The sequence below is a fragment of the Psychrobacter sp. TWP2-1-2 genome (assembly GCF_049896785.1).
In the GTDB taxonomy this organism is placed as follows: Bacteria; Pseudomonadota; Gammaproteobacteria; order Pseudomonadales; family Moraxellaceae; genus Psychrobacter.
Genome location: NZ_JAFCVA010000007.1, coordinates 1 through 115,343 on the forward strand (window position 1 = coordinate 1; position 115,343 = coordinate 115,343).

Annotated in this window: 94 protein-coding genes and 3 pseudogenes; 57 read left to right on the forward strand and 40 right to left on the reverse strand. The window is 43.8% G+C overall.

The genetic code is table 11. The features are described from left to right. Nucleotides 1–98 precede the first annotated feature (98 nt). On the reverse strand, nt 99–740 hold the full coding sequence (locus ACP7AE_RS07920) for a hypothetical protein (RefSeq protein WP_426242351.1): 642 nt from the start codon (nt 738–740) through the stop codon (nt 99–101). A gap of 44 nt (nt 741–784) precedes the next feature. Then, nucleotides 785–2,017: an RtcB family protein gene (locus tag ACP7AE_RS07925; RefSeq protein ID WP_426242353.1), complete on the reverse strand. Its 1,233-nt coding sequence runs from the start codon at nt 2,015–2,017 to the stop codon at nt 785–787. Nucleotides 2,018–2,252: 235 nt separating this feature from the next. Here ACP7AE_RS07925 and ACP7AE_RS07930 point away from each other — a divergent pair, with 235 nt between their 5' ends. Continuing rightward, a complete protein-coding gene (locus ACP7AE_RS07930) occupies nt 2,253–3,257 on the forward strand; it encodes a DUF4062 domain-containing protein (RefSeq protein ID WP_426242355.1) in 1,005 nt (334 codons plus the stop codon). After that, a pseudogene (rtcR, locus tag ACP7AE_RS07935) lies at nt 3,247–4,957 on the forward strand (RNA repair transcriptional activator RtcR). The gene ACP7AE_RS07930 and the pseudogene rtcR overlap by 11 nt, the downstream one beginning before the upstream one ends. A 73-nt stretch (nt 4,958–5,030) precedes the next feature. Here the strand turns inward: rtcR and ACP7AE_RS07940 are convergent. Further along, nucleotides 5,031–5,858: an IclR family transcriptional regulator gene (locus ACP7AE_RS07940; protein WP_426242357.1), complete on the reverse strand. Its 828-nt coding sequence runs from the start codon at nt 5,856–5,858 to the stop codon at nt 5,031–5,033. A gap of 175 nt (nt 5,859–6,033) precedes the next feature. Between ACP7AE_RS07940 and ACP7AE_RS07945 the strand changes: the two genes are divergently transcribed. The 3 genes from ACP7AE_RS07945 (at nt 6,034) to ACP7AE_RS07955 (ending at nt 9,800) form a co-directional block, all read left to right on the forward strand. Beyond that, on the forward strand, nt 6,034–7,218 hold the full coding sequence (locus ACP7AE_RS07945; protein WP_201539894.1) for an acyl-CoA dehydrogenase: 1,185 nt from the start codon (nt 6,034–6,036) through the stop codon (nt 7,216–7,218). Between the two features lie 277 nt (nt 7,219–7,495). After that, nucleotides 7,496–8,695: a CaiB/BaiF CoA transferase family protein gene (locus ACP7AE_RS07950; RefSeq protein WP_426242359.1), complete on the forward strand. Its 1,200-nt coding sequence runs from the start codon at nt 7,496–7,498 to the stop codon at nt 8,693–8,695. Between the two features lie 55 nt (nt 8,696–8,750). Then, a complete protein-coding gene (locus ACP7AE_RS07955) occupies nt 8,751–9,800 on the forward strand; it encodes a histone deacetylase family protein (RefSeq protein ID WP_426242361.1) in 1,050 nt (349 codons plus the stop codon). Nucleotides 9,801–9,862: 62 nt separating this feature from the next. On the opposite strand, the gene ACP7AE_RS07960 is transcribed toward ACP7AE_RS07955, so the two are convergent. Further along, nucleotides 9,863–10,627 carry an IclR family transcriptional regulator gene (locus ACP7AE_RS07960; RefSeq protein WP_193008961.1) on the reverse strand — a complete coding sequence of 255 codons (765 nt, stop codon included), beginning with the start codon at nt 10,625–10,627 and terminating at the stop codon, nt 9,863–9,865. A gap of 262 nt (nt 10,628–10,889) precedes the next feature. Between ACP7AE_RS07960 and ACP7AE_RS07965 the strand changes: the two genes are divergently transcribed. The 3 genes from ACP7AE_RS07965 to ACP7AE_RS07975 all read left to right on the forward strand — a co-directional run bounded on the left by ACP7AE_RS07965 (nt 10,890) and on the right by ACP7AE_RS07975 (nt 15,564). Beyond that, nucleotides 10,890–12,365: an NAD-dependent succinate-semialdehyde dehydrogenase gene (locus tag ACP7AE_RS07965; RefSeq protein WP_426242363.1), complete on the forward strand. Its 1,476-nt coding sequence runs from the start codon at nt 10,890–10,892 to the stop codon at nt 12,363–12,365. Between the two features lie 183 nt (nt 12,366–12,548). Next, entirely contained in the window at nt 12,549–13,811 is a 1,263-nt protein-coding gene (gene gabT, locus ACP7AE_RS07970; RefSeq protein WP_193008959.1) for a 4-aminobutyrate--2-oxoglutarate transaminase, read from the forward strand. 310 nt (nt 13,812–14,121) lie between these two features. After that, entirely contained in the window at nt 14,122–15,564 is a 1,443-nt protein-coding gene (locus tag ACP7AE_RS07975; RefSeq protein WP_045445480.1) for an APC family permease, read from the forward strand. A gap of 97 nt (nt 15,565–15,661) precedes the next feature. On the opposite strand, the gene ACP7AE_RS07980 is transcribed toward ACP7AE_RS07975, so the two are convergent. The 6 genes from ACP7AE_RS07980 to ACP7AE_RS08005 all read right to left on the reverse strand — a co-directional run bounded on the left by ACP7AE_RS07980 (nt 15,662) and on the right by ACP7AE_RS08005 (nt 23,707). Next, nucleotides 15,662–17,035 carry an NAD-dependent succinate-semialdehyde dehydrogenase gene (locus tag ACP7AE_RS07980; protein ID WP_426242365.1) on the reverse strand — a complete coding sequence of 458 codons (1,374 nt, stop codon included), beginning with the start codon at nt 17,033–17,035 and terminating at the stop codon, nt 15,662–15,664. Nucleotides 17,036–17,118: 83 nt separating this feature from the next. Then, entirely contained in the window at nt 17,119–18,246 is a 1,128-nt protein-coding gene (aguA, locus tag ACP7AE_RS07985) for an agmatine deiminase (RefSeq protein WP_426242367.1), read from the reverse strand. 52 nt (nt 18,247–18,298) lie between these two features. After that, entirely contained in the window at nt 18,299–19,168 is an 870-nt protein-coding gene (gene aguB / locus ACP7AE_RS07990; protein WP_426242369.1) for an N-carbamoylputrescine amidase, read from the reverse strand. A gap of 120 nt (nt 19,169–19,288) precedes the next feature. Further along, nucleotides 19,289–20,782, reverse strand: coding sequence for a Na+/H+ antiporter NhaC family protein (locus tag ACP7AE_RS07995; RefSeq protein WP_426242371.1), 1,494 nt, complete (start codon nt 20,780–20,782; stop codon nt 19,289–19,291). A 203-nt stretch (nt 20,783–20,985) separates the two neighbouring features. Continuing rightward, the gene (locus ACP7AE_RS08000) at nt 20,986–22,362 is read right to left on the reverse strand and encodes an NAD(P)/FAD-dependent oxidoreductase (RefSeq protein WP_426242373.1); all 1,377 of its coding nucleotides are present in this window, start codon (nt 22,360–22,362) and stop codon (nt 20,986–20,988) included. Nucleotide 22,363: 1 nt separating this feature from the next. Further along, nucleotides 22,364–23,707 carry a glutamine synthetase family protein gene (locus ACP7AE_RS08005; protein WP_426242375.1) on the reverse strand — a complete coding sequence of 448 codons (1,344 nt, stop codon included), beginning with the start codon at nt 23,705–23,707 and terminating at the stop codon, nt 22,364–22,366. 455 nt (nt 23,708–24,162) lie between these two features. On the opposite strand from ACP7AE_RS08005, the gene ACP7AE_RS08010 reads away from it, so the two are divergent. Next, a complete protein-coding gene (locus tag ACP7AE_RS08010) occupies nt 24,163–24,903 on the forward strand; it encodes a gamma-glutamyl-gamma-aminobutyrate hydrolase family protein (protein WP_426242377.1) in 741 nt (246 codons plus the stop codon). Continuing rightward, nucleotides 24,878–25,636: a cupin domain-containing protein gene (locus ACP7AE_RS08015; protein ID WP_201539884.1), complete on the forward strand. Its 759-nt coding sequence runs from the start codon at nt 24,878–24,880 to the stop codon at nt 25,634–25,636. The genes ACP7AE_RS08010 and ACP7AE_RS08015 overlap by 26 nt, the downstream gene beginning before the upstream one ends. A 163-nt stretch (nt 25,637–25,799) precedes the next feature. On the opposite strand, the gene ACP7AE_RS08020 is transcribed toward ACP7AE_RS08015, so the two are convergent. The 8 genes from ACP7AE_RS08020 to carA all read right to left on the reverse strand — a co-directional run bounded on the left by ACP7AE_RS08020 (nt 25,800) and on the right by carA (nt 37,488). Then, nucleotides 25,800–27,149: a glycosyltransferase gene (locus ACP7AE_RS08020; RefSeq protein ID WP_227676403.1), complete on the reverse strand. Its 1,350-nt coding sequence runs from the start codon at nt 27,147–27,149 to the stop codon at nt 25,800–25,802. Nucleotides 27,150–27,298: 149 nt separating this feature from the next. Then, entirely contained in the window at nt 27,299–28,183 is an 885-nt protein-coding gene (locus tag ACP7AE_RS08025; protein WP_426242380.1) for a TIGR03915 family putative DNA repair protein, read from the reverse strand. 69 nt (nt 28,184–28,252) lie between these two features. Continuing rightward, complete coding sequence (locus ACP7AE_RS08030; protein WP_426242382.1) at nt 28,253–29,521, reverse strand: putative DNA modification/repair radical SAM protein; 1,269 nt, start codon at nt 29,519–29,521, stop codon at nt 28,253–28,255. Nucleotides 29,522–29,643: 122 nt separating this feature from the next. After that, nucleotides 29,644–30,258 carry a hypothetical protein gene (locus ACP7AE_RS08035; RefSeq protein WP_426242384.1) on the reverse strand — a complete coding sequence of 205 codons (615 nt, stop codon included), beginning with the start codon at nt 30,256–30,258 and terminating at the stop codon, nt 29,644–29,646. Between the two features lie 185 nt (nt 30,259–30,443). Then, nucleotides 30,444–31,412: a hypothetical protein gene (locus ACP7AE_RS08040; protein WP_426242386.1), complete on the reverse strand. Its 969-nt coding sequence runs from the start codon at nt 31,410–31,412 to the stop codon at nt 30,444–30,446. Nucleotides 31,413–31,923: 511 nt separating this feature from the next. Then, a complete protein-coding gene (gene greA / locus ACP7AE_RS08045) occupies nt 31,924–32,400 on the reverse strand; it encodes a transcription elongation factor GreA (RefSeq protein WP_045445504.1) in 477 nt (158 codons plus the stop codon). Between the two features lie 385 nt (nt 32,401–32,785). After that, nucleotides 32,786–36,049 (reverse strand): carbamoyl-phosphate synthase large subunit, encoded by a 3,264-nt coding sequence (gene carB / locus ACP7AE_RS08050; protein ID WP_426242388.1) that lies wholly within the window; start codon nt 36,047–36,049, stop codon nt 32,786–32,788. Between the two features lie 206 nt (nt 36,050–36,255). After that, nucleotides 36,256–37,488, reverse strand: coding sequence for a glutamine-hydrolyzing carbamoyl-phosphate synthase small subunit (gene carA / locus ACP7AE_RS08055; protein ID WP_426242390.1), 1,233 nt, complete (start codon nt 37,486–37,488; stop codon nt 36,256–36,258). A gap of 438 nt (nt 37,489–37,926) precedes the next feature. Here carA and ACP7AE_RS08060 point away from each other — a divergent pair, with 438 nt between their 5' ends. Beyond that, a complete protein-coding gene (locus ACP7AE_RS08060; RefSeq protein WP_426242392.1) occupies nt 37,927–38,463 on the forward strand; it encodes a gamma carbonic anhydrase family protein in 537 nt (178 codons plus the stop codon). Between the two features lie 102 nt (nt 38,464–38,565). Here ACP7AE_RS08060 and ACP7AE_RS08065 read toward each other — a convergent pair whose 3' ends face one another. Continuing rightward, nucleotides 38,566–39,015: a hypothetical protein gene (locus ACP7AE_RS08065; protein ID WP_426242394.1), complete on the reverse strand. Its 450-nt coding sequence runs from the start codon at nt 39,013–39,015 to the stop codon at nt 38,566–38,568. 268 nt (nt 39,016–39,283) lie between these two features. Here ACP7AE_RS08065 and ACP7AE_RS08070 point away from each other — a divergent pair, with 268 nt between their 5' ends. The 3 genes from ACP7AE_RS08070 to ACP7AE_RS08080 all read left to right on the forward strand — a co-directional run bounded on the left by ACP7AE_RS08070 (nt 39,284) and on the right by ACP7AE_RS08080 (nt 41,543). After that, nucleotides 39,284–39,985 carry an HAD family hydrolase gene (locus tag ACP7AE_RS08070; RefSeq protein WP_426242396.1) on the forward strand — a complete coding sequence of 234 codons (702 nt, stop codon included), beginning with the start codon at nt 39,284–39,286 and terminating at the stop codon, nt 39,983–39,985. 116 nt (nt 39,986–40,101) lie between these two features. Next, nucleotides 40,102–41,197 (forward strand): peptide chain release factor 2 gene (gene prfB / locus ACP7AE_RS08075; protein ID WP_157292386.1). Its coding sequence is split into 2 segments (ribosomal slippage): nt 40,102–40,173 and nt 40,175–41,197, totalling 1,095 coding nucleotides; the frame shifts between segments, so codons are not numbered across the junction. Nucleotides 41,198–41,258: 61 nt separating this feature from the next. After that, nucleotides 41,259–41,543, forward strand: a complete 285-nt coding sequence (locus ACP7AE_RS08080) for a pyrimidine/purine nucleoside phosphorylase (RefSeq protein WP_426242398.1) — start codon at nt 41,259–41,261, stop codon at nt 41,541–41,543. 119 nt (nt 41,544–41,662) lie between these two features. Here the strand turns inward: ACP7AE_RS08080 and ACP7AE_RS08085 are convergent, their stop codons facing one another. Beyond that, nucleotides 41,663–42,115, reverse strand: a complete 453-nt coding sequence (locus ACP7AE_RS08085) for a GNAT family N-acetyltransferase (RefSeq protein ID WP_426242400.1) — start codon at nt 42,113–42,115, stop codon at nt 41,663–41,665. Nucleotides 42,116–42,296: 181 nt separating this feature from the next. Here ACP7AE_RS08085 and ACP7AE_RS08090 point away from each other — a divergent pair, with 181 nt between their 5' ends. The 8 genes and pseudogenes from ACP7AE_RS08090 to ACP7AE_RS08125 all read left to right on the forward strand — a co-directional run bounded on the left by ACP7AE_RS08090 (nt 42,297) and on the right by ACP7AE_RS08125 (nt 55,202). Then, nucleotides 42,297–43,451: a DNA topoisomerase IB gene (locus ACP7AE_RS08090; protein ID WP_426242402.1), complete on the forward strand. Its 1,155-nt coding sequence runs from the start codon at nt 42,297–42,299 to the stop codon at nt 43,449–43,451. 214 nt (nt 43,452–43,665) lie between these two features. After that, on the forward strand, nt 43,666–45,390 hold the full coding sequence (locus tag ACP7AE_RS08095; protein ID WP_426242404.1) for an AMP-binding protein: 1,725 nt from the start codon (nt 43,666–43,668) through the stop codon (nt 45,388–45,390). A gap of 87 nt (nt 45,391–45,477) precedes the next feature. Next, complete coding sequence (locus tag ACP7AE_RS08100; RefSeq protein WP_426242406.1) at nt 45,478–46,269, forward strand: SDR family NAD(P)-dependent oxidoreductase; 792 nt, start codon at nt 45,478–45,480, stop codon at nt 46,267–46,269. A 143-nt stretch (nt 46,270–46,412) separates the two neighbouring features. After that, complete coding sequence (locus ACP7AE_RS08105; RefSeq protein ID WP_426242408.1) at nt 46,413–47,003, forward strand: L,D-transpeptidase family protein; 591 nt, start codon at nt 46,413–46,415, stop codon at nt 47,001–47,003. Nucleotides 47,004–47,438: 435 nt separating this feature from the next. Then, nucleotides 47,439–50,036: an ATP-dependent chaperone ClpB gene (clpB, locus tag ACP7AE_RS08110; RefSeq protein WP_426242410.1), complete on the forward strand. Its 2,598-nt coding sequence runs from the start codon at nt 47,439–47,441 to the stop codon at nt 50,034–50,036. A 189-nt stretch (nt 50,037–50,225) separates the two neighbouring features. Then, nucleotides 50,226–51,479: a PQQ-dependent sugar dehydrogenase gene (locus tag ACP7AE_RS08115; protein ID WP_426242412.1), complete on the forward strand. Its 1,254-nt coding sequence runs from the start codon at nt 50,226–50,228 to the stop codon at nt 51,477–51,479. 176 nt (nt 51,480–51,655) lie between these two features. Beyond that, the gene (locus ACP7AE_RS08120; RefSeq protein ID WP_201539868.1) at nt 51,656–53,305 is read left to right on the forward strand and encodes a BCCT family transporter; all 1,650 of its coding nucleotides are present in this window, start codon (nt 51,656–51,658) and stop codon (nt 53,303–53,305) included. 236 nt (nt 53,306–53,541) lie between these two features. Next, nucleotides 53,542–55,202: pseudogene (locus ACP7AE_RS08125) on the forward strand (BCCT family transporter). A gap of 137 nt (nt 55,203–55,339) precedes the next feature. Here the strand turns inward: ACP7AE_RS08125 and ACP7AE_RS08130 are convergent. From ACP7AE_RS08130 to dnaQ, 9 genes are all read right to left on the reverse strand, one after another. Further along, entirely contained in the window at nt 55,340–55,672 is a 333-nt protein-coding gene (locus ACP7AE_RS08130) for a hypothetical protein (protein WP_201540283.1), read from the reverse strand. Nucleotides 55,673–55,905: 233 nt separating this feature from the next. After that, on the reverse strand, nt 55,906–56,277 hold the full coding sequence (locus ACP7AE_RS08135) for a DUF3144 domain-containing protein (RefSeq protein ID WP_426242414.1): 372 nt from the start codon (nt 56,275–56,277) through the stop codon (nt 55,906–55,908). Between the two features lie 72 nt (nt 56,278–56,349). After that, nucleotides 56,350–57,516 carry a methionine adenosyltransferase gene (gene metK, locus ACP7AE_RS08140; RefSeq protein ID WP_201540284.1) on the reverse strand — a complete coding sequence of 389 codons (1,167 nt, stop codon included), beginning with the start codon at nt 57,514–57,516 and terminating at the stop codon, nt 56,350–56,352. A 162-nt stretch (nt 57,517–57,678) separates the two neighbouring features. After that, nucleotides 57,679–58,275, reverse strand: a complete 597-nt coding sequence (locus tag ACP7AE_RS08145; protein WP_426242417.1) for a DJ-1/PfpI family protein — start codon at nt 58,273–58,275, stop codon at nt 57,679–57,681. Nucleotides 58,276–58,600: 325 nt separating this feature from the next. Beyond that, entirely contained in the window at nt 58,601–59,296 is a 696-nt protein-coding gene (nth, locus tag ACP7AE_RS08150; RefSeq protein ID WP_426242419.1) for an endonuclease III, read from the reverse strand. A 107-nt stretch (nt 59,297–59,403) separates the two neighbouring features. After that, complete coding sequence (locus tag ACP7AE_RS08155; RefSeq protein ID WP_055123943.1) at nt 59,404–60,252, reverse strand: RnfABCDGE type electron transport complex subunit B; 849 nt, start codon at nt 60,250–60,252, stop codon at nt 59,404–59,406. 144 nt (nt 60,253–60,396) lie between these two features. Next, nucleotides 60,397–61,422 (reverse strand): NAD(+) diphosphatase, encoded by a 1,026-nt coding sequence (gene nudC, locus ACP7AE_RS08160; RefSeq protein WP_426242421.1) that lies wholly within the window; start codon nt 61,420–61,422, stop codon nt 60,397–60,399. 249 nt (nt 61,423–61,671) lie between these two features. After that, on the reverse strand, nt 61,672–63,354 hold the full coding sequence (locus tag ACP7AE_RS08165; RefSeq protein WP_426242423.1) for a hypothetical protein: 1,683 nt from the start codon (nt 63,352–63,354) through the stop codon (nt 61,672–61,674). Between the two features lie 160 nt (nt 63,355–63,514). Beyond that, nucleotides 63,515–65,131 (reverse strand): DNA polymerase III subunit epsilon, encoded by a 1,617-nt coding sequence (dnaQ, locus tag ACP7AE_RS08170; RefSeq protein ID WP_426242425.1) that lies wholly within the window; start codon nt 65,129–65,131, stop codon nt 63,515–63,517. A gap of 424 nt (nt 65,132–65,555) precedes the next feature. Here dnaQ and ACP7AE_RS08175 point away from each other — a divergent pair, with 424 nt between their 5' ends. Together ACP7AE_RS08175 and ACP7AE_RS08180 are read left to right on the forward strand one after the other, a co-directional pair. Continuing rightward, a complete protein-coding gene (locus ACP7AE_RS08175; protein WP_095849322.1) occupies nt 65,556–66,110 on the forward strand; it encodes a hypothetical protein in 555 nt (184 codons plus the stop codon). Nucleotides 66,111–66,201: 91 nt separating this feature from the next. Further along, nucleotides 66,202–66,507 (forward strand): hypothetical protein, encoded by a 306-nt coding sequence (locus ACP7AE_RS08180; RefSeq protein WP_045445540.1) that lies wholly within the window; start codon nt 66,202–66,204, stop codon nt 66,505–66,507. Nucleotides 66,508–66,630: 123 nt separating this feature from the next. Here ACP7AE_RS08180 and ACP7AE_RS08185 read toward each other — a convergent pair whose 3' ends face one another. After that, nucleotides 66,631–67,029, reverse strand: coding sequence for a YkvA family protein (locus tag ACP7AE_RS08185; protein WP_201540291.1), 399 nt, complete (start codon nt 67,027–67,029; stop codon nt 66,631–66,633). Nucleotides 67,030–67,283: 254 nt separating this feature from the next. Between ACP7AE_RS08185 and ACP7AE_RS08190 the strand changes: the two genes are divergently transcribed. Beyond that, entirely contained in the window at nt 67,284–68,549 is a 1,266-nt protein-coding gene (locus ACP7AE_RS08190) for an LD-carboxypeptidase (RefSeq protein ID WP_426242427.1), read from the forward strand. 47 nt (nt 68,550–68,596) lie between these two features. On the opposite strand, the gene ACP7AE_RS08195 is transcribed toward ACP7AE_RS08190, so the two are convergent. After that, the gene (locus ACP7AE_RS08195; protein ID WP_201540293.1) at nt 68,597–69,619 is read right to left on the reverse strand and encodes a GlxA family transcriptional regulator; all 1,023 of its coding nucleotides are present in this window, start codon (nt 69,617–69,619) and stop codon (nt 68,597–68,599) included. Nucleotides 69,620–69,801: 182 nt separating this feature from the next. Between ACP7AE_RS08195 and ACP7AE_RS08200 the strand changes: the two genes are divergently transcribed. The 6 genes from ACP7AE_RS08200 (at nt 69,802) to arfB (ending at nt 75,906) form a co-directional block, all read left to right on the forward strand. Further along, nucleotides 69,802–71,607 (forward strand): acyl-CoA dehydrogenase, encoded by a 1,806-nt coding sequence (locus ACP7AE_RS08200; protein WP_426242430.1) that lies wholly within the window; start codon nt 69,802–69,804, stop codon nt 71,605–71,607. 22 nt (nt 71,608–71,629) lie between these two features. Then, nucleotides 71,630–72,631, forward strand: coding sequence for an NADP-dependent oxidoreductase (locus tag ACP7AE_RS08205; protein WP_426242432.1), 1,002 nt, complete (start codon nt 71,630–71,632; stop codon nt 72,629–72,631). A 9-nt stretch (nt 72,632–72,640) separates the two neighbouring features. Further along, nucleotides 72,641–73,423, forward strand: coding sequence for an SDR family NAD(P)-dependent oxidoreductase (locus ACP7AE_RS08210; RefSeq protein ID WP_426242434.1), 783 nt, complete (start codon nt 72,641–72,643; stop codon nt 73,421–73,423). A 171-nt stretch (nt 73,424–73,594) separates the two neighbouring features. Further along, a complete protein-coding gene (locus tag ACP7AE_RS08215) occupies nt 73,595–74,359 on the forward strand; it encodes an SDR family oxidoreductase (RefSeq protein ID WP_426242436.1) in 765 nt (254 codons plus the stop codon). Between the two features lie 218 nt (nt 74,360–74,577). Next, complete coding sequence (locus ACP7AE_RS08220; RefSeq protein ID WP_426242438.1) at nt 74,578–75,432, forward strand: HpcH/HpaI aldolase/citrate lyase family protein; 855 nt, start codon at nt 74,578–74,580, stop codon at nt 75,430–75,432. 60 nt (nt 75,433–75,492) lie between these two features. Beyond that, nucleotides 75,493–75,906, forward strand: a complete 414-nt coding sequence (gene arfB, locus ACP7AE_RS08225) for an alternative ribosome rescue aminoacyl-tRNA hydrolase ArfB (RefSeq protein WP_201589017.1) — start codon at nt 75,493–75,495, stop codon at nt 75,904–75,906. Nucleotides 75,907–76,001: 95 nt separating this feature from the next. Here arfB and ACP7AE_RS08230 read toward each other — a convergent pair whose 3' ends face one another. Beyond that, nucleotides 76,002–77,201: a sugar transporter gene (locus tag ACP7AE_RS08230; protein ID WP_201565330.1), complete on the reverse strand. Its 1,200-nt coding sequence runs from the start codon at nt 77,199–77,201 to the stop codon at nt 76,002–76,004. A gap of 410 nt (nt 77,202–77,611) precedes the next feature. Between ACP7AE_RS08230 and ACP7AE_RS08235 the strand changes: the two genes are divergently transcribed. From ACP7AE_RS08235 to ACP7AE_RS08265, 7 genes are all read left to right on the forward strand, one after another. After that, complete coding sequence (locus ACP7AE_RS08235; RefSeq protein ID WP_426242440.1) at nt 77,612–78,559, forward strand: LysR substrate-binding domain-containing protein; 948 nt, start codon at nt 77,612–77,614, stop codon at nt 78,557–78,559. Nucleotides 78,560–78,786: 227 nt separating this feature from the next. Next, nucleotides 78,787–80,058 (forward strand): 2-aminoadipate transaminase, encoded by a 1,272-nt coding sequence (locus ACP7AE_RS08240; protein WP_426242442.1) that lies wholly within the window; start codon nt 78,787–78,789, stop codon nt 80,056–80,058. A 126-nt stretch (nt 80,059–80,184) separates the two neighbouring features. Further along, nucleotides 80,185–81,654, forward strand: a complete 1,470-nt coding sequence (gene hglS, locus ACP7AE_RS08245) for a 2-oxoadipate dioxygenase/decarboxylase HglS (protein ID WP_426242444.1) — start codon at nt 80,185–80,187, stop codon at nt 81,652–81,654. A 170-nt stretch (nt 81,655–81,824) separates the two neighbouring features. Further along, nucleotides 81,825–83,315: an aldehyde dehydrogenase family protein gene (locus ACP7AE_RS08250; RefSeq protein ID WP_426242446.1), complete on the forward strand. Its 1,491-nt coding sequence runs from the start codon at nt 81,825–81,827 to the stop codon at nt 83,313–83,315. A 295-nt stretch (nt 83,316–83,610) separates the two neighbouring features. Further along, nucleotides 83,611–85,071, forward strand: a complete 1,461-nt coding sequence (nhaC, locus tag ACP7AE_RS08255; RefSeq protein ID WP_426242448.1) for a Na+/H+ antiporter NhaC — start codon at nt 83,611–83,613, stop codon at nt 85,069–85,071. A gap of 17 nt (nt 85,072–85,088) precedes the next feature. Further along, on the forward strand, nt 85,089–86,375 hold the full coding sequence (locus ACP7AE_RS08260) for an NAD(P)/FAD-dependent oxidoreductase (protein ID WP_426242450.1): 1,287 nt from the start codon (nt 85,089–85,091) through the stop codon (nt 86,373–86,375). A gap of 373 nt (nt 86,376–86,748) precedes the next feature. Next, complete coding sequence (locus ACP7AE_RS08265; RefSeq protein ID WP_426242452.1) at nt 86,749–87,204, forward strand: hypothetical protein; 456 nt, start codon at nt 86,749–86,751, stop codon at nt 87,202–87,204. A gap of 144 nt (nt 87,205–87,348) precedes the next feature. Here ACP7AE_RS08265 and ACP7AE_RS08270 read toward each other — a convergent pair whose 3' ends face one another. After that, the gene (locus ACP7AE_RS08270) at nt 87,349–87,987 is read right to left on the reverse strand and encodes a TetR/AcrR family transcriptional regulator (protein WP_426242454.1); all 639 of its coding nucleotides are present in this window, start codon (nt 87,985–87,987) and stop codon (nt 87,349–87,351) included. 294 nt (nt 87,988–88,281) lie between these two features. On the opposite strand from ACP7AE_RS08270, the gene ACP7AE_RS08275 reads away from it, so the two are divergent. From ACP7AE_RS08275 to ACP7AE_RS08320, 10 genes are all read left to right on the forward strand, one after another. Continuing rightward, on the forward strand, nt 88,282–89,433 hold the full coding sequence (locus ACP7AE_RS08275) for an acyl-CoA dehydrogenase family protein (RefSeq protein ID WP_426242456.1): 1,152 nt from the start codon (nt 88,282–88,284) through the stop codon (nt 89,431–89,433). Between the two features lie 109 nt (nt 89,434–89,542). Next, complete coding sequence (locus ACP7AE_RS08280) at nt 89,543–90,751, forward strand: acetyl-CoA C-acetyltransferase (protein ID WP_426242458.1); 1,209 nt, start codon at nt 89,543–89,545, stop codon at nt 90,749–90,751. 85 nt (nt 90,752–90,836) lie between these two features. Continuing rightward, a complete protein-coding gene (locus tag ACP7AE_RS08285) occupies nt 90,837–93,008 on the forward strand; it encodes a 3-hydroxyacyl-CoA dehydrogenase NAD-binding domain-containing protein (protein ID WP_426242460.1) in 2,172 nt (723 codons plus the stop codon). Between the two features lie 52 nt (nt 93,009–93,060). After that, complete coding sequence (locus tag ACP7AE_RS08290; protein ID WP_426242584.1) at nt 93,061–94,128, forward strand: CaiB/BaiF CoA transferase family protein; 1,068 nt, start codon at nt 93,061–93,063, stop codon at nt 94,126–94,128. A gap of 71 nt (nt 94,129–94,199) precedes the next feature. Next, nucleotides 94,200–95,885, forward strand: a complete 1,686-nt coding sequence (locus ACP7AE_RS08295) for an AMP-binding protein (RefSeq protein WP_426242462.1) — start codon at nt 94,200–94,202, stop codon at nt 95,883–95,885. A 443-nt stretch (nt 95,886–96,328) separates the two neighbouring features. After that, the gene (locus tag ACP7AE_RS08300; protein ID WP_201540312.1) at nt 96,329–97,252 is read left to right on the forward strand and encodes an ABC transporter ATP-binding protein; all 924 of its coding nucleotides are present in this window, start codon (nt 96,329–96,331) and stop codon (nt 97,250–97,252) included. 64 nt (nt 97,253–97,316) lie between these two features. Continuing rightward, nucleotides 97,317–99,011, forward strand: a complete 1,695-nt coding sequence (locus tag ACP7AE_RS08305) for an ABC transporter permease subunit (protein WP_426242464.1) — start codon at nt 97,317–97,319, stop codon at nt 99,009–99,011. Nucleotides 99,012–99,113: 102 nt separating this feature from the next. Then, nucleotides 99,114–100,118, forward strand: a complete 1,005-nt coding sequence (locus tag ACP7AE_RS08310) for an ABC transporter substrate-binding protein (protein WP_426242466.1) — start codon at nt 99,114–99,116, stop codon at nt 100,116–100,118. 141 nt (nt 100,119–100,259) lie between these two features. Beyond that, nucleotides 100,260–101,402, forward strand: a complete 1,143-nt coding sequence (locus ACP7AE_RS08315; protein ID WP_201540315.1) for a TIGR03364 family FAD-dependent oxidoreductase — start codon at nt 100,260–100,262, stop codon at nt 101,400–101,402. Next, entirely contained in the window at nt 101,402–102,148 is a 747-nt protein-coding gene (locus tag ACP7AE_RS08320; protein ID WP_201540316.1) for an HAD family hydrolase, read from the forward strand. The genes ACP7AE_RS08315 and ACP7AE_RS08320 overlap by 1 nt, the downstream gene beginning before the upstream one ends. A gap of 218 nt (nt 102,149–102,366) precedes the next feature. Here the strand turns inward: ACP7AE_RS08320 and ACP7AE_RS08325 are convergent, their stop codons facing one another. From ACP7AE_RS08325 to ACP7AE_RS08340, 4 genes are all read right to left on the reverse strand, one after another. Further along, nucleotides 102,367–102,927, reverse strand: a complete 561-nt coding sequence (locus tag ACP7AE_RS08325; protein ID WP_426242469.1) for a GlcG/HbpS family heme-binding protein — start codon at nt 102,925–102,927, stop codon at nt 102,367–102,369. A gap of 55 nt (nt 102,928–102,982) precedes the next feature. After that, entirely contained in the window at nt 102,983–104,194 is a 1,212-nt protein-coding gene (locus tag ACP7AE_RS08330) for a CynX/NimT family MFS transporter (RefSeq protein ID WP_201540317.1), read from the reverse strand. Nucleotides 104,195–104,346: 152 nt separating this feature from the next. Next, nucleotides 104,347–104,817 carry a cyanase gene (gene cynS, locus ACP7AE_RS08335; RefSeq protein WP_060491359.1) on the reverse strand — a complete coding sequence of 157 codons (471 nt, stop codon included), beginning with the start codon at nt 104,815–104,817 and terminating at the stop codon, nt 104,347–104,349. Nucleotides 104,818–104,930: 113 nt separating this feature from the next. Then, a complete protein-coding gene (locus ACP7AE_RS08340) occupies nt 104,931–105,605 on the reverse strand; it encodes a carbonic anhydrase (RefSeq protein ID WP_426242471.1) in 675 nt (224 codons plus the stop codon). 138 nt (nt 105,606–105,743) lie between these two features. Here ACP7AE_RS08340 and cynR point away from each other — a divergent pair, with 138 nt between their 5' ends. Both cynR and ACP7AE_RS08350 read left to right on the forward strand, forming a co-directional pair. Then, nucleotides 105,744–106,652 carry a transcriptional regulator CynR gene (gene cynR / locus ACP7AE_RS08345; protein WP_426242473.1) on the forward strand — a complete coding sequence of 303 codons (909 nt, stop codon included), beginning with the start codon at nt 105,744–105,746 and terminating at the stop codon, nt 106,650–106,652. Nucleotides 106,653–106,699: 47 nt separating this feature from the next. Further along, nucleotides 106,700–107,086 (forward strand): DUF6122 family protein, encoded by a 387-nt coding sequence (locus tag ACP7AE_RS08350; RefSeq protein ID WP_201604407.1) that lies wholly within the window; start codon nt 106,700–106,702, stop codon nt 107,084–107,086. Between the two features lie 212 nt (nt 107,087–107,298). Here ACP7AE_RS08350 and ACP7AE_RS08355 read toward each other — a convergent pair whose 3' ends face one another. Both ACP7AE_RS08355 and ACP7AE_RS08360 read right to left on the reverse strand, forming a co-directional pair. Further along, nucleotides 107,299–107,787: an META domain-containing protein gene (locus ACP7AE_RS08355; RefSeq protein WP_426242475.1), complete on the reverse strand. Its 489-nt coding sequence runs from the start codon at nt 107,785–107,787 to the stop codon at nt 107,299–107,301. Nucleotides 107,788–108,091: 304 nt separating this feature from the next. Beyond that, on the reverse strand, nt 108,092–108,541 hold the full coding sequence (locus tag ACP7AE_RS08360) for a PACE efflux transporter (RefSeq protein WP_404644783.1): 450 nt from the start codon (nt 108,539–108,541) through the stop codon (nt 108,092–108,094). A gap of 90 nt (nt 108,542–108,631) precedes the next feature. Between ACP7AE_RS08360 and ACP7AE_RS08365 the strand changes: the two genes are divergently transcribed. The 7 genes from ACP7AE_RS08365 (at nt 108,632) to ACP7AE_RS08395 (ending at nt 114,208) form a co-directional block, all read left to right on the forward strand. After that, a complete protein-coding gene (locus ACP7AE_RS08365; protein WP_426242477.1) occupies nt 108,632–109,510 on the forward strand; it encodes a LysR family transcriptional regulator in 879 nt (292 codons plus the stop codon). A gap of 645 nt (nt 109,511–110,155) precedes the next feature. Then, nucleotides 110,156–111,046, forward strand: a complete 891-nt coding sequence (locus ACP7AE_RS08370; protein WP_426242479.1) for a hypothetical protein — start codon at nt 110,156–110,158, stop codon at nt 111,044–111,046. A gap of 24 nt (nt 111,047–111,070) precedes the next feature. Then, nucleotides 111,071–111,655: an alpha/beta hydrolase gene (locus ACP7AE_RS08375; protein WP_426242481.1), complete on the forward strand. Its 585-nt coding sequence runs from the start codon at nt 111,071–111,073 to the stop codon at nt 111,653–111,655. 238 nt (nt 111,656–111,893) lie between these two features. Next, on the forward strand, nt 111,894–112,304 hold the full coding sequence (locus ACP7AE_RS08380; RefSeq protein ID WP_426242483.1) for a hypothetical protein: 411 nt from the start codon (nt 111,894–111,896) through the stop codon (nt 112,302–112,304). Then, complete coding sequence (locus tag ACP7AE_RS08385) at nt 112,305–112,535, forward strand: hypothetical protein (RefSeq protein WP_426242485.1); 231 nt, start codon at nt 112,305–112,307, stop codon at nt 112,533–112,535. Between the two features lie 74 nt (nt 112,536–112,609). After that, complete coding sequence (locus ACP7AE_RS08390) at nt 112,610–113,350, forward strand: hypothetical protein (protein WP_426242487.1); 741 nt, start codon at nt 112,610–112,612, stop codon at nt 113,348–113,350. Between the two features lie 144 nt (nt 113,351–113,494). Continuing rightward, the gene (locus ACP7AE_RS08395; RefSeq protein WP_426242586.1) at nt 113,495–114,208 is read left to right on the forward strand and encodes a DarT1-associated NADAR antitoxin family protein; all 714 of its coding nucleotides are present in this window, start codon (nt 113,495–113,497) and stop codon (nt 114,206–114,208) included. Nucleotides 114,209–114,641: 433 nt separating this feature from the next. Here ACP7AE_RS08395 and ACP7AE_RS08400 read toward each other — a convergent pair. Further along, nucleotides 114,642–115,343: pseudogene (locus tag ACP7AE_RS08400) on the reverse strand (IS1 family transposase).

Here is a 115,343-nt window from a genome sequence, read left to right on the forward strand (position 1 = left end):
TAAGGATATTAACGATTTGATTATCAGTAAAGCGTGTCTTTTTCATAGGATTCTCCTGCTGGTATATTTTAGCAGTTAATCTCTATTTCTAAGTGTTCTTATTTATTGGGGGGATTACCAACACTATGCATTTTAGTAATACTATTCAGTGAAATTAAACATTCGCTACGGTTTACCCAAGCTTGAGCGATATCCAAATTCATTGCAATAACTTGATCATATAAAGCTAAAGCCTCAGAAAATCTATATTGCTGTTTAAGATTATTTGCTAAATTCACTAAGTATTGCGGTTGAACATCTGTTCTTTCTACTCTACAAGTTAATATAGCCTTCAAAAATAGAGAGCTAACTTCTGAGAGCTGCTTTATTAGCTTTACATTATTATGGCCCTGCTTATCAGAGGGTCTCTGAATCAAATTGCTCTTCGCATTTCCCAAGTTATAGTAATAACTATTGCGAGTTAAACAGCTTTCAAAGCTATCAGATTCCATTATTTCTAAACCTACATAGCTAGCTTCATTTTTTGAAGCCATGTGGCCTATATCGACAAACAACATTCCTAGCTTATAAAGTAAGTAAGAATATTGAATATCATCTTTGTTCACCGTAGTACGTAAAGTTGTATGTATATCTAAACATAGCTCAAAACTTTTTGTAAAATTTCCTAGGTCAATCATTCTTGAAGCACTTTCTATCTGAAAATTTATTTTTTCAAAATCATTTTTATCGTGATATTCCATGGAATTATCTCCAGTTCCTTGAACTATATATATATATGCTTGATCTAACCCTTAACACAAACCACCTGACGCAGTGTATGTACCACTTCTACCAAATCGCTTTGTGCTTGCATCACGTCATCAATATTTTTATAAGCCGCTGGAATTTCATCGATCACATCCGCGTCCTTTCGGCATTCTACGCCCTCGGTCTGCGCAATTTGATCGGCGACCGTAAATACCCTTTTTGCCTCAGTACGTGACATCACCCGACCTGCACCGTGCGAGCAAGAGCAAAACGATTCTTCGTTCCCTTTACCGCGTACGATGAATGATTTGGCACCCATCGACCCCGGAATGATTCCGTATTCACCAACGCGGGCACGTACCGCACCTTTGCGGGTTACAAATACTTCTTCGCCGTAATGTTGCTCTTTTTCTACATAGTTATGATGACAGTTCACTGCTTTTACGGCTGCATCAAACGGCTTGGGTATGATGTGGCGTAGTGCCTTGATGGCTTTTTCCATCATGATTTCACGGTTTTTAAAGGCAAAACGCTGCGCCCAACCAACCGCAAACCAATAATCATCAAAATGTTCTGTACCCTCGGCAAAGTAGGCTAAATCTTTATCTGGCAAATTGATAAACCACTTGCGCATGTCCTCACGTGCCAGCTCAATAAAGTAGCGACCGATGGCATTACCCACACCGCGTGAGCCTGAGTGCAGCATGATCCAAACTTGATTGGTCTCATCAAGGCACACCTCGACGAAATGGTTCCCCGTACCCAGAGTACCCAAATGATTAAGGTTATTGGTGTTTTTAAGTTTAGGATGCTTTTGGGTTATATAGTTAAAATCATCAACCAGTGTTCCCCAACCGTTCATTACGGTGTCGTCAGGGTTTGCCCATGCGCCGACATCACGGCGTGACCCGCGACCACGCGTTTTACTACGGCCATGTGGAATTGCTTTTTCAAGCTCCGTACGTAGACCAAGCAAACTGTCTGGCAAATCGTTCGCGGTTAGGGTGGTTTGTACTGCCATCATTCCGCAGCCAATATCGACGCCAACGGCAGCCGGAATAATCGCTTCTTTGGTTGGCAATACCGTACCGATAGTCGCGCCAATCCCAACGTGTACATCGGGCATCACCGCAAGCCATTTATATACAAACGGCATTTTTGATGCTTTGATCAATTGGTCGTGCGCTTTTGGATCAACAGGCACGCCCTTGGTCCAAAGTCTAATTGGCGTTCCATTGTCTTGAATAACGTTATGAGTAGTTGGTTGCATGTTGTATTCCTTAGCGTTGCAAAGTTTGTTTATTATGAAAGATGATTCTTACTTTATATAATGCTAAGGGCGTGCCAAGTTTTTAGAATATTTGATGTTTATTTATAAGTATCTGATATTATTAATTAATTTAAAAAATAAAAGTGGCTATCAATATGAGATATAATGAAAATAATTTCTAAAAATATGATATTTTATAAAAATATAGAAAGTTAACTATAAAAGGTCGTCGTATATGGATAAGAGATACCAAGTATTTGTGAGTTCTACATTTGCAGACTTACAAGATGAGAGAAGCAATGTTATTCAAACACTTATGGAAATGGACTGTATACCAGCTGGGATGGAGTTGTTTCCTGCTCTAGATGAAGAGCAGTTTGAATTCATAAAAAAGGTTATTGATGATAGTGATTACTACCTACTTATCGTAGGTGGTCGATACGGCAGTTTGTCTGAAAAAGGTATTAGCTATACAGAAATGGAGTATGACTACGCAATTAAACAAGGCATTAAGGTTGTTGCGTTAGTTCACGGTAGTCCTGAAAAATTAGCGGTTGAAAAAGTCGAAATGGATTCTGGAGCACGACAAAAACTACAAATTTTTAGAGAGAAGGTAACGACTAATCGTTTGGTAAAATTTTGGGATGATGCAAAAGAGTTATCTGGTTTAGTTGCGCTTAGTTTGCCCAAAACGATTAAAACTTATCCAGCTGTTGGATGGATAAGAGGAAATGAAGCAACTGATAATACTGATTTATTAAAGCAACTGAATAAACTTAGACAAGAAAAAGATGAGCTTGAAAAACAGGTTCAGGTTTTACAAGCAAATAATACTGAAATATTAGACTTAGCTCAAGGTGAGGATATTTTGACTATTAGTATTAGACATAACGTTAATAGAGGAGGTAAAAGAGAAAAAGTAAAGTTAGAATACTATATTTCATGGAATGAAATACTAAAGTTTATTGTTCCTAAAGTTTTACAGCCTTATCCTGAAAGAGCTATTCATGCAAATTTCACAAGTTATATAGCTTCTAAATATCCGGATGATTTTGATATTGTTTCAATAGATATAATAGACTTTGAGAATATTAAAATTCAATTATTAGCTCTTGAATATATAAGATTATTAGGCGATCCGATGGATATATTCTGGGAGATTATGCCTAGTGCGCGAAAAAAAATAGTCAGGTCATTGGCTTTAAAAAGATATGAGAGTGACCTAACTAATGATGAATAAAACCGCCGTCATCGGCTTCCTCGGCACTACTTTAGACAATGGTTTTAATGATAAGCGTTGGCAAAGATGGCGTCCAACAGTGAGTCTAGGGTTGCATGATGAGCTACTCGTTGATGAGCTGCATATCTTATATAGCAAGCGCGATAAGCGCCTGTTTAAAATAATTGTCGATGACGTGGCACAAGTTAGTCCGAACACTACCGTTATTGGTCATCATGTGGCTTTGACCAGTCCATGGGATTTTGCCGATGTTTATGCTGAGCTGTATGACTTTGCAGCAGGGTTTGATTTTCAGGACAGTACCGACTACTTGCTGCATCTGACCACAGGTACGCATGTGGCGCAGATTTGCTGGTTCTTGTTGGTAGAAGCAGGCTTTATACCAGCTGATTTGATTCAGACCTCGCCTTGCCCAAGACCTGACCAAGCCGATCCGCAAGGGCGCTATCAAGTGATCGATCTAGACGTCTCGCGCTACGATGGCTTGCGCGAGCGTTTTGAGGCAGAAAAGCAGCAACATTGGCAGACCTTGCAAGCCAACCTAGTCACCCAAAACGCCGCTTATCAAAAGCTCATCTCCGATATTGAAAAAGTCGCCACCCGATCAACCGCACCCATATTATTAATGGGCGCAACAGGGGCGGGCAAGTCGCAACTGGCAGGCCAAATCTACGCGCTCAAAAAAGCCAAAGCTAACAGTACACAAGGCAAAAACACGCTTGAACAATTCGTCGAGGTCAACTGCGCCACGCTACGTGGTGACACTGCCATGAGTGTGCTATTCGGTCATGTCAAAGGTGCATTTACGGGAGCTGCGACGAGCCGTGATGGCCTGCTAAAATCAGCCGATGGTGGATTATTATTCTTAGATGAAATCGGCGAATTAGGGCTTGATGAGCAAGCAATGCTATTGACCGCACTTGAGGAACAATGCTTTTACCCGCTCGGTAGTGATACGCCGATTAGCGTATCGTTTCAGCTAATGGCAGGCACCAATAAAGACTTGCGGCAAGCGGTCGCTAATGGCGAGTTTCGAGCGGATTTGTTTGCGCGTCTTAATACATGGACGTTCTTTTTGCCATCACTCAAAGACAGGTTAGAGGACTTACCTGCCAATATCGATTATGAGCTAGCGCGCTTGGGTAACGAGCAACAGCAGCACTATCGATTTACCCCAGAAGCAAGGCAGTTGTATGAATCTTTTGCGATGAGTGCGGATGCGACATGGCAAGGCAATTTTCGTGATTTGACTTGCCAGTATGATTCGTCTGACTACACTTGCTGAGAGTAAAGTTATTCGCAATGATGATGTGCAAGCGGAGATTGAACGCTTAACGCATCTTTGGGCGTTACCTGATAGTTTGAATGGCTCTGATAGCTTAAATGGCGGTAATGGCAGGACTAAAAATAGCCCAAGCAATAATAGCCCCGATACTACTCTAGATAGTGAAACCATCGAGCAGGGTAGCCATAACGTTTTACGCCAATATCTTGATGAAGATATGCTGGCGACTATTGATCCGTTTGATGCAGTGCAACTGGCGTATGTGATTGAGGTGTGTATTAACCATAAAAATCAAGCGGCGGCTGGGCGCTATCTGTATGCCAACTCACGCGATAAGCTAAAAAGCCCGAACGATAGCGATAGATTGCGTAAGTATCTGCTGAAGTTTGGTTTGAAGTTTGATGAGCTAAAATAAAGCATCTTCCATAAGACAAAACCCATCGACTAAGCCAAGATGCTTGTACTATAGATTTATCATTTGTTCTCTTTTAAACCCCGCCACCAATCCGCTCAGCCAACGCCTGCAATTTTGGCACAATCATCGCTGCATATTCTTCTGATTCCCAGTTGGCACTCGGCACACTGGCATTGAGCGAATAAGCATATTGCCCAGTCGCAACATCAAAGACTCCAACGGCCACTGCCAATATATCTGTAGAGAATTCACCATCTGATACCGTATAGCCATGCGCTTTATAATGCTCTGCTGCTTTAGATAGAGCAGACTGCGCATGCTTATAATCCTCTGTAGATAAATGCTCTTTTAAATTACTGTCAATGACAGCCTGTCTCGCTGGCGAGCTAGACGCATAAAAAGCGCGTCCAATAGCGGTGCGAGCGACGGGTACTGCTGAGCCAACTTGCAAATTGACCGATAGGCGAGCAGGGCTACGACAGCAAGCATGATAGCGCATTTCTCCTTCGACCTCGGTTGCCAAGTTTACTGATACCTGATTATTACTCGCAAACTGTCGCAGTGACGGCTCAGCTGCTGCGACCATATCGTGACGACTCCATGCAGTGGCGCTAAGTCGCACCGCACTACTGCCCAATTGATACTGTCCGTGTTCCGTAATGCGCAAAAATCCAAGTGTCATCAAGGTATGAATCAGACGCGTGATGGTCGCTTTTGGCAGTCCGGTCATTTGACATAACTGTTGATGACTCAGCTGCTCATGATGCTCAAATGCTGATAACAGAGTCAGTCCACGCCCCAATGCAGTGACGAATTGTCTGTCATTATCATCTTTACTCTTCTCAAGGATGCTATTCATTCGAGTCAGTAATGGTAGAGCTGCTGATATATTTTTTGTCATTTTATGCTCATTTTATTTGATAAAGGTTTACAGCGACCCGAAACTTTGGTTTAATGGATTTAAATTATGAAACTAAGTTTCGCACAGCGGAATTGGTAAGTCAATAACCTATTAAGTCAATTTACTCATTAATTACTACTCGTCGGTCAGGATGACTGATATCAAGGAGATCCACATGGCAACATCTACGCGTCCAAGTTTTGACTGGGAAGATCCTTTTTTATTGCGCGATCAGCTGACTGACGAAGAGCGTATGGTAACGGACAGCGCTCGCCAGTTTTTTCAAAAAGAGCTGATGCCTGGTATTGTTGAAGCCAATCGCAATGAGAATTTTGACCGTAATATCATGCGTCAAATGGGTGAAATGGGTTTGCTTGGCATGACCATTGAAGGTTATGGCTGCGCTGGATTATCACATGTTGCCTACGGTTTAGTTGCTAAGGAAATAGAAGCCGTTGACTCAGGCTACCGCTCAGCGATGAGTGTGCAATCAAGCTTGGTCATGCATCCTATTTGGGCGTACGGTACTGAGGAACAAAGAGAGAGATATTTGCCCAAGCTTGCAACTGGCGAATATGTTGGCTGTTTTGGTCTGACGGAGCCAGATTCAGGCTCAGATCCTGCGTCGATGTCGACACGAGCGCGTGCAGTTGACGGCGGTTATGAGCTGACGGGTAATAAGATGTGGATTACCAACAGTCCTATCGCTGATGTGTTTGTCGTTTGGGCAAAAGATGATGCTGGTGAGATTCGTGGTTTTATCTTAGATAAAGGTATAAAAGGGCTGTCCGCACCGAAAATTGAAGGCAAATTCTCATTACGTGCATCAGTCACGGGTGAGATTGTCATGGACAAAGTATTCGTCCCTGAAGCCAATGCTTTCCCAGATATCCGTGGTCTAAAAGGACCGTTTGGCTGCTTAAATAAAGCCCGTTACGGTATCGCATGGGGCGCGATGGGGGCAGCTGAATTCTGCTGGAAAGCAGCACGCCAGTACACGCTAGACCGTAAGCAATTTGGTCGTCCGTTAGCTGCGACGCAATTGGTACAGCTGAAACTTGCCAATATGCAAACAGAAATCGCTTTGGGTCTGCAAGCAGCGCTACGTGTTGGTCGTCTGATGGATGAAGACAATGCGGCGCCTGAGATGATCTCACTTATTAAGCGTAATAACTGTGGTAAAGCGCTAGATATCGCACGTGTTTCTCGTGATATGCATGGTGGTAATGGTATCTCTGATGAGTTCCACATTATTCGTCATGTTATGAACCTAGAGGCGGTGAACACCTATGAAGGGACGCACGATATTCATGCGCTCATCTTAGGACGTGCGCAGACTGGCATTCAAGCGTTTTATTAATTGTTGTTAATTAATAAGCATTAGCTAATAGATATTAGCTAGTTTCTACACCATAAACGTACGTTACTGTTTGGCTTTTTAATAAGCTGTTATAGACAGTAGCGTGCGTTTCTGATTTTTATACATCGTTGTTATGCATTGTTGTTATCCATCATTTATCCATCATTTATTTATCATTGTCTATTATTTAAAGCATTTAAAGCATTTAAAGCATTAAAAGATAAATGATGCATAGCAATTTTTTATCAAAGAATAGGTTACATAATAAGGGAGTATTATGACTGACATGGCAAAAGGCGCATTACAAGGTATCAAAGTGCTCGACTTATCGAGAGTATTAGCCGGTCCTTCTTGCACTCAAATACTCGCCGATTTGGGTGCCGACGTTATCAAGGTTGAGCGTCCAGATATCGGTGATGAAACACGTCATTGGGCACCGCCAACATTCAGCGATGACACCTCCGCTTATTACTCCACCATTAACCGCAATAAAAAATCCCTCACCGTCGATATTAATACCCCTGCAGGGCAAACCATTATCAAGCAGCTTATCGCTAACAGCGATATTGTGGTTGAGAACTTTAAAGTTGGCGGTCTTAAGAAGTACGGCTTAGATTATGACAGTCTGAAACAAGACAATCCGCGCCTAATTTATGCCTCATTGACGGGTTTTGGTCAGACAGGACCAGATGCCAAGCGCCCCGGTTATGACTATATTATTCAAGGTCTATCAGGCTTGATGAGTATTACGGGTCCGAGCGATGGCGAACCGCATAAGGTTGGCGTGGCAGTTGTTGATTTGTTTGCAGGTTTACAGCTGACCATTGGTATTCAAGCAGCATTAATAGCTCGACAGCATACTGGAGTTGGGCAACATGTCGATGTGGCATTGCTTGATAGTGCGCTTGCCATGCTGGCTAATGTTGGTATGAATCATTTGGCATCAGGCAGGGTACCGCCAAGACTCGGTAACCAGCATCCTAATATCGTGCCTTATCAAGTGTTTGCTGGCGAGGGCGAGCAGCATTTTATTTTAGCTTGCGGCAATGACAGTCAGTTTGCCAAACTGTGCAATGTGCTTGCAGTTGATTGGCATATCGACAAGTGTTTTATGACCAATCCACAACGCGTTGCCAATCGTGAGCTACTGTGCGCTGAGCTGAGTAAGAAATTTGTCGAGCAACCACGTACTTATTGGTTGGAGGTGTTAGATCAAGCAGGTATCCCATGCGGAGCGATTCATAATGTCGCTGAAGCCTTGGCAATGCCGCAAGCGCTGGCACGTGAGATGGTGGTTGATTTTGCCACGCAAGGCAGTCCGGTAAGAGCACTTGGTAGTCCAATCAAACTATCTGCATCACCCGTCACTTATCGGTCACCGCCACCGAAGTTGAGCGAGCATACCGATAGTACGCTTGCTGATTTGGGCTATGACAGCGACATGATAGCCAAGCTTAAAGCCGATGGAATTGTTTAGTTAAGCATCAAAAAAAGCGCCATTGGAAAAAATGTTAAACAAAGGAATGTTGAGCATGAAAATATATAGCCATGAAAACCTAAGCCTGCACAGACCACTCCCTTATTTTTCTTATGGAAAGATGCATGAGCCGTTAGAGATACCAGAGCGTATGGTTGAGTTCTTAAAAGCACCAGCAGCGTTAGGGTTAGAGGTGACGACCGTTACCGATATTGGCATTGGGCCTATATTAGCGGTTCACGATTTTGGTTACGTTGAGTTTCTCAAACATGGCTATGATGACTGGATAGCAGTCGAGGAAGACTTGGGCGCGCAGGTACAGACGGGGATTTTTTTGCCGTATGACAATCCCGGTATCGGTATCATGGCAAAAGCAGCAAAGTATCAAGCGGATGATAGCGCGCCTATCAGCGAGCATTCTTGGACATCTATTTATTGGTCTGCGCAGACTGCACTCAATGCGGCTGAAGCATTGCTGAACGATGATTTGTCAGATACCGAGCGTGCCGAAAGTCATATACAGCTTTGCTTCTCACGGCCTCCTGGTCATCATGCTCGCAAAAGCGCCGCTGGCGGATTTTGCTATCTAAATAATGCAGCCATCATCGCTGAACATCTGCGGCAAAAATACGAAAAAATCGCCATCATAGACACCGACATGCACCACGGACAAGGTATTCAAGAGATATTTTATGATCGCAGCGATGTTCTTTATACCTCGGTTCACGGTGACCCCGTTAACTTCTATCCCGCCGTGACAGGGCATGCGTTTGAAAGAGGCGTGGGCGAGGGTGAAGGCTATAACATTAACTTCCCGATGCCACATGGCACCGATGAAGCTGGGTTTTTTGAGTATGTTGATAAATCTATCGAAGCGATGACGCTATTTGACCCTGATGTCATTGTGCATGTCTTAGGTTTTGATGTTTATGAGAACGACCCAGAAGCGAGATGTGCGGTGAGTACGAAAGGATTTAAAATATTGGCACAAAAGATGAAAGCGCTAAATAAACCACTGATTGTTTTAGTCGAGGGCGGTTATTACTTGCAAAAGCTCAATGACAATTTGCAAGCATTTTTATCAGGGCTTATTTCAGAAGATTAACAGTTATCACCAAAATAACTGAAAGAGTTTGAAGTAAGCAAGAAACTAGCAGCGTTTTAACTTTATTTATTATCGATAAAACCCAAACGCTGCTCAATTTGCTGCGCCAATTCAATCAATACTGCGCTGACCTCAGCACGCTTGGACTCATATTCGCCTTGCAAAAAGCTAACCGCCATACCCGCAACGGCATTGCCTGACGCATTGCGAATATAAGTACCCAAACAATACATCCCTTCGCGAAGTTGCCCATCATCGAGTGAGATGCGACTGTTTTGAATGGCGGTCAACTCGGTGGACAAATCGCTAAAGTTATCAACACCGTGTTGGGTAATAGGTGCGGGGAAACCGGTAGCGTAGATAGATTTTATACTGTCCATAGAGAAGGTTGAAAGCATGGCTTTGCCCGTGGCAGAGAATACCGCTGGTACGCGAACGCCAGCGCGAAAGGTAAAGCCAAGCGGGGCAGGCGCTTCATGACAGGCTAAAAACACCACTTCACCTAAATCAAGCTTAGATAAGGTGACTGTATGCTGAAGAAGAATCGGATACTGGACAATAAGGTCTTTAAATAACTGGATGACGCCTTGCTGCTGCTCATACTTACCCGCCCAATACATCAAATAAGAGCCTAAATGAAAGCGGCTATCGCTGTCTTTATAGATGACATGCTTGGTCAAAAGACTTTGCAAAATATTGTGGGTTGAGCTACGTGGTAGATTGAGCTCTTTCGCAATATGAGCTGCCGTTAAAGGCTGCGCACTGTCGGTAATTAAATCTAAAATCTGAAAGGTTTTGTCCAAGGCAGGAACGGCAGTTGAGCTCATAAGGAACCTATAAAAGTCAGTAGAATTGAGACAATATAAAAATAACGCGATAAATTATCATTAAAATGAGAATAGGGGTTGCAAATGGCTGGCTATCATTCTTATAATGATGTCTCATATGTAGAATAGAAGTTCAGTATATTGAACACTTAGCAAGTTATCAATAATTATTTAAATCATAACCTTCTATTTATTGTTATTCACTTATCGCTATAAATCTGCGAATCCTATTTGCAAACCTCAATTGACAAGGAGCGTCACAATGTCACAACTGTCACAGTCTACGCTACAGCTATCGAACCCAGATCTACTTAAACAGCAGTGTTTCATCAAAGATGGCTGGCATGCCGCTAGTGATGACTCGACTATTGATGTGAGCAATCCTTTCAACGGCGATATCATCGGTACGGTACCAAGCCTAACGACCGACGATGTGAACGACACGGTTACCGCCTCTCATGAAGCCCAGATCCTTTGGGCAGCCAAAACCCCGAAAGAGCGTGCTGAGCTACTACAAAAGTGGGCAGACCTCATCGATGCCAATAAAGAAGACTTGGCTATCATTATGACCGCTGAGCAAGGCAAACCTCTAAACGAGTCGCGCGGTGAAGTGGGCTATGCCAATAGCTTTATCCGTTGGTTTGCCGAAGAAGGCAAGCGTGTTTATGGCGACGTTATCCCCGCCAATAGCGCGCAGCTACGTCATGTGGTACTCAAGCAGCCCGTTGGTGTCTGCGCGGCGATCACGCCTTGGAATTTCCCAGCAGCGATGATTACCCGTAAAGCCGCGCCAGCATTGGCAGCAGGCTGCACGATGATTATTAAACCTGCGACTGAAACGCCATTTTCTGCACTAGCACTCGCTGCATTGGCTGAACAAGCAGGTATTCCAGCAGGCGTTATCCAAGTAGTGACGGGCAAATCCTCAACCATCGGCGATATCCTAACGGGCGATGTACGCATTCATAAGCTTTCATTCACAGGCTCTACCGAAGTTGGTCGTACCTTAATGGCTCAATGTGCGACAACCATCAAAAAACTGTCATTAGAGCTGGGCGGTAATGCGCCATTTATCGTCTTTGATGACGCTGATCTGGAAAAAGCGGCTGAAGGCTTAATTGCTTCTAAATATCGTAACGCTGGTCAAACTTGTGTTTGTGCCAACCGTGTCTATGTGCAAGACAGCATTAAAGATGAATTCCTAGATGTGTTTGTGAAAAAAGTCGCTGAATTAAATGTCGGTAACGGCATGGATGAAGGCGTGGATATTGGTCCTTTGATTAATCAAAAGGCGCTAGAAAAAGTGCAAGCGCTACTTAAAGATGCTTTAGACAAAGGCGCGACACTTATCGCTGGCGGCAGCACCAATGACGCCTCAGAGCTTACTTATAATCCAACGGTCATTACCGATATCAATGCTGCGATGGATATCGCGCACGAAGAAATCTTTGGCCCTATTGCCACTATCTTTACCTTTAAAGATGAGGCAGACGTTATTCGTCAAGCCAACGATACTATCTACGGTTTGGCTGCCTATTTCTACAGTGGCAATTATGGACGTTCATGGCGTGTCACTGAAGGTCTTGAATACGGCATTATTGGTCATAATACTGGGCTTATTTCTACTGAAGTCGCTCCATTTGGCGGTGTCAAGCAGTCTGGCTTTGGCCGCGAAGGCTCAAAATACGGCATTGAAGAGTATGTCGTGACCAAATACTGGTGCTCTGACGTCAGCTAATCGTCTAGCGACATACGCTCTCTTTTAAGGTTTTAATTGTCACACCGTATCGAACGGGATTCAGCACCATGAATCCCCTCTATAGCTAGCAACTAATAATTGTTAATTATTAGATAAACCATTCCTCAAAACCGCCATTCAATCATTGGCACTTATGTTAAAAATAAAGAAAAGGATATTCCCATGACGACTACCAATAAATCACTACTTGAGCGCCGTAAAGCTGTGTTACCAACAGGACTTGGCGTTGCCTATCCCATCTTTGCAGAAAAAGCCAAAAACTCAGAAGTTTGGGATGTTGAAGGCAATCGTTATATTGACTTCGTTGGTGGTATCTCAGTACTGAATACGGGTCACAGCCATCCAAAAATCACCCAGCGCGTGCATGAGCAACTTGACAAGTTTACCCATACTGCGGCGCAAATGATCAACTATGAATGCTATGTGGATCTTGCCGAAAAACTTTGCGAAAAAGCGCCTATCAGCGGTGAGAAAAAAGCCTTCTTTTTAACGACTGGTGCAGAAGCGGTCGAAAACTGTATCAAGATTGCTCGTGCGAAAACTGGTCGTCCAGGTATCATCTCTTTCGTTGGTGGTTGGCACGGTCGTACTTTAATGTGCATGAGTCTGACAGGTAAAGTGCTGCCGTACAAAAAGAACTTTGGCCCAATGCCAGGCCCTGTATTCCATGCGCTATTCCCAGCTGAAGAGTTGAATGTCACAGAAGCACAAGCGCTGCATAGCCTTGAGATGATTTTCCAAGCAGATATCGATCCTAGCGAAGTGGCAGCGATGATTATCGAGCCAGTACAAGGCGAGGGTGGTTTCCATCAAGTAACCCCATCATTTGCCAAATCTCTACGCGATATCTGTGACGAGCATGGCATTGTCTTGATTTTTGATGAAGTGCAATGTGGTTTTGCCCGTACGGGTACGTTGTTTGCCACCGAGCAGTTGGGCGTTGAGCCAGATCTAATGACCAGTGCTAAGAGCTTGGCAGGTGGTTATCCTATCTCTGCCGTTATCGGTCGCGCTGATATCATGGATGCGCCGCAAGTCGGCGGTTTGGGCGGTACATACTCTGGTAATCCACTGGCTTGTGTGGCTGCACTCGCTGTCATGGAAGTCATCGAAGAAGAGAACCTACTTGAGCGCAGTATTGAGATTGGCGACAAAATCGAAGCCTTCTTAAAGGGTTTAAACTTAAGCAGTATCGGTCATATTCGCCATAAAGGCGCCATGCTAGCGTTTGAATTAATCGATAGTGAAGGCAAGCCTGATGTGGAAGCGACGACTAATTTGAAAGCCAAAGCATTTGAGCAAGGTTTATTATTAGCATCTTGCGGTATGTATGGCAACGCCATTCGCGTGATGGTGCCATTGACGGTTGAAGATGAAGTGCTCCAAGAAGGTCTAGATATTATCAAAGGTATCCTAACCGCTTAATAAGTATTCAGTATTTATTTATAGTGAAATACATCACTTTTAATCAAGCCTCGATCTTGGTTAAAAGGCTATCTTTAATAGCACAGCAAGATTGCCCATATGGCACTCGCTTTGAGTACATTTTTTACAACGGCGCCTTGCAAGTCAAGACGCCGTTGCTGTTTGTACTATTTGAATATGAAACAAGTAGTGCCGAACAGCTTGGATCAAAAGGTATATATGATAATTATGATGGGTACTATCCCACTAAACAAAAAATAGTGTGACCGTCAAGGGTTAACACGGATGACACACAGACAAGGAGCAGGTTATGTCTGAATTAAAAAAATCGTTAGGGACGCTAGATATTATCGCCTTAGCATTCGGTGCTATGGTTGGTTGGGGCTGGGTAGTCTTGGCTGGTGGTTGGATTTTATCTGCGGGGACGTGGGGCGCAATGCTGGCGTTCTTGATAGGCGGTTTGGCAGTGATACTGATTGGTGTGACTTATGCCGAGCTTGCCGCATCGATGCCGATTACGGGCGGTGAGCATACCTATACGCATAGAGCACTGGGGGTAAATGTCTCCTTTATCTGCTCATGGAGTATTCTATTTGGGTATTTTTCGGTGGTCGCGTTTGAGGCGGTTGCCTTGCCGACAGTCGTAGAGTATTTTATCCCCAATTACAATCAAGGATATCTCTGGACCATCGCTGGTTGGGATGTTTATGCCACTTGGGTGGGCGTCGGGATGCTGGGCTCAGTCATCGTCACTTGGCTAAATATCCGCGGTATGGAAGTCAGTGCGTGGTTCCAAAAGACGGCCGTATTGGGCATCTTATTTGTGGGTACGTTGCTGTTCATTGGCGCAGTCATGTTCAATCCTGAAGGCTCAAACTCAGTACAAGCGCCTGCATTCATCGGTGGTATTGGCGGTATGATGGCCGTTATTGTCATGGTGCCGTTTATGTTTGTCGGCTTTGACGTTATTCCGCAAGCGGCAGAAGAAATTGATCTGACTCGTCCTAATATTGGTAAATTTTTGATTTTATCGATTGTCGTTGCGGTAATGTGGTACGTGGGTATCGCTTGGAGTGTTGGCACGACCTTGCCACTCTTACAAGCCGAAAACTCAACGCTCGCCACTGCGGATGCGATGACCAATGCTTGGCATGGTAAGTGGGCAGGTATTTTATTAGTCATTGGCGGTGTGCTTGGTATTTTATCAAGTTGGAATGCCTTCTTGATTGGTGGTAGCCGCCTACTTTATGCCATGTCAAAAGCACGTATGTTGCCCGCATTTTTAAGCAAGCTGCATCCAAAGTATAAGACGCCGTCGAATGCCATTTTATTGATCGGTGGTTTGGCGACACTAGCACCCTTGTTTGGTCGTAAAATGCTGGTGTGGATTGTCGATGCTGGTGGTTTTGGTATCGTTATTGCTTATACCTGTGTCGCTATCTCATTCTTAGTACTCCGCTACCGCGAGCCTGATATGGTACGCCCATTTAGAATACCAGCAGGTAAGCTCGTTGGTATGGTCACAATTGCGCTAAGTTTTGGAATACTCATGCTGTATATGCCAGGTATGCCATCCGCACTAACCCCTATCGAGTGGTGGATTTTCTTTGGTTGGACGGTCTTAGGCATTGCGTTATATGGCTATGCAAGGGTGAAGTATCCAGGTATTAGCGAGTCAATTATGGCAGAAGAGCTACGTGAATTAAAAATCGTCAATCAGTTGTGGTTAAAAGACAATCCACCTAAGCAATAGTTTTTTCGATGGGTTATTTGTTAATAACATCAACTTTCAAAAAAAAGCCTAACAGTCAATGTTAGGCTTTTTATTTTTCTAAAAATGACTCTATCGATTACGACTTATCACGAATCAATTTATAATTTAAAAACTCAGTGATACCAAGGGTGCCAAGCTCGCGACCAAATCCTGAGCGTTTGACGCCGCCAAACGGGGTATTGGCTTCGCTACCAGAAGGCGCATTGATAGTGACCATACCGACTTCTAATTGCTCAGCAATCTCAGCGGCTAGCGCAGCATCTTGTGTTTGGATAGAAGCACCAAGTCCGAAAGGCACATCATTAGCTATTTTGATGGCATGATCGATATCACAAGCTTTATAGACGACCGCCACAGGACCAAATAGCTCCTCACGATAAACATCCATAGACTCAGTTACATCTGTTAGTACCGCAGGCTTAAACCACGCACCCGGCCTGTCTTTCACCATGCCGCCTTCGACCAATACGGTCGCGCCTGCTTGAATGGCGCTATCGAGCTGTTCTTGCAAGTTAAATGCGGCTGCCTTTGAAGACATTGGACCAATGAAAGTACCTTCATCAAGTGGATCAGCAAGTGTCATATTGCTTACGGCATTAGTAAACCCTTCAACGAATTTATCATAAACAGATTCGACGACGATAAGGCGTTTGGCAGCATTACACGCTTGTCCTGTATTGCCAAAACGACCAGAAATAGCCCCTTTTATAGCTTGTTCGATATCCGCATCAGCTGCAACGATAAAGGCGTCTGAACCGCCAAGCTCTAGCACGACTTTTTTCAGCGCGCCGCCTGCTATTTTAGCAACCGCTTGCCCAGCTCGCTCAGAGCCTGTTAGCGAAACGCCTTGTACGCGGCTGTCTTCGATGATTGTTGCCGCTTGCTCATTGGTGGCAAACACATTGTTATAAACACCCTCTGGTAAGCCGGCATCTTTTAGGATATCAGCGATGGCTTCTGCAGTCTTAGGACATTGCGGCGCATGCTTTAGAATAACGGTATTGCCTGCCATAAAGTTTGGCGCGACAAAACGTGCCACTTGATAGTGCGGGTAGTTCCACGGCATGATACCTAATAGAGCGCCCACAGGACGTTTTTCTACCGAAGCTGACCCTGAATCAACATCAATGGTACTAGGTGCTAGTAGCTGCTCAGCGTTGTCTGCATAGTAGCGATAGATATCGGCAACTAGACCGATTTCACCTTTTGCTTGTGCAACGGGCTTGCCCATCTCATTGGCAACGATGCGAGCCAGCTCATCTTGACGTTCAAGATAGATATCGGCAATTTTACGAAGTATGGCACTGCGCTCATCCAATGAAACCTGACGCCAATCTTGATAAGCAGTAGCGGCTTGTGCAATAGCGTTCTGGATGTCCTGCTCAGTTGACGTAAGGTAGGTGGCTTCTACTTCGCCAGTGGCTGGGTTATTAACTTGATAATCGCTCATAGCTATGTCCTTTTTTAAAATATTATTGGGTTCAAAATCCATTTGGGTCTATATTTTTATGCGCGTGCTTTTAATTGATGATTTTAGTTAATGCTTTTAATTGATGATTTTGGCTGCTGCTGAGTAACACAGTGAATATTACCACCGCCAAAGACAATCTCCTTTGTGCGTACTCCCACTACTTGATGCTGAGGAAATACTTTTTCAAGCTGCTCGATGGCTAATGAATCATTTTCATCATCATATTGCGGTACGATGATAGCCTCATTACAAATTAAAAAATTGGCATACGAAGCGATACAAACATCACCAGTCTGACGCGCCTTGGCATCATCAGACTGCTCAATATCATAGTTCTCAGGTAAAGTAATAGGTTGCTTGGTACAGCAAAGCTTATGGACTTTTAGGCGGCGACCTTTGGCATCGGTCATATTTGAGAGCTGCTCATAGGCTTTTTGTGTTGCTTTATAAAATGGATGCTCAGAATCATCAGTGTATAAACAAACCACTTCACCAGGGCGCGCAAAGCAGGCAATATCATCAATATGACCAGTGGTTTCGTCAGGATCGATACCGTCATCAATCCACAGTACTTTTTGCACATTGAGATAGGCTTTTAACTTGTCTTCAATTTGATCTTCGGTTAGGTGTGGGTTACGTCCAGGACTGAGCAAACACATACGTGTGGTCAGAACGGTGCCTTCACCATCGACATGAAATGCACCGCCTTCCATCACAAAGTCATCCGTTCGATAGCGTTTGATATCTAGATGGTCACATAAGCGTTCAGCCAGCTTATCATCGTCATCCCATGGCGAGTATAGTCCGTCATAGTCGCCGCCCCATGCATTGAATGTCCAATCACAAGCGCGTAGCTCGCCTTTATCATTGATTAAAAATGTCGGGACAGTATCACGCGCCCAAGCATCGTTGCTGGGCACGGATATGACGTCGATGTCAGCAGGTAGACTATCGCGGCATGATTGATAATTATCAGGATTGACCAGTACGCCAACCTCACAAAATCTGTTGATTGCCAATGCAACATCAGCATAAGATTTCTGAGCAGGAGCGGCTTGCTGTCGCCAGTTATCAGCACGGTAAGGCCATACCATCCATATTTTTTGTATCGGCTCAAATTCTGCTGGCATGTAAAAGCCGTCTTGTTGTGGTGTTGAGCCAGTGATTGATTGGTTCGGTAATAATGACATATAGAGCACCTTATTTGACGATAGCGCGAGTGAGCTTGCTTGTTAACAAACTTTATCCATGAGTCAGCAACGTGCCATACATCGATGGACGACGATCACGGAAAACGCCCCATTGCTGACGTTCGATAGCCAGTTGTTCTAAGTCAAAAGTCGTACTAAGTATCTGTTCTTTATCTTTAGATGCTTCTTGGATGATCTCACCGCGGCCATCAGTAATAAACGAGCTACCATAGAACGCCATGACGCTATCGTTTCCGTTTTGAGTAATTGTCTCAGTGCCAATACGATTGGCTGCTACGACTGGCATGAGATTAGCAGCAGCATGACCTTGCATACAGCGCAGCCAATGACCTTTTGAGTCGATGTCCAATGTTGGCTCATCACCAATCGCAGTCGGATAAAACAGTATTTCTGCACCCATCAATGCCATGCTACGAGCGCATTCAGGGAACCATTGATCCCAGCAAATACCGACACCGATTTTGGCATACTTGGTTTGCCAAACCTTGAATCCAGTATCGCCAGGGGTAAAGTAGAATTTTTCGGCATAAGGAATGCCATCTGGTATATGAGTTTTACGATAAGTGCCGAGTATCTCGCCATCGGCATCAATCACGGTCACGCTATTAAAAAAGGTATTGCCTGATTTTTCATAAAAGCTAATAGGCAATACTACCTCTAAGTCTTTAGCCAACTGTTTGAAGTGATTGATGGCTGCATTATCCTCAACTGCGGTCGCAAGGGTAAAGTAATCAAAGTCATGAACTTGGCAGAAGTAAGGCGTTTCAAACAACTCTTGTAGCAAAATGATATTGGCACCAGCGTTGGCGGCTTTGGTGACCAAGTCAGTAGCAGTGGCAATATTTTGTTGTATATCCCAACTACATGCCATTTGAGTCGTAGCAACGGTAACATTTCGCATGGTCTAAATCCTTGTCGTATTTATTAGTGAGTACCACATAAAAGGGCTGTTTTTATTGACTAACGAACAATCTCTCATTGTCCGTTAGTCAATGATTACAATAATAGCGCTAAGGTTGGCTTAAGCCATCATATAACCCAATCCTAAGAAGGTGACGACGGATAAACCCGCGCCGAGCATGGCATAGGGGAACTGGGTAAAGGCATGCTGCATAGGGGAGCAGCCAGCACCTTGCGCGGCAAGTAGCGACGAATCACTAAAGAAGCAAGCATGACTACCAAATGATGATGCTGATAACAATGCGCCAATCATAAGGGGAGTGCTAACGCCTAGTGCAATAGAGATTGGAAAGACAATCGGCATGGCAAGGACATACAGCCCCCAGCTTGATGATGTGGCAAAAGTTAAAAAAGCCATGACGGCAAAAATGACGGCAGGGAAAATAATAATGGTCATATAAGGCGTGATAGCTTCAATCACATATGAGGTCATACCAAGTTCATCATTAATGGCTTTTAAGAAAAAACCGCCGATGACGGTTGAGAGCGGATAAAGCATGACTTTAAAGCCTTTAAAGATGGCTTCAACTTGCGTCTCAAAACTTAAAATGCCTTGCATCCAATAGACAACGACGGTCACAAAACAGGTCAATAATGCACCGCGTAATAGATCGATTTCGAAGTAGACCGTCGAGACAATTAACAAAATCATTGGGAAAGCAAAGTTTGCGATATTGGCTTTGAACGACAGCTTACGCTTGGCTTGGACGTTTGAGATCAGTTGCTCTTCGACAAAGGCTTCAGGAACAGGATTACCCGCTTTGGCGCGTGCCTCGGCTTTTTTCATCGGTCCCCAGTCACCCAAAATGCCATAGGCGACCAAGAATACAATCAAAAGTGCAAACCAAGCATATGCCATATAAGGAATCGCGCTGATATAAAGCCCAATACCTTCGCCATCGCCAGCCACACCGTTTTCTTCTAAAAGACCGGCAAAGTAGACCGCCCAAGTAGAAATAGGCACGATAATACACATCGGTGCGGCGGTTGAATCGACGATATAAGCGAGCTTCTCACGAGAAACGTTATAGACGTCAGTGAGTTTTTTGACGGAGGTAGATACGGCTAGACAGTTTAAATAATCATCGATAAAAACTACGACGCCCAAAGCAAAGGTAGCCAATAATGACTGACGGCGCGACTTAATGATTTTTTGTAGCCATTCACTAAAGCCATCTAGACACCCACTAATCTCCAGCAGTTGAATAAGACCACCCATTAGACCACAGACAAGAACAATCCAAATAATGGTCTCATTACCCAGCACCATCGACATGTTGTCTGCAAAAGGGGAGACCAAATCAAAAGGATTGAGCATCACGAGGCCAGCGACACAGCCTGCGATCATGGATTCGAATGGTCGCCTAGAGACAATAGCAGTGACTAATACTAATAAGGTTGGTAGTAAAGATAAGGCGCCCCAAGATTGGTCTGGGGCACGGTTGGTAGATAGCCAAGCAAAAGCCAGATAGATGACGACGGCTACTATGACGGTAAGAAATACTCGCTTATTATGATACTGTCCTTCGACCGCATCATTGAGCTTCATGTTCATATTTACGCTCCCTGTAAAACCTCATTGTTTTTTTAAACAAGCTCTATTCTATGGTTGACGCGCGACAGACAGTAGGACAGTAGCGAATCAACTGTCTATCGCGCCCTATCACAACAATCCGTTGCTATGATAGGTCACTGTAACGACCGCTTTTAAAATAAAAATACTTTATTAAATGTTTATTATTCAAAGTTTTTATGCGTTTACATGCCAGTGGTTTCTTTTAGCGCATACCACCATGAGCCCATGACAGAGTAAGGGACTCGCAGCGCTCGACCACCTGGGAATGGAATCCAAGGAATTTGTGCAAAAGCATCGAACTCTTTGGTTTTACCATTGATGGCATCGGCTAATATTTGTCCAAATAGATGCGAGCCTGTCACGCCATGACCACTATAACCATGGGCGAAATATACTCGCTCATGTAGTTTGCCCATTTGTGGTACGCGAGAAAAAGACAACGCAAAGTTCCCACTCCACGCATAGTCAATTTTGACATCACGTAACTCTGGAAAAATCTTAGTCATGTTTGGTCTAATTTTAGCTGTGATGTCAGCTGGGTCTTGACCACCGTAGACTGTACCACCGCCAAATAACATGCGCTTGTCTGCTGAGAGGCGATAGTAATCAAGAATATAGCGGACATCTTCGACACAAACATCGGTTGGCAGTAACTGGTCTGCTAGATCACCCAGCGGCTCGGTGGCGATAATTTGCGTCGATACCGGCATGACACGGTCAGTCAGTTTAGGGATCACTTTATTGAGATAGGCATTGCCGCATAGCACCGCTTGTTTACAAGTCACGGTGCCAAACTCGCTGATGACTTTGATAGCATCGTCAGCATACTCAATATCAACCACTAAGGTGTTTTCATAAATGGTGCCGCCGCCTTGCTCAATGGCCGCTGCTTCACCTAGGGCAAGATTCAATGGATGGAAGTGTCCACCAGAGTGATCGATGACCCCGCCCACATAAGCATCTGATTTTATATGCTCTTGGATACCGCGCTTATCGAGCATCTCTCTATCATGCATACCATGGCTTTCCCACAGTGCATGCGTTTCTTGTAAATCTTTTAGCTGACCATTATTTAATGCCGCAAAGATGTTTTTTTCTTTGAGATCACAGCTGATACCGTAGTCTCTAACAAAACGACGAATGATTTTGCCACCGCGGGTCACGAGTTGACCGACGAAGTTTGCATTTTCTTGACCATAAGACTTTTTAATTTTTTGTAGGCTGGCATTTAGACCATTGACAATTTGACCGCCATTACGACCTGATGCGCCCCAACCAATTTGCGCGCCTTCTAAAACCACGACTTCATGATCGGTTTCAATGAGATGCAGGGCAGTGGATAAACCACTATAGCCGCCGCCAACCACACATATTTCCACTTGGATGTCATTTTTTAGCGTTGGTCTATCCGGCTTAGGATTACGGCTGGCTGCATAATAGCTATCAGGATATTGCCCTTTGTCTGAATAATGCGGGATATTGCGCGTGTTATTCGAAGATAGGTTTTGATTCGTTACTGTGTTGCCGTTTAAATTGCTACTTGAGTTGCTATTTGACATATCAAACATCCTGTAAATAGGTGAGGTATTCAAGGTTGGTCACTTGCTGAGCAAAGCGTTTGGCTTCTTGCTTTTTGACTGCGATCAACAGCTCAATCATCTCGCTTGGGAACAGCGAATCAATCACATCACTGCTTTCAAATTTGCGGATGGCGGACAGCCAGTCAAGTGGCAAGGTCTTAAGTTCTGCTTCGTCATAAGTAATGCTATTGATAGGTTCTGGCGCTTTCAGCTTGTTTTCGATGCCATAGAGCATACCTGCCAGTACCGCACTACAGACCAGATAAGGATTGGCATCTGCCCCAGAGACACGGTGCTCGATACGCCGTGCTTTTGAGTCACCACCAGGGATACGTACTGCCGCCGTGCGGTTTTCATAACCCCATGACACATTGTTTGGCGCTAGTGTACCGGGTGTAAAGCGGCGATAAGAATTCACATGTGGGGCAAATAACAACGTGCAATCTGACATGGTCTTTAACAATCCAGCGACTGCATGGCGCAAGATATCTGAGCCTTCATCTGACCCATCATCAAAGACATTATTGCCGTCTTCATCTAATAAGCTGCAATGCACATGAAAACCATTCCCCGACTGTAGACCAAAAGGTTTTGCCATGAATGTCGCAGTGAGTTTACGGCGAGCAGCGACGGCCTTGACGACCTGTTTGAACAAAATCGCATCGTCCGCGGCTTTTAGTGGATCGTCTACGTGTAATAAATTAATTTCAAACTGACCACAGCCATTCTCTGCCAACGCGGCATCTGCTGGGATATCGAGCTTTTTGCACTGTGCATAAACTTCGTCTAAAAATTCATCGAATTGTAATAGATCATTGATACTCAAAATTGAGGTTTTATTCAGTCTTAGCCCGCTTTTGGGGCGGATAGGTGGTCTTGGGGTTTCGCCTTCAGTATAGTCAACCAAATAAAATTCCAGCTCAGTGGCCATCACTGGAGTCAAACCAAGCGCTTTGAATTTTTTGCTGATGTAATCCAAAACGTGTCTGGCATCACCGTAATAAGGCTCGTTATTTTCTGTATAAAGCCAAACGGGCAATAGCGATGAAGGCGCACTGGTATTGAGAAGTGGATAGGCGGCACGACCCGTAGGACGGGCAATGGCATCTATATCGCCATTACATTGAGAAGACTCGATGACATCAGCACCCCAAATATCAACGCCTAAGATAGATAAAGGCAATCGTATCGCACCGTTTTCTGCTTTTTCCATTTGATTGAAAGGGATGCGCTTACCACGAAGTAAGCCATTAATATCACCTGCCGCAACATAAACGTATTCTGTGTTGTTTGCAGATTCGACCATTCCATTGGTTGTCGTCATGTCTATTCTTCCTATGAATTTTTAGAATTACTGGGATTATTGTCAATACGGATACTGCTGGCGCATCGTCTTTTAGTGATATTTCTGACCAATACTTGGTAAAACAGCGATTGATTACCTCTTATTTAAACAGTCTTTATGTTTCTCAAAACAGATTTTATTAATAATATGAATTCTTTAGATTTCGCTGTTCTTAGCCCTTAACATCGAGATATAAACGTCAACCCTTGTTTAATGTCTCGCTGATGACTTCCAATATATGTGTGAAAAATATAGTTGTTAATTTTTATTTAAAATTATCTTAAATTAATACATTTTTCCAATTTTATTATTAATATCGGCAATATTGAAATTTATAGTTTACATTTTATGGGGTGCTGTGTTAAATTTTAGCTAAATAAAGGATTGAGCAATATAGACGATGAGGTCTATTTGTTATAACTAGGGAAGACGGTATGAAAAATTCTAGACCTATTATTGCTATTGTTTCTTGTCATAAGATGGTTGATGGGCAGCCAGCACAAGCGGTGTATCAAAAATATATCGATGCCGTGAATTTTTATGGTGGCAATCCCATACTGCTGCCAAACACTGCTGCCGATAGCGAAAACTTTGAGGCGCTACTGAATATCGCAGATGGGATTTTGTTAACGGGCAGTTATAGTAACGTGGCACCAACGCGTTATGGCGCGACGCATATCGAAGCGAAACAAGACTTGGGTCGTGATGAGCTGAGCTTTAAATTGTTGGATTATGCAGACAAGACTGGCACTCCGCTATTGGCGGTTTGCCGAGGTTTGCAAGAGATGAATGTGCATTTTGGTGGCACGCTACATCCTGATTGGCGGGAAGTAGAGGGGTTTTATGAGCCACATTTAGAGGACAATACTCAGCCACTTGAAGTGCAGTATCAGCCAGTTCATGACGTGATTATCCAACCTGCGGGTCGACTGGCGGCGTTTGGTGAAAAATGGCACGTTAACTCGCTACATAAACAAGCAATCAATAAAGTAGGCGCGCGTTTATTGGTTGAGGCTCTAGCGCCTGATGGTTTGGTCGAAGCTATCAGCTTGTTGCAACATCCATTTATGATTGGTGTACAATGGCATCCTGAGTTAAATTATGCACAAGACGACTTGTCCAAATTTCTATTCACGGAATTCATTCACTATGCCAGCAAAACCCAAACTGAATAGCACTACTGAAGGCAATGTAGACAATGCCAGCACTGACATTGATATTAATAGCAGCATTGACGCTGATGTCGCCAGCGATAAGGCGGCTGATATCGATAAAGATGACGACACCAGTGGTGATGATGAAGATGAGCTGACAGACTCTGAGACAGCGATGTCAACCGAAAATGACGAGTCGCCAGAAGAGGATATCGGTAAAAAGATCAATCAGCTGCGCCTCGCAAAGGGCTACTCGCAACGTAAGCTTGCGAAATTGTCGGGATTAACCAATACTTCTATCAGCTCCATTGAGCGCAATAAAGTCAGTCCAGCAGTGAATACGCTAAAGGCAATTTTGGCGGTATTGGGTTCTGATTTAACCACGTTTTTTAGTGATGAATGGAAGGAACCAAAGGCGAGAGTCGTGGTAACGCCAAAGGATTTGTTGGAGTTGAGCGAACCGAGTAGCAGAGTGTCGCTAAGACAGGTATATAACTGTAGTACCACCAAGAATTTGGGTTTTTTGATTGAGGTGTATCAACCGAACAGCTCAACGGAAGAAAAAATCGCCCACGAAGGTGAAGAGATTGGCACCGTTATTGAAGGCAAGATTCTTATCCGTATCGATGAGACGACGTATCTATTAAACCAAGGGGATAGCTACGTGATTGATACCATTCGCCCGCATACTTTTATCAACCCTACTGATGGCGTGACTCGCATTGTTAGTGCGCACACCCCGACGACTTATTAGGTGAGCATTTTAATAGCCATTTAAGTTGATGTTTAAATAGCCATAGTGATTTCCCGCGCGGCTTCTAAAAATAGAAGCCGCGTTTTTTTGTATGAAATAATTCATTGTGAAAACATGCCCCAGCAAGCTGTTAGATATTAGCCTAAGTAATAAAGTGGTAGGCTTACGGGTCTTTATGATTTTGAAGCGTTTCTGAGTCAGTAAGCGGATTTGATGGGTTCATCGCTTTAGGTTTTTCTTTGATAAGCTTTACTTTGGTTTGTTTATCGGCTGGTGCAAGCGCGACATAAGCAGACTCAGGCTTCTTACTAGTGGGTTTAGAGGATTTTTTTAGCGTCTTGTTAATTCTTTTAACAGCAGCGGCATCGCTTGCAGCTTGTTCCTCTGCGAGCGAGTCGTCGTATAAACCTTGATAGACAGCAAGGGTTTCTTCAATCATCTCACGCATGGTGAATTTATTGGTCATTTCAGGCCGTGTGATGCTTTCTAATTGATTTCTCACGGCTTTACATAGCGCATTGGCATTGTATTTTTTGACCAGCCCTTGAGGATATAGCGGTTGTAAAATCTCACTAAATGCGGCCTGATCCCAACCAATAACGGGCGTACCTAAATGAATCGCTTGTAAGGCGTTGATGCCGATTGATTCAGGCTCATTAGCAAGCGCCATGACGATATTGGCGGCTGAGAGCCATTCACGCATGTCATTACGTTTGCTACCTACATAAGTAATTCGATCAGCCAACCCTAATGTATTGGTGCGTTGGCGGAAATCTTCGTGCGCGACATCACCATCTCTATAATCATCATCCATGATAATGACGTGGATGTTAGGGAACTGCTCTTGCAAGTTGCCCAAAATATCAATCAGCCATTCCTGACCATATTCGTTGCCAATAATGGTTGGAAATACCAGCCATTTTTTATGCTCAAGCTCAGGATATTCAGCAAAAGTATGCCGTAACCAATAAACAGATGGATTATGACGATAAGGATAGCGGCGCGTATCGATACCACGGTAGATGCGTTTGATGACTTTAGGGTCTGCATCTTCTCGGCGCAGGCCTTTTTTTAGATAATTGGTCACACTATCGGAGACGGTAATGATGGTATCGACATCGAGTAAGGCTTGAGAGTACTTATTGATCGGATAAAAACCATACATGGTTGACACTAGCTTTGGTATCCGCTTGACGCGGGCGCGGCGCAATGCCAAATGCAGTATCCATGCAGGTGTGCGTGAGTGCACATGGATCACGTCAGGATCGTACTCTTCAATCAAACGCCGCAGCGCCGTGACTTGTAGTAACGATAGCCAAGACTTTTTATTCATATATAGCTGATGATAGTTATTGCCATCACGCTTGAGGCGTTTGACCAGATCATTATCTTCGTCGGCGCTAGAGACGATGATGGAGGTATGGCCATTTTTGACCAATGCGCGCCCAAGATGAAAAATACCGCGCTCGGATTCATCATGCTTTAAAGATGATAATAAGCGCATAACTTTCATAATGGCATTGGTGACCAGTTGATAATAACAAGTGGCTATTGTCAGTTAAAAGCCGCCAAAACTCAACCATCAAGATAAAAAGATAAGGTTATATGGTCGAGTTTCTAAGGGAGATACGCATAAAGGCTTGAATCGAAGGATAAAAGTCATTAGCGACGTTTCTGTAAATGCTCAGCATTGGGCAGTACTTGCTTTTCGCTTAAGTATTTCCAATAGCGCTGCGGCAAGTATTGCTTATGCAAACGTGGGTTTTTACGCTCTTTGATGTTGACGTTAGTAAAGTAACCTTGCCAAAATTTTTGATAGCGCTGCTCATCCTCGCTATGAATGCTGGCAGGATTGCGCAGCACGGTATCATCTAAATCAGTGATGGTTTGTAGGGCAGCGGGGCGTTTAGGCGTACTTTTGCTTTTATCATAATAAATGCCATAGCCACGGGATAAATCATAAATCGCCCAGTGTTGGTCTTGGTAGCGCTGCCGAAAATGCTCGCCAATCAGAGGCAATACATTAAAATCAGGCTCCACTCGCGCAAAATAGATATCGTCAGTGGTATGCTCAAAACGTACAAAGGCTTCCATACGATGTTTCTCACGACCGACCGATTTGACAGTTTGCACCAGCTCTAAGACATTGAGATTACCCAAATCCTCCATAATATGGCGGCTAGGGTAGTCAATGGCATATTTGACCACTTGAAATAAAATCGTACCAATATCATCCTTCTCTGATAAAAACCCCCAAAGTAAATTGCGCATACCTGAACGACCTAATAACTTATGAAGCTTGGTCAGTACGCGTTCGGCATTGTCTTCATCAGTAGTAACGCTAGTCGCTTGTGCGATTAATGAAGGTACATAGCAGTCTTGAGCGATTAACTGTAGAGAATCATCGTTTTGCAGTTTATTGGCATAGACATAAAATACCGCACTCAGCCAACCCTCAAAACTTGGCTCATAAAGCACAATATTGGGCGTTAATTGCCCCAGATGATAAGGTTGGGTTTCAGCGATTTCTGACAATGACTGCGACATTATTTATCCTAATTTGCTGTCTCAAGTTGCTCTAATAGTGGTGGCTCACTTTATCAATAATCTTGATGCTTAAAACAAAGCCATTTGCCCATTACGCTGGTCTTTATACTTGGTCTGCGTCTGTGCCAATACATATTGCCGGAAGTTATCACGCGTTAAATGCGCTAAATGTTCGTTCTTACCCGTCGTCGCGATAAAGTATTTGGCGCGATTGACCGCCGCGCCCATCTTTTTCAGATGATAAAGCGTCAACTGATTAAACTTGCGCGCCTTCACTATTTTTTTAGCCGTCTTGGTGCCGATACCGGGTATACGCACAATCATCTCATAAGTGGCGGTTTGAATATTAACCGGAAAATGCTCACGGTGGCGGATTGCCCAAGCAAGCTTTGGGTCGCAGTCTAAGTCTAAAAATGGCGAGTCAGGTTCAACGATTTCATGCGCGCCAAAACCATAAAAACGCATCAGCCAATCCGCTTGATACAGACGGTTTTCACGTATCATCGGCACTGGCGTTCCAATAGCTGGCAGGCGACTGTCGGACAACATCGGTACATAGCCAGAATAGTAGACACGCTTAAGATCGTACTGTTTATAAAAATGACTTGATAACTGAATAACTTGCAAGTCAGTCTCGTTACTCGCGCCAACAATCATCTGACTGGTTTGACCTGCTGGCACAAATTTTGGTGCTTTCTTATGGGTTTTACGGCTCTCTTTGATCGTAATGATTTCAGTTTTAACCGTTTCCATCGGTGCTTTTAATTCATCATGTGATTTTTCTGGGGCGAGCAGTGCTAGACCTGATTTGGTCGGAATCTCAATATTAACGCTGAGACGATCAGCGTATAATCCCGCTTCTAATAGCAGTTCTTTTGATGCACCGGGAATGGTCTTTAAATGGATATAGCCATTAAAGCGTTCACGTGTCCGCAATATCTTAGCGACCTCAACCAGTCGCTCCATCGTATAATCGCCACTTTTAAAAATACCTGAGCTAAGAAACAGCCCTTCGATATAGTTACGGCGATAAAACTGCATGGTTAAATCAACCACTTCCTCGACGCTAAAAGCAGCGCGCGGCGTGTCATTGCTTTTGCGTGAGGTGCAATAAGCGCAATCGTATATACAGTGATTGGTTAAGAGGATTTTTAACAAGCTGACGCAGCGACCATCTTCGGTATAGCTGTGGCAAATACCAGTAGCGGAGGCATCGCCAAGACTACCACCTTGGTTTTTGCGCGTACCAGCGGAGGAGGAGCAAGAAACATCATACTTAGCAGCGTCCGCTAAAATATTGAGCTTGCCTTGTAGTCGTTCGTAATTGATGGTTGCCATAAGCGGTACTGACCAATACATTAATGAATAACTATTTTAACAAATTTAGCCTTAAGTCATTGTATTTATGAGTGAAATAGTAATTTTATACGACAACTGTTGTCGTGCTATTTATGAGATTTTTAATTAAAGGAGCAGGGATTAGGTAATGTTTGAACCACTTCCTCTGAGAAGTGGTTTTTGATAATCAGACGTCCTTTTTTATCGAACTCAGCATCGTACTTGGGATAAATCGCAGATTCACTATTGCCATGAGTTGAAGATAAGGCTACCTCCTTATCGGAGAAAAAATGACGGGCAACCCAGAGTTTTTGGTCATTGTTATACTCAACACTACACTGACTTTTTGTATCAAAGTCAAAGTATAGGTCAAAATTTTGTTTTTTATCCCCACGACCAAATAGTATATTAGTGCCGCACGGACTACCACAGCCGATATAGACATGATAAGTATCTTTATCGATTCTTTTGAGCGAAGTATGGTTCCAGCCGTAGCCACCCATGTCATCCATAAGCACGGTTTCTATTACTTCGCCATTATTTAAGGTTTCGCTTTTAAGGATATAACCATCATCGCAATATTCATGACCGTCTTTACTCATATATACAGTACAAATTTTCGACATATAAAAGCTAGCATCAAATTTTGGTTCGGCAGCTTCAGCCCAAGATATAGAACTCAAAATACAGCTATAAATGATAAAAATCAATGAATAGAGAGCAGTAAATTTATACATGCGAATAATGACCAGATATTTGTTTTAAGTTAATAGCACTATAGCAAAAGGTTGGTTGTTAAGAAATAAAGTACAGGCATAAAAAAGGTCTTGCTGACTAGGAAATTAGCCGGCAAGACCTTTTATTAATTTTAAGATTAATTAAATAACAATACTTTTCAAATCTAAACTTTCAAATTTAATTTTTACTGAACCTTCGCACGTATAACAACCGTTTGCGGTGCGTTAGCAGGAAGATCTACCAAGTTCCATTTGAGTCCAGAGTAATTTTCTGTGATGACTACAGTGTTGCCAACTTGTTGGATAGTCTGATAACTGTCGCCACCTGTTGTCGCAAGCGTGGGTAGTGGGCTATTCAATGATACCAATTGCACGCCATTTGGTAGTGACACCATGGCATTGATGTCAGTGACGGGTTGTGCCGTGGTATTGGTATAAGTGGTGTGGTATTCGATGATGTCGCCAGGTGCGATATGGTTCGCAGGTACAGCCACTTCGCGACCATCTTTGTTTTTTAATATTTTCATCACTTTGGTTTGTGCATTCACCACATCAGGCGTACTAAAGGTCGGGGTCAGTTGCAGAGCATCTAAAGACGTAGATACTATTTGCGTCGTTGCAGGTTGGTTCGTCACTATGGTTGTCGTTGGCGTATTGATGACTGGCAATTGGGTAGCCGTCGTCACAGGCAATACTTGTGTCACGCTAGTCGTCGGCACGGCTATGACATCAACGTTGCTTGTTTGATTGGTCATCTGGTTAGTCACAGGTACGCTCGTAACCGTGGTGCTGCCTTGGGTGACGACCGTACTGCTCGCACCATTACTGGCTACTTGGCGAACCGTATAGCGAGGAACGTTAGTTACTTGAGTCACCGCATAAGGCATGCCGTCTTGCATAGTGATGCCGTGTGGTGTCGCTGTAATGGTCGCGGTTTTACCGTCAGAATACTGCTCAACGACGGTAGTGCTACTACCAGCAGACGAAGTGATGGCGATCTCAGGCGCAGCATGTGCGGTAGATACCGTCAATAAAGCGCCTGCTAAGATTGTTGGAATAGCAGTGCTTATCACACTTTTTTTGACGAGGCTGTGCTGGGTAAACGCCTTCTTATTTATAGTCAGTAACGCTGGCATATCGATGTGTATGGTCATAATAGATTCCTTTAAAATAACAGTAAATAAAGCCGCTAATGTAGTAGCAGAAAGCAAAGCGTAAAAAATAACGCTTAGAAAACAACACCTAGAAAACAACACCTAGAAAACAACACCTAGAAAAGAAAAACCCCGTCAAATGAGCATGTAAACCATGTCAAATAACGAGGGTAAAGATACTAATGATAGCCAACGTTCGCTATCTCTCCATCATTATTTTAGTCAGTTGCTAAGCACTTATGTCTAATGCTTAGAATAAGACAGTTGTAATAGGCACAAGGCTCAGCATCTATACTCGAGCAATTATGCGCTAAAACAAACAGACTAAAAAAGCAGCGTTGTGTAAGTTCTGCTCTATTCATAATGAGGTTGTGTACTGCTTTCTACGCTCATTTGCTAGGCGAATTGCCAGCTGATTCACGTTAAAATACTGCTGTCATCAAAAGCTTTTTATTTATCAAAGAATTGCTATCAAAGGCTTTCTATTCAGATATTTCTCAAATCGGGAAAATTAATCGTAAATCACTTTCATGATTTCGTATTCGACCACGCCTTTTGGCGTTTCAATACGCGCTTCATCGCCTTCAGACTTACCAATCAAACCACGTGCGATCGGTGAATTGACTGAGATTTTACCCGCTTTAAAGTCTGCTTCGTCATCACCAACGATTTTGTATTGTTTTTCTTCTCCGGTGTCCATGTTTTCGATAACGACGCTCACGCCGAATATCACACGACCATCTTTTGGTAATGTTGCAGGATCAATCACTTGCGCGCCGCCAAGTTTGGCTTCGATATCACGGATACGCGCTTCACAAAAACCTTGCTGTTCGCGAGCTGCATGATATTCAGCATTTTCTTTTAAATCGCCATGTTCACGAGCTTCAGCGATAGAAGCAGTGATGCGTGGACGGTCGATACTTTTTAACTGTTTTAATTCGGCTTCTAGAGCCGCATGTCCTTGCGGAGTCATGGGATAACGTTGCATGTTTTTTCCTTAAACCAATAACACCACACCATCTCCTACTCTTAGTGAATAGTGAGATGGTGTCAGTGTTATTGCAATGAATATGTGAAGATATAAAAAGAATGAGGTTTAGACTGCGTAACAACTAAACACGCGCTTATCTGTGAGCATGGATACACTGACAAACAAGGCACTTTAACCTTACGTAATAAAAAGCATAGTCGCAGTTTAGCCACTATGCTTTTTAGGTCTATCTTTTTAAAACTTTATTTTTTTGAAGTACTGCTTTTTTAAGCCGTACGTTTTTTAAAGCACTACTGTTATATAAAAATCGATAACAAGTTTTGCATCCGCTGTTAAACGAGCGTTGCCGTTATGCTTAATCTACTGAAATTATGCTGCTAAGTCAATAGAGCCAAGCAATAGTCTTTGCTTGTTCGTGCAAATCTTGTAGCTTATAGACCTCAAACGGTAGGTCAATGGCATAAGATTTACAAACCGCGTCTGCCGCCCCTAAAGTCGTCACATAAAACACTTTACCTTGCAGGGCGCTACGGCGGATAGAGAATGAATCCTCTTGTGCTTGTTTGCCTTCAGTGGTATTGATAATAAGGTCGATTTTACCATTTTTCAAGGCATCGACGATGTGCGGGCGACCTTCGGTAACTTTATTGATTTGCTTGCACTCAATACCGGCGTCGCTCAATATTTTTTGCGTACCAGTGGTTGATACAATGTTAAAACCAAAGTCAACAAGCTGGCGAGCGATAGGGGCGATTTGTGCTTTGTCACTATCACGTACTGAGATAAAGACAGTTTTGGTTTCGCCTTCGGTCGGTAGACCTGGCAGACGCTCATTACTACCGATAATGGCTTTATAAAATGCTTCGCCAAAGGTTTTACCGACGCCCATCACTTCACCGGTTGATTTCATCTCAGGGCTCAAGATTGGATCAACGCCAGGGAACTTCGCAAACGGGAATACCGCTTCTTTGACCGCAAAAAATGCCGGAACGATTTCAGTGGTAAAGCCTTGGTCTTTTAATGAGGTGCCAGCCATACAGCGCGCCGCGATTTGCGCTAAAGAAGTACCAATACATTTAGAGACAAACGGCACGGTACGGGCAGCGCGAGGGTTCACTTCTAAGATATAAATCGTTTCACCTTTTACGGCAAACTGTACGTTCATTAAACCTACAACACCAAGCTCTTTTGCCATGGCGACCGTTTGCGCGCGCATCACATCGCACAGCTCATCAGACAATGAGTAAGGTGGCAATGAACACGCGGAGTCACCAGAGTGCACGCCAGCTTGTTCGATATGCTGCATGATACCGCCAATCACGACGTCAGTACCATCGCTAACGCAGTCGACATCGACTTCGATCGCATCGTCTAAGAAGCGATCTAGTAGGACGGGCGCTTCGTTCGATGCTTGAACCGCCGTACGCAAATAGTGTCTTAACTCGTCTTCGTTATAGACAATTTCCATCGCGCGACCACCAAGTACATATGATGGGCGTACTACCAACGGATAGCCAACGTCTTTTGCCTTGACCAAACCATCTTCTAAGCTCGTCGCTAAAGCATTGGTTGGTTGGATAAGGTTCAATTGCTGAATCATATGCTGGAAGCGTTCGCGGTCTTCTGCGCGGTCAATCGCATCTGGGCTAGTACCAATGATTTTTACGCCAGCAGCTTCAAGAGCGCGAGCAAGTTTCAATGGTGTTTGACCACCAAACTGTACAATCACACCATCAGGATTTTCGATACGGACGATTTCTAACACGTCCTCTAACGTGATTGGCTCAAAATATAAACGGTCAGAGGTGTCATAATCGGTCGAAACCGTTTCAGGGTTACAGTTGACCATGATGGTCTCGTAGCCGTCTTCGCGCATCGCAAGTGCTGCATGAACGCAGCAATAGTCAAACTCGATACCTTGACCGATACGGTTAGGACCGCCACCGATAACCATGATTTTCTTGTTATTCGTTGGATTGGCTTCACATTCGCTATCGTACGTTGAGTACATATAAGCGGTACTGGTAGCAAATTCTGCGGCACAGGTATCGACGCGCTTATACACGGGATAAACGTTTAAGTCCCAACGCTTTTTACGTAGCTGCTTTTGTGAGACACCAAGGAGTTTTGCTAAACGCAAATCTGATAAACCTTTACGTTTAAAGCTGCGTAAGTTCTTCTCAGTTAAACCACCAAAACCTAACGCTTTGACTTGAGCTTCAGTTTTCACGATATCTTCGATTTGTACCAAGAACCATGGATCGATTTTGGTTAAGTTGAATACTTCATCGACGCTCATACCGATACGGAAAGCATCGGCAATATAATAAATGCGTTCAGGCGTTGGAATGGTTAAGCGATTGGTGATTTCGCTACGTGCCTTTTCAATGCTAACTTTCGATAAGTCAATTTGCTCATCAAAACCATCATTGCCAGTTTCCATACCACGTAATGCTTTTTGCATCGACTCTTGAAAGTTACGACCAATCGCCATGACTTCACCAACCGATTTCATTTGGGTTGATAAAACACTATCTGCTTGTGGGAATTTTTCAAAGTTAAAACGTGGGATTTTTGTGACCACATAATCAAGCGCAGGCTCAAAGCTGGCTGGCGTTTTGCCACCTGTAATGTCATTTTGCAATTCATCTAGCGTGTAACCAATGGCTAATTTCGCCGCGATTTTAGCAATCGGGAAACCAGTGGCTTTTGACGCCAATGCTGATGAGCGTGACACACGTGGATTCATCTCGATGACGACCATACGACCAGTATCAGGGTTAATACCGAACTGAACGTTTGAGCCGCCTGTTTCAACGCCGATTTCACGCAGTACTGCTAATGAAGCATTACGCATGATTTGGTATTCTTTGTCGGTCAAAGTCTGTGCTGGCGCAACGGTGATTGAGTCGCCGGTGTGCACGCCCATTGGGTCAAAGTTTTCAATCGCGCAGATGATGATGCAGTTGTCGTTTTTGTCACGAACCACTTCCATCTCATACTCTTTCCAACCGATTAATGATTCATCGATAAGGAGCTGATGGTTTGGTGATAAATCAAAGCCACGCTCACAAATCTCGATAAATTCATCACGGTTATACGCGATACCGCCGCCTGAGCCGCCCATGGTAAATGATGGACGAATGATACAGGGATAGCCCATTTTTTCTTGGGTTGCAAAAGCTTCTTCCATCGTCTCAGCGGTTTCAGCGCGTGGACATTCAAGACCGATACGCTTCATTGCTTTATCGAACAAGTTGCGATCTTCCGCCATCTCGATAGAGTCTTTGGTCGCGCCAATCAATTCGCAGTTATACTTGGTCAAGACGCCATGCTTGTCTAATTCTAAGGCACAGTTTAGCGCCGTCTGACCACCCATGGTTGGCAAGATCGCATCAGGGCGTTCTTTAGCAATGATTTGCTCAACGGTCTGCCAAGTAATTGGCTCAATATAAGTCGCGTCCGCCATGGTAGGGTCAGTCATGATGGTCGCAGGGTTTGAGTTGACCAAGATGACGCGATAGCCTTCTTCTTTTAGTGCTTTACAGGCCTGTGCACCCGAATAATCAAACTCACATGCTTGACCGATGACGATAGGACCTGCGCCTATGATAAGAATGCTTTTTATGTCGATACGTTTTGGCATAGTTAGGGCTACCTTCGTTAGTATGATATTTTAATTGATTTATATTCGGCTAAACTCGTATTTGAACAGTGCTATATTTTAATAAAACAACACTTTAATAAAACGATATTTTGCGTGGCGCAGCTTAAACCATCATGCGTGATCTAAGCTGTATAACGAATACTTACTGTTTGCTAATGACTGATACCTAAAAGCTGATTAACTGCTTAAGCTTTAGCCGCTGCCATCATCTCAGCAAACTTATCAAACAGTGGCGCGCAGTCATGCGGACCTGGGCTGGCTTCTGGGTGACCTTGGAAGCTAAAGACCGGCTTATTAGTTAGCTCGATACCTTGGTTGGTACCGTCAAATAGTGAGCGATGGGTCGATTTAACATTAGCAGGCAGCGTGTCTTCATCAACCGCAAAGCCATGATTTTGACTGGTAATCATAACTGTGCCAGTCGCTAAATCTTGAACTGGATGGTTGGCACCGTGATGACCGGTTTTCATTTTAATGGTGTTTGCACCGCTAGCTAGACCAATCAACTGATGACCTAAACAGATACCAAAGGTTGGCACATCAGTTTTTTCAATGATATGACGTACGGCATCGATAGCATAGTCGCAGGCTGCAGGGTCGCCAGGACCGTTTGATAAAAAGATACCATCTGGGTTCATCGCCAGCACATCTGCGATAGGCGTTTGTGCAGGAACGACGGTTACATGACAGCCGCGGTCAACCAGCATACGCAAGATATTGGTTTTGCTACCGAAGTCATAAGCGACGACATTGTATTTTGCTTCGATATGCGTACCTAGTTGCTTGAAAAACCCGCCTGTACCGCTATCATGACTGCCAATGGCATCACGGTTAAGTAGGGTATCTGATAAATCCCACGTACCTGCTGTCCATTCGAACGTCTCTTTAGTACAGCATTCTTTTGCCAAGTCCATGCCTTCGATACCAGCAAACTCTTGTGCCAATTTGATGGCTTGTTGCTCGTCAGCAGCGCTGATTGTCTCGCCGTTAGATGCGGTCATAATACAGCCGTTCTGTGCGCCTTTATCACGTAATAGGCGGGTCAATTGGCGCGTATCAATTTCAGCGATAGCGACAGTATCGTTACGTGATAAATAGTCGCTTAATGATTCTGAGTTACGGAAGTTAGAAGTAACCATGGTGGCATCACGGATGATAAGACCGTCTGCCCATACCTGATGACCATTGCCAGACTCAGTGTCCTCGCTATTGGTACCGGTATTGCCAATGTGCGGATAGGTGAGGGTCACTAGCTGGCGCGCATAACTTGGGTCGGTTAGGATTTCTTGGTACCCTGTCATGGCTGTATTAAACACCACCTCACCGACACGATGACCGAGACTGCCGATACTCACACCGCGAAAAATCGTACCGTCTGCTAATGCCAAAATTGCTTGTATTTCTGCCGATGAATTCAAGGTTTGCCTCCGCTGTTATTAGTGAGTGCCATAATTTTTTATGATGAAATTTTGGATTGAACGCGGCTTTTTGTATCGAAAAAATTGCTATTAATGGATACTAAAAAACACCTAAACCCAAAATTTTTCCACAAAAAAGCGAGAAGACATTATTGATGGAAACTACAAAACCCACTAGATAGTGAATAGGTAACTTGCATCATGTCCGCTCGCTTAGGCACAGATTTTGCGCATTATATACAATATGCCCGCAGATAGCCAGCCGATTTTTAGATTGAAAAGTATGCCTTTAATTATTAGCCGTTAATAGCGCTGGATTTTCCCTTTTGGCTTTGCCACAATGGACAGCAAATCGAAATATCTGGTTTTCATGATTCGCTTTCATGACTAATTTTCATGATTGACCTATTTCATTACTATATATAACAAGGAGCCGTTATGATTTATCAATATTTAGACAAGGTGCCCAAATTCGCGGTACCTTTTGATGGTTGGGTCGCAGACTCAGCACGAGTGATAGGTGATGTCTATTTGGGTCATCAAGCTAACGTGTGGTTTGGGGCAGTGATTCGCGGTGACAATGAACGCATTCATATCGGCGATTATAGTAATGTGCAAGAAAACAGCGTCATTCATACTGATGCAGGCATTGAGGTCAAAATAGGTGATTATGTCACCATTGGTCATTTAGCGATGCTGCACGGCTGCGAAGTCGGTGACAATAGCTTAATTGGTATCGGTGCAGTGGTATTGAATAATGCCAAAATTGGTAAAAACTGTATCATTGGTGCTAAGGCGTTGGTCACTGAAGGCAAAGAGATTCCAGACAACTCACTCGTCATGGGTGCGCCTGCGAAGGTGGTCAAAACCTTAACGGATGAGCAAGCAGCGATGTTGAAATTATCAGCGATGCATTATGCGGGGCGTTGTCAAAAATTTAAAACGGGCTTAACAGAAGTAGCTATGCCTGATTAAGCAGAAATTTATAAAGAATCAGTGAACTGTCTGATATTGATCTATTGTTTTTATATACATCATGCAAACGTTTCTTACATAGAGGCTCTTTATGTTATCAATTTATGCCATGAGCATCATGACCAGCCAAATAATGGCAAAAATGATGATGCCAATAATCAGTCCGCGAAAAATATCGTGGCGTATAGAGTAGCCATTAAGGTAAGCGTTATGATTGGCTGTTTCGTTGATGTTGAGCGCATTGACGCTCTCAGCGCCAGCATTTTTACCAACGATAAAACCCATGATTGCGCCCACGACCAACATAAATGGGGTGAATAACCAAAAAATGTCGCCATTACCTATACCAGCTATTGAGCGAATAACCACGATAGCAAGATCGATCAGTAAACCGCCAACGCCGTACATCACACCATTTAAGAGCGCATACAGTATACGGTCGAAGGGTGATTGATAGCCTTTACCCAACTGACGTTGTCTGATTTCTTTGATTGAACGGGCAGGGCGACGCGTTTTACTTGGCAAAACAGTTTTGACATCAGGCGCTTCCATGCGATTCTCTATTTTTATGATGAAGTAAGCAAAACAGATACTATGGCGTATTACCATTTTTAGCCCATTTAGGTGCTTTCGTGCAGAGTGAGGATACGCCCTAACCACAAGTTATATAAATAAAGTTACCATAATTTTGTTTGGTAAACAGTAGTATTCAAGAAAAATTATTGAGAAATTTTTTCATATCATTATCTATTTCCAAAGCGGAAGTTATTAAAAACCAGTTGTATTTCTGTCCTTTAACAAACAATAATAAGGTCTCATTATGCAGGAAACACAAGCACAATCTTTTCCAAAAGAGCTGGCACTTTTTGATTTAGATCATACTTTGCTCGACGTCGATAGCGACTATTTATGGGGCGAGTATATCGTCAAACACGACCTCGTCGATGAAGCGCAATATCGCACGGCCAATCAAAAGTTTTACCAAGACTATATCGAAGGTACGCTTGATGCGACGGAATATAATGAATTTGTGGCACAGTTTTTAAGTAGCTTGCCGATGGATAGATTGCATGAGCTACGAGAAGACTATATTAAAAGTGAAATTGAGCCGCACATACGCCCAAAAGCGATGGAAGTGCTCTGTCAGCATGTTGAAAAAGGTCATGAGGTGGTGATTATTTCTGCAACCAATGATTTTGTGGTATCCGCCATTGCCAAGCGTTTTGGTATCGAAGGTGCCAATGTGCTATCGACACCGCTTGAGATAAAAAATGAGCGCTATACGGGCAAACTTACTGATAAACCAAACTTTAAAGAGGGTAAGATTTACCATCTGAATAAATGGCTAGAGAAGCAGCAATCAGCAGGCACGACTTTTGATAAAACTTATGCCTATTCAGATTCCAAAAATGACATTCCATTGCTTGAGTGGGCGGATGTGGCTATTTGTGTGTCACCCGACGATGCGCTACATGCTCATGCGTTGTCGCATCGCTGGGCGGTTGAGGATTGGTCGATTTAGGCTATTTAACGTTATTTAATATAAAGCCAGTCATAATTAGCCAACTATTTATTGTCAATCTCATTTAAAATAGCGCCATATCAGCGTGATATTTATTTAAAAAGACAGGAAACTTTATGGAAATCAATCCGTATCAAGAACGAATCAAAGATTTATCAGAGCGTGGGCAGGACTTGCGGAGGTATCTTTGACTTCGATGGTAAGCAAGAACGCTTAGAAGAAGTCAATTTAGAGTTAGAAAACCCCGAGCTATGGAATGATCCAGAGCGTGCGACTAAGATTAATAAAGAAAAAAGCCAGCTTGACGGCGTCATCGATGTTGTGGTGTCGCTTGAAAGCACATTAGAAGATGCGTCTGCCATGCTGGAGCTGGCGGTAGAAGCAGAGGATGAATCCTTGCTGGCGGATGTGCAAGCAGAGCTCGACAATGCGGAGAAACGCGTTGCGGATTTAGAGTTCCGTCGCATGTTTAGCGGTGAGATGGATCCTAATAACTGCTACTTAGATATCCAGTCGGGTAGTGGCGGCACCGAGGCGCAAGATTGGGCGGAGATGCTGTTGCGTATGTATACACGCTGGGCGGAATCGCATGGCTTTAAAGTTGAGGTCATTGAGGTATCTTCTGGTAGCGTGGCTGGTATTAAATCAGCAACGATTGAGATTAAAGGGGATTACGCTTTTGGTTGGTTACGTACCGAAATCGGCGTGCATCGCTTAGTCCGTAAATCGCCATTTGATAGCAATAACGGTCGTCATACCTCATTTGCTGCCGTTTTTGTATCGCCTGAAATTGATGATAATATCGAGATTGACATCAATCCAGCAGATTTGCGTATTGATACTTATCGTTCATCTGGCGCAGGTGGTCAGCATGTGAACACGACTGATTCTGCGGTACGTATCACCCACGAGCCAAGTGGCGTGGTGGTCACTTGTCAGAATGAGCGTAGCCAGCATGGGAACAAAGCGACGGCGATGAAGTTGTTACGCGCTAAGCTTTATGAGCTTGAAATGCAAAAACGGATGGAATCTCAGCAAGCGGTCGAGGATGGCAAGTCAGACGTCGGTTGGGGCAGTCAAATTCGCTCTTATGTACTCGATGATTCACGTATCAAAGACTTGCGTACTGGCGTTGAAACCTTTAACACTGGTGCGGTACTCGATGGTGATCTCGATCAGTTTATCGAAGCGAGCTTAAAAGCGGGATTGTAAGGCTAAAAAGACTACTCTAAAGAAACTTAAAATATCAACCAACACTTAATTAAGGAAAATTATGCCAAGCGTTAACAGTTATTTTGATGATAAAGTCACTTCTATTGCCTTTCAAACGGCAACTAAGCCTGCAACAGTTGGGGTGATGGAAATTGGCGAGTACGAATTTGGCACCAGCGAATTTGAAACCATGAGCGTGGTCAGTGGTGCATTGACGGTCAAGCTACCAGAGAGTGATGAATGGCAAACCTTTAATGCGGGTGACCAATTTACGGTTGAAGCCAATCAGAAGTTTCAAGTAAAAGTGGCAGTAGAAACAGCATATCTATGCGTTTACGGTAAATAATGTCTAAGCTGCTTTAATCTAAAGCCGTATTGATAAAAAAACGCCAAGTGTTAAACACTTGGTGTTTTTTTATGATTGCATTTTGAGATAAATTTGAGTCATAAAGCATTGAACGACCATTATAGGTTTTTACGATACTGCACCATGTCTGTTAAGCTTGCGACATTGTCATACAATCGGCGTGCGTCGGTATTACTTTCTTGAGTTTTCCAATAAACGTGATTACAGCATTTCTCATCGGCAAAATTATATACGCCTTCAATTAAAATTCGTCCAATACTTTGTCCACGTACAGACTCATCGACATAAAGATCTTGTAAATAACAACATGCCATGCTGCTCCATGTCGTTGGATGTAGCACCACATGGGTAATACCTACTAACTTGTCGTCCTGCCAAGCACCAAAACCATAAATCGGCACGTTACTATCGAGCAAACTGTGCCACGTGTTTTGGTTGGTACTTGATGGCAAACTGGTCTCATAAAATTTTAGATAGTTTTGCCACAAAGGTAACCAAAATTCGTAATCGGCTTTAGATAATGCTGCTATCTTTATAGAGGTATTTTTCATTGTGTTTTATTCAAATTAAATTGTTATTGTTGTCAAATTATGGCTCATAATCTCATTATTTAGAACCCTTTTAAGCATGTTTTTTTACACATCGATTACACTTTGCTCGTGGCAAATAAACAGCAAAAACCATCGCAATTCATTATGCTAAAACGACTATTTTATCAATCGAGTATCTATTATGGCGACGCTAAATGACCAAACAACCACGCAAGACATACGCCATGATTATGAAAAACTAGCTCGCCTTGCTAATCTGCGCTATGTCAGTGATGATGAGCTTGGGTTTACGCGTAGGCGTTGGGGGCGCGGATTTACTTATAAAGATGCCACAGGCAAAACGGTCAAAGACAAAGCCTTGCGACAGCGTTTTAATGCGCTAGTGATACCACCGATGTGGTCAGAGGTTTGGATATGCCAAGATGATAAAGGGCACTTGCAATCGACGGGGCGCGATGACAAAGCACGAAAGCAGTATCTGTATCACCCTGAGTGGGATCGCGTACGTGACCAAGCCAAATTCGATGCCATGATAGGCTTCGCTAGAGCATTGCCGAATCTGCGTGAGCAAGTCGAAAAAGACTTGAAAGCTAAATCATTATCCCGTGAAAATGTCTTATCAGCAGTGGTCAAACTATTAGAAACGACCTTGATTCGTATCGGTAACAGCCGCTATGCCAAGCTCAATAAAAGCTATGGTTTGAGTACTCTACGCAGTAAGCACGTGAGCGAAACTGATAACGGACTGGCGTTTGATTTCGTCGGTAAGAGTGCCAAAGAGCATCATATAGAGTTGCAAGATGAGCGCTTGATTGACATTGTACAAGCCTGTTCTGAGCTACCTGGTTATCAGATTTTTAAATATTTAGATGACGATGGTCACAAGCAAGTCGTCGACAGTAGCGATATCAATGACTATCTACGCATGTATACTAGCGGTCATAGTCATAGTCATAGTCATAGTCATAGTCGTGACAGTGAGATGCATAGCGGTAACTTATATAGCGCAAAGGACTTTCGTACTTGGATGGCCAGTGTCCTTGCCGCCAGTTACCTGCATGATGAGCTACAGAGCGCTCAGGGCAAAGCAATATTAGCCAGTGAACCTGATAGTAAAGAGCGTCAGCAACTGGTGACTGATATGGTAAAAAGTGTCGCTGATGAGCTGGGCAATACGTCTGCTGTCTGCCGATCTTCTTATATTAATCCCATTATTATAGAGCACTTTTTGGCGGGGCAGTTCTTTGAACCTTATAAACAAGCGCGCCGTGGTCGTACTAAACAGCATCAAAGTTATGAAGAAAAGGCGCTGCTGGGATTTTTAAGTGGCTGCTGAGTGCTTTGAAATGAAGTTCCATCAAGAGTTTGTGATTGAATTATAAAAATGATACGTTATGTATTGAAATAAATATTAAAATGCGTTACTAATAGAGTCTATGCACATTGATATGTGCGAACAAGCAGAAAAAACAGTTGCTAGGATATGCCTGTTTTTCTGCTGACAATTCTCTTATTTCGTCCGTTACCTGCTATTGCTAAAGGATTAGCTTATGAACACCTCTTCTTCAGACCCATCAGTTGTAAATACCACTTCAAATCATACTGCACACCTGCCAATGAGCTACAGCGATTACTATCATAATTTTGATATGAACGCGCTATTGACAGAAATATTTGGCGAGCATTTAGACGATCGCTTGAATGCTTATATGGCGTGTTGCGGTCGTCATGTGCGTGATGGTCGCGGTGATAATATTGCACTGGTGCATGAAGATACGTCGGGCAATGTAACGCGCATGAGCTTTGCTGAGCTTGATAAGGCAAGCGCACAAGTCGCCAATTTATTGTTGTCTTATGGCGTACAAGTTGGTGACCAAGTAGCGACCATGTTACCTCGCACTCCTGAGCTGCTCACCATTGTACTCGCGACTTGGCGGATCGGCGCGGTTTATCAGCCGTTATTTACCGCCTTTGGCTATGATTCGATTAAGTATCGGATGGACAAAGCCAATACCAAAGTGGTTTTTACCAATCAAGAAAATCGTGGCAAGTTTGACGACTTAGCGAAGCAAACCAAAATGGTGCTGGTTGGCAGCAAAGTAGATGCGCAAAGCTGGGGTGATGATAGCTACGCTGAAAAGGTCGCAACGCAGTCGCAAACGGTAGACGCGGTTTCATTAGATACCGATGCACCCTTTCTGCAAATGTTTACCTCGGGTACGGTTGGCAAATCAAAAGGCGTTAGTGTGCCGCTAAGTGCGCTCTCAGCGTTTTATCTCTACATGCGCTATGCGATTGACTTGCGAGCGGATGATAATTACTGGAACATGGCTGATCCAGGCTGGGCATACGGTCTTTATTATGCGATTACAGGACCTTTGTTATTAGGGGTAACAACGTATTTTAATGAAGCTGGCTTTGATGCACAAAATACTCGTGATTTTATGGTACGTCATAAGATTAGTAATTTGGCGTCCTCACCGACAGCGTTTCGGATGATGAAATCGAGTGGCGTGTTTGAAAAATCTTACCATGACAATAATAATGACAATGAGGCTAAACTATCACTGCGCTGTGCCAATTCAGCAGGCGAGACCTTAAATACCGAAGTGGTCAATTGGGTTGAAAGCTATTTAAACTGTAAAGTCTGCGATCAGTATGGGCAAACCGAGACTGGAATGACTTGCTGTGAGCACCATGCATTAGCACATGAATGTCCGGTTGGCTCGATGGGCATGGCGCTACCGGGGCACACATTGGTAGTGTTAGATGATGATATGAATATATTAGCTGATGGCGAACAAGGACAGCTTGCCGTAGTGGTCAGTCAATCGCCCGCATTTTATTTCCGTGGTTATAGCTGGAACGAAAAAGACGCTTTTGCTGATGATTACTATTTAACAGGCGACGTGGTTGAGCGCCACAGTGATGGCAGCTATTGGTTTTCAGGGCGTGATGACGACATTATCATTACCGCAGGTTACCGAGTTGGACCAACCGATGTTGAAAATACCGTGCTGGAGCATGAGGCAGTCGCAGAGTCAGCGGCAGTTGGAGTGCCAGACGAAGTGCGTGGTCATACCATTAAGTCGTATGTGGTACTAAAAGACGGTATCGAAGGCACAGACGAGATTGCCAAGGAGATTCAAGACTTGGTACGCAAGCGTCTATCAACGCATGCTTATCCACGTGAGGTTGAGTTTGTGAAAGAGTTGCCAAAAACCCCAAGTGGTAAAATTCAGCGCTTTTTGCTGCGCAGTTTGTCTGCGGCCTAATGAAGCAATGCACTCATATTGTCAGGTTAAGATAAAAATCGATGACTGATAAAAATAACAGTAAAAACATTAATAAAAGGAATAATTATGCACATTGAACAACAGAGCTTTTTGGTCACAGGCGGTGCATCAGGTTTGGGAGAGGCCGTGGTTCGCGCTATTGTCAAGCAAGGCGGTAACGTCGTCATCGCAGATCTGAATGAATCAGCTGGTCAAGCGTTGGTAGATGAGCTAGGTGACAATGCGCGTTTTACACGCTGTGATGTGACCAGTAGTGATGAGGTGAAAGCGGCTGTGGATACGGCTGAAAAACAATTTGGCGGTTTGCAAGGGTCTATTAACTGTGCGGGCATTGCCGTTGTGCAAAAGCTACTGGACCGTGATAATAACCCAGCGGATCTCGATGCTTTTAGTCGCGGCGTCAATATTAATCTTGTCGGTTCTTTTAATGTCGCGCGTTTGGTCGCAGCCAGTATTGCAAAGCGTGTAGCAAATGCCAATAACGCAGACAGCTCTGTAGAGAAGAACGCTGATAATGGCGTCATTATTAATACGGCTTCTATCGCAGCTTTTGATGGGCAAGTAGGGCAAGCAAGCTATTCATCGTCAAAAGCAGGTGTCGTCGGTCTGACTTTACCGCTAGCACGTGAGCTGGCACGTCATGGTATTCGCGTCATGACTATCGCACCTGGCGTCTTTGCCACTCCGATGATGGAGACTATCCCTGAAAAAGCGCGCGAACAACTAGAGGCGGGCGTACCTTATCCTAAGCGTCTGGGCAATCCCAATGAGTTTGCCAAGTTGGTCATGCATATCATTGATAATGCCTATCTCAATGGAGAAGTCATTCGCTTAGATGGCGCGATTCGTATGGTGTAATGGTATTAACGAAGTTTTTATGTCCAAAAGATCCTAATTTTATCCATGAAATTTTCACAAAAACTGGCATGGTGCTTTGGTAAGTTAATAGCGTGGTATGTTGCCATTTCACTCTTTAACGCCAAACGGAGTTATTAAAGCCTATGTCATTTTTTTCTCTACATTTCAGCAAAAATCCGCGTCGATTGTTTGTCGTGATAGGACTGGGACTGACCACCATTATGAGCACCAGTGCGATAGGGTATGTCAAAACAGCCTCCTCGGATGCAAAAAGTACAGGCAATAATGGTCAGCCTATTTCTAGTACGGTGGTTATCGATAAAGTTTTTGTCGATAAATCCGACCGTATTTTGCAGCTATTGAGTGGTGATAAAGTCATTAAGTCCTATCGTATTGCGCTAGGGGATAGTCCGGTTGGTCATAAACAGCAGCAAGGCGATGAGCGCACACCTGTGGGGGCGTACATCTTAGATTATAAGAATGAGAACTCTATTGCCCATCGCTCCATCCATATAAGCTACCCCAATGCTGCGGACAAAGCTCGGGCACGATCACGCGGCGTCCATCCTGGTGGTGATATTATGATTCATGGGCAGATGAACGGCTTCGGTCATCTAGCGTGGATTAACCAACAACGTGATTGGACCGATGGTTGCATTGCGGTCACTGATAATGAGATGGATGAGATTATGGCGGCAGTTAAGGTTGGTACATCGATAGAAATTGTAGAGTGAGTGTTATGTTAATGCTGGCTATCGTGTAGTAAATTTCTAGCGGTGAAAGCGCATTAAAATCTCTGCTACAGCTGTCTCTTGCTTGCCTTTCATTGTTGAGCAAGCCTCTCTTTTAGTTGTTTTTTTTATTTATCCTCTTGAAATACTCTCTTAGTGTGCCTATTGATAGTTTGTGATAATATCATTGCTATGGGTAAGGTTTTTACCTATATAAAATCTTACTATTCTTCAGTATTTACTAATAAGTCATAGATATTGATTGACAAATTGCATAAGTAGGTTGAAATCTTGTATGTTATACCCTATATATATAACAACTAACGGTGATTGAGACACGATAAAATTGACGATAAGCGCTATGTTTTAAATGCGGCGCGTTCGGTATTTTATGTTGCATCCACTGACTGATAATACTAATTATAAAAGGACACAATTATGAGGTTCGAAAAATTTACCCAGAAACTACAATCAGCCATTCAAGAAGCACAGAGCCTAGCATTGGGGCGTGACCATACAGGTATTGATCCTGTGCATCTGCTTGCAGTATTGCTACAGGATGAGTCTAATTTATCTATCTGCCAACAAGCAGGCGCGTCTATCCCTGCGCTAAAGAATGGTGTGGCAAAGGCGCTCGACAATCAAGCAACGATTAGTGAGCCAACCGGCGATGTGAATTTAAACCCAAATTCGGTCAAAATTTTGAACTTGGCAGACCGTCAAGCGCAGAAAGAAGGCGATGATTTTATCGCCACTGAATGGGTGATGTTGGCGCTCGCTGAGCAAGGTGAAACCAAAAAGATATTTGAGAGTGCGGGCGTAACAGCGAGTAAATTAAAAACAGTCATTGAGCAATTGCGAGGTGATGATACCGTGAATAATCAAAATGCTGAAGATCAGCGTGATGCGCTGAATAAATATACCATTAACTTAACTGAGCAGGCGGAACTTGGTAAGCTTGACCCTGTGATTGGTCGCGATGAAGAGATTCGTCGTACCATTCAAGTACTGTCACGTCGTACCAAAAATAACCCAGTACTGATTGGTGAGCCAGGTGTTGGTAAAACGGCTATCATTGAAGGTTTGGCACAAAAAATCATCAATGGTGACGTACCAGAAGGACTACGCCGCAAAGAAGTGTTGTCGTTAGATTTGGGCTCATTGATTGCAGGTGCAAAATTCCGTGGTGAGTTTGAAGAGCGACTCAAAGCGGTACTCAGCGACTTATCAAAGCAAGAAGGCAATGTCATCTTATTTATCGATGAGTTGCATACTTTAGTAGGTGCTGGTAAAGCCGATGGTGCGATGGATGCCGGTAATATGCTAAAGCCTGCGCTTGCGCGTGGTGAGCTACACTGTGTCGGTGCGACAACTCTCGATGAGTATCGCCAGTACATCGAAAAAGATGCGGCTCTTGAGCGTCGTTTTCAAAAAGTACTGGTCGATGAGCCAACGGTCGAAGACACCATTGCGATTTTGCGTGGTCTAAAAGAGCGTTATGAGCTGCATCACGGTGTTGATATCCAAGACAGCGCGATTATTGCTGCTGCGCGGATGAGCCATCGTTATATTACCGATCGCAAACTGCCAGATAAAGCGATTGATTTGATTGATGAAGCGGCCAGTCGTTTACGTATGGAGATGGACAGCAAGCCTGAAGCATTAGGTAAGCTTGATAGTCGCTTGATTCAGTTGAAAATGCAGCGCGAAGTGCTCAAAAATGAAGAAGACGCTGGTGCGCAAGCCGAGCGTAAAGTGCTCGATGCACAAATTGAAGAGCTAGAAAAAGAGTACGCTGACCTTAATGAGATTTGGCAAGCAGAAAAAGCCTTGGTCAAAGGCAGTCAGCAGCTAAAAGACGAGCTGGATAAAGCGCGTATCGCCTATGACAAAGCCAGTCGTGAAGGTGATTACGAGACCATGAGTAAGCTGCAGTATGAAACGATTCCGCAGCTTGAGCGCCGCATTACTGAGTCTGACTTGGCAGAACAAAAAGAGCAGACAGGCGAAGGTAGTGGTGTAAAACTGCTACGTAACAAAGTCACGGATAATGAAATTGCCGAAGTCGTAGCGGCAGCAACAGGTATTCCTGTGAGTAAAATGATGCAAGGCGAGCGTGACAAGATGATAGCGATGGAAGAAAAGCTCCATGAACGCGTCATCGGTCAAGATGAAGCAGTCGAAGCGGTCGCCAATGCGGTACGCCGTAGCCGTGCTGGTTTGTCTGATCCGAATCGCCCTTCAGGTTCGTTCTTATTCTTAGGACCAACGGGTGTCGGTAAGACTGAATTGACCAAGTCACTAGCGAACTTCTTATTCGACTCTGAAGATGCGATTGTTCGTATCGACATGAGTGAGTATATGGAGAAGCACAGTGTCAGTCGTTTGGTGGGTGCGCCTCCAGGTTATGTGGGCTACGAAGAAGGTGGTGCATTAACGGAAGCGGTACGCCGTAAGCCTTATAGTGTGATTTTGTTTGATGAAGTTGAAAAAGCGCACCCTGATGTGTTCAATATCTTGCTACAAGTATTGGACGATGGTCGCTTAACGGACTCACAGGGTCGTGTGGTGGACTTCAAAAACACGGTCATCATTATGACCAGTAACTTGGGTTCGTACAAAATCCAAGAGATGGTCGGTGAAAGTTACGAAGACATCAAAGCTGAGGTGATGGAATCAGTTGGGCAGCATTTCCGCCCAGAGTTTGTCAACCGTATCGATGAGATTGTGGTATTCCATCCGCTCGGTATGTCGCAGATGTCAGGTATTGCTGCGATTCAGTTGGATCGCTTACGTCAGCGCTTGCATGAGCGTGAGATGGATATCGAGCTATCAGCTGATGCGATGAATAAACTGGTTGCGATTGGTTATGATCCTGTCTATGGCGCACGCCCACTAAAACGTGCGATCCAGCAGGAAATTGAAAACCCATTGTCATTGAAGCTATTGGCTGGTGATTTTGGCGCAGGAGATATCATCAAAGTCGATGTCGGCGCAGATGATAAGTTGGTGTTTGAGAAACGTAGCATGAATTAATATCTAACCCTAACTGACCGTGGTTTAAAACTAACCTCTTACTTGCCTATTTTTTCTACAGGCAGGTAAGGGGTTTTTTTGTGCGCTATTATTATTTACGGTTTGGGTGCTTTGACTATGTTATAAATAAACTAAGCACTAAAAACTAAACACTAGGAATAAGACATCAACAGTTACGGAGACGACAAAATGACGATCATCAGTATGCAGCACCTAAGCACGCCATTAATGTTACCGATAATGATCAGCGCACTGCTGTTTAGTGCTCCCGCTTGCTCCAATCAAACTGCCGTCAATACCCATGAAGACCTGACAGACTATAAAGAAGGGCAAGCCTCTGCTAGTGAATCGCTAGCAAGTACCGAAAAACCCGCCTTTATCACCAAAAAAATTGCCACGTTTGATGAACCTTGGGCAATAACAGCATTACCTACCATTAATAATGAGCCCCCTAAATTACTTGTCACCCAAAAGACAGGCGAGTTATTCATTGTTGATACGGCAACAGGTGCGAAGACAACCATCAGTGGTATACCGAAAGTGGCTTATGGTGGGCAAGGTGGTCTTGGCGATATCGTTCTTGCGCCAGATTTTGCTACTTCTAATCATGTCTATATGAGCTACGTTGAAGCAGGGAATGGCACTGATAATAATAAATTTGGTGCTAAAGTTATCAAAGCGACATTAATAGGATTGGATATAGCCACGCCACGTTTGCAGGATCTTACGCCCATTTGGGAGCAAATACCGAAAGTAAAAGGGCAGGGGCATTATAGTCATCGCTTGCTTTTCTCGCCTGACGGAAAATATTTATATATCAGTTCAGGCGAGCGCCAAGAAAAAACACCAGCACAGGATATGAGCGTCAATTTGGGCAAAATTATTAGGTTAAATCTTGATGGCTCAGTGCCAGCAGATAACCCTTTTGTAGATAATAGCAATGACATTGCCGCACAGTTTTGGAGTATAGGACATCGTAATGTATTGGGTATGGCGTTCGATGAAAAAGGTAGGCTTTGGGCGCATGAGATGGGACCACGGGGCGGTGATGAATTTAATCTCATTGAAAAAGGTCATAACTACGGCTGGCCAATCGTATCAAATGGGCGTAACTATACAGGCACTGATATTCCTGACCATGAGACACGTCCTGAGTTTACGCCGCCCAAAATTAGTTGGACGCCAGTGATATCACCATCATCGATAAGTATTTATAACGCTGGTAAATATAATGATTTCCCAGCGTGGCAAGGTAATGCGCTCATTAGTGGCTTATCCTCTAAAGCGCTGATAGTCGTCGATTTTGATGAAAATAGCCACGCGACTGAGCGCTATCGCTATGATATGGGCGAGCGTATTCGTAGTGTGTTAAATGTAGATGGACAAGTTTGGGTATTAGAAGATGGCGATAATAGTGGCTTATTACAATTGATTCCGCAGTAGTGATTAGTAGCTATTGCTCTTCAACTTTCCAAGCGTTTGCACTATTGTAGGTTGGGCTGCTAAATGGTTTTGGTCTATTTCTGTCAATAAGAAAAACGTAAATAGCTAATTAGATTTGATAGTTGAGAGGTATCTTGTTAAGGTATTCTTCCTAAAAAACTAAGGCTAACAAACAAATGGATCATGTAAAAGTTGGCAGGTTAGGCCCTTTTCCACGGGTAAGTAAACCTGTGTTTATTACTTCAGCGCTACTTATTATTGGATTTATTATCTTTGGTGCTTTCTTTACTGAAACCGCTGGTGTGTTATTTAGCTTTTTGCAGAATTTTATTACAGATAAGTTCGGCTGGATGTTTGTTATATTAATGAACGTTGCGCTGGTATTCTGTATTTATCTAGCAGCGAGCCGTTATGGTGACATCCGTTTAGGTCAACAAACAGAAAAACCGCAGTACAGTTTGTTTTCTTGGATAGGGATGTTGTTCTCTGCTGGTATCGGTATTGGACTGGTATATTGGGGGACGGCTGAGCCCTTGTATCACTTTATGGCACCACCACTCGGTGAGGCGGAAACAATAGAAGCCGCCAAGCAAGCCATGAGTATCTCATTTTTACATTGGGGACTACATGCTTGGGCGATTTATACCATTGTGGCATTGGCGCTGGCTTACTTCCACTTTCGCCGTGGACTGCCATTGTCGATTCGCTCGACGCTATACCCGTTATTAGGCGAGAAAATATATGGTCGCTGGGGTCATACGGTGGATATTCTAGCCGTGTTCGGCACGATGTTTGGTGTGGTAACTTCCTTAGGTCTAGGGGTTATGCAGATCAATTCAGGTCTTGAAAATTTATTCGGTATACCAAATTCTTTAACCGTACAGTTTATTATTATTGCCTTTGTGACCGCATTGGCATGTGGCTCATTGATGCTTGGTCTTGATAAAGGTATCAAGCGCCTAAGTGACATTAATATGGGTTTTACAGGTGTGCTCTTGGCCTTTATGGTCATCTTAGGACCAACCTTATTTATTTTTGATAGTTTTATAGAAAATATTGGTAATTATGTCGTTGCCATGATTCCGTTATCAACATGGGGCGAGGCTTATAGTAATACGGATTGGCAGAGTGGTTGGACGATATTCTATTGGGCGTGGTGGGTAAGTTGGGCACCGTTTGTCGGCGTATTTATCGCTCGCATCAGTCGCGGTCGTACCATTCGTGAGTTCGTATTGGGTGTCTTATTGATTCCAATGCTGATTTTGTTTTTCTGGTTCACCACTTTCGGTGGTGTCGCTATCCATATGGAGCTTTTAGCGGCGCTTGATCCTGCTATGGCTAGTCCAGGATTGGTAGAAGCGGTGCAAGCAGATACGGGTAGCGCTATTTTCAAGCTGGTTGAGTATTATCCATTCGCGAAACCAATTACCTTGCTCATCGTTATTATGATTGTTTTATGGTTCGTAACTTCATCGGATTCAGCAAGTTTCGTCATTGATATGTTGACGGCGGGCGGCGATACCAACCCACCTAAGATTCAACGTTTATTTTGGGCGACTATGGAAGGTTTGATTGCCGCTATATTGTTAGCAGCAGGCGGATTAGGCGCATTGCAAGCCGCCGCTATTGTGGCTGGACTGCCATTTGCTTTAGTGATATTTGTCATGATGTATGCGTTACTTCGTGGCTTAAGCCGAGATCGTTTGATACTGTATCGCGCTCAGCAGCACTTTATCACCGAAGAATCCGCAGATCATAACTCAGCCAATGAGTTTGCTGATGAGCACTTGTTAAAAGGACCGCCTAAAATCGTGAAAGGTGATTAGCAGATTATATATATCAGCTTTAATACTGTTTTTATGAAATGAATCAGGCAGTTAGCTTCTTCTTTTTTTACGTAAAAATACAATATAATAATTGTGATTTGAAATCCTAAGATGCATCGTTATCTTAGGATTTTTTTATTTGTTGACCAATAGCAAGGTTATAAAGTGTCTGATTCGATTTGATAGTTGTGCAGTATCTTGTTAAGGTGAGCCCCTTCAAAAATTGAGATGACTAAATGGATCATGTAAAAGTTGGCCGCTTAGGCCCTTTTCCGCGGGTAAGTAAACCTGTGTTTTTAACTTCAGCGTTATTAATTCTTGTGTTCATTATTTTTGGTGCTCTTTTTAATGAGCAAGCAGAATTGTTATTTGGTCATGCCAAAGCATTCGTGTCTTTGCGTTTTGGCTGGTTCTTTATTGTGGTGGTCAACTTAACGTTGGTGATGAGTATTTACATGATATTTAGTTGTTATGGCGATATCAGGCTTGGTCATCAAAATGAGAAACCAGAATACAATCTAGTATCTTGGATCGGCATGCTATTTTCAGCAGGTATCGGTATTGGCCTGCTCTATTGGGGTACGGCTGAACCTTTGTATCATTTTATGGCGCCGCCGCTAGGAGAAGCTGAAACAAAACAGTAGCTGCCGCCAAGCAAGCGATGAATATCTCGTTCTTGCACTATGGTTTGCATGTGTGGGCGCTCTATGGCATGGTCGCGTTGTCATTGGCTTATTTCCATTACCGAGTGGGCTTACCGCTGGCTATTCGTTCGACACTATATCCTATATTGGGCAAAAAGATCTATGGTGGCTGGGGTCATACGGTAGATACATTAGCGGTATTCGGTACGATGTTTGGAGTAGTGACCACTTTAGGTCTTGGGGTATTGCAAATTAACTCAGGTCTTGAGACGTTATTTGGCATACCCAATAATATTACAGTGCAAATTATTTTGATTGCCTTAATCACTATGTTGGCAGGTCTGTCTCTATTTATGGGGCTAGATAAAGGGATTAAGCGCTTAAGTGATACCAATATATTATTTACTGTGATATTGCTCAGTTTTGTGATTATTTTAGGCCCGACCCAGTTTATCTTTAATAGCTTTATAGAAAATATTGGCAATTATTTACATCAAATTGTGCCATTAGGTCTTTGGACAGAATCGTATGATGGTCAAGAAAACTGGCAGGCATCATGGACGATTTTCTATTGGGCATGGTGGATAAGCTGGTCGCCTTTCGTTGGTGTGTTTGTGGCTCGTATCTCTCGTGGTCGAACCATTCGTGAGTTTATCTTAGGGGTGTTATTAATTCCTATTACTATTTTGTTCTTATGGTTCACCGCTTTCGGTGGTTCAGCCGTTAATATGGAATTAATGGCAGCCGCTGATCCCAACCTCATCAGTCCTGGCTTGATTGAGGCTGTCCAAGCAGATACTGGCAGTGCCATCTTTAAGCTGATGGAATCTTATCCATTTACGTCAGCTTTGAACTTGCTTATCGTAGTGATGATTGTGCTTTGGTTTGTCACGTCATCGGATTCGGCCAGTTTTGTGATTGATATGTTGACCTCAGGTGGCGATGCCAATCCACCAAAAATTCAGCGCCTATTTTGGGCAGGTACAGAGGGTGTTATCGCTGCCGTACTATTAGCAGCAGGTGGCTTGAGTGCGCTACAAGCGGCTTCAATTGTGTCAGGTTTCCCTTTTGCGATTGTGATAGTCGTTATGATGTACTCATTATTACGCGGCTTGAGTCGAGATCGTTTGATACTGTATCGCAACCAGCAATGGTTTGTCACCGAAGAGTCAGCAGAGCATAATTCGGCCAATGAGTTTCGTGATGAAGATTTGCTGACAGGTCCACCTGATATTGAAAAACCTGAAGGTTAGATTTTATCGATCTAAAAGATCATAAAAAAGCACCCGCCTATGATTAAGCGGGTGCTTTTTTATATGATTTAATTGTCTTTTTTAGTTTGATATAAAGTATTTACACAAAGTTATGAAGCCAAAGTTATAAAGCAAGGTTATGAGCACTGTCCTTTGACATAACCTACTGCCGCCGTTGTGCCACATGCCGAACATGAGTTGCCCGCAGTGCGATAACTAAATCCTGAGCTGGTTTTTACTTTGACACACACAGGATCATATTGCGCGGTGCACATCGTTTGCTCAGGGTTGTAAGGTGGGCACTTGATAAAAGGGTTATCGCTGTTCTGTTGGCTGTGCCCAGTGCTATGAATAGGGGCGGTGTCAGGCGTATCGATGCTTTGGATGTTATTACAGCCAGCTAAGGCAATAGTGACTGATAACCCTAATAATGACAGGCATGATCGCCATGATTTGAATAAGTGGTTCATAATCATATGTCCTTATAAATAGTGTTCGGTAAGTCCCTGTTATCGATAGCTGGTTGCAACCATGTGATGAACAAGGTGGTTTTAATTGATAGTAGCCTATTTATCAGCAGTCATCTACCAAATCATGATTAATAAAAAAACCCAAGCTTATGATTAAGCTTGGGTTTAAGAATTATTACTATCAATTTTATAAATGCTAGCCGTTTTATAAATGCCAGCTAAAGGCGATAGAACTATTTGGCAGCTTTGTCATCTTGATTAAGCTGAACATATTTATCAAAGTTCTGCGCATAATCAGTCAGGTTGTCGCTCAGCATTTGGCGATATTGTTTGACATAAAATTCAACGATATCATCTTTTTCTTTGGCAAAGTCATCGCCTTTGACAAAGCCGATAGAGGCGACAGATGCGCTATAACGTGCGGCTGCATAAAGTAGTGATGCACCTACTTGTCCTGAATGCGCTTCAGAACCCAACTGACTATTTGCGATACCAATAATGGCATCAGCACGTTGATAAAATGCTTGCATTTCAGGGGTAATCTCAATGTTAACATCAACATTGCTTTCTTGAATGTTGCTGTCTTGCATATTGTCTTGAGACATAAGCGACTCCTAATAAGTGTCGGTAATTTTAAATTTATAAAGAGGGTTTTTAAGGGATGTAACGTGATATTTTTACAAACCAGCGTCTGCTTTCAAGATTTCAGCTTTGTCTATTTTTTCCCATGTAAAGGCAGTTTCAGAGCCAGGACGACCAAAATGACCAAAAGTCGCCGTTTGCTGATACATTGGTTGTAATAAGTTTAGCATACGGGTAATGCCATAAGGGCGCAGATCAAAATGGGTGCGAATCAGACGGATGATTTCATCATTGCTGATTTTATTCGTACCAAAAGTATTGACCGAGATAGAGGTTGGTTCAGCGACACCAATGGCATAGCTAACCTGTATTTCACAGCGCTCAGCAAGTCCTGCCGCAACGATATTCTTAGCCACATAACGTACGGCATATGCAGCACTGCGATCTACTTTTGATGGATCTTTACCACTGAATGCACCGCCGCCATGACGCGCCATACCGCCATACGTATCAACAATGATTTTACGACCTGTCAATCCAGCATCACCAACAGGACCGCCAATCACAAACTTACCCGTTGGGTTGATATGATAGCGCGTGCCAGCATGCAATAATTCAGCAGGCAATACTTGTTTGATGATAGATTCCATTATTGCTTCTTGCAGGTCTTTTTGCGAGATACTTGGATCGTGTTGCGTTGATAGAACCACGGCATCAATGGCAACAGGCTTGCTACCATCATATCTTAAGGTCACTTGTGCTTTGGCATCTGGACGCAACCACGGCAACTCGCCTGCACGGCGCAGCTCAGATTGGCGTTCCATCAAGCGGTGAGCAAATTCGATAGGGGCTGGCATCAAGACATCAGTTTCATTGCTGGCATAGCCAAACATAAGACCTTGGTCACCTGCGCCTTGCTCTTCAGGGTCGCTACGATCGACACCTTGAGCGATTTCAGGAGATTGTTTGCCGAGCATGTTGATGACCGCACATGTTTCGCCATCAAAGCCCAAATCTGAGTGGTGATAACCAATGCCGTTTACGGTATCACGCACGATACGCTCAACGTCGATATTTGCCGTCGTGGTGACTTCACCTGCTAGTATCACAGCACCTGTTTTAACCAAGGTTTCGCATGCCACGCGTGCATGCAAATCTTCACGTAAGATGGCGTCAAGGATGGCATCTGATATTTGGTCAGCCATTTTATCAGGATGACCTTCGCTCACAGATTCTGAGGTAAATAAGTTGTATTCACGCATAATGGGATCGCTTAATTGCAGGGACTGTATTCTACGAACTCAGTCATTATTAAATGTATATAAAAATAAAAGGCGAAAACGAATAAAAAAATTAGCACATTTTACCGTGTATCGAGGTAAAACTCTAGCGATGGATAATACTAAGAAGTAACTAGGCATGGATTAACCATGGTAAAAGTCATCAATTTCGCTATTTTCTTGCCAGCGATATTCGGTATAGTGAGCGATCTGGCGCGCTGTATCGATGTCATGTCTGTCGGCGATGAAACCAAGCGCCATGTCCATACCTGCACTGACACCTGAGGACGTATAAAATTTGCCGTCAACAATCCAGCGTGCTTGCTCTGCCCAATAGACTTTGTCAGATTGCGCTATCACCCATTGCCATGACAGCTTATTAGACGTTGCGCGCTTGTCATCTAAGACGCCAGCCTTAGCCAACAATGCGCTACCCGTACAAACGCTAAGTACCCAATCAGCATGGTCAACCAAGGTTATTAACGTCTGCAAAAATGGTCGGTGATTGATTTGCTGGCGAGTACCCATGCCGCCAACCATCAACAAGATATCAGTCTGATGCGCTAACTCGCTGACAGCGACTGTTTGCATCGCAACGCCATGCTTACTATGGATAATGCCGCCGTTTAAGGAGGAAAATTGCAGACGATAATGCTCAGGTAAGCAGCCAAACATCTCGATAGGTCCAAATAGATCTAAAGTCTCGAAATCATCGAATAATAGCGCGGTCAGTGTCTGCATCTGGCTTCCTGATTTTTAAATAATGTTTACAAAAGTAAGTGGGCGTCTACTGCTTTTTTAACCACGCTATTCAGGTTTTATTTATATAAAGTAGATAAATTAAACCTTTTATAACTAGGGCGTGTCCTCATTTTAAAAATGGTGATAAAAATGAGATAAATTGCCGTCAAACAAGGAAAATAGCGCACATAATATCGAGATATTAAGAAGCTGTTTGACGATGTTTGGCAAAATTTAGCTATTTTTAGCCCATTTAGAAAGTAATTGATTGAATTTAGGACACGCCCTAGAGCAGTTGTCGTTCTAAAAGTGATCGTTCTAAAAATTATAGCTCCAAAAACTTGGCTTTGTCTTTAAACATACATTCGTCATAAACAGGACACGCCCCGCATTTGGGTGTACGTGCTTGGCAGGTATAGCGCCCGTGTAATATAAGATAATGATGCGCATCCACGATGAAGTCATCTGGGATACGCTCGACCAGCTTATTTTCGACGATCAAGACGTTCTTGCCAGTGGCAAGTCCCGTACGATTACCTACCCGAAAGATATGAGTGTCGACCGCCATGGTTGGCTGACCAAAAGCGGTATTTAACACCACATTGGCAGTTTTACGCCCAACGCCAGCGAGTGATTCTAAATCTTTGCGGTTATCAGGGACGGTGCTATTAAATTTCTCAATTAAATCATGGCAAGTTTTGATGACGTTTTTGGCTTTGGCATTATATAAGCCAATATTTTTGATATAAGATTTTAGACCGTCTTCACCCAATGCCAAGATTGCTTCAGGTGTATTTGCTACGGGATATAATTGCTTGGTGGCAATATTGACGCTCACATCCGTCGCCTGCGCAGACAAGATGACCGCGATCAGCAGCTCAAAATTACTCTTATAATTCAATTCCGTAACCGGCTCATCAATCGTCGCTGCCAGTTTCTCAAAAAATGGACGCACATTACGATTGGGCATTCGCCGCGATGGCGGGGTATCGGCAGTTTTGTGCTTGACGGTTTTACTCATAGTATTCTTACTATTTTTTGGCTATTGATAGTTAATAACTGATACAAGATATCGGAATAAATTCATTTTAGCGATGTTGGACTGTCTAACAAATGATAATTACGCTATTAAAGCTGACTTAACTCTACTTGCAACGCGTCAAGCTCTACTTGTTTGCTCTCATTTGGACGGACACTTAGCTGTTTTTCTAGCTTTTTAATTTTACTACGAAGCTTCGCTGCGGCAATAGTATTTTTTGCCTGCGCTTCGCTGATATTCAACGATTGACTAGCGGCATTGTTCAATTTTGCTTCAACCATGCTGACCACAGGTCTACTATTGCTACTATCAGCCAGCTGCTCGGTGACGCGTCTTAAATGAGTATGATAGCGCTGTCTTAAATCTTCTTGCTCTGTGGTACGTTCAGAGCTAGATAGCTCCCGTTCAACAGTGACCAAGTCGATACAGTCGACTGGACAAGGAGCGATGCAAAGCTCGCAGCCGGTGCATAAATCCGTAAAGATAGTATGCATGTGCTTACCAGTACCGACAATAGCATCGACTGGGCAGGCAGGTATACATTTGGTGCAGCCGATACAATCATCTTCACGGATCACCGCACGTACCTCAGTCGGACGTTCAGAGGTCGCATCTATTGGCCACTGAGAAGGCGCAGCGCTAAGTATCGCTTCATGACTATCTATATTAATAATTTGAGCGATAGCATTGGTAACGGGTTGACCACCGGGTACACATTTGTTGTATGGCTCATTGTCTAGCACGATAGCAGCGGCATAGGGTAAGCAGCCATCTGGGTGCTCGCACAGCCCACATTGTGTTTGCGGTAAACAAGCATCAATATATGAGATTTTCGCTTGTATGTCCGCAGGTAAGCGCTCTATATCCAAAGTGTCGAACAAGATTGGCAAATTGGTGAGACGGATATGGGTGCTATTTTTACTAGTGGTGCTTTGCATATGCTTTAAAACCTTAATATCAGTGCTAAGTGCTAAGTGCTAAGTGCTAAGTGCTAAGTGCTAAGTGCTAAGTGTGCTCTGAGCGCTGACATTAGAATAATAGGATAATAACGATATTGATAAATGCTGCATTGATATTATAGATTAAAGTAAAATACCTTGCTCATTGGCAATTTGTGCAATCAGCTCGTAAGCAATGCTACCTTTTGAGGGTATTTTTGGCAAATTTGATAGATCAAAAAAATCGGCGTGCGACAGCTCATCTTCTTGGATAACAATTTCGCCAGCTGCATAAGACGCGCGAAAGCCTAGCATTAAATTAGAGGGAAACGGCCATGGCTGACTGCTGACGTACCGAATATCTGATAGGCTGATATTCACCTCTTCTGCCACTTCGCGCACCACCGCGTGTTCTAGGCTTTCACCCACTTCTACAAAGCCTGCAATCAAACCGTATAGTAACGGTTGTGGCGACTGTAATAAATGAGGCGCTGTTTTTTGCTGTCCATAACGATGATGATGGGCTAGCAAAATCTGCATTTCACCAGTTTGCGGATTCGGGCGAGTAATAGCCGTGATGACACAGGGTTGTACACGTGGGTATTGGCGCAATCGGCACACTGGACAGACCATCGCACGCTCATCTCGTTTGGCATGAATGGTTGGGGCAGCACAGCGACTACAAAACTGTGTATCTGTTTGCCAGCGCAATAACTGTATCGCTTGGCTAAGCTGATCGGACAAAGCCACGGGCAACTGAGTAATCAGCTGGCGGTAAGGAACAAACGCATTGCCGCTGCCCTCAGCGATGATAGGCAATACCATGTGATGTGCAATTGCATAGTCATAAGTAATGGCGCTAGCCGCTTGCGCAGTAAAGGTGTGGGGAGTATTAATCGAACTGTCAGCACTTTCTAGAGTATCGGAACTTTCTAAAATATCGGCATACTTCAGAGCATCTACACTCGCGCTAGTAGGATTGACATCAGGCGACCAGTGACGCGGTGCTAGGCTTTCGAGTAGCGTGACATGACCAACTTGATAAGCAAGCTGGGTTTCCTCGTCTGAATGTGTAGCGGATGGGGGTAATTCAAGCTGCACCGGCCACCATCCATTAGGTAGCTGGCGGCATAAAACAGTATCATCACTAAATACAAAAGCGCTGGTCATAGGTAAAATTCCAAACCGGTTACGGTCAGTACGCATCAGTGTTGATACAGACTTTTTTTAATTGAATTAAAGTCAATCCTATATCATTCGGATACGGTGTCAGTCAGGCTCGCTTAGCACTACTATTCGTAGTGCTTTCACTCACCTTGCTTGTATCTAGCTTATATGGGATCGACTATATATAAATGAAGGGCTATGGCAGCAAAGCCGCCATTTAAATATCATTTTAGTGCTTAAGCGTGATAAAAATTAGGCTGCGAGTAAATGGCTCAAGCTCTGCTGTCCCACATCTAATGCTTGTTTGCTGACCGGACGATTGTGCTCAAAACCATCTAGATGATGATCGACGGCCATAATGACATCAGCGATACAGGCAAGCGTACTGTCTTCAATGCGTTGTCCACCTTCGATACGTTGCTGAAGATAATTGGCCAATTGACTGAGCATGCTGGCAGGTGTTGGCAGCTGTAAGAAGCGCACAGCCCCTGCCACTTGGCGCATCATCTCAGGTATATTCTGGATATTGAGCATATCGCGCTCTGGCTCAGCCAGATAATCGTTAATGGCTTGTTCTGCACTGGCAATAGCGGAACGACTTTCTTGTATCAAAGTATCATTAGCCGTATTGAGCTGATGTAAAGAGATATGCGGGTTATTCAGTGGCAAATAGATGGCTCCTGGTGTGTGCATTTCTGCCATTGCAATGGTGGCGTTTTCCGCATGCATTAATGCCAACAGCAAGTGATCAAAATCATCAGGCGAGGGCGTTTGCCAATGACTAACAGCTTCTGCTGCTATGCTGAGACTATTGGCTGCATTTGATAAACCAAGCAAGCGTAACGCTGAGCTCAATTCTGTTAGCTCTTTGATGATCTGCGCGGTTTGCATATCGACAGGGTTCAATGAATCACCGCGTGCGTAGCTATCCACATTTTCTTTGATAGTATTAATTTGGGTCTGAATGATGGTGTTCAGCGTATCGGTCAGCGCGCGATTAGGACCGAATAAGAAACGTTTCATTTGCTCAAGTTGCGCGCTTTCCAAGTGGTTGCTGGCGTATTGCTCACGCAGTCGTTGCGCCGCATCACTGTCACGCTGGCAAGCAAAACTGACCAAATCAGCAAACCGTTTGTCCATCACAGGCAAGTAGCTTTGGAATTGCTGCTCTAAATAAATCAGTGTGTGTTTTTGACTCAGATTTAGCGGTAATATCGTGGCAATGCCAGTGACAGCTGCGGTGGCCGCTTGCCAAAATAGACTGCTGGTGTTTGATGCTATCAAAGCACACGCTGCACTCATGGCGTCAAGTTTCTGCTGATCGTCTGGGCTAACGTTGCCATCTTGATTGAGCAGAGCGACTCCAAGACCACTACGATAAGCATAAGTTAGTAGTTCAGTGTCTAGGTTAAGCTCGTCAAGTGGTTGGAAGTTCTGTTCAGGGTTGGCAATGATGACACTACTGCTACCAAAGGCTGCAAAATAGTCTGCTGTGATAGGGGTTTCTTGCCCGTGAGCATTGAGTTTATTGATAACAGGCAGTAACAAGGTTGGCTCTACCGACTCTGTCAAAAGCACAAACTCGATATAGCGATCCAATGTCATAATGGCTTCTGATAAGTCCATAATCAAGCTGGTATCGTTATTATCACCATTATCATAGAGGCGCTGTAAACCATTGACAATAGCGGTATTCAAAGCCTCTGCACCAACCAAAGATATCAGTTCAAAAATGCAAGACAGCTGCTTTAGCACAGTGATAGAATCTAATAATAAAGGGGCTTGACTATTATCATCATTAAATTCACTCAGATGAATCTCAGTATCTTTTAAGGTTACGATGATCTCATCATGCAACAAATGTAGCGATGGTAGATTGAAATCAGTAACACTAAGCGTTGGGGCCGTTAACTTCATTTGCGCAGACTGGTTCATAGGTGTTTTTCCATAATGTACTGATGAGAATGGCGATGGTTTAAATGATGATCGAAAAAGCACTTGCTGGTGATGTTTTAACGCTTAATATAACAATAATCAAGCCTATATTATACAAATGTTATTGCTCAAAGATTGATATCATCAGCTTATACGGCGACTACATATTGGCTTTTAACTCAGGATACGCTTCTGCGAGCGCGGCATACCACTCTTGGTTGGTATTTTCATCCATAGATGACTCTAGCAATAAAGACGCTAAATTGGCAAAACTGGCGTGTGCTGTCTGCCCACCATCTGTTTGCGTGTCTTCTTCGATGGCGAGTGTAACCTGTCCACCTGTCATCGCCAGATAAACTTCTGCTAAAATCTCTGAATCAAGTAAGGCGCCATGAAAAGTACGATCTTGCTTTCCCACATTTAGGCGACGCACTAAAGCATCTAGGGTGTTTTTTTGCCCAGGATATTGCTGCTTTGCCATGACCAGCGAGTCAGTCACTTGTACGCGCTCGGCAAAGTCGTTCATACCAACTTTGGCAAACTCCATGTTTAAGAAGTTCATATCAAAGGTGGCGTTATGAGCGATGATTTCTGCGCCGTCCATAAAATCATAGAGCGACTGAGCAACTTGATCAAAGGTAGGCTTGTCGGTCAAAAATGCCTCAGAAATACCATGGATACGAATGACTTCATCATCCATGCCGCGTTGTGGATTGATATAAACGTGGAGCTTTTCACCCGTAAATTTACGCCCGATCATCTCCACGATACCGACTTCGATAATACGGTCGCCTTTTAAGGGATCAAGGCCTGTGGTTTCAGTATCCATAATGAGCTGGCGATCAGACTCATGACGATGGATAGGTTTGGGCAGCAGCGGTATGAAATACGGATTGGCACGACTGGTGTCGCCGTCGAATTTTGGTGTATTAGCTTCTTCTATGCCAGTAACGGTAGCGGGCACATGACCATTTATCGTCGCATCAGTCATAGACGTTTGGGTTTCCGGCATCTCTATTTTACTCATTGGTTTGCTAGCATTATGCTGATAGCGATCGGCTTCTATTACAGCACCTTTACTCATCATATCATCGGCAGAGTTTGTATCGTTATCAGTGTCTATGACATCTTCGTCAAGCTCATCATCTGTCATATCCAGACCCAGTGGATCGAAACTTAGCCAGTCATCGTGAGCAGCATTTTGCGCTGTATTAGGCATTATTTGCCCTTTTTTTTTAGCTGTGTCTTGCGGCTCTATGCTCGATAATTCTTCACTGCTGGACGTCACGCCCAAGTTTGCCAGCTCGTCCGCTTTTTCATTGCCTGCATGTCCTGCGTGACCTTTGACCCAATGCCAGTCAACATCGCGCTGCTGGCATAGCTTGTCTAATTGCTGCCAAAGGTCTTGATTGGCGACGGGTTTTTTACTTGCCGTTTTCCAGCCTCTTTTTTTCCAACCCTCTATCCATTCGGTGATGCCTTTTTTGACATAGCTTGAGTCTGTCCAAATCTCGAGGTTGTGCTCATGCGGGCTATGGGTTAGTGCTTGTATTGCGCCCATCAACTCCATGCGATTATTGGTGGTCTCTTTATCACCGCCGTACAAATCTTGTGTACGTCCATCACTAAAAATGAGATGTGCGCCCCAGCCACCAGCGCCCGGATTGCCTTTACAGGCACCGTCCGTATAGGCCACGGTGGTGTTTGATTTGGCGGCCAACGGATTCATCGCGTTACTGGTGTTGAATGGCTGCGCTGAGGTGCGATTGTCTGACATAAAAAATTATTGACCTAAAAATTGATAAACATAGGGAGGGTTGGAGGGATTTTGCCAGCGTTGTTTTTACACCAGCGCTTCCATTATATTTTGGGAATGAGTATAACAAATCTATCGTTGATGTGGGCAATCGTAATGCACAAAGTCGCCAAAAGCACAGATCATAATAGTAACCTTGCTATTTTCTGTTAAAATGACTTGTGTTGCGACACAATATCAAACGGTATTGACTACGCAGCAGAAAAAACAGCAGTTTGCTGGCGTCAATTAGTAGCGCAAATCATTCGACAGTGCCAATAGTTGATGAAAACATGCCCTAGAAAATCACGTTAACATTAAGATTGTCGTCATCACTGTTTAAAGATAGTTTTTTTAAAGACAATTTTCATAAAAGTTTAATGCATGAATGCAGGATAACCCTATTATGTCCTTACGCTCAAACATTTTTTATAAAAGGCTGATGCGCTTACCAGTCGGCATAGCGGTGAGCAGCGCACTATTTTTAAGTGCTTGCAACGATAGCAACATTCAAGCTGATACTGGAATGGTCGAAGCGGCGACAGACTTATCGATTTTTGAAGGTTGTTACACGGTTAGTCATGACGAGCCTGCCCAAATAAAAGTGAGTCAACAGGATGGCTCGTGGGTGATGCAGATGAAAGAGCCGGCAAGTGCGAAGCGCGTTTGGGATGACGCTGAGCCGCTAGAAGTGATTGAAAATAGCGAAATTCCGCAGTTTTTCTCTATTGACCCTGACAATGTCGATGCGGTCATTGGGCGTCCTGATCGAGTGCTAGTACTGGCTCATGTGAAGCCTGCCTATGCCAATATCGATCCACTCTTAGATAGTGAATACTTATCCTATATTTATCGCGGTGCCAATACCATCTATCGTGTCGAGTGTGATGATGTTAATACCGATATTTTAGCCAATCCACATGCCAATATTGTGATTGATAATGTTAATGAGAGCCTCTAAACAAGCACGGCTCATAAACAGAATTTATGATCGATAGTTTTGTTTTAAACAGTGTTTTGCTATAAACCATATGTCATTAGAGTTAAGCAATATGAATTTTTTTAGTTACGTGGTATTGGGCGGATTTTCTTATGCGGCTGGTTGGGCAATCAGAACCTATGTACTTGATAAGAAGCCTGAACCTGAGCAACCTTATAATCTAAAGCATCCTGCAATTTTGGCGTACTTAGGCGGTTTCTTTATTATTATGCTGATTGTTTCGTGGCTGATTGGTCGCTATGCGCTTGGGCATGCTGCTATCGATTTGCCGTTTATTATTATCAATAGCCTCGTTGCAACCTTTGTCTATTCGTTCGGTCTCAATCCAGAAAAAGCGCGTTATGATGTTCCAGATTAACTCACATAAATAATTGCTATTAATGAATAAAAAAGCCACGGCTGATACATTGATTGTCAGTCGTGGCTTTTTATAACGATCATTTTTTATAACGATCATTTCAGGATGCTAGCTTGTACAAAGTTACTTGTTTTTCTTTAAGTCAGTAGCGGTTTGTTTTTTCTTCCAAGTTTGATATTTTTGCAAATCTTTTTCGACCAACTTCAAGCAAAAGGTGAGGACTAGCGCATCGTCAATATGACCGATAAAAGGTATGAAATCTGGAATGATATCGATTGGGTTGAGAGTATATAGCAGTCCAACCACACCTGCTGAAATGGTCTTGTAGGGAATATCGCGATAGTTTCCTTGATAGTAGTCTTTAATCAAGCTCATGAATAGCATCAAATCTTTGGCAAAACGCTCAAGATGGCTACTGTCTTTTAGCTTTTCTTGCAGTTTTTCTTCTTCGTTGATGAGGTACTCTAAATCAGTATCCAATATGTCCTCTTTTTTCTGTTTATCAGTCGCTTTCTCAGCCATTATTATTATCCTTATTTAACCGAAATCGGTATTCTCATACTACAACAAAGTCGCGGAATGTGCCAATACGGCTAGGTTTTTGGTATGTATCATGGCTAGCATCGCGAAAAATTAAATAGTGGCAAGGGTTGGGCAACTATCATCGCCAAAAAAGCGTTTACAATATGCTGCTGTGCGGTTTAAGCAAGTAGACTGCAAAAATAAAGATGATGCAAAAGTATATTAAAATAAAAATGATAAGGTGGCAGAGAGAGATGGTTTTCAAGAGTCAGTTATTAACAGATGATAGAAACAAAAATGAGCATACAGCGATTAAAACAACATCTGGGCTAAGCCGTAGGCAGTTTTTGCGTCGAGTAGGTGTCAGTGCGGGTACTGCTGCATTAGCAAGCCAAAGTATCTCTCAGGTTTGGGCCACCAGTTCTATCGAGCCTAATGGCAGCACCCAGCTTACTAAGGACGATTTACCAACAGAATCATTAAACGAGCAGACGCCATTCATACAGACCACTTGTATCACACCTACGATTGAGACACGACTGTTCGCTAGCTCCAACGTTGGTGGTAGTGGTGACCGCACCCAATTGGCATTAGATCGTGTGGCCTGTGCAGGTTTTAAAGTCAATAATCCTACGATTACCAATCGGCAGTATCTGCGTTTTGCTGGTACGGATTCGCAGCGAGCGAGTGACCTGCAAAACATCGCGACGGGTGCTATCGCAGCGCCCAAATTGCTGCTGGGTGTGCGCGGTGGCTACGGTGCCATGCGCATATTGCCGATGGTTGATTGGTCGACGCTAGGTCGTATTATGCAGGGGCGAGGCACGATACTCGCAGGTTTCAGTGATGTGACCGCTATTCAGTGCGCGCTACTGGCAAAGGGTGATATGAGCTCGCTTACGGCGCCGATGCTTTATAGTGAATTTGGCAAGACCAAACCTGATGAAGTCAGCTGTCGACAGTTTGTTGAAGCGCTCACCAATCCTAATCTGGTTATTAATATATCAGACGCGGCACTAACCAGTCAGAAACTCCCAAGCATTTTGACAAGTAGTGAGCCAAAAACCATCACTGGCACGATGTGGGGCGGCAATCTAAGCGTGGTATCGGCGCTGGCAGGTAGTGAGTACTTGCCGCGCATTGATGGCGGTATTGTATTCTTAGAAGATGTGGGCGAGCAACCTTATCGTATTGAGCGCATGTTATATGACTTATATCTCGCAGGTGTCTTTAAAAATCAGCAAGCGATTGTATTTGGGGCACTGTCTGCTGCAGGAGAGGACAGTTATGACAAGCGTTATGATGTGGCTACGGTGATTCGTCAATTGCATCAGCTGACAGGATTACCGATTTATAGCGGCATGCGTTTTGGTCATATTGGACAAAAACACAGCTTTCCACTCGGAGCGACTTGTCAGCTGACGCCTAATACCGATGGCGGCTACCAGCTAGCATTTACAGATTACCCAACCATCAAGGCTGATGCTATCCAAGTAGAAGGGTTATGGCAAACTGCTTAAACGCTAAACATTAAGCACTAATCTCTAACTACTATGCATTGCCATGACTAAATCGCTAACCGCGAAAACTTATCTTGATATTCTTTGGGGGTTAGCTCTGTCGCGCGTTTGAATAGGCGTGTGAACGAAGAGATGTCATCATAGCCAACTTGCTCGGCAAGCGATTTTATGGTCACATCTCCTAACTCTAGCAGGCGTTTTGCCTGCTCAATTCTGACGGCCTGAATATACTCAATCGGGCGCATAGCAACAGCAGACTGAAAGCGTCTGTTTAAAGTACGCGGCGTGATATTGACCATGGCAGCCAATCCGCTCACCTGAATAGTCTGATAAAAATTTTCCTCAATGAATTCTTGTACCTGCTTGATCAGTTGGTCTGAATGGGGTTTGTGCAAGGTCACATTGGTATAGCTGTTCTGACTGCCTCTCTTGCTATCGATAATTTGGGTTTTGGCCACTTGTGTAGAAATCTCATGTCCACAATAGCGCTCTATCAATAACAGTCCTAAGTCAAAAAATGCACTACCACCCGCCGCACAAAATATATTACCCGATTGGCTCTCTGACTTGTTCTTTGAATGAGTGACAAACTGGTTTTCCTGTAAGTCAACGAGTGGAAAATCTGCCTTGAATTTACTGGCGTAACCCCAGTGCGTGGTGGCGATTTTATGATCTAATAATCCTGCCTTTGCCAAAAAAAAAGCACCACTACAGTTGCTGGCCATATCTGATTTGGTGTCTGCCAACCGCGTTAGATGGGGTATCAAATCTGCATTTTGGCTCAGTGCCTTATCGATTGAATCACCAATCGTCGGAATCAATAGCAAGTCGCATTCCGCCACGTCCTGAATATCGCAATGTGCTTGCATGATTAAGCGGTTGCTACATCTGATATCTATGCCACCAACGCTTGCTATCTGCACATTGAACCGTGGTTCTACTGGCTCATCTAAAAATCGCTGCCAACTGACACCCGTAAATGAAAATAAATCTAATGCGCCTGTCAATGCGCTACCGAGCACACCATCGAATCCGATAATGATGACTTTAAACGGTTTGAAATAGGGCATAGGTGTCTATCCTTCTTTTAATTCTAAAACCGAAAATATCAAATTTTTATCTGAACTCTCGAAATATAAACGCTATTTATGTCATATTTGACCATAATTATGTCATAAATGACAATACGGTAAGACGTTAAATTAGCTTAATATCGATTGATAACCAAATTTAATCAGTTAACGAGAATACTATGGCAGCAGATACGCTTATCAATGACTTTGAGTTACCGTTCCAATTATATGATGTATTGGGCACTGAAAATTTAACCAAGCATGCTAAGTTTGCAGAGCATAGCCGCGAAACGTTTGACGCAGTACTGGATACAGCCAATAAAATTGCGACCCAGTTATTTTTGCCGCATAACCACGTAGCAGACAAGAATGAGCCACAGTTTGATGGCAAAAAAGTCAGCATGATAAGTGATGTAAAAGTCGCTTTTGATGCATTCCGTGAGTCAGGGTTTATCGCAGGTCGTTATAGTTTTGAAGATGGCGGAATGCAGTTGCCTGAGACAGTGATGACAGCCGTGGCAGGTTATTTTATGGCTGCCAATCCCTCAACCACTGCTTATCCATTTTTGACCACTGCTGCAATTAATGTAATTTCACACTTTGCCAGTGACGAGATTAAAGCTGCCTTTATGCCGCGCATGCTGACAGGTGAATTCACCGGAACGATGGCATTAACAGAGCCACATGCAGGTTCGTCACTTGCTGATATCAAAACCACTGCGGTAAAACAAGACGATGGCTCTTACCGCGTCAAAGGCAGCAAAATTTATATCTCAGGCGGTGATCACGAGCTGTCTGACAATATCGTCCATCTCGTATTGGCCAAAGTGCCAGGTGGTCCAGGTGGTGTCAAAGGTATCTCTTTATTTGCGGTACCCAAGTATCGCTTAAACGAGGATGCATCGGTCGGCGAATGCAACGATGTACATTTAACAGGACTCATTCATAAGCTGGGCTATAGAGGCACGACGTCGACGGCATTGAGCTTCGGTGATGAGGGCGAGTGCCATGGTTATCTGATCGGTGAAGAGCATTTCGGCCTACGCTATATGTTCAAAATGATGAATGAAGCGCGCATCGCTGTCGGTTTTGGCGCGTCGATGGTCGGCTATCGCGGTTATCAGTATTCACTTGATTATGCCAAAGACAGAACGCAAGGTAGAATCGCTCCAAACAACAAACCTGAAGATGCGGCAACTGCAATCATTAATCATGGTGATGTAAAGCGCATGCTATTGGCGCAAAAAGCCTACTCTGAAGGTGGCATTTCATTATGCCTATATGGCTCAAACTTGATTGACCGTATCAATACTTGTGAAGACGAAACGTTAAAAAATGAGCTAACAGAGTTATTAGACCTGCTCACGCCAGTACTTAAAGCATGGCCGTCTGAGTATGGGCCAAAAGCTAATGATTTGGGTATTCAAGTATTGGGCGGTGCAGGTTATACACGTGAATATCAAGCCGAGCAGTTTTGGCGTGACAATCGCCTGAATCCTATCCATGAAGGCACAAATGGTGTGCAGGCATTGGATTTGTCATTTCGTAAGTTGTGGCAAAAAGGTGGGTTAGGTATTCAAATCCTAAAGCGTGAAATCACACAAGATTTGGAAAATATCACTACACCAGAAACGGCTCAATTAGCAGGTAAATTGATGCCTTACATGGGTCACTTGCATGAAGTATTGGTGCATTTAAGCAAAATCCTGCAAACAGAAAAAGCCATCACGTTGACAGGCAACGCGCAAGCACTGATGAATATCTTTGCCTCAATTGTGCTGAGCTGGATTTGGATTCGTCAAGCGAGTAAGGCTGAGCAGCTGCTAAGCACGACACAAGATGCTGAGCAACAGAATTTTTATAAAGGCAAGATACAAGCGGCAAAATATTTTATCGATTGGGAACTACCATTAGTTAAACGCGATATCGAATTATTAACCAACACCAACTCGGTTTGCACTGATATGCAAACAGAATGGTTCTAAGGGCAACTCTAAGGAAAGAGACATGACAAAAATGAATAAACAGTGGCGATTAAAAGCAAGACCGGTAGGCGAGCCTAGTGCCGAGACTTGGGATTATACCGAGATGGAAATCCCGACTATCACTGATGGTCAGTTACTGATTAAGGTTGAGTATATCTCTATCGATCCGGCGATGCGTGGTTGGTTGAACGATGCCAAATCTTATATTGCACCAGTTCAGATTGGTGACGTCATGCGCGCTGGCACTGTAGGCGAAGTGATTGAAAGCAAACATGAGAAATTTGCGGTTGGTGACTATGTCGCAGGTCACGATGGCGTGCAGTCCTATGCCGTCAGTGATGGCGCCAATCTGTATAAAGTTGATCCAAAACTGGCGCCATTGTCTTATTACTTGGGCGTGCTCGGTATGCCAGGTATGACAGGGTATTTTGGTCTGCTAAAAACAGGTCAGCCAAAAGCGGGCGAGACTGTGGTCGTCTCTGGCGCAGCTGGTGCCGTTGGTAGTTTGGTTGGTCAAATCGCCAAGATCAAAGGTTGCCGTGTCGTTGGTATCGCAGGCGGTGCTGAGAAATGTAAATTCTTAGTCGATGAGCTTGGGTTCGATGCAACGATTGACTACAAAAACGAAGATGTGAAAAAAGCATTGAAGAAAACTTGTCCTGATGGCGTCGATGTGTACTTTGACAACGTAGGCGGTGATATCCTGAATGACGTGCTCACACAAATAAACCTGCATGCGCGTATCGTCATTTGCGGTGCGATTAGTCAGTATAACAACACCACAGAAGTCAGAGGTCCATCGAACTATTTGTCATTATTGGTCAACCGTGCCCGCATGGAAGGCATCGTTGTCTTTGACAATATCAAAGAATATCCAGTCGCCATGAAAGACATTGCTGGCTGGATTCAGTCAGGTGATATGAAAGTGAAAGACCATATCGTTGAAGGTATCGAGACGTTCCCAGATACCTTGATGATGCTCTTTAACGGTGAAAACTTCGGCAAACTAGTACTTAAGGTATAGGGATAGATCATGACACTGAATACAAACGGAATTGCATCAGATGTAACGGGCAAACGAATTTTGATCACGGGCGGTGCCTCAGGTATCGGTGCAGCAAGTGCGTTATTGCTCGCCAGTCGCGGTGCGAAAGTTGTGATTGGTGATATGGCAGAAGAGATGGGTGCTGCGGTTGCCAAGCAAGGTCAAGATGCTGGTAATAGCATCGTCTTCAAAAAAGTAGACGTGACCAGTGGTGATGAAGTACGTGCTTTATTTGCTTTTGCTATGGACACGCTTGGCGGTTTAGATGTGGTGGTAAGTAACGCTGGTATCGACCACAAGCCTTCGCCAATGCATGAGTTGAGCGATGATGACTTTGATCGTAATATCGCCGTTAATCTAAAAGGCGTCTGGCATTGTATGCGCGCTGCTGTTACTTGTATGGCGCCCAATGGCGGCGGTCATGTGATTAATGTGGCCTCGATTGCAGGTTTGCGTTCAGCACCACTGCTGACAGCTTATAGCGCTGCCAAGCATGGCGTCATGGGGCTGACCAAATCTGCTGCTCATGAATATGCCCGTGTCAATATTCGTTTTAACGCGGTATGCCCAAGCTTCATTGATACGCCAATGGTACGAAATACCATGGCGACCATGGACGAGCGTACGCAGCAAGCAACGATTAAGGCCAGTCCAATGCGCCGTTTGGGAGACGTGAACGAAGTGTCAGGCGCGATTGCTTGGCTGGCTAGTGATGAAAGCAGTTTTATGAATGGTCATGCCTTTACACTCGATGGTGGTATGCTGGCGTAACTATGACAATTGAGCGCTCATTATGCAATTTATTAGTGCTCGATAATCGCTGTTAGACATGACAGCGATTATCTGCGTTTAGTTATCCAATTTTAGACGCCTGTTTTGGATAGATGAATTCAGCGCTCAAGAATGATAGAAAATATAAAGTTGATAAAAATATAAGGAATCATGATGAAAGATTTATTTGATTTAACCGGTAAGGTTGCTTTGGTTACTGGCGCAAGCCGCGGTATTGGCGAATCTATTGCTCGTTTATTGGCATCAAGAGGCGCACATGTTATTGTCTCTAGCCGCAAAATCGATGCTTGCCAAGCAGTCGCTGATAGCATCATCGCAGATGGTTACAAAGCCAGTGCTTTTGCTTGTCACGTGGGCGAGATGGCACAGATTGATGCGATTTTTGAGCATATTAAAAGCGAGTTTGGCCAAATTGATATCTTAGTGAATAATGCCGCAGCCAACCCTTACTATGGTCATATTTTAGATACGGATTTAGCCGCCTTTGATAAAACCGTGGAAGTAAACATTCGCGGCTATTTCTTTATGTCGACAGCCGCTGGCAAAATGATGAAAGAGCAAGGTGGCGGCGTCATCTTGAATACCGCATCGGTCAATGGCTTGGTGGCAGGCGACAAGCAAGGTATCTACTCAATTACCAAAGCAGCGGTCATTAGCATGACTAAAGCTTTTGCCAAAGAATGTGGCCCACTCAATATCCGCGTCAATGCTTTATTGCCAGGCTTAACCGATACCAAGTTTGCCTCGGCCTTAACCACCAATGATAAAGTGTTAAAAATGGCGCTACATGCTATTCCACTAGGACGTGTTGCGAATCCTGATGAGATGGCTGGCACGGTATTATATCTAGTGTCTGATGCATCAAGTTATACCACGGGCGCGACCATCGTCGTCGATGGCGGTATGTTAGCTTAATCAGCAAACTACAGCATATAAGTTGAAAGAAAAAATTACTATTAAAGATCGCATGAGATTTCTTTTCATGCGGTTTTTTTCGATTTGATTTTTGATCGAGTGTCTAAATACGCTTAGTGTCATTGCATCGATAGATTATTAATTTAAAGTAAAAATATGCTGTGTAATGGCATAATAAACCTGACAATAGCTACTTGGACAATATAATGGAGTTACGCATGGATTCAGTGACCAATCATAAAATAAATATAATCTCTCAAAATAAAACATGGCTATTCGTGCCAGCGACTCGCATCGACAGAGTAGCCAAGGCTTTTGCTAGTAGCGCAGATGCGGTTATTGTCGATTTAGAAGATGCCGTTGCGCCAGAAGATAAAGCAGACGCCCGCAAAGCATTGCAACAATATCATGACAGTGCAGATTATCAGCCGATTTGGGTACGTATTAATAAAGCAGGCAGTGAGGCATTTATAAAAGATATCGCGCTGTGTCAGCAGATGCCTAATCTTGTAGGAATTATACTGGCCAAGGCGGAGCAAGTATCAGATATTGAGCAAGCCTATCAAGGTACTGGCTTACCTATTATTGCACTCATAGAAAGTGCGGTTGGGTTGTATAACATTGATGCGATGGCTAAAGTGTCAGGCTTGGTCGGATTCAGCTATGGTTTTTTAGATTTATGCAATGATTTACAAGTGCAAGTAGGTACGGCGGCGGCCGATATTATTGCTAACCAGATTCGCTATCAATTAATACTGACTTCAAAAGTGCACCAATTGTCCCCACCGATTGATACTGTTTATCCTGATTTTAATGATGAGATAGGACTAAGCGCCCGAGTAAGTTTATGGTCACAGATGGGTATGTCAGGAATGCTGTGTATTCATCCCAAACAAGTAGCTGTCGTCCAGCAGGCATTAAAGCCGACTAACAACGCATTGTCATTTGCTAAGCGTGTGGTCGAAGAGTATGAGCGCAGTGGACAGGCAGTCTTCAAAATAGATGGTCAAATGGTAGATGCGCCAGTGATTGAGCGCAGCCATCAATTATTGAATCAACTACTGGCAAAGTAGCAGGGAAGCAAATAATGGTTTATTATTCACCATACTTATTTATGATTTAAAAAGAGCTCTATGATTTTTATCAGCAATACCATTAGCCTGAATGACAGCGAAGTAGAGATTAGCGCCATACGCGCGCAAGGGGCAGGCGGGCAAAACGTCAATAAAGTCTCTTCTGCGATTCATTTGCGTTTTGATATTCATGCCTCAAGCTTAAGCGATGTCATTAAACAGCGTTTATTGGACAGCAAAGACAGCCGAATTACCAAAGAAGGTGTGCTTATTATTAAAGCGCAGCAGTTTCGTACCCAAGAACGCAATCGAATTGATGCCTTGGAGCGGCTGCAAAGCTTTATTATAAAAGCCACTCATGTCAATAAAACCCGTAAAGCGACCAAACCTAGCAGAAATGCCAAACGTAAACGCGTCGATCAAAAAACCCAGCGCGGTAAGACCAAAGCGTTACGTGGCAAGGTAGATTTTTAAATAAACGGCTTAATTTTTTAATAAACCAAACAGCAAAATGCCAGCCCATTTAAGGGGCTGGCATTTTTTATGCTTATTTACTATCAAATTTTTAGCTAACCAAGTCTTCTACTTAATTCAGGAAAGCGCTTTATCATAAATAACATCAAGAGCAGCGACACACTGGCGATAGCCGCGCCAACATAACCGACACTTGATATAGAAATATGCGTTACGGCATAACCACCAAACAGCGCACCGGCGCCAATGCCTAAATTAATAATCCCTGAGAACATCGACATCAGCATGTCTTGCGCCGTGACATCGACCATGATGACTTTGGCTTGCATGGAGATAATCAGCAGCATCAGCGCCGCGCCCCACAGTAACGCAATGAAACTCAGCGCCCAGATAGAGGTCACGGCAAACAATAGCACCAGCATAGATATCAGCATTAATATGATCGATATCAGCATCAATCTGGTATTAAAACGATCACCCCAGCGACTGAATATCACACTGCCGGCAATCCCTGCCACCCCAAATAATAGCAAGACAACCGTCGCGGCGTTTTCACTAATAGCGCCAACCTGTCGCATAAAGGGTTCGATATAAGAGTAAGCGGTATAGTGCGCGGTAAAGACCAGTAAAATGAGTAGATACAAACAGACCAATAAGGGATTTTTGAGCAATTCTGGAATCTTTCTAAACGAGCCTTCAAACATACTTGGTAGCGTTGGCAATAGCCTTGCTTGCAAGATAAACACGATAAAAGCAATCACCCCAATACCGCCAAATGTTGCCCGCCAGCCAAACCATTGACCGACTAAGCGCCCTAGTGGCACGCCAAGCACCATCGCCAATGAAGTACCGGTCGCAAGTACACTAAGTGCCAGTGCTTTTTTGCCTTCTGGTGCTACGCGTATCGCAATCGCTGCGGTGATGGACCAAAATATCGCGTGTGATAGCGCAATACCAACACGGCTAATCAGCAATACATCAAAGCTCCATGCAAATACGGACAATACATGGCTGGCAATAAAAACCACAAACAAGCCCAAAAGTAAGCTTTTACGCTCAAATCGGCTGGTAAGTAGCATCAATGGTAATGACATGGCCGCAACAATCCACGCATAGAGCGTCAACATCCAGCCAGTTTCTGCTGTAGTGATGGAAAAATCTTGGGCGATGTCACTTAATAGGGCAACGGGAACAAATTCGGTGGTATTCATAATAAAGGCGCTGACGCCCATTAAGAATACTTGGAAATACTGAGTTCGGCGAGCATTTGCGCTCACCTCAAGGTTATGTTTCATATGATCCAATACAAATAAAGAAGGCGCTAATAGTGCAAATTAGCTGAAAAATAATTCATGAGTTTAAGAATAACGGCGGCATAGGTCGTAATGATGAAAAAGAGGAGGGCAAGATAGCAAATCAGTTGCGGTATGTCAGAGCCTATCATCAGACCCTACTATTTTATCAGGAATCGACCGTTTTTTTGTAGGAGAGTCTTTAAAATTAGCGACCGAATAATTGGTTGAATGGTTAAATAAATCCGATGATGGCATCAGTGTCAGTTACATAGTGTTTATAGTGAGGTATCGCTATTTACGCTTGAATATAGGTATGATGACGGCATAAGGATAGGCATAGGAATGCCTGATAACGTGATTTTAAATAACCACTGATATTTTACTAAGATGGAATAAAAGAAAAGCAATCTATGAAAACAAACACCAATAAACCATTAGCCTTTAGACGATATCCTTCAACGACGGCGCTGCAATGTTTTGAGACCGCTGCCCGTCATTTGAGTTTTACCAATGCCGCGCAAGAGATGCACATGACCCAAAGCGCCATCAGTAAGCAAGTGGCGCAGTTGGAGGAGATGCTAAATCTGTCTTTGTTTTATCGGACGCCGCACCGGATTTCATTGACCCCTGCTGGCAAGTCATATTATCTTGAAGTATTAGAGATTTTAAAACATATCGAGGTGGCGACCACCAATTTGATGTCGCATAGCAGTAATACCGAGCTGCTAAAAATCGTCTCACATCCGACATTTTGTGCCCGTTGGTTGATTCCAGCACTCAGTGGCTTTAGTCAAGAATATCCCCTTATTAACTTGGATATTAAAGAGCTGGCGGGGCCGTTTTTTTCTGAAGACCAAAATGTCGATATTGCTTTTTTATATGGTGATGGCATGTGGAGCAATATGGAGTCTATAAAACTGTTCGATGAATACTGCGTTGCAGTCTGTCAGCCGCAGTATTTGCGAGATAAAACACTGAGTACTGAGTGTCTAAATGACTATGTGTTATTGCAAATAAGTTCGCGCTTAAGTGCGTGGTATGAATACTTTAAGCAACAAGATATCAGCGTCGATGGCACCTTTGTAGGTCCACGTTTTGAGACTTTCCATGCTTGCATTTCTGCCGCCTTACTGGGCTATGGTATAGCCTTAGTGCCGTTACGTTTGGTTGAGCCTGAACTGCAATCAGGCGCTTTGGTGATGGCGTGGGATTATGCGGCAAAGGGTCGCGGCAGCTATTATGTGACTTATCCTGTCTCTTCAGGGCAATCGCATAAGGTCAAAGCGGTTTTAGAATGGATTACGGCTTATTTGGCAATCTCAGATCAGCGTGAAAAGGCGTTAGGGCTTGCTTTATAATTTATATCTTATTATTTTATTCTACAAAGTTATCTGCTGTGAGAATTTAACACGCTAAACAAAAAAACTGCCTTGATACGCAGTTTTTTCGTTTTTAAAGGATTCGTTTAGGGAGCTAATTTACTGGTAATGACAAAAAGGAATGCCACCACAACTATTATTCGTTTGCTGCCTAAGTGATGTTTTGTTGAAATGAGTCTAACTCAAGGAAGAGATAGAGATTCATCATGGACAAGCTTTATAACGTGACCGATGCCTTTACGATGGTGCATCCGCTCACGCTCGTCAAAGGCAAAAATGCCAGAGTTTGGGACGACAATGACCGCAGCTATATCGATTTTGTTGGCGGTATTGGTGTTTTAAACTTTGGTCATTGCCACCCTCACATCGTTGAGGCCATCATCCAGCAAGCCCAGTCGCTGATTCACTATGCCTACAATGCGGCAGCGCATCAGCCGTATCAAACCTTTATGCCTCGATTGTCTGAGCTGGTGCCTATCAACGGCGAACTGGCAGGCATGCTCACCAACTGCGGCGCAGAAGCCACCGAAAACGCCATCAAGATAGCACGCCTTAAAACGGGTCGCACGGGTGTCATTGCCTTTGATGGCGGCTTTCATGGGCGCACACTGGCTGCCGTTAATCTCAATGGTAAGGTCGCGCCTTATAAGCGCGGGCTTGGTGCATTGGCCAGTGGCGTTTATCACATTCCTTTTCCCAGTCCCGATAACAATATCAGCGACGAGCAAGCGATTGACGCGCTCCAGCGTTTATTTATGGTAGAAACTGATATCGACAATATCGGTGCCATTATCGTCGAACCTGTACAAGGGGAAGGCGGTTTTCAATTGTTGTCGCCCACCTTTGCGCAGTATCTACGTAAGTTTTGCGATGAACACGGCATGTTACTCATCATGGACGAAATCCAATCTGGTTATGGTCGTACGGGTACGCCGTTTGCTTTTACTCATTTAGGGATTGAGCCTGATCTTATATTACTTGGCAAGAGTATTGCAGGTGGCTTGCCTTTAGGCGCAGTCATAGGGAAGGCTAGTGTGGTCAATGGTCTACCTAAAGGCAGCTTGGGTGGTACCTATTCCGGCAATCCAGTCGCCTGCGCCGCGGCCAATGCCACGCTTGATATCATGGAAGCCGATGACGTTTGGCAGTTAGCCAAGCATTATGCACAGACGATTGAGACGACCATCAGTCAATGGCAACAGGAAGGTATTTCACCTTGGTTGTTTGGTCTTACGGGTATCGGTGCGATGCGCGGTATCGAGCTGCGTCATCCTGAGCATGATGTGCATCCGAGTGTGATGGCGCAAGTATTAGTGCAAGCACGCGAACGTGGTCTACTGCTGATGCCAAGTGGGCAATATCGCCATATCATCCGCTTATTGCCGCCACTAACCATAGAACCTGAGACTCTAAAAGAAGGGTTAGCTATTCTAAAAGAGGTGCTCATCGCACTTCCTGATGGGTTACCTGTCGCTTAATGTTTAGGAATGTTTAGGAATGTTTAGGAGTGCTTAGGATGGATAGCGCATCGCCATAACCAAATGCTCGAAACCAAATATCGATTACTTAAAAATTTCTTAACCCTATTACAAGGATGTTTATCTGTGAAAAATAATAGCGTCAGTCCAGATAAGGATTTTATCTGCAGCGATGATATACGTCATCATTTTTCTATGGCCATGTCAGCCATGTACCAAAACGAGGTGCCGCTATACGGTGACTTGGTTGATTTGGTCAGTGATGTCAATGCCGAGGTGTTGATATCACACCCCGATGTCAAATCACAGCTGCTACATACGGGCGAGATTGAGCGTCTGAGCATGGAGCGCCACGGGGCGATTCGACTGGGTACCGCAGCAGAGCTAAGCATGATGCGCCGTCTCTTTGCGGTGATGGGTATGTACCCTGTTGGTTACTACGATTTAGCGCCTGCTGGTGTGCCAGTCCACTCAACAGCCTTTCGTGCACTTGACTCGCATTCATTGCATAAAAGTCCTTTTCGCGTATTTACCTCGTTATTGCGTTTAGATTTGATTGCTGATGACACCTTACAACAAGAAGCCACGGCCACATTGGCGCAGCGTCAGATATTCACTGCTGGCGTTATTGAGCTTATTGAGATTTTTGAGGTGCAAGGTGGTTTGACTGCTGCGCAAGCAGAACAGTTTGTCCAAGAAGCGCTAGAGACATTTCGCTGGCATGATAAAACGCCGGTGGCAAAAGCGCTCTATCAGCGTCTATTAAATCAGCATCCGCTGGTCGCAGATGTGGTCGGCTTTAAGGGTCCGCATATCAATCATTTAACGCCTCGAACCTTGGATATTGATGCCGTACAACAAGGGATGCAAGCCCGCGGCATACCCTCAAAAGCCATCATCGAAGGGCCACCGCGTAGAACTTGTCCTATCTTATTAAGGCAAACCAGTTTTAAAGCACTACAAGAAGCAGTTGGCTTTAAAGTTGCCGATACTGCAGACGCTAGCCATGAAGAGTACGAGCAAGGGCATCATACCGCGCGCTTTGGCGAGATTGAGCAACGCGGTGTGGCGTTAACACAAAAGGGCCGCGCGCTTTATGATGAACTACTGAGCGAAGCTCGTCGCCAGCTTGGTGCTACCCCAAATGAGGATAATGCGGCTCAATATAATCAAATTTTAGCCGAAGTATTTACCGCTTTTCCTGATAATTATCAAACTCTACACGATGAGGGGCTGGCGTATTTTTATTACCAGTTGACGGATAGCAGCCTTGATTCTGAAGATGGTCAAGCATTATTGGCCACTACATTAACCAATGATGATTTGAATAAAATGCCTAATGCTAAGCTGAGCGCTCTGATTAATAATGAGGTCCTTCGCATTGAACCTATCGTTTATGAAGACTTTTTGCCTGTCAGTGCTGCCGGTATCTTTCAATCAAATCTGCAAGAGGCGCAGCCAAGCCAATATGACGGTTACTCAAGCCAACAAAATTTTGAGCGTGATTTGGGCGCAGCTATTCACGATGAGATGGCATTGTATAAAGCGATGCAGGCGCAAAGCCTTGAGCAGTGCCTGTCTAGTGTCAGTATCTAGTACAAATTATGCTAGAAATGTCTAGCGTATAGCCGACTTATTAGCACGTCATTCCAAAAAGGAATGCCTGCAAGAAATTTATTATTTTGCAACTTAGTAGGTAGCAGGGTAATTTTATAAGTCAGTCAAGGACGTAGTAAACCATTATACCAATATGCAAGGGATTGATTATGATTAAGCAATATATGTCTGCAATGGGCGTAGAAGAAGCACACTATCAACATGGCGACTTTGAAGTCACCACCCCAATTGATGGCTCAGTCATCGGTAAAGTCACGTTAGATACAGTGGCTGACGTCGATACTAAAATCCAAAATGCCAAACAAGCCTTTCAAGAATGGCGTGTCGTTCCTGCCCCTAAACGTGGTGAGTTGATTCGTCTTTTGGGTGAAGTCCTGCGTGAGCACAAAGAAGATTTAGGTATCTTAGTATCGCTAGAAGCCGGAAAAATCAAAGAAGAAGGCCTTGGCGAAGTACAAGAAATGATTGATATTTGCGACTTTGCCGTGGGCGTATCGCGTCAGCTTTATGGTCTAACCATCGCCTCAGAACGCCCAGGTCACCACATGCGTGAGACATGGCATCCACTTGGTGTCATCGGCGTCATCTCTGCCTTTAACTTCCCCGTTGCCGTTTGGTCTTGGAACACGGCGCTGGCCATTGTCTGTGGCAACCCTGTCATCTGGAAACCTTCAGAAAAAACCCCACTTGTCGCCTTAGCGTGCCAAGCATTATTTGAAAAAGCCTTGGCAAAATTTGGTGAAGCACCAGCACATTTATCGCAAATCATATTGGGCAAAACCGATATCGGTAATGCGTTGGTTGAAAACAAAGATATCTCTTTAGTCAGTGCCACCGGCAGTACGCGCATGGGCCGAGAAGTAGGACCCAAAGTCGCTGAGCGTTTTGGTAAATGTTTGCTTGAGCTTGGTGGTAATAACGCCATGATTTTGGCACCAACGGCGGACTTGGATTTGGCGCTACGTGGCATTCTATTCTCTGCAGTGGGAACGGCAGGTCAGCGCTGCACCACCTTACGCCGTCTGTTCGTTCATGAGTCGGTCAAAGACGATATCTTACCGCGCGTTAAGTCTGCTTACGAGACGGTGAGCATCGGTCATCCGCTTGAAGGCAATTTGGTCGGTCCACTGATTGATGAAGACAGCTTTAATAACATGCAAGCGGCGTTAGAAAAGGCTCGTAAGACTGGCGGTAAAGTCACAGGCGGCGACCGAGTTCTGATGGATAAGTTCCCAGATGCTTATTATGTGACCCCTGCGATTGTTGAGCTTGATGAGCAAAATGACGTAGCACGTAGTGAGACGTTTGCGCCGATTTTATATGTCATGCCTTATAAAGAGTTTGACGACGCGCTAGCGATGCAAAACGATGTGCCACAAGGGCTGTCATCTTGTATCTTTACCAATGACTTACGTGAAGCTGAAACTTTCCTCAGCGACCGCGGTAGTGATTGCGGTATCGCTAACGTCAACATCGGCACCAGTGGCGCTGAGATTGGCGGCGCATTTGGCGGCGAAAAAGAAACCGGTGGTGGCCGTGAATCAGGTTCAGACGCATGGAAAGCTTATATGCGCCGTCAGACCAATACAGTCAACTATTCAACCGAGATACCACTGGCGCAAGGCATCAACTTTGGCTAATAGTAGTTTGATTTGACGTGATGTGATGTGATGCTTGTTAAGTAGGCTCAGCGCTTATTTAGTAAGCCAATTATTCGCTATTTTGGTCGCCAATTATTAAGTATTTATTGTTTTAGTATGAAAGCCTGCGGAAGTGATGAATAACTATTCATGATTTCAAAAACAGGCTTTTTTACTCCCTTTTCAGTACTCTTTTCAGCGCTTTTTTAGCATTATCAGCAGCCATGGATTGGTTGTTTCCACTACTGTTATATCTATGACAGCAGTATCCACTACTAAGGAAGGTAGGTATCTTATGATGGATGATAAACCTTATGACGAAGCTAAAGAGGGCTACGGTCCGTCTTCTAGTTTTTTATTAGATATTGCACCTCTGGTGTTGACTGCCATTATTCTGATGGTGCAGTTTTTCGTATTCAAAGATTTTACCCCTCACATTCCCTTAGCTTGCGGTATTTTAATCACCGGCTTGTTTATGAAGCTGCGTGGCCGTGACTGGGATGGCATGGAACAACGCTTTTTAAAGGTTGTCAAAATTGGTTTACCGGCCATGATTATCTTGATGGGCGTTGGTATGCTCATCGGTGCTTGGATTATCGCTGGTACGGTTCCCACGATTTTATACTACGGTTTTAGCGTTTTTTCTCCTTCATCATTCCTAGTCTCTGTCTGTATCATCTGTGCCATTATTTCTGTTGCAACCGGTACCTCTTGGGGCACGGTTGGTACGGTTGGTCTTGCCATGATGGGTATTGGGCTAGGCTTGGGTATTCCGCCGTCACTAACGGGCGGTGCTATCGTCTCTGGTGCTTTTTTTGGTGACAAAATGTCTCCATTATCTGACACCACCAACTTAACGCCAGCCGCTGCCGGTGTTGATCTTTGGGAGCACATCCGCGGTATGTTGCCCACTACGGTACCTGCCATGGTAACTGCATTGATTATCTATGCGTGGATTGGTATGGGTTACGGCGCAGAAAATGTCGATTTAACCTCAATTAAAGAAATTCAAACTTCGCTAGCGGCTAACTATAACTTGAGCATAATTACGTTGTTACCGGCTGTTGTCGTTGTCATCGCAGCGGTGATGAAAATGCCTGCCATTCCAACAGTCTTATCTGGTGTGGTGGTCGCAGGATTGGTCGCCTTCTTTATGCAAGGCGTGGGTGTGCATGACATTTTTACGGTCTTACAAAATGGCTTTGTCAGTGAAACGGGCTTTGCTGTCGTGGATCAACTGCTGTCTAAAGGCGGCATTATGTCGATGACGTGGGTCGTGACTTTGACCATTTTTGCTTTAGCATTCGTCGGCTCAATTGAGCATTACGGTACGCTCAAAGCCATCATGGCAAAAATTAATAAGATGGTGAAATCAAGATTTGGCTTAGTAATGACCACGTATGCCAGCACGCTTGGTGTCGGTACGCTCATCGGTGACGTCTATACCACACTGGTGTTGCCAGGTCGTTTATTAAAAGACAAATATCAAGAAATGGGCTACAAGCGTACCACGCTTACTCGCTCTATTGAAGATACCGGAACCCTGTTATCTCCGCTTATTCCTTGGAACATGGGTGGTAGTTTCGTCGCGGCAACATTAGGTATTGCGACACTCACTTATGCACCATTCGCCTTTGCCTGTTGGTTATCGCCGCTATTTGGTTTGTTATGGGTGTTCTTAGACAAATTTATCCCCCGTGAAGAACCTACTGTAAATAACGACACAAGCACGCTCTCCACTGTAGACAACGTGTAATTTAGAAGGAGTATGAGATGTTGCAAGAGCAATGTTTGTGGAATATGACCGCACCTATTATTGATACTTACAGCCAGATGAATAGCGATACTGAAGCGACTATTTGTATCATAGGCGGCGGTTATACAGGATTATCGGCTGCGATTTATTTGGCAGAAAAAGGCGTCAAAGTTATCCTTTTAGAGAGCCATACCATTGGTAGTGGCGGCTCAGGAAAAAGCGTCGGATTGGTCAATGCAGGCACTTGGGCGCGCCCTGATGATTTGGATATTGCGCTAGGTGAAGCGGCAGGTGAGCGTCTAACTGAAGCCCTCGGACAAGCGCCAAGCTTAGTATTCGACTTAATCAAACGTTATAATATCGATGCCCAAGCCACTCAAGCCGGTAATATCCACATGGCACATAACGCTAAAGGTGAAGTCGATGTCGATATTAGATACGAGCAACTTAGCCGCCGCGGTGCGAATGTTGAAGTGCTAACTGGCAGTAAATGCCATGAATATTGCGGGACGACAAGTATCAATAAAGCATTACTAGATCATCGGGCTGGTACGATAAATCCGCTGGCTTATGTCAGAGGACTTGCAAAAGTCGCTACCAGTCTTGGTGTGACTATCTACGAGCATTCCGCTGTTGAAGCCTTAGAAAAAGTAGACGGTTATTGGTATACAAGAACCGCTAAAGCTCGCGTCAAGTCCGATCGCGTCATCATTGCGACCAATGCTTATACCGAAGGCGAGTGGACAGAAATCACAAAGACGTTTTATTTGGTTTATTACTATCAGATTGCATCTGAGCCGCTCAGCGGAGAGGCGGCAGATCGAATTTTGCCATACAAAACAGGGGCATGGGATACACGCTTGGCCTTGTCTAGCTTTCGCCGTGATGAGGATGATCGTCTATTATTGGGAACGGTGGGTGGTACACAGCTTAAACCAAAATCCTTTTATCAATCATGGGCCAATGCGGTGCAAAAAAGCTATTATCCAGATTTGCCAGCATTTAAATGGCAGTATGAATGGACTGGTAGCTTTGGCTTTACGCAAGATCATATTTTTCGAGTCATGGAACCCGACGAGGGCTTGCTGACAGCAACGGCCTATAACGGTCGCGGCATTACCACAGGCACGCTAATGGGTAAGTGCTTTGCAGATTATATAATGACAGGTAATAGAGATAGTATTCCCTTACCATTTAAGACCTTAGAAGAGGCAAAAGTTTCTTTTGGCGGGATGAAATCTGGCTTTACTGAGTTGGGGTTGACTTTATATCATGCAGGTCAATGTCTAAAAATAATTAGATAGCTTTGTTGAGTCATCTTCTGATTTTTTCTACCGTTTTTAAATATAAAGGTATTCAGACTTTGACGGCGATAGAGAGACCGTAACAATCGTGTGATTACCAAAGCGTATTAATATCAGTATTTATTTTCTATTATCTGATATGCTATCATCTTTAAGTCATTATCGTGGGTTTAACAGTTTTGTCATTGCCAGCCATTATCGTTATAAATGGTGGCGTACAAACCTTGCAACTTCCAGCACGATATAAAATAATTCTGGTAAAGCGCATGAGCCTGTACTCCGACATCCTCATTTGTGCCTGATTTTATTTGCCTATTTGGGCGTATTTCACCCTTTTTCGTCGGAGTTACAGGAGTCTAAGGTGTTCAATATCATGAGCCACATTGCTAACCAATCCACATATACCCGTCATTACCACCCACGTCATCTTCTCGCCCAGTATGCGATCAATCAGATAGCGACACTTGAGCTGCGTTCGCAAGATATTGTTAAAGCCATGGGTTATCCTATCAAGCATACCATCCCTGCTTGTGAGCGCCTACGTCACGTATTATCGAATAAATACCTTGGGCTTGATGGCAGCTATATGGATAAATATTTTACCGCTGAAGAATTTTTAGCCGCACTATTTGCTGTGCTGGATATCCCTTATACGCTGTTTGCAGAAGACATTGCCCAGATCAAAGATGCTGCTGTGCACGCTGAGCATGATAATAAAAATTCATCCTATGGCAGTGTGAGTAATGGCTATCAGCAGATGAGTGAACAAGATTATGAAATGGTTGATAGATTAGAAGAATATAAGCTAAAAAAATCTAAGGAATGTTAATTTCTAAGCATTAGTTTTTAAGAATTAAGTAAAGCCTCACTACCAAGTGAGGCTTTTTTCGTTGTGATCTTTAATGATGAAATTGAAAATTTGACTGGTATGAATATTTCATAATATCGTACAAGTTATTGTATATCGAACTGATTATATGTCAGGCTTTGATATGGCTCGCCATAAAATCACGAATAACGCATCAAACTCTGCATTAATGGGCGTGTCAGTCTGGCGAATGATATGCATCAAGCCAAGACGACTGATAAAACCCATAAACACATCAAAAAGTATATAAAGGGGCACGGTATCATTTAGTACTCCGCGGTTTTGACCATCTTCTAATACATTCAAAAATGCGCCAATCAGCTCTTTATTTTCATAAATTGCAATATTACGTATACGTGATGCCGATACCGAAGACAGTACCATCACCGCATCGGGATGTGAGTCTACAAAGTCAAAACAGACCCATAATGTCTTGCGTAGCCGATCTTGCACGCTATCAATGCCTTGCAAGTGATCCATGATACGCGCCGCCAATCTGCCTAATACGATATCCATAATGGTATAAAACAGCGTTTGTTTATCGCCAAAATATTTATAAAGCGTTTGTAGAGAGACGTTGGCAGACTTTGCAATTTGTACCATGGTCACTTCATTAGAATCAAAACCTGCAAACACTTTACGAACGGCTTTTTCAATTTTTTCTAAAGTAGCAGGGCGCATATCGGATAAGGGTGCCAAGGCGCGGGTTTCAATCGTGCTAGGTATCTGGCTCGTGGTTTTCATCGTTGGTTTCGTAGCTCCTTTACGGTAGGTATTGTTAGATAGCTCATGCTTGAAGTAGTACATCATTTAAGGATTAATAAGATAAAAGTAAGTTGGGTAATTTTAATTACTATTATTATTTAATTGGTTGCGCATTGTCTTTTACTGTCCTAGTATAAGTCTTATACCTTAGTAAGTATAAAGAATATGTAAGTTATTTCTAATGGTAATATAAATTACCATAAAATGGAGATTTTACTTAATATCTTTTTTATATTAACCAGCATCAATTCCCCATCGTCAAGGACAGACAATATGAGTATTGAAAAATTCACCCCGAACTGGATGACCGAAGAGCACCAGATGGTGCATGACAGCGCGCTTAAAATGTTTCAATCGTGGGAGCCAAAGGACGAGCAGTGGCGCAAAAACGGCATGATTGACCGCGAAGCTTGGAACGAGGCGGGCGCCATGGGTTTTTTATGTGCATCGATTCCAGAGCAATATGGCGGCGGCGGTGGTGACTTTGGTCATGAAGCGGCGCTTCTTTATGCGCAGGCTGAGGCTAATCAATCCGGATTCGGCGGCATGGTACATTCAGGTATTGTCGCGCCTTATATCTTGAGTCATGGTACGGAAGCGCAGAAAAAAGAATGGCTACCTAAGATGGCGACCGGTGAGTATGTGGCTGCGATTGCTATGACCGAACCGGGTACTGGCTCAGATTTGCAGAACATCAAAACCTATGCGGTAAAAGACGGTGATGATTACGTTATCAATGGCTCAAAAACCTTTATTACCAATGGTCAGCATGCCAACCTAATTTTGCTCGCCTGCAAAACCGATCGTGAAAAAGGTGCGCAAGGTGTTTCGCTTATCGTGGTAGAAACGGACAAAGTAGAAGGGTTTGAGCGTGGTCGTAATCTCGATAAGATTGGTCTGACCTCACAAGATACTTCGGAGTTATTTTTCAGCAATGTACGTGTGCCGCAAACGAATCTATTGGGCACTGTCGAAGGCATGGGTTTTATTCAAATGATGCAAGAGCTGCCACGCGAGCGTCTAATTATTGCTTTAACGGGCGTTGGTGCGATGAAGCTCGCGATTAATTTGACCCTAGATTATGTCAAAGGCCGTGAAGCGTTTGGTAAACATATTTGGGAGTTTCAAAATACGCGTTTTAAAATGGCAGAATGCTACGCCGATTATCTCGCTGCCAGCACGATGTGTGATGCCGCTGTCGATGCCATGTTAGAAGGCAAGTTGACGGTACCACAGGCGTCTTTGATTAAATACTGGGTAACACAAAAGCAGTGTGACGTGATCGACGAATGCGTCCAGCTGTTTGGCGGTTATGGCTACATGACAGAATATCCGATTGCTCGTTTGTACGCTGATGCGCGAGTACAAAAAATCTACGGCGGCACCAATGAAATCATGAAAGAGCTGGCGTCACGCTTTATGTAAGTGGCTGATGTAATTGTTTATTTTAATTATTGGTTCTAGTTCTTGATTCTAACATGGCGATTATATTGCCATTATTGTTATTTATTATAAAAAATAAAAAGGGATTTTTATGACTGAGACTGCTTACATTTATGATGCTATCCGTACCCCGCGTGGTAAAGGCAAAAAGGATGGCTCTTTGTATCAGGCGTCACCGATTTGGCTTGCCCGTACCTTGTTAAAGGAAATGCAACAGCGCCATCATTTGGATACCAGTTTGGTCGATGATGTGGTGCTTGGTTGCGTGACACCCGTTGGCGAGCAGGGTTCTGATATTGCCCGTATAGCCGTCATTGATGCAGGATGGGCGCAAAGTGTGGCGGGTGTCACTTTATCTCGATTTTGTGCCTCAGGTCTGGAGTCTATCAATCTGGCCGCTGCCAAAATCATGTCAGGTATGGAGGACATGGTGGTTGCAGGCGGCGTAGAGTCGATGAGCCGCGTACCGATGGGATCTGATAGCGGTGCATGGTATATGGATCCACGGGTTAATGAAGCGACGCATTTTGTTCCGCAAGGCGTTGGCGCTGATACCATAGCGACGCTAAAAGGCTTTAGCCGCACCGATGTTGATGCGTTTGCTACCGAGTCACATCGCCGCGCCGCGCATGCTTGGGAGCAGGGCTATTATGATAAATCGGTCGTTCCCGTCACGGATATCAATGGCATGACGTTATTGGATAAAGACGAAACCATTCGTCCTAATACCAATATCGAAACCTTAGCAGGTCTCAATCCTTCTTTTATTATGCCGGGTAAGATGGGCTTTGATAGCGTTATCTTGGACAGATATACCACCATTGAAAAAGTAAATCACGTGCATCATGCGGGCAATTCTTCAGGCATCGTTGATGGTGCTGCAATTTGCTTAGTTGGTAGCGCTGCTGCTGGCAAAAAAGCAGGTCTAAAACCACGTGCTAAAATCACTATGGCTGCAGTCATTGGCTCAGAACCCGCCATTATGCTGACAGGGCCAACGCCTGCCTGCCAAAAAGCGCTCAAAAAAGCAGGTATGCAAGCTTCAGATATAGACCTATGGGAAATCAATGAAGCCTTTGCTGCCGTTCCGCTGAATACTGCCGATGACTTCGGCATCTCGCTTGATATCGTCAACGTCAATGGCGGCGCTATCGCGATGGGTCATCCACTTGGCGCAACGGGCGCGATGCTCATGACTACTGTTCTTGATGAATTAGAACGTCGCGACCTAAAAACCGCGATGATCACTTTGTGTGTCGGTGGTGGTATGGGCATCGCTACTATCATTGAGCGCGTATAGTGCTGATAGCGCTAATAGATTTTAGTGATTGTCATTAGTTTCTAGTGACTGATATCGACATAGAATAATATAAAAAGGACTTAATATGAGCATAAACAGCGTAGACGCCATCAATGCATTGAACCACTTTTCTGCCGAATCTGATAATGGCATTATCACCGTCACGATTGACCAAAGCAGCCGCAAAATGAATGTCATCGGTGACGGTTTCACCGATAGTTTTGCAGTGATGGCTGACAGCTTTATTAACGACGCGTCCGCCAAAGGTTTGATTTTAACCTCTGGCAAAGAGACGTTTGTGGTCGGTGCCGATATTGATCAGTTGGCTAATATTAAAACCGCTGAACAAGCCTTTGAGCTGGTCGAAGACCTAAAAGCTACCTTACGCAAACTAGAGAAATCAGGTAAACCTGTCGTTGCTGCTATGACTGGAACGGCACTTGGCGGTGGTTTGGAGTTGGCATTGGCCTGTCATTATCGTATCGCGATTGATGCTCCTAAAACTAAATTGGGTCTGCCTGAGGTCAAATTGGGCTTGCTGCCGGGCGGCGGAGGTACTCAGCGTTTACCGCGATTGGTTGGTATTCAATCAGCTTTAGAGCTTATGACGCAAGGTAAAGAGCTGCGTCCAACGGCTGCTAAATATATGGGTTTAATTGATGCCGTTGCCACTGATAAAGCAGATATGCTCAAGCAGGCGACAGACTGGATTAACGCCAATCCCAGTGCCCAGCAGCCATGGGATAAAAAAGGTTTTAAAATTCCCGGCGGTGATAGTAAAAATCCTAGTATTGTGCCGATATTTTCTATTGCACCAGCCATGGCCAATCAAAAGTCACACGGCAATTATCCAGCCATTACTCATATCATGTCTTGCGTGTTCGAGGGCTGTTTAGTGGATATCGATACGGGACTCGAGCTTGAGTCGCGTTACTTCGCGGCTTGTGTGCTGTCTGCTGAATCTAGAAATATGATCAACACGCTATGGACGCAGCTGAATAGTATTAAAAAAGGTCAATCTCGTCCAAATGGCTTTGAGCGCTATAAAACCAAAACCGTCGGTATTTTAGGTGCAGGTATGATGGGCGCGGGCATCGCTTATGTCACTGCAAAGGCGGGAATCGACGTTGTACTCCTCGACACTGAAATGGCAGGCGCTGAAAAAGGCAAAGCATATTCTGCCACCATTTTGGATAAAGCCATTAGCCGTAAACGCTCCACGGAAGATAAAAAACAGGCGTTACTCAATCGCATCAAGCCGACAGTTTCTTATGATGATTTAGCAGAATGTGATCTGATTATCGAAGCGGTGTTTGAAAATCGTGAGATTAAAGCCAAGTGTACTCAGCAAAGCGAGGCGGTGATTCCTAACACGGTTGTCTATGCATCTAATACGTCGACACTTCCTATCACTGGATTGGCAAAAGCCAGCACCCGTCCCAATCAATTTATCGGTCTGCATTTCTTCTCGCCAGTCGATAAGATGCCGTTGGTTGAGATTATCATGGGCGAGCAAACGGATGACGCCACTTTAGCAAAAGCGTTTGATTATGTGCTACAAATCGGTAAAACACCTATCGTTGTTAATGACAGTCGGGGTTTTTATACGTCACGAGTATTTGGCACTTATGTGTCAGAAGGAGTGGCGATGTTAGGCGAGGGCGTCCATCCGCGCAGCATCGAAGTTGCTGGCATGAAAACTGGCATGCCCATGCCGCCACTGGCATTGCAAGATGAGGTGTCATTAAGTTTGGCGTTGCATGTGAGCGAACAACAGCAGCTGGATATGGCAGCGGAAGGTAAACCCATTGCTGTGCGTCCTTCATACGAGATACTGAAAACGCTGGTCAAAGAACACAATCGGGAGGGCAAAAAGAATGGTAAAGGCTTTTATGAGTATGCCGATAATGGCGACAAATACTTGTGGCCTGAGCTGATGAATTTATACCCAGCAAAAGCAGAGCAGCCATCACAGCAAGATTTAATCGATCGTTTGATGTTTATCCAAGCCAACGAATCTGCTAAATGTTATCAAGAAAACGTCGTGCGCTCTGTCGCTGATACCAATGTCGGTTCCATTTTTGGTTGGGGCTTTGCGCCATATCAAGGCGGTACGCTACAGTTTATTAATGCGATGGGGTTAGAGGCGTTCATCACGCGTAGCCGTGAACTTGCGGCTCAATACGGTGAGCGTTTTGAGCCAGCGCAGATTGTGCTAGACATGGCAGATAAAGGTGAGGTGTTTTCTGATGACTGAGCTGATGGTTAATTCTACGATTCATTCTGCAATCAATACGAGCACTGGTTCAATGATAGATTTAATGGCAGATTGCTTACAAGGGCTGCGCGTCGTTGATTTGACTCGTAATTTACCGGGACCTTTTGCCACACGTTTGCTTGCAGATTTGGGCGCAGAAATCATTAAGATTGAACCCAAAAATGGTGATCCTGCCAGAGCCTTTGGTGAATTATTTAAAGCACTAAATCATGGCAAAACTACTGAAAGTCATGATTTCCGTGATCCTCAAGGTATTGCTGCTATCAAAGCGCACCTCAAAGATGCTGATGTTATGTTGGACAGCTTTCGCCCCGGCGTCCTAAAAGGCATGGGACTAGATGCCAAAACGCTGCATGCGATTAATCCAAAGCTAGTCATGGTATCGATTACTGGTTATGGTTTGGCATCTAGCGATTCGAAAACTGAGATTAATCATGACTGGGCTGATAAAGCCGGTCATGATATTAACTTTATGGCGATGAGCGGTATTTTAGACCAATTAAAGACGGCGGACGGCGAGCAGGCAATGCCTAACGTTCAATTTGCAGATTTGGCAGGCGGCAGTGATACCGCTGTGATTGCACTGCTTGCTGCCGTATTCGCCGCCCAGCGGACGGGCAAAGGTCGTCATGTTGCCGTTAGTATGACGCACAGCTTGTATCAGCATATGGTCATGCCAAAGGCAACGGGAACACTGGTGAAAAGTTTCTCAGGACAACAACCAGCACCGCATCATGATTTTCTGGGTGGATTATTACCTTGCTATCGCCTATACAAAACTTCAGACGAGCGCTATATGGCCATTGGTTCGTTAGAGCTGAAATTCTGGCAAGGGCTGTGTGAAGTATTGGATTTGTCTGCGCTCAAGAATAGCCATTGGCAACGTGGCGTTATGCCAAATACCTCTGAAAGCCAAGCGGCGGCTAAGGCGATAAGCGATAAATTTGCCAGTCAAACACTTGAGCATTGGCAGCAAGTTTTTGCGCTCGTTGATGTTTGTGTCACCCCTGTGCTTAGCCTCAGTGAAGCAAAAGCACATCCCTTATTTGTCCATCAAGATGCGTATGATGCAACGTCAGGATGGCAGCAGGTTCAGTAGTTAGGTTTTTTATAAGAAACGCTTCAAAGCCATTGAGTTTTTCATAAGTTAATTACCAAGGAAGGTAAGTTATGGATCAGTTTTGGACGCAGCATTATCCTAAAGGGATAAATGCACAGATAGCGCCGCCACATAATACATTGATTGACATGTTTGATGACAAATTAACAGAATATGCCAGCCATGAATTTATCACCAACATGGGTGTTACTTATTCTTATGGGCAAGTTGATAGCATGTCATTGGCTATTGCGGCTTGGATTCAAAGTCTGGGTCTAGCAAAGGGTTCGGTCATAGGCATCATGATGCCCAATGTCAACCATTACCTGCCTATTGTCATAGGGATAATTCGCGCTGGTATGGTCACAACGCTCATCAATCCACTGTATAGTCCTCGTGAATTGAGACATCAATTGGCTGACTCAGATACTGCTGTATTATTTATATTAGAACCATTTTGCAAAACGTTAGAGAAAATCATCAAAGACACGCCTGTCAAAACCGTGGTCATCAGCAAGATTGGCGATATGTTAGGAGTAGTGAAAGGTGCACTTGTTAATATCGCTGCCAAATATGTCAAAAAAGCCATTCCCCGTTATCAGTTGAAATCAAATTCTCGTTATACCGTGACTCGCTATAAAGCCGTTTTAAAACGCGCCAAAAAATTAAGCTATTCTCGTCCTAGCATTCAAGCGGACGACTTATTAATGCTGCAATATACTGGCGGTACGACAGGTGTTGCCAAAGGCATCTTGATTACCAATCAAAATGTTGTGACCGCCACTTATCAGTTTGTCGAATGGTTCAAGCCAGTCTATGACGCCATGTCTGATAGTACTCAAATAAATACCATTGTTGCTTTACCGCTGTATCATATTTATGCGTTTATCTGCTCAATAGTTGGGTTGAGTGTGGGTCAGCATCTCACACTGGTTACCAATCCACGTGATATTGAAGGGTTTATTAGGATATTGCGCAAGCGTCCTTTTCATCTATTGCCTGGTGTCAATACTTTGTTCCAAGCCCTGCTGATGAATCCCAAATTTAAGGAGCTGGATTTTTCCGCATGCAAGTTAACCCTAGTCGGTGGTATGGCAGCGACCCCTGAAACCGCTAAGCGCTGGCGTGAAGTCACAGGTCTGCCTATCCTCGAAGGCTGGGGTATGTCTGAGACGCTAGGCGTGGGTACCGCCAATCCATTTAATGGCACTGAATATAGTGGCAATGTAGGGTTTCCACTGCCTAGTGTCGATATCAGTATCCGTGATGACGATGAAAATATTCTCGCCATAAATGAAGTTGGTGAGATGTGCATCAAAGGTGACAACGTCATTACTCATTATCATAATATTGACAATACGACGTTTTTTACCGCTGATGGTTACTTAAAAACAGGTGATATTGCGTCTATGAACGAGCAGGGTGCTATTAAGATATATGACCGTAAAAAAGACATGATTATCGTCAGTGGCTTCAACGTTTATCCTAACGAAGTAGAAAACATCATTGAGGAGCACCCTAAGGTTGCCGAATGTTCAGTGGTTGGTATTGATGATAAGTTGCAGGGTCAGTCGGTCAAAGCCTACGTTGTAAAATCTGATGACAGCTTAAATGAGGATGATATTAAAGTGCTGTGCCAAGCAAATCTGGCCGCCTATAAATGCCCGCGTCATATCGAATTCATAGACGAGTTACCCAAATCAACTGTCGGAAAAATACTGCGTCACAAGCTGAGAAAATTGGCTCATGAAGCCTAACGACTACTCAACAGACTCTCATCAATAACATCTACGTTTAACGCATTTTGTCTGTCATCTATTGGCAGGCTTTCTGTTTTTAGAAGACCTCACTTAATAAGATTAAATGAGGTCTTCTATTTTGGCAAATGCTCATGGGATTGTTTTCGATACTTTATCTAGGGCGTGTCCTCATTTTAAAAATGGTGATAAAAATGAGATAAATTGCCGTCAAACAAGGAAGCTAGCACCGTTAATATCGAGATATTGATAAGCTATTTGACGATTTTTAACAAAATTTAGCCATTTTTAGCCCATTTAGAGAGTAATTGATTGAATTGAGGACACGCCCTAATGTTGTTTGATGTCATCGTATTGTCATGGCTCTTTAACCAAAATGTCACAACTACTGGCTACACTGCTGACCTAGGCAACACAAATAATAAATGATCAGGTTGGTTGATATGTTAGAGCTTAGAGGTGTGACGAAAAAGTATGAGAATAAAGTCATCTTTGAAGATATTTCCCTCAAAATTAATAAGGGCGAAATTGTCTCAATCTTAGGGCCTTCTGGATGTGGTAAAACGACTTTATTGCATATTATCTTGGGTTTGACGGGTATCAATGGCGGTCGTCTTGCTTATAATGGCGAAGACATTACACGAGTGCCGATGAAAAAAAGAGGCTTCAATATTGTCTTTCAAGACTATGCATTGTTTCCCAATCTAAATGTCAAACAAAATATCGAATACGGTTTACGCAATAATCCCCATATTAGCACGCAAGCAGAAGTCGATGAACTGGTCGACTTACTCGATATCGAAGCCCACCTAAATAAACGCATCAGCCAACTGTCTGGTGGTCAAAAGCAACGCGTGGCACTCGCACGCACTTTGGTGATGAAGCCTAAAATACTGCTATTAGATGAGCCTTTATCTGCGCTAGATGGTGTCATCAAAGAAACCATCAAAGCGCGTATCCGTGAGATTTCCGTTCGCTATCAGTTGACGACGTTAATAGTCACTCATGATCCAGAAGAAGCCATGACGTTATCTGATCGTATTTTACTGCTCTCAGACGGCAAAGTGGCACAGTTCGCGACACCAACGGAAATCATTCGCAACCCAGCCAATGATTTTGTCAAAAACTTCATTCTCAATCAGCTCAATATCAAGCGTCGCAATATCTTAAGTTTATTTGCAGATGATGGCGCAAACATCGACCCCTTAAGCAAATATACCCAGCGCCAACATTACGGTCAGGATGACAGTGTGGTGACTCATCGTTATGACGATATCGATGGTATTGACACTATCGACAATACTGACGATCTTAATGTTATTAAAGACAGTCATCAGCAAAAACGAAAAGATGCCACCATCAACTAATATTGATTAACAATAAAAATGTTGTGAATGAACGTATTTGACCATTTGATCGTCTTGGATATTTATGAAATTGAGCAATTCACCCCTCGTAAAAGCAATTTGGCTATTCGTTGCTGTTTTATTCGTCATGTTTATGTTTGTGCCATTAGTCAAGCTGCTGGCACTGTCTTTGAATGTCGGTGATGCATTAGGGCTAGAAAACTACACCAGTATTTTGAGCAGTGATGGCTTTTTGCAGACCATGCAGAACAGCTTTTTTGTGGCGACGATGAGTGCGCTTAGCGCGACGTTTTTGGGCTTTATTTTGGCTTATACGGTGCATTGGAGCAATTTGCCCAAAGGTTTTAAACAATTTATTAAGCTGGCGGCATTATTTCCTATGTTGTTGCCAACCGTCACCTATGGCTTTGCCATTATTTATACCTTTGGCAAACAAGGCTTGCTGACTCAGATTCTTGGCTTTCAACTGTTTGAGGACATATATGGCTTTTATGGCATGTGGCTTGGTTATACCATTTATACCTTGCCCATTGCTTTTTTATTATTGAACAATACGTTCCAATATTTGGACAAAAAGTTTGTCGTTGTATCAGAGTTGATGGGAGACTCTCCTTATCGCCAGTTTGACATGACTGTGGTGCGCCCTCTAATCGGCACCTTTGCAGCAGCGATGATTCAATGTTTCTTTTTAGCCTTTACAGACTTTGGTATTCCAGCGTCGATTGGGGGGCAATATAGCGTCATCGCCACTGAGCTTTATACCCAAATCTTAGGCGCGTCACCGTCATTCGAAAAGGGGGCAGTGGTTGCGTTATTTATGCTGGTGCCATCCATCCTAAGCATCGCCATACTATGGTACGTGGCACGCTTCAATGTGCGCTATGACTCAGTTGAAATGATTGATCTGCCCACCTCAAAAATCAAAGACCGTGTTTTGGCGGTGTTATCGAGTGTGATTTTAGCCTCACTGTTACTGGTATTCGCCGTGATATTCATCATCCCATGGATTAAATCATGGCCTTATCAGATGGTCTTCACCACCGAGATTGTCAGCGAGGCTTTAGAGTCTGCCAATCTGATGCGGGTCTATAAAAACTCATTACTTGTGGCGGTATTAACGGCGGTGTTTGGCACCTTGATTACGTATTTTTCAGCCCTGTTATACGAGCGCTCAAGCCTTTTTAAACTGGGAAAATTCAGTATTGAAAGCTCGGCATTAGTGACCAATACGGTGCCTGGAATGGTCGTCGGTATTGCCTATTTGATGGTGTTTTCGGGGTCGGCGGTCGCCAATACTATTTTTATCATCGTGATTAGCAACATCATTCATTACTTTGCCACGCCTTATTTGATGAGTAAAAACGCACTGTCCAAAATGAATTTGGGCTGGGAGACGACGGCTGGTCTGTTGGGTGACTCATGGTTTGCATCGTTACGCCGCATCGTCGTGCCCAATTCGTTTTTTACGCTAATTGAAGTCGCTTCATTCTATTTTATCAGCGCTATGGTGACGATTAGCGCGGTTATCTTTATTTCAGGTGCCAAAACCATGGTACTCACCACCAAGATAGTTGAGCTACAGCACTTTGCGCGCTTCGATGAGATTTTTATCTTGTCGCTGATGATATTGCTGACCAATATTGGCGCACTGATGTTGTTTGCTATTGTCCGTCATATTTATAGCAAACGGCTCTCTGGTACAACGGCAATAAAAACCAAGAAAAAACCTAAGTCAATGGTGGTACCAACGTCTTCTTAGTCTTACCCATCGGTCAAGCGCATTGATAAGACTTATTTTCGTTTTATATTTTAAGCAACAACTTTTTCATTATTAAAACATCAACAAATAATAGGACAAATAATGTTTTTATTCAAAACGTTAGTGGCAAGTTTCGCGTGTGGAATCGTATTAGCAGGTTGTAATTCACCTGAGTCGGAAGGAGATGCTTCTAGCAATATCGAAGAAGTGGTCATTTATAGCAATGCCGACGAAGAAGCGGTCGAGGTCATCCAAGAGGTTTTAGACGAAGCAGGCTATGAGGGTCAGTATGTCTTTCAGTCTTTTGGGACAGGGGAGTTGGGTGGGCGTTTGCTGGCAGAAGGCGATAATACAGAGGCGGATATGGTGACGATGAGCTCTTTCTACTTAGAAAGTGCCCAAGCCAAGCATCCTATGTTTAAAGAATTGACCTTTGACGTTGATCCGCAAGTGGCGGTCCCAAATTACTATGCACCAATACTGGGTTTTACGGGCGCTATTATTTTAAACACAAAAGAGATGGCGGCGCAAAATCTGCCCAGACCAACCAGTGCCAAGGATTTGGCAAACCCGATCTACAAAAATAAAATCGCGATGGTGGATCCTAATGGCTCATCGACAGGTTGGCTCTTTATTCAAGACGTCACCGCTACTTATGGAATGGGCGCTGAAGGGCAGAAAATTATGAACGATATCCGCACCAATGCGGGTCCCAATCTAGAGTTGTCAGGCTCAGGTCCGATCAAAAAAGTGATGGCAGGTGAGGTGCCGATTGGTTTTGGCTTGCGTCATCAAGCAATCGCAAACAAAGCACAAGGCTTGCCCATTGATTATGTTGACCCAAGTGAAGGAAATTATACGCTAACGGAATCGGTAGCCGTTATTGATAAAGGCGAGAACACCAATCCAAATGCGATAAAAATGGCTGAAATCATTGTTAAAAATGCGCGTCCAAAATTATTGACGATATACCCAAATGTGATTTATGACGGTGAAACAGTCGCTCCTGACAATCAAATCAAAAACAGTAAAACGTACGGCGAGCCATTGACGGCTGAGCTGCTAGACAAGCACAGAGCGTTTTTCCATGGACAAACTGAATCGTAAATGAATCCATAAAAACCGTGATGAGTAGTCATTGTTCAAATGCACTATTTCATTGGCTAGTGAAATCCTTAAAACATGGATTGAGCCGCTAAAACATAAATTGAGTATCATTTGTAATCAATCATAAAGAAGAAAAAAGCTATGACAGGGACAAGTAAATTATCAGGTAAACAGTATGATGTGGTCGTCGTCGGGGGCGGTATCGTTGGTCTTGCCAGCGCTTATGCTGCCGTAAAAAAAGGGCTGAAAGTGGCGCTGGTAGAGCGTGAAGCACAGAATAAAGATGCCTCGATTCGTAACTTTGGCTTTGTGACGGTTAGTGGTCAGCGTAGCGGTGAACATTGGCAACGTGCCATGCACTCACGCAATATCTGGGCGGATATCGCGCCAAAAGCCGGTATCAAGGTTGAGCATACCGGTCTGCACATGCTGGTTCAGCGCCCTGAAGCGATGAGCGTTGCCGATGCGTTTTTGAAGACTGACATGGGCGAGTCCTGTCGCTTATTGAGTCAATCAGAAATACAGGAGCAGACGCCTTATCTTAGAACAGGGTTGGGCGTTTTATATAGCCCGCATGAGCTGAGAGTCGAGTCAAATACCGCGATTGGCAAATTGGCGGACTGGTTAGCACAAGTGCATGGCGTGGATTTTTATAACAAAACCACGGTTCAGGTGGTTGACTTGCCCACTGTTCATACCAGTCGAGGGACATTACATACGGCGCATTGTGTGATCTGTCCTGGGGCAGATTTACATGGCTTATATCCTGATACTTTAGCGCAGTCTGATGCCAAACTCTGTACCCTCAATATGATGCGCGTGATGCCAAGGCAAGCGTTCAAACTAAATGCTGCTGTCATGTCAGATCTGAGTTTTGCTCGTTATGATGGGTTTGCGCAGCTACCAGAAGCTCGTGCGCTTATCAGCTTACTAGATGACACCCAAGCTGCTGAGCGCAAGGCTGGCGTACATTTAATCGTTGTTCAATCAGCGGATGGCTCACTTATCATTGGTGACAGTCATAATTACTGTGATAAAGAGCTGCCCTTTAGAGACACTTATCAAGATAACTTAATCATCAACGAGTTCAAAAAGGTCATGGATATCGGTGAGGTAGACATCACTCAGCACTGGTTAGGGGTCTATCCAAGTGCCGACAATGTCGTGTTTAAAGCATCACCAGAAGCAGGCGTTGCCATCGGTACCATCACAAGCGGCACAGGCGCATCAACGGGATTTGCCTTTGGTGAAGAGTTAATTAATTTAGTATTGGAGTCAAAATAATGAATACAGATATTCATCGTATCAAAGCGCCATTCGACGCGATCAAACTGTGTGTCTTTGATATGGCAGGCACGACCGTCAATGAAAACAATTTGGTTTATAAAACCGTATGTGATGCGATCAATCACACCTTACAACAGGTTGGTCGAACAGACATTCAGGTCAATCTAGAGGTGTGTTTAGAGTTTGGGGCTGGCAAAGAAAAGCGACAAGCCATTAGCGATATACTCAATGAAGTATGCAAAAATGACAATACCGCGACCGCTGATAGGGAAAAATGGACGGATGCTGCCTTTAATACGTTTAAATCAGCGTTGGCATCAGCCTATACCAAGGACACGGTAGCAACCTTCGATGGCATGCTAGATTTTTTCACTCAGTTAAAGCAGTCAGGTAGAAAAGTCGTGCTAAATACGGGCTACGATATTCAGACTGCCAATAAAATATTAACCATTTTAGGATGGTCAGTGGGTCGTGATATTGATGCTTTGATTACAGCAGATGATGTGCACAATGGTCGTCCTGCGCCAGATATGATTACCCTTGCTATGGACAAGTTTGGGATTGAGCATTCGCAACAGGTATTGAAAGCAGGGGACAGCGGCATCGATATCGAAGAAGGCAAAAATGCCCATTGTGGTCTATGTATTGGGGTGCTCACTGGTGCTCAAACCCATGTGCAACTGGAGAAATATTCACCAGATATCGTGCTTGAGAAGCTTACGGATCTGGCGTCATTAATCTAGAGTATGTCCTCAATTTAATTGAGGCATCTATATGGGTTAAAAATGGCTAGATTAAGACATGGGCTACTTTAATGGCACATTTTAGAAGGAGAGGAATCATTACATGATTTCTCTCCTTCTTCTTTCATAGAAGTAACGATAAATATAAGGACAGACAGGCTTATCAATTTTCGAACAGCATAATGTGTGGAATATTTGTCTTGAAATTTTAGCCCACTCTAATGCTGCTCTAATGCTTTTAGACCTGCTTTGGCGATGTGTACATCTTCGCTGCCATGTGCGCCGCCCACCCCGATACCACCAACTACGATACCATCGATATAAATGGGTACGCCGCCATCTAAGATAAGGATGCTTTCATCCAGATAGCGTAGGTCTTCAGGAATCGTGCCGTCTTTGATGCCTTTGGCGATGACCGCCGTTTCTCTTTTTTGTGAGTTTGCGGTATAGGCTTTTTTATAACTGGCACGCACGGTATGCACGCCTGCGCGGTGATCTCTGAGCACTGCTAAGGTTTGTCCGGAGGCGTCAACGACGGTGACAGACACCATCAAATTATTGCTTTTGGCTTCTAATGCGGCAGCATTCACTATGTTTTGTGCCATCTCGCCAGTCAATAATGGAATGGTTGCCATCTCTGCTCCTTGGGTTATTACGTTTGGTTTGATCACTTGTACTTGATACTGTGAGTGTGAGGTGTTGGCACACGCGGAGATGGACAACAGTGAATTTGTAAGCGCGGCATAGATAACGAGTTTTTTCATAATCAGTCCTTTCATAGTTAATCCTTGAGGTTGTTTTGAATATCGCATGACGTGATTCAATACGCCTGAATCAAAGCTTAGACAAGTTAATTGCCTGATGATAACTTGCTGGAGCAAACTTGATGGTGACAAACAGCATACCGATAAGGCTGATCAATAGCATCCACCAAACCGCTTGAAAACTGCCAGTCGACTCGCGTAGCACACCTGCCATATAAGGCGCGATGGCGGTAATAATAAAGCCGATGCCTTGGACAAATGCTGCCAGTGCCCCAGCGAGTTTAGGTTTGGACAAATGATCTAACGCGACGGTCAGTGTCAATGAAAAGCAGGCACCAAGACCACAGCCAATCAAGGCAATCCACAAGATGAGCAAAGCTGTCGGCATGGTAATCAAACCTATAAATCCAGCGATTTGTATGCCTACGGCAAAAAACAACCAAGGTCGGCGGTCGGGGCGATGGGCGGACAACATTGGAATAACCAGCGCACCAATGACCTGAAAAATCGTCATGATACCGATCAGCTCGCCACTATTTTGCGCGCTCCAGCCCAAAGTCTGCGCATAGCTTGGCAACCATGCAATCATACAAGCGTATCCAGCGTTTGCCAGACCAAAATAACTTGCTAGCAGCCAAGCACGGCGATTGCCAAAAAAGTTGATTTTTACCCCGTCGTCTCGATTTTCCATCTGCTCAGAGGGGCGCCGCCACCACAGTACGAGGGCAAAAACTGGCACTACCAGCCAAATACCCAAACCGGATTGCCAACTGTCGTAATGTTGAGCGACCACCGGACTCAAGATAGCGGCAACCCCGCCACCAGTCATCAGTGCAGCAGAGTAAACGCCCATAGCAAGTGGTACGCGTGCAGGATACCAACGCTTGACCACACCAGGTGCCATTGCTTGCACGATGGCGATACCTGTGCCGCCTACTAAGGCACTGGCTATCAGCGTCCCTCCAGTATCTAACCACAAGCGCCATACACCCGCGAAGGCAATCGCAAACAGACCGCCTGTGATCCACGCGCTTTCACTAAATCGTCGCCCAATCCAAGGCAACAGTAGCGGAAATATACCCATACACAGCATCGGCAGCACCACCAATAAAGAGGCGGCCTGCAAACCCATCGCTGTGCTTAGGCGAATTTCTGTCAGCAACGGACCAGTAGAAGTGATCGTTGGGCGCAGCGTCATCGCCAACCCAGCAATCACCATCATAGGAAATAACAAGGTCAGTATCGACGAACGCACCGTGGAAGAGATATGATCGGTACTCATGAATAATATAAAATCCGTATTAAGAAAGGCAGTACCAAAAAATCACTGCCTGAGTCGCCAAAAAAGCCGACGTCACTATATGCCGAACGTCGACTTTTTCAATAAGTACTATTTTTACAAACCGCTGATTAAACTGCTATTTAATGCATCATTTAAAAAGGTTTGAACGGTAGGAACTTACCATCTAGAGTAATCACTGCGCGGTCACCACCTTCAGGATCAGCCACTTTTTTGATATCCATTTTGAAATTAATGGCACTGATGATACCATCACCAAATTGCTCATGAACCAAGGCTTTTAGCGTGGTGCCATATACCTGCATCATCTCATAAAAACGGTAGATTGTCGGATCAGTAGGAATCTCACTACCAACGCTGCCTCGTGATGGAATACATTGTAGTAACGCGATGGCGTCCTCATCAAGTCCTAAAGTTTCACCAACTTTTTGGGCGGCATCAGCAGGTAGCGGATGCTGACCTAGCAAAGCGGCAGTGACAAAGACATCACTCAAGCCTGTTCCTGAAGCGATTTGCTCAAATGACAGGTTCTTTGCCGCTTTGGCAGCAATGATGGTGTCCGTTAATGTTTGACGTGCGGTGTTGCTTACTTGAGACTGAATCATAATAATACCTTTTGAGGTTGGTGGTGGTTATTGGGTTAATGATGCTTATGAATCATTTGGGTTAATTGATTTTCTGATTATGCATAGTCATTGATAATGACAGTTATGTAACGCTAAACGGCGACTGCCAGTGGCGATATCGGATAAGCGCGAACCTCAGTGTGCGTGGCCAATGAGACAAATTCATTGGTCACGCCATCTAAGGCATCGATATCACCGGACTCGATATCGTAAACCCAGCCATGTAGTGCCAAACGATTTTCTCTTAGCGCCAAACGTATCGAAGGATGGGTTTTGATATTTTCGATTTGAGCGATGACATTTTCACGAACCATAGAGGCGACCCGCTCGCTATCACTGTCATGTTCACGGGCTTCATTGACCACCCGTGCTGAGTCAGCGTAGCGTAGCCAGCTGCCTACCGCTGGCATATGATCCATGCAGGTGCAGGTGCAGGTGCAGTTGGCAATTGCAGTCATCGCGCCGCAGTCTGAGTGCCCGCAAATCACCACATCCGTGACTTTTAAGGCGGTAACGGCGTACTCAACTGACGCCGATACACCACCAGGCTCAGGACCATAAGAAGGCACAATGTTGCCAGCATTGCGAATTACGAATAGACCACCGGGTTCGTGTTGAGTAACGAGCTCAGGCACTAAGCGGCTGTCTGAACAAGAAATAAACAGTGTGCGCGGGTTTTGTTTGGTCGCCAAATTTTTGAATAAATCGGCGCGCTTAGGATAGGCGTCACTGTGAAATTTTAGAAAACCTTCAATAATATCTTTCATCGCGTTGGTCTCTGTGTAGTTGATGAAAGGAATGATACGCCGCTATCGTTATAAGGTAAAATACTCGTATATTATGATGTCGATAATAATTACTTATGACCAAACCTTGATCAATCCCTAATCCACACGAGATGACCCATGATTCTTCGGCACATTAAGTATTTTTTGGCAGTGGCAGAGTACCAAAGCTTTACCCAAGCAGCAGCGTCTTTGTACGTCTCACAGCCAGCGTTATCGCAGCAGATTAAGCAGTTGGAAGAAGGTCTAGGTGCGACTTTATTTGATCGCTCTGGTCGCCGTGTCACATTGACCGATGCCGGTGACGTCTATGCGTGCTATGCCCATAGAGCCTTGCAGGATTTGGAGGAAGGACGGCGCGCCATTCACGATGTGCAGGATCTCAGTCGCGGTGCGTTGCGGATTGCGATTACGCCTACTTTTACCACGTATTTGCTTGGACCTTTAATCAAAGCGTTTCATACTCGTTATCCGAGTCTCACGCTAAGCGTGCAGGAGATGTCACAGGAGCAGATGGAAAAGCAAATACTCGATGATGAGTTTGATGTGGGTATTGCTTTTGAAGATGTGCAGTCTGCCGATATCGATACACAAACCTTGCTGATAGAGACGCTCGCACTGGTTGTTAGTAAACATAACCCTCTTGCTAAGCAAATGGCGATTGACTTGCCAACGCTACACGCGCAGTCACTTGTATTGCTGAGCCGCGAATTTGCCACGCGCGAACAGATTGAGCATTATTGTCGCCAGCATGACATTGCGCCAAACGTACTGATGGAGGCAAACTCGCTAAGCGCAGTGATCGAAATGGTTCGCCATACCCAACTGACCACCTTATTACCTTCCAACATCGCTCATAATTATGATGAGCTGGTGGCGATTACCTTAGCGCCGTCTTTGCTCCAGCGTACAGCGGTATTACTACAACGAAAAGGTGCGTATCAGAGCGCTGCTACCAAGGCATTTGTTGCGTTGGCACATGAGGTTTGTTCGAACACGGTTGAATCCAAGGCACTGTTTTTCAAATAGAATAAACTTAGAAAACGAACGGTCACGATGAGATAGGCAAAAGGTCAATGACGCAAACCTTAATTCACTACTTTTTTCACTTCGGCATGCCTTTAATCTTGGCTTATGTGTTTTTCCGCAATGATTACAAAAGGGTTTATCTGATACTGCTCGCCACTATGTTGGTTGATTTGGATCATCTGCTAGCAACGCCTATTTTCTCGCCCAATCGCTGTAGTATTAACTTTCACCCGCTGCACAGTTATTATGCAATGGCAGTATATGTGACTATGTTAGTACTGCCTAAGCCATATAGAGTCATAGGTTTGGGCTTGCTGTTGCATATGCTGACGGATTTAAATGACTGCGTTATGACGTATGCCCAAATCCCCCAAGCGTTGGATGATGCGCCAGCTCGTGAGCTGGTCATATGGCTAGCAAATAGGTTTAAGTAGTATTTTTTAACTTTCCATCGCATGCTCATTAATCCCGTATTTATTATGGGTACATTATATTTTCTAAAGAATCGTATTATTTACTGAGGATTTAGTTCTACACTAAGCCTAAATTCAGTATACATACAATAAATATAGACAAAAAAAGCCTCACTTATTAATAGTGAGGCTTTTTTATTGAGTGGCTGGTTTAGCACTCTATATGGCAATGATTATTTGGCAACCGCTTTAAAATTCGCTACTTGGTTTGCATTGCTAATGGTCAATACAGGCACGTTATTGGCATTTTTACTCATGCTATATTTACCATTTACGGTTGCTAGTGCGGCACTATCAAAGCTGGCTTGTGGGGCAGGGCAAGCCATTCTTGTGCTTCTTACTGGACCCAAGGTTACCTCGCCATTTGCTACCTTATACTCAGCACTCATATTGTTACAAGTATTCATCAAAGTAACGATATTGCTCCCATTCGCCGTCACAAAATCGAGGGTTAATGGTTCGGCTGGATTAAAGAATAATGGAGTAATGGTCTCGCCCTTGGTGTTTTTGGCATCCACGAGTTGCCAATGATAGGCTTGCAAGGCATCCGAGGTAATAGGCTGGGTAACGGGTGCACTTGGCGTAGATGTGGTTTGACAACCTGCTGCCAATGTTCCCACTGCTAAAACGCTTACCATCATTACCTTGGTCATATTTTTCATATAAAGTCCTTTATTGCTTCAATTATGATATAGAGACATTTATCTCAAAATTATTGTGCTTGCTGCCCCAATAACTGACATGAGACACTAGCAGATGCAGGCATTATTACAAAGCAATGATAGCGATACAAGCGCCAGTAACCATTTAAATACCAAGTTGTTTTTATGTTGATATAGTCGGTTCAATATAATTTGGATACAAGGAATGTGAGCGAGAGTACTACAAATAGTAGACTAAGCGAGCCTGACACCGTATCTGATTTATATAGGATTGACTATAAATCTTTAGCACAGCCTATTGCTATTAGGCGACCACATCATTACGTTGAGATAGCAGATGGTTTGCTGGAATAGGAAACACATTGTCATAAATCCAGTTATAAACAAAAGCATGTACCAAATAGAAAGTAGCCATTGTAATATCCATGATAAAGGCTTGCCAGAGGCTGATGCCTAAGTGCCACGCAATTATTGGTAGGAATAATAACAGCAGACCACCTTCAAATAAAAACGCGTGCAACATCCGTAGTGGAACCGTCTTATGTACATTGCCGCGTAGCTTCAGCATGCTGTGGTCAAACAACAGGTTGTAAAAGTAGTTCCACAACGTCGCGATAATCGAAGCAGCCACGGCGATAAGACCTATCGACTGAATATCAAAGCCAAATAACCAGCTTGCCAACGGTACAAATATAATTAAACCTATTATCTCAAAACCCAAAGTATGACGAATACGATCTTTCACGGTGCGCATGAAGCTTCCTAGTTGAATCAGTTATTTTCGCGCTTATTGTATCTGTTAAACTATTATAACCAAGTTGGAACCTATAGGATTTTTAGATAGATGAGCCTTTCATTAGAGCAACTGCAAGCCTTTGTCGCCACTGTAGAGACCGGTTCTTTCTCAGCCGCCGCCCGTCATCTAGGCAAGGCGCAGTCTGCCATTAGCACGGCGGTGTCAAATTTAGAAATTGATTTGGACAACAGCTTATTTGTCCGCAGTGGACGCTATCCAGTCCTAACGCCAGCTGGAGAGCGCTTACTGGTAGAGGCGCGAGTGATATTAGAGCGTTGTGAGCATTTTCGCGGGGTGGCTAAAAGTCTGGGCGAAGGAGTAGAGAGCCGATTGGTACTGGCAGTTGATGAGCTGTATCCCGAAGCAACGTTGGGCGGTTTGATGGAAGAGTTTTCACGCCGATTTCCTAGTGTGGAGCTGGAACTATTGTTTCCGCTGATGGAAGATGTCAGCCGCTTGGTGTTAGAAGATCGCGCCGATTTGGGTATTATGTGGCGTCAAGAGATACTACCTTCAGCGCTGAATTTTCATGGGCTTGGTTGGGTGTCGATGAAAATGGTGTGCGCGCCGAACCATGAGCTAGCTCGTCAGCCAGTGGGGTGGGAGGAGTTGAAACGCTATCGGCAATTGATGGTGGCAACACGTAACCATAGCGAAGAAAAAGCACGGTTGCGAATAGCATCTGATGTCTGGTGGGTCGAGAGCCAGTGGGTTATCGTTGAGCTGGTACAGCGCAATTTAGGCTGGGCATTCGTGCCTGAACATGTGGTAGCCAGTGCTCTGGATAATGGTTTTTTAGTCGAGCCAATATTGGAATTTAACGATCATGATTGGCCAGTGGCTTTAGAAATTGTATGGCACAAGCAGCGTCCTCTAGGTAAAGCAGCTGCTTGGTTGAAGTCGGCTGCGATTGCGCTAAATAAGTGATATTAAGCGGTCAATAATAGCAAGTTTTAAATGGTCGTCCATTTATTGCGGGTGTACTATCTATAAAATTTATAATGTTGTCGATAGATTTGAGTAGGTTATAATTTTGAACGGTTTTTAATACAAACGCTTTAGTGGTCAAGTTCCACTATAATTTCAATCCAAATTATGTTTTTAACTTAAGTATTCGATACCGCTGAGCGACAGCAGTTGTCGCCCGCTTTAATTAGACGCTTTATCTTTCTCAATTTTTATATTATAGTTACTGAGTTAGGACGTTATTCAGTCAGGAAAACAGCAACATAGAGTTAACCCTCGAGGCGCAACGCTTCACCCTATAACTTCGCTATTGCTGTTAACTATCAACGCTCTGACTGGCATTAATCATTATTTTTCTAATCAACTAAACCCAAGCTACTCATAAATTATAGCTGTCATATCGATGATGGTATAGATTTCATATTGTTAAAAATAAGTTTAAATAACTTCTAAAGTCATCATTAAAACACTCGTTTTACTTTTTAACGTTGCTCTAAAAGCGGCGGACACGCTCGGCTGACTTAAATTTGATCTGAGAAACAAGAAAAATTAAAAATATTACAAGCTACTGATATTCAAGATAAATTAAAAAATGAGGACCATACTATGACGAACACAACTAACGCTTTTGAGCAAAAACGTATAGATAATTTAAATTGGTCAGGTGTGTCAAAACTGCCTAAATCCATTCAAAATAAGGTACAAACTAAACCAAAGATACCATTGTTTTATCTGCATAACGAGTCTATCGATAACTATGAAGATGATATCTACTTTGTGAATAATAGTGATGAGACATTGAGCTTTGTTGCTCCTTATGAGCTGATGAAGAGAGATTCAGATTGTCCTGAGGTAGTGGTTGCTGCCGAACCAAGTGAACGTGACATATCCCTCACTTATACTGATGTATTGCCCAAGCAAGGCGTGAGAATTGATCGTCAACATATCATCTATGATAGTGATTATCTCAATCAGATTATTGTGTATACCATGAGTCGTGCCAGCAAGGAGATGTGGGGAATATGGCGTTTGAATATGTGTGAAAAAGGCATGTTTTCGTCATCGTACCCATTGCTCTGGGAGGAGGGTATGAAACCCTCACACGTTGTAAGTGCCGATAAACTGAATGATCCCAAAGATCGTCCTATTTTACCTTGTGTATTGCCCATACGTCAGCAGTTATACCAAGAGTGGGTCAATCATTATGATAAGGCGAGTGCAAGCTTGATGAGGTCTATCACCGATATGATCTATCGTTATGACTTTGGTATTGTGGGATGTTATTACCATGATACTTGGGATGAGTACAGCAGTGAGGCAGAGCAAATCGCTAATCGTCTGATTCAAGGTGATGCCGATAGCGTAGATGAGGTTCTCGCGATGATGATTGCGGTCTATGACGTGTCATTTGGTGCTGGATATACGAGGATTCCTATGGATGTCGCTGAGCGCATTTATGGTCTATGGTTGAAGCATAAAAGTAATGCTAATAAATAAAAAAATCCTTAAAAGGAGAGCACTATGATGTTTCCCATTGAAAATAATGACACGTTTTTACTGTTCTTTCACGGTCTTGATTCGAGTAATGAAACCACTAAATATACTTGTATTAGCCGTGAGCCTAAAACCTGCCAAACCGTTAATTATCGAGAGAATTTCAACGAGATTTTCGATATTTATGAGGCGTTAATTTTAGAAAAAATGAAGCAGTATCCGCGAGTCGTCTTGGCAGGGCATTCACTGGGTGGCTGGTTTGCCAATCATTTCGCCCACAAATACAATTTGCGTGCGCTATTAATAGCGCCTTGCATTTATCCCAGTGAGGTTTTAGCCGATCGCATACCAGACGTGGCTGATATGAAACTGTCATTTCCGACCTCGAATACTGAGATGGTAGTAGTCATGGTTGAGGTTGATGATGAATGCTTAGATGTCGCCGTCGCCAGACGCACGCTCGTCAACTTACCTGATAGCTGGGAAGTGGAGTATTTTGAACGTGGTCATCACCGTATCGCCCGTAGCGAAGATATTTGGTATCACTTGGTTCATCTGTGCGAAGACCCCATTGTTTGGATGGATGACGCGACATATCATGGTGAAGATTAAATACAATCTGCCTTGCAGTAAGGCTTTATTAATTACTATTATAAAGAACTAAAAAACTATCGTGGGTTTAACGGTTTGCCAAGTTTTTCAATAATCATTTAGCAAACATTGCAACTTCCAGCACGATATAAAACCACTCTGGTAAAGCGCATGAGCCTGTACTCCGACAAGATTACCCATGCCTGATTTGACTTGCCTATTTGGGCTTATTCTTATTGTCGGAGTTCAGGAGTCACTGATGTCTCATATCAATAGCCAAAATCTCACGCCTTGCAAATATACTCATCGTTATACGCCGCGGCATCCTTTGGCAAAAGAGGCGGTTAGCCAAATAGAGAAATGTGAACGACGTTCGCAAGATATTGTCCAAGCCATGGGTTATCCGCCAAAACACATCATATCTGCCTGTGATCGTCTGCGTCATGTATTGTCTAGCGACATACTAGGACTTAATGCGACAGATATTGATACATATTTCACTGCTCATGAATTCTTAAAAGCATTATTATCCGTGCTCGATATAAAGTACGACACCTTTGCAGAGGATATTGCGCAAATCCAATATGACTTGGCGCATTATCCTTATCCGCTACCGCAATATCACTTGCGAGCGGTCATCGACTTTACATGGAGTGAGGGCGCTAACTAGATGTCGCGCGGCGTGGCTAGCAGTAAAGCTGTTGCGTATTTACCGCAAAATTTTGCCAAAATGAATGCGGCAAAGCGTGAGTTGGTGATTCAACAATGTCTGGCTGCGCATTATGCAGAATATAACGGTCACTTGCCGTATAATGGCGTGATTAACGGTTATCAACTTATCATTGAACAGCGTCATGAGATGGTTGATAGCATCGCGTATGATCTACCGCAGTGTGAGTAAGATGTGATACATCACTCATCAATTGGTAGCATTAACATTTAACACAGCATACCCAAATAAAAAGGCCGTCCCAAATGACCGATACTAATCCTTATAACCCGTATAATTTTGCACCTTTGCAGCCAACTGGTAGAAACGAGACCAATACTACCAATACCTATGCGCCTGAAGACATGATTAAAATATATGAGCAGCAGTTTCTTATTCCAGTACCTGAAGAAAAGCTGACCGAGTTTTTACCCGCGCTAAAAAGCTTCTATGATATTGACGATCATACGTTAGATGTCAGTGCCATTATTTTCGACGCAATCGCAGACGCCTCTATCATTTACAACCATAAGGTCAAAGTGGGCGACTATCAAATATTAGGTGGATTGATAGAGGAAGCAATTGAATACGATGAAGACAGTGATGAAAACAATAAAGATGACCAAGCCACTGAAGACCTATCCGTTGAAGACAAAGACATTCAAGCCTATACACTAGAATGTAAGCGCACTTTTTTCATTAATGAGGTAGAGATACCTTATCATTTCAACTTGTTTATTTATGGTGACGGTTATTCTACTTTAACCAAAAAAGAAACCGTGCTAGAAAAAATGTACTGGTTCGTTAGAGGAAGATTTGAAGAAAATCTATTAGACGACACTGAAGATAATGACAGTTTAGACTCGATCAATGAGCAGCTAGCCAGTTTGGGTATTCGGGAAATGGATTTGACCACCATAGATGAAGTAATAAGCTATGTGGAAGACAGTATCATAGATGATGCCATGGTAGAGGCGCTTAACAAGTTATTAGATGCGGCTGAGTAGGTAGCTATCCGTAAAATTGATGTCAGAACAACACGTTTTAACGTCAATTTTTATAAGAGCCGTTGTAAAAGAATATTTATATAAGATCAGCTATAAAAGACTATTGATATAAGGCACATTGCTATGCAACAAACACAGAATTCTGTGGATCAAAGACAAGATGCTGTAGAACACAGACCCGTATTTATGCCGAGAACCAACAGTGACAATCTGGTAAAAACAGACATGGTTAGATTTGAGCGGCATGTGGGATTTGCCAGTCGCCAGAAGAAAAAATCCATCAATGATATGCATCAAGTCATTCGCAAAAAGTATGGCTTTAGTCATGTCCTTGAGCTATCGAGCAAGTCTGGCAATAAATTGAGTTTTCCGCTGAGTCCATTGAGCTTGAAGCTAATAAATGAACAAGATGGGCAGCAGTACAGTGTCGAAAATGCCTTTCAAAGCAGTATGGTTTTTGAGGATGGTGGTCCCTATACTGACTTGTTAAGTGCGCCGCCAAGACAAGCCAGAAAGGACGAGCGCTTAATGACCTCGGATGAACTGATTGGCTATAATTATTTTGGCATGGAGTGGAGCGTAGAGCCATTGACCACATTTTATGATTGGCTCTATGTGAATGCTCTAAAGCAAAACCCGCATTTGCATGAAGAAGTTATGCAATATCAAGCCTTTACGGATCGTGAGTTTAATCCTAAAAAATCTATCCATTGTGCGGCTTATGCACTGGCGATGTTTGTGGCGCTCAATAAACGCGAGTTGCTCGATAACATTGAAGACCCCGCAGTATTTTTTAATTTATATCATGAATTCAAAATAAGTAATACTGAGCAGCTTTTGGAAGCGGGTTGGGTTTGATCGTTAGAGCGGTAATTTATGTAGTAAAAATTATCAAGATAAACTTATGCTAACCAAGTGACTTTATGATATATGAGAATAGCCAAGCTTGTCTTGGCTTTTTCATGCCTAAAAAATCAAGCACCTTAGTCTGATTGATTTTAGTGTTATATATTTCAACAGAACGCTTATCATTTTTAACCCATTTAGATAACTATCGATTGAATTGAGGACACGCCCTAAGTATGACTATAATTCTAAAAAATTGGACAAAAAAAAGCCTCACTGTTAAGCGAGGCTTTTTAAGTATTTGGAGCGGGAAACCCCAACCTTGGCAATGGTATCGAACTATTTTATATTAAGATATATTAAGCTGTAACTCTTTATTTAAAAGGGTTATAGCTTTTTTAATTGGAAATAATAATTAGGTAGTGTTCTAAAAAGTATGCTGTCATCAGACGTAGCCATAATTGACATAGAAGAACACCAGATCGAATACCTTAAAGTGATTATCAAGCTTTTTCGAGAAGCAGCAGGTTTTTCTAACGGCTCGACGTAGTCGGTGTCTCAAGCGACAGTTATTGCCTTCTATACCTACTGTATGCTGTTTGCCAACTCGCTTATGATCTGCCTTAAAAGCCGTCAAAAAACTATCCCAGTTATCCATACTAATAGAGTCATAGCTGACTTTTAGCTGCTTGAGACGTGCTCTTAGCTTCTTAGCCGTTCTCAAATCACGTTTGCCCCAGACATAAGCGACAATCTCATTGGTAGCACAGTCATAAGCATAAATCAGCCAGACTTTACGTTTCTTGCGATACACGTAAGTCCAGAACTCATCAACTTCTAAGCGTTCATAATAGTTCTACTTAGGCGCAATCTTATATACGGATGAGCCTATGGTGTTCAGCATTTTACCAATGCTAACTGAGGCTATAATAGCAATATCTCTAATGCCACAGCCTCTAACTGTCATTAGCCGTATTTTATCTTCTATTCTAGAATGACAGCCGTTATAAGTTAACACATGATCGCCAATGAAATGACGCTTGCAGGCTTTGCATTGGTAGTTCTGCTTACCATAGCTTTTTTTGCCATTTTTCTTTAAACTGGGACTGTGACAGTCGGGGCAGCTGATATCTATTTGTGTCTTCAT

Excerpts from the sequence above, each read along its gene's own strand:
- carB (WP_426242388.1), bottom strand. The coding sequence starts at position 36,049 with ATGCCAAAACGTATCGACATAAAAAGCATTCTTATCATAGGCGCAGGT.
- ACP7AE_RS08230 (WP_201565330.1), bottom strand. The coding sequence starts at position 77,201 with ATGAAACATAACCTTGAGGTGAGCGCAAATGCTCGCCGAACTCAGTAT.
- ACP7AE_RS08035 (WP_426242384.1), bottom strand. The coding sequence starts at position 30,258 with ATGTATAAATTTACTGCTCTCTATTCATTGATTTTTATCATTTATAGC.
- ACP7AE_RS07920 (WP_426242351.1), bottom strand. The coding sequence starts at position 740 with ATGGAATATCACGATAAAAATGATTTTGAAAAAATAAATTTTCAGATA.
- ACP7AE_RS07980 (WP_426242365.1), bottom strand. The coding sequence starts at position 17,035 with ATGAGCGATTATCAAGTTAATAACCCAGCCACTGGCGAAGTAGAAGCC.
- ACP7AE_RS08250 (WP_426242446.1), top strand. The coding sequence starts at position 81,825 with ATGATTAAGCAATATATGTCTGCAATGGGCGTAGAAGAAGCACACTAT.
- ACP7AE_RS08305 (WP_426242464.1), top strand. The coding sequence starts at position 97,317 with ATGAAATTGAGCAATTCACCCCTCGTAAAAGCAATTTGGCTATTCGTT.
- ACP7AE_RS08190 (WP_426242427.1), top strand. The coding sequence starts at position 67,284 with ATGGTTTTCAAGAGTCAGTTATTAACAGATGATAGAAACAAAAATGAG.
- aguB (WP_426242369.1), bottom strand. The coding sequence starts at position 19,168 with ATGCGAAATGTTACCGTTGCTACGACTCAAATGGCATGTAGTTGGGAT.
- ACP7AE_RS07950 (WP_426242359.1), top strand. The coding sequence starts at position 7,496 with ATGACTGACATGGCAAAAGGCGCATTACAAGGTATCAAAGTGCTCGAC.
- cynS (WP_060491359.1), bottom strand. The coding sequence starts at position 104,817 with ATGATTCAGTCTCAAGTAAGCAACACCGCACGTCAAACATTAACGGAC.
- ACP7AE_RS08260 (WP_426242450.1), top strand. The coding sequence starts at position 85,089 with ATGTTGCAAGAGCAATGTTTGTGGAATATGACCGCACCTATTATTGAT.
- ACP7AE_RS08100 (WP_426242406.1), top strand. The coding sequence starts at position 45,478 with ATGCACATTGAACAACAGAGCTTTTTGGTCACAGGCGGTGCATCAGGT.
- ACP7AE_RS08240 (WP_426242442.1), top strand. The coding sequence starts at position 78,787 with ATGGACAAGCTTTATAACGTGACCGATGCCTTTACGATGGTGCATCCG.
- ACP7AE_RS08365 (WP_426242477.1), top strand. The coding sequence starts at position 108,632 with ATGAGCCTTTCATTAGAGCAACTGCAAGCCTTTGTCGCCACTGTAGAG.
- ACP7AE_RS08155 (WP_055123943.1), bottom strand. The coding sequence starts at position 60,252 with ATGCAAAGCACCACTAGTAAAAATAGCACCCATATCCGTCTCACCAAT.
- ACP7AE_RS08010 (WP_426242377.1), top strand. The coding sequence starts at position 24,163 with ATGAAAAATTCTAGACCTATTATTGCTATTGTTTCTTGTCATAAGATG.
- ACP7AE_RS08265 (WP_426242452.1), top strand. The coding sequence starts at position 86,749 with ATGAGCCACATTGCTAACCAATCCACATATACCCGTCATTACCACCCA.
- ACP7AE_RS08070 (WP_426242396.1), top strand. The coding sequence starts at position 39,284 with ATGCAGGAAACACAAGCACAATCTTTTCCAAAAGAGCTGGCACTTTTT.
- gabT (WP_193008959.1), top strand. The coding sequence starts at position 12,549 with ATGACGACTACCAATAAATCACTACTTGAGCGCCGTAAAGCTGTGTTA.
- ACP7AE_RS08350 (WP_201604407.1), top strand. The coding sequence starts at position 106,700 with ATGACGCAAACCTTAATTCACTACTTTTTTCACTTCGGCATGCCTTTA.
- ACP7AE_RS07940 (WP_426242357.1), bottom strand. The coding sequence starts at position 5,858 with ATGACAAAAAATATATCAGCAGCTCTACCATTACTGACTCGAATGAAT.
- ACP7AE_RS08205 (WP_426242432.1), top strand. The coding sequence starts at position 71,630 with ATGACAAAAATGAATAAACAGTGGCGATTAAAAGCAAGACCGGTAGGC.
- cynR (WP_426242473.1), top strand. The coding sequence starts at position 105,744 with ATGATTCTTCGGCACATTAAGTATTTTTTGGCAGTGGCAGAGTACCAA.
- ACP7AE_RS07960 (WP_193008961.1), bottom strand. The coding sequence starts at position 10,627 with ATGAGCTCAACTGCCGTTCCTGCCTTGGACAAAACCTTTCAGATTTTA.
- ACP7AE_RS08165 (WP_426242423.1), bottom strand. The coding sequence starts at position 63,354 with ATGAACCAGTCTGCGCAAATGAAGTTAACGGCCCCAACGCTTAGTGTT.
- ACP7AE_RS07975 (WP_045445480.1), top strand. The coding sequence starts at position 14,122 with ATGTCTGAATTAAAAAAATCGTTAGGGACGCTAGATATTATCGCCTTA.
- ACP7AE_RS07995 (WP_426242371.1), bottom strand. The coding sequence starts at position 20,782 with ATGAACATGAAGCTCAATGATGCGGTCGAAGGACAGTATCATAATAAG.
- ACP7AE_RS08380 (WP_426242483.1), top strand. The coding sequence starts at position 111,894 with ATGTCTCATATCAATAGCCAAAATCTCACGCCTTGCAAATATACTCAT.
- ACP7AE_RS08065 (WP_426242394.1), bottom strand. The coding sequence starts at position 39,015 with ATGGAAGCGCCTGATGTCAAAACTGTTTTGCCAAGTAAAACGCGTCGC.
- ACP7AE_RS07965 (WP_426242363.1), top strand. The coding sequence starts at position 10,890 with ATGTCACAACTGTCACAGTCTACGCTACAGCTATCGAACCCAGATCTA.
- ACP7AE_RS08005 (WP_426242375.1), bottom strand. The coding sequence starts at position 23,707 with ATGACGACAACCAATGGAATGGTCGAATCTGCAAACAACACAGAATAC.
- ACP7AE_RS08320 (WP_201540316.1), top strand. The coding sequence starts at position 101,402 with ATGAATACAGATATTCATCGTATCAAAGCGCCATTCGACGCGATCAAA.
- ACP7AE_RS08215 (WP_426242436.1), top strand. The coding sequence starts at position 73,595 with ATGATGAAAGATTTATTTGATTTAACCGGTAAGGTTGCTTTGGTTACT.
- ACP7AE_RS08290 (WP_426242584.1), top strand. The coding sequence starts at position 93,061 with ATGATAGATTTAATGGCAGATTGCTTACAAGGGCTGCGCGTCGTTGAT.
- ACP7AE_RS08130 (WP_201540283.1), bottom strand. The coding sequence starts at position 55,672 with ATGAACCACTTATTCAAATCATGGCGATCATGCCTGTCATTATTAGGG.
- ACP7AE_RS08040 (WP_426242386.1), bottom strand. The coding sequence starts at position 31,412 with ATGACCATACACATCGATATGCCAGCGTTACTGACTATAAATAAGAAG.
- ACP7AE_RS08310 (WP_426242466.1), top strand. The coding sequence starts at position 99,114 with ATGTTTTTATTCAAAACGTTAGTGGCAAGTTTCGCGTGTGGAATCGTA.
- ACP7AE_RS08145 (WP_426242417.1), bottom strand. The coding sequence starts at position 58,275 with ATGCAGACACTGACCGCGCTATTATTCGATGATTTCGAGACTTTAGAT.
- aguA (WP_426242367.1), bottom strand. The coding sequence starts at position 18,246 with ATGTCATTATTACCGAACCAATCAATCACTGGCTCAACACCACAACAA.
- ACP7AE_RS08090 (WP_426242402.1), top strand. The coding sequence starts at position 42,297 with ATGGCGACGCTAAATGACCAAACAACCACGCAAGACATACGCCATGAT.
- ACP7AE_RS08210 (WP_426242434.1), top strand. The coding sequence starts at position 72,641 with ATGACACTGAATACAAACGGAATTGCATCAGATGTAACGGGCAAACGA.
- ACP7AE_RS07955 (WP_426242361.1), top strand. The coding sequence starts at position 8,751 with ATGAAAATATATAGCCATGAAAACCTAAGCCTGCACAGACCACTCCCT.
- ACP7AE_RS08300 (WP_201540312.1), top strand. The coding sequence starts at position 96,329 with ATGTTAGAGCTTAGAGGTGTGACGAAAAAGTATGAGAATAAAGTCATC.
- ACP7AE_RS08180 (WP_045445540.1), top strand. The coding sequence starts at position 66,202 with ATGAATTTTTTTAGTTACGTGGTATTGGGCGGATTTTCTTATGCGGCT.
- ACP7AE_RS08115 (WP_426242412.1), top strand. The coding sequence starts at position 50,226 with ATGACGATCATCAGTATGCAGCACCTAAGCACGCCATTAATGTTACCG.
- ACP7AE_RS08270 (WP_426242454.1), bottom strand. The coding sequence starts at position 87,987 with ATGAAAACCACGAGCCAGATACCTAGCACGATTGAAACCCGCGCCTTG.
- ACP7AE_RS08120 (WP_201539868.1), top strand. The coding sequence starts at position 51,656 with ATGGATCATGTAAAAGTTGGCAGGTTAGGCCCTTTTCCACGGGTAAGT.
- nth (WP_426242419.1), bottom strand. The coding sequence starts at position 59,296 with ATGAGTAAAACCGTCAAGCACAAAACTGCCGATACCCCGCCATCGCGG.
- ACP7AE_RS08060 (WP_426242392.1), top strand. The coding sequence starts at position 37,927 with ATGATTTATCAATATTTAGACAAGGTGCCCAAATTCGCGGTACCTTTT.
- ACP7AE_RS07925 (WP_426242353.1), bottom strand. The coding sequence starts at position 2,017 with ATGCAACCAACTACTCATAACGTTATTCAAGACAATGGAACGCCAATT.
- ACP7AE_RS08095 (WP_426242404.1), top strand. The coding sequence starts at position 43,666 with ATGAACACCTCTTCTTCAGACCCATCAGTTGTAAATACCACTTCAAAT.
- ACP7AE_RS08315 (WP_201540315.1), top strand. The coding sequence starts at position 100,260 with ATGACAGGGACAAGTAAATTATCAGGTAAACAGTATGATGTGGTCGTC.
- ACP7AE_RS08000 (WP_426242373.1), bottom strand. The coding sequence starts at position 22,362 with ATGTCAAATAGCAACTCAAGTAGCAATTTAAACGGCAACACAGTAACG.
- ACP7AE_RS08355 (WP_426242475.1), bottom strand. The coding sequence starts at position 107,787 with ATGAAAAATATGACCAAGGTAATGATGGTAAGCGTTTTAGCAGTGGGA.
- ACP7AE_RS08080 (WP_426242398.1), top strand. The coding sequence starts at position 41,259 with ATGCCAAGCGTTAACAGTTATTTTGATGATAAAGTCACTTCTATTGCC.
- ACP7AE_RS08085 (WP_426242400.1), bottom strand. The coding sequence starts at position 42,115 with ATGAAAAATACCTCTATAAAGATAGCAGCATTATCTAAAGCCGATTAC.
- ACP7AE_RS08360 (WP_404644783.1), bottom strand. The coding sequence starts at position 108,541 with ATGCGCACCGTGAAAGATCGTATTCGTCATACTTTGGGTTTTGAGATA.
- ACP7AE_RS08330 (WP_201540317.1), bottom strand. The coding sequence starts at position 104,194 with ATGAGTACCGATCATATCTCTTCCACGGTGCGTTCGTCGATACTGACC.
- ACP7AE_RS08195 (WP_201540293.1), bottom strand. The coding sequence starts at position 69,619 with ATGCCCTATTTCAAACCGTTTAAAGTCATCATTATCGGATTCGATGGT.
- ACP7AE_RS08280 (WP_426242458.1), top strand. The coding sequence starts at position 89,543 with ATGACTGAGACTGCTTACATTTATGATGCTATCCGTACCCCGCGTGGT.
- ACP7AE_RS08370 (WP_426242479.1), top strand. The coding sequence starts at position 110,156 with ATGACGAACACAACTAACGCTTTTGAGCAAAAACGTATAGATAATTTA.
- ACP7AE_RS08200 (WP_426242430.1), top strand. The coding sequence starts at position 69,802 with ATGGCAGCAGATACGCTTATCAATGACTTTGAGTTACCGTTCCAATTA.
- dnaQ (WP_426242425.1), bottom strand. The coding sequence starts at position 65,131 with ATGTCAGACAATCGCACCTCAGCGCAGCCATTCAACACCAGTAACGCG.
- ACP7AE_RS08185 (WP_201540291.1), bottom strand. The coding sequence starts at position 67,029 with ATGGCTGAGAAAGCGACTGATAAACAGAAAAAAGAGGACATATTGGAT.
- ACP7AE_RS08015 (WP_201539884.1), top strand. The coding sequence starts at position 24,878 with ATGCCAGCAAAACCCAAACTGAATAGCACTACTGAAGGCAATGTAGAC.
- ACP7AE_RS08235 (WP_426242440.1), top strand. The coding sequence starts at position 77,612 with ATGAAAACAAACACCAATAAACCATTAGCCTTTAGACGATATCCTTCA.
- greA (WP_045445504.1), bottom strand. The coding sequence starts at position 32,400 with ATGCAACGTTATCCCATGACTCCGCAAGGACATGCGGCTCTAGAAGCC.
- ACP7AE_RS08105 (WP_426242408.1), top strand. The coding sequence starts at position 46,413 with ATGTCATTTTTTTCTCTACATTTCAGCAAAAATCCGCGTCGATTGTTT.
- ACP7AE_RS08285 (WP_426242460.1), top strand. The coding sequence starts at position 90,837 with ATGAGCATAAACAGCGTAGACGCCATCAATGCATTGAACCACTTTTCT.
- ACP7AE_RS08275 (WP_426242456.1), top strand. The coding sequence starts at position 88,282 with ATGAGTATTGAAAAATTCACCCCGAACTGGATGACCGAAGAGCACCAG.
- ACP7AE_RS08030 (WP_426242382.1), bottom strand. The coding sequence starts at position 29,521 with ATGGCAACCATCAATTACGAACGACTACAAGGCAAGCTCAATATTTTA.
- nudC (WP_426242421.1), bottom strand. The coding sequence starts at position 61,422 with ATGACCAGCGCTTTTGTATTTAGTGATGATACTGTTTTATGCCGCCAG.
- arfB (WP_201589017.1), top strand. The coding sequence starts at position 75,493 with ATGATTTTTATCAGCAATACCATTAGCCTGAATGACAGCGAAGTAGAG.
- ACP7AE_RS08390 (WP_426242487.1), top strand. The coding sequence starts at position 112,610 with ATGACCGATACTAATCCTTATAACCCGTATAATTTTGCACCTTTGCAG.
- ACP7AE_RS08020 (WP_227676403.1), bottom strand. The coding sequence starts at position 27,149 with ATGAAAGTTATGCGCTTATTATCATCTTTAAAGCATGATGAATCCGAG.
- ACP7AE_RS08385 (WP_426242485.1), top strand. The coding sequence starts at position 112,305 with ATGTCGCGCGGCGTGGCTAGCAGTAAAGCTGTTGCGTATTTACCGCAA.
- ACP7AE_RS08340 (WP_426242471.1), bottom strand. The coding sequence starts at position 105,605 with ATGAAAGATATTATTGAAGGTTTTCTAAAATTTCACAGTGACGCCTAT.
- ACP7AE_RS08135 (WP_426242414.1), bottom strand. The coding sequence starts at position 56,277 with ATGTCTCAAGACAATATGCAAGACAGCAACATTCAAGAAAGCAATGTT.
- ACP7AE_RS07945 (WP_201539894.1), top strand. The coding sequence starts at position 6,034 with ATGGCAACATCTACGCGTCCAAGTTTTGACTGGGAAGATCCTTTTTTA.
- ACP7AE_RS08175 (WP_095849322.1), top strand. The coding sequence starts at position 65,556 with ATGTCCTTACGCTCAAACATTTTTTATAAAAGGCTGATGCGCTTACCA.
- metK (WP_201540284.1), bottom strand. The coding sequence starts at position 57,516 with ATGCGTGAATACAACTTATTTACCTCAGAATCTGTGAGCGAAGGTCAT.
- ACP7AE_RS08295 (WP_426242462.1), top strand. The coding sequence starts at position 94,200 with ATGGATCAGTTTTGGACGCAGCATTATCCTAAAGGGATAAATGCACAG.
- ACP7AE_RS08220 (WP_426242438.1), top strand. The coding sequence starts at position 74,578 with ATGGATTCAGTGACCAATCATAAAATAAATATAATCTCTCAAAATAAA.
- ACP7AE_RS08325 (WP_426242469.1), bottom strand. The coding sequence starts at position 102,927 with ATGAAAGGACTGATTATGAAAAAACTCGTTATCTATGCCGCGCTTACA.
- clpB (WP_426242410.1), top strand. The coding sequence starts at position 47,439 with ATGAGGTTCGAAAAATTTACCCAGAAACTACAATCAGCCATTCAAGAA.
- nhaC (WP_426242448.1), top strand. The coding sequence starts at position 83,611 with ATGATGGATGATAAACCTTATGACGAAGCTAAAGAGGGCTACGGTCCG.
- ACP7AE_RS08025 (WP_426242380.1), bottom strand. The coding sequence starts at position 28,183 with ATGTCGCAGTCATTGTCAGAAATCGCTGAAACCCAACCTTATCATCTG.
- ACP7AE_RS07930 (WP_426242355.1), top strand. The coding sequence starts at position 2,253 with ATGGATAAGAGATACCAAGTATTTGTGAGTTCTACATTTGCAGACTTA.
- ACP7AE_RS08375 (WP_426242481.1), top strand. The coding sequence starts at position 111,071 with ATGATGTTTCCCATTGAAAATAATGACACGTTTTTACTGTTCTTTCAC.